Below are 114,352 nucleotides of genomic sequence, written 5' to 3' on the forward strand. Positions count from 1 at the left end.
GTAGGAATCGGTTTACGTCCGGGACGGCCATCGGGAATATTTTCCTCGGGAAAATGCTCCCGGATCCTCGCCCAATGTTCATCGCTGAGTCTCAACATGCGCCGATGATACACGAGTTTCTAATTTTGAGATAGGTTCTAGCCAGAAGTAGCGGAAGGACTCTGCCGGATCAGCGGCGTGAGGGCCTGCCTGGGCGATCGCCTCGTCGAGATCGATCTCATAGTAATTGGTGGCCCTGGAGTGGGTGCGCTGGGAGTAAAGCCTCCAGAGCCTTCCGTTGGTCACGATGGCCCAGGGCGCCTCCCCCTTCTCAAGAAGGCTTACAACGACCGCGCCTGGATTTTCGTCGCGCGTTTCGGTGTCGCGCCGGTCGTCTTTCCCGTCCAGAGAACGCTCCCAGGGATAAACGAGACAAAGCGCCAACAAAGTTGCGCCATTATCGCCGCGATAGAGCCGGTAATCCGGCTCGGTGTCACTGCTACTCGCGCGCCTCCCGGGATCGGCCTTGAATCCCAGGACTGTGAAGACCGGCTCCAACAGTTCCTTTCTGAGATAGGCCTTGTCCTTGGCCGCGAAGCGAGACGATGCCCCCTGATAGAGTTCCCGGAGCTTCAGATAAGCTGGTTTTGGGTCTTCCTTCCAAGCGGGGAATTCTCTAAGCCGCTCCTTGAGGTAGTAGTCCGAGAAAAGAGCGCGGTTGTTGAAATACTCCTCGGACCAATCGGCCAGGGCATACACGGAAAGCAGCTTGTCATACTGAGCGAACGGATCGGATTCCGTCCAGGTAAGGCGGCGCAAGACTCTCAAATCCAGGCGACTCGGCTTAACCCGCTCAACGGAGAGAACCCTGGGCCTTATACCTACCTGCTTTACTCCCAGGCCGGAGCCGTCGCCCTTGTCCGCGGGTATGAATTTTTCCAGAAGAACAAAATCGAGCCGGTCGTAGTCGCTTGTGAGGATCAATAAATAATTCCCAGCGCGATTGCGGAACGCCCTGGCCAAGGCGCGAGTGTGAGAGACTGTGACGCTCGTGAGTTCAAAAAGATAGACCTGAAAAAGACTCTCCTGGTCGGCGATAAGCTCAATCTTTTTAATGGGCCGGACTGTCCCGTCAGCGGTAATCCCGAGGTTTCCTGGGGTCTGTGACGTCCGCGCATTCGTGTTGTAGCCCAGACGGGCAAAGAAGGCGGCGATACCATCCGACCCGTTCAGAGCCTGAATGTCGTGATGGCTGAGGTCAGCATCCAGGAAAGAGAGGGTTTCCTGACTCATTCTCTCTACAAATTTTCTCCAGTCTTGGTTCCCAGAGCCGGGTTACCGAGACCGAGAACCAGTGGCCGACAAGGGGTAGCCGGCTGGGACTTGGTATACTGAAAAATGCTGTGCGGCCGAAGGCGCAAAACGAGCCGATTTTACTACAAATCCGACCCTTGGCAACACGTAAAATCGGCGGCGGCTAAGCTGGCCTGACCCCCCACTTCAGCAGGCCCGAAAGGACGTAAACCTCCACCCAAAAAGCCAGGAAAACAGTTCTGCCGCGGTCGTCCCCGGACCGTCCCCAAGATAGCCCAGGAACCCACTTCTTTCCTGCATATGGCACGTCCTGACTTTCAACTCGCAGCCATCATCAACCGGAAATTTGAGGCTTTCCTTCACCAGCTCAAATGCCTGCTTTTTCACGGCGATATTCGCCTCCGCCAACGGTAGAACCAAGCGGTAAAAAACTCCCTTTAATGGTGCGTCCTTTTTTTCCATCACGTCCTCGTCTGTAAGAATCAGTACGAGCCTTCCGTCCGAAACTATCGCCTCAACGACTTCCAGATGACGCCCGTGCTTGCCTGTTAACGTCTCAAGGTTGTAGGTGATAACCGCCATTTTCCTGGACCCCCCATTCTGAGGCCGCAAGGCCCCGAAGTTCTGCGGGCGAATATAGAGGTTCAGGATCTTAGAAGTATCTTAGGCGGCGTTGTTTTTTATTGTTTTTTTCTGAGGTTTTTTAAAAACCCACGCCAAGACTTAGAAGTTTCTTAAGGAGGCTGGCAGTGTGATGGGTTTTCTCTTGAGACCGTCGGATTGAGAAGACTCAAAAATCAGAAAGTAGGGAGTTTGGCGTCATTGCCCTGAGCTTATGAACGGTCAGGCTCCGTGGTGTTACGGATCTTGCCCTCCAGGATTCCGTCCAGATCGCCATGTGCGTACTGTAAAGGGTCGTGGGAAATCCGCCTGAGGATTGCCACCTCCTCGGGCTTCATTTTTCCGTCCAGGAGTTTCTCCATGCATGCCTGCGCGATGGGCAGGACCATCGTCTTTAGGAGATCGGTGTAGTCCTTTTTCTCCCAACTGTTCCTGCACGGTCCTGATATCGTAGGCGTCATCTTGCAGATAGGTGGCAAAAGGCGAGTTCCGGAAAGTGCAAATGTCATGTATTCAGGCTGACCCCCGGGCGTGCGGAATTGAAAGTATGCACGCTAGGGCTCTTTCCCCGTTGCACCATTGCAGAGCTTTCCCAACCCATCAACCCTCCCGCGGTCAGTACTACCTCCGGTTTCCAACTGCATCCCGCGACGGCGGTACGCATCGAGAATCTTCGTCAAGTGCCTCCTGCGGCCCTCCGTTAAGCGTGAAAAGCCATAATGCTCAAGCAAGCTACGATAAAGCAGTTCCTGATTCTCAGCGCTATCGTCCGAGGGGCGACACAAACGGTCGAGCACCAAGAAGATCTCCGATGCCGGGATTTCCAACAGGTCTCTCTGCCCGGCAGATCTTTCCCTGACCTTAGGCGCACCACGGAGCCGAAGAACTTGCGACTCAAGCGTACGGTCACCAAGCTCGTCTTCAACGACGATCTCTCCTGCCCTCTGCATCACAGACAAGTTCCTATTGAGAAGACTCCGGACGTTCTTGCTGGCGCGTTCCAGCGCGGGACAACCGGCTACGTATAGCCTAATGAGCAAACGCTTCGTAAGGGGACCTTCCCTTTCTATTATGCGACGCAGAGCTGCCCGAACGTTGATGGGGGAGGCATCCCGCGGGTCAGGAAACTCTGAAAGCTCAGGATAGGCCGATAGCGACGCCGGCCTACGATCCTCTCCGCCGTTGTCGAGGGCTTCGCCTCGTTGTTCCCCGAACCCCTCATCCTCTTCCGCCTGCTTTTCCCGTGGCGTGCCCGCCGTTTGTTCCTCGTCTATCTCGTCCTCCCCGATCGGTCGAATACCGAGTTCCTCACAGGCCTCCGTGACACGGTGCATTGAGGTGTCCCGCGCCGCGTAGAATTCCGACTCCCGAACACGAACGAATGTCCATCCGGCTCGCTCGAGTTGCCTTTGCCGGGCCATATCCTGGTCGAACCTGTCCGGCCCGTGCCAGGCTTCGCCGTCGCACTCGATAGCTAGTCGGTTGTCGAGTCCCTCGACGACGAGATCGATACGATAACCGGCCACCTCTACTTGAGGCCGAATGCGGTACTTTCGACGGAGAAGCTCCAGCGCGACATCAACCTCGAACCAACTTTCGTACGGAGAAGGCTGTTCACCAGTCCTTCGTGAACGGTGTCTCAATTCCCGCTCAAGGCGCAGGAGCTCTTCATAAGGCGTAGCGATAGGTTGACGATCCGAGTTGTAAAAAAAGTTTAACAGCTTCCATCGCAAATCTTCGCGGCTAAGATCGTGAAGCTGAACGCTATGGAACAGCCATACCTGATCGCGCGCGCGACTCATGGCTACGTTGAAGCGTCTCTGGTCGGGCAGCCCCGTCAAAGCCCGGAAATGATGGTTAGGCGCTACCACAAGCGACAGGAAGATCACATCTCGTTGGTCCCCCTGAAAAGTGGCAGGGGTCCCACACCGTAGTCGCCTTTCTTCGCGAACCTTCGGCTCCAGCATCTCAGCCAGTCTCCGTTCAATCAGCTCGGCCTGAGCATGGCCCTGGAGAACGATGACACCCATTGTCTTTCCCTCATAAGTATCGTCCTCCAGACAGTTCTGAAGCGCTGCAACGATTGCATCTGCTTCTACCGGGTTCAGAATCCGCTGCCCTTCACCCTGGCAAAAGCCGTCGTTCACATATTTTGTTTTTAGCGGTGGAAGCCTTTTGGGCGGAGGCTGACGTAACGGAATCAAGGGCGCGTCTGTGTAACATAGCTCATTGCTGAAGCGAATGATCTCCGGCACGCATCGGAAATGTTCCCGAAGCGAGATCAAATTGCCGAAGGCACGCTCAGCGTGGTCATAAAGGCTCGTGTCGGGTCGAAACTCGTCGCGGAATCGAAACTCACGAAGGTAATCTCGGGCGAGACGTGCGATATCATCCTCGAGAACGCCCACTGCTTCCGGACTGTTCTGTTTATCGTCTCCAACGACGATGATCCTCTTTGCCAGAAGAAGAAGCGCCAACGCCTCTATTCCCGCCTGCGACGCCTCATCTACGATCACCGTATCAAAAAGTCCAGGTGTCGGGTCCGTCGTCTCCCATAGCTTGTGGAGGGGCATGATCCAAGCCGGCATCTTCGGGATGCATGACATGAGATACCGGCGGGCTGCCCTCCGGTGCCGATAGGCGTACTTACCCGTGTTTTTTCCGATACGCGCAACCGCCTTTGTCCAAGCTGTGAGGTTTTGCTCCGTCTGGTCGTCCAGTCGCAAGAAAAACGCCTGCCAAGCCTTCACGGCCGCCAGTTTCTCGAGCTTTTTCTCTATTCTGTCTTGCAACCGCTGTCGCTCGCGAGCGAGCCTCTCGTAGTGTCCGGAGTCTGTGATCCTGTGAAGCCACGCCCTCGTGGCAGCCCAATCCCATGTCTGCTCAAGCCGACGCAACCGATCTTTCCACCGGGGATCGCCTCGGGTCGGTTGCAGCACACGCGCAAGCTCAGGACAACACCGGTATATACGTTCCAGCAATTCTTGATAGCGCTGAAAGCGATCTCTCTCAGTCTTCAGGCTCTCCCGTTGTGTCCACGCACGGTTCCACTTTGCCGGATCACGAGCCTCGATAGCCTGTGCAAGCTCACTCATGCAGGGGTGGGCTTTGTGATGGACGGAACCGCGGATCGCGCCGGCCCACCCATCGATAGGCCTTCGCGCATGGCGTACGAGGCGACGGGCGAGTTCCGCTTTGATCAAACGGCACCACCTTTCCCGCGCATCGTGTTCTGAAAGGGTTATTCTTGTCGTGGCGGGAACTATCTCCAAAGCGTCTCGACCGTGTTTCCGGAAGAACTCTGTTAGATGGCAGGTTTGCTGAACTAGGTCACAAACTTGACCTGCCGCGTGCCTAGGATCGCCTGGCGTTGGGTCTAATGGCTTGGGCCATACCGTATAAAATCGGTCGAGGGTCTCCCTTAATTCCAGATATCCGGCCAGCATGTCCAGTGACCGCTCGTCGCGGGGCGCCCCTCCGTTAACCCGGCAGCGTTCCTCGATATATCGTGTCTCGCGTGCGATGCGAGGAGCGAGAAAGCCCCACCCTCGCCGGCCACCCCTCCTAAAGTGCTCAAGCCGTCGGCAGGTATCGGCCAACAACTTCGCGTCCCCGGTGTCTGAGGATATTTCAAATTTCCCAGCGCCGGCCCGTTCGCACGCAATCTGAATCCTTTCAACAAGCTGAACGGTTTCCCGTTCGAGGCGGTTCCACCGAGCATCTTGTCCAACGATAAGGTCTTTCAGGATTTCACCCGTCAAATCACCGAGCGTTCGACTGGCCCGTGTCACCAGCTCTTCCAATTTAACTAAGAATGTCCTGCATGCCTCCAGGTTTGCGTCAGAACAGTTCTGAATCGGGCCCAGTTCATGCTCCGGCACTCCGTCAAGTGCGCCCTCTGCCTCACGCTCTGCAGCGCTTAGCTTCTCAATCGCTGCTGTGAACTCCTGCGGGTCGGGAAGATCGAACGCACCGATATCGAGGGTAAGTTCGTTTAATCGCTCTTGAGTCAGGGTTGGATGAACTTCGGCCAGCAACATAATATCGTCGGGCGACAGCGGACAGCGGTCCTGATCGGCCGCCAATTCTGGAAACCAGCCGTGCGTCTCCCGTTCTTCCTCAAGCTGTCTCGCGATTTGGGCCGCGGTCCCTGTGTAACCGCCAGGAAGGCTGTGAGAATAGGTTTCGGCTTCGCGACATTCACGGAGCTGCCGATCAAGGCTGGCAGCCTCCTGTTCATGTTGACAAAGTTCTTTCTCCAGTCGGTCGATTTCCTCCTGTGCCCATTTCTGCCCCATCCATTCATTCTTCCGCGAAAGGATCCCCCGGACGCTATCCTCCAGAAGGCGATGGTCTTCGCGAGAAGACCCAAAGGCAGTAACGCAAAGGTTACGGATATCACCTGGCAACAGATCTCTCAGAACCGTCAGAGCCTTCGGTGCGTGGGCTGTGACAAGAACCCGTTCGCCTATTGCGAGAAGGTGGCAGATCAGATTTGCAATGGTGTGGCTTTTGCCGGTGCCAGGTGGCCCCTTAACAAGCACATAGGGTCGGTTTCTGAGGCGCTCTGCAATCCGCCGCTGCTCGTCGTTCTTCGCAAGCGGGAAGTACAGGCGACGGTCCATATCGCCGCAAGAGCCGTTGATATCGACCCCGAGGCCGCCAGAAGGCCCCGATAGTCCACCCTCGCTAACGAAACGGTCCCACGGTGGCGTCGTTGAAAAAGCCGCCTCACCCTCGGACGCCTTCAGAAAGCGGCCGATCAGCTCCTCATATGCCGTTGGGCGCCGTTCACGGAGGACGAGTGCGGGCGCATAGCTGACTCGGAATGTTGCATCCGCTCGTTCGAGCGGTGTCCAAACGTCTTCGCTGACTTGAGCATCGGAGGCCGCTTTGTTCGCAATGACCCGGAGGATCTCAGCGACCTTTGTCTTGTCCCAACCGCGAACGTCAAGCTCGTCCAACCGCTCTTCCAAGCGGTTTTCAGTGTCCGCCGTATCGAGTCTGGGCTGGTCGTGGAGTTCCAGCATGTCCAATTCAACACGAAACCCGTCGAAAGAGGCAGCCGGACCTACTGTCAGGATACCCCGCGCCGCATCCAGACTGATTTCGGCAGGAGCGGTGAGAAGGTGGCGTTTCACGGCCGTCGCGGTCGAATCGCGCCACTGCAACAGCCCGACCGCCAAGCGCAGTTCATAGCGCTCCTCTGCTTCCTCAATCCGCCGCCGCATGAAGTCCACATCTTCGTAAATGCGCTGGACCTGCTTCCACCGACGCGTCTCTTCTGCCCAGGGCTCCCATTGGTCTCCGAGATATTCAAGCCAAGCATCCTGTATGTTCGGGTAATCCACCAGCCGACGCACCTCGGGAACCTTTTCAGCCACAGTGGTGTTTTCTCCGGGGGCTGTGGCCTGATGCTGGACTCTCTTTTCGACTAGGACAGTGATCTCCGGATTGAGAAGATCGAGAAGTTGCTCTTTTGTCTTATCCAGATATCCGCCAGGGTCGTCCTGAAACTTCCGCGGGACCCAGTCCTGAAGCTCCGTGGGCAGCGGCGGCAGTACGGGCCTACGCTTCTTACGAACCTCGAGCCACAAATCAGGAAACTCGTCAGGATTGTCGCTGATAAAGGCCGATTTGCATGCATCTCTCCAAGTTTGGGGCAAGTCCCGAGGAACGTCATGAAACCACAAAAGCTTATCGTCGGCTCCGTAAGCTGCAATGCGCTTTCGGCGGAGAGTAGCTGTGTCCCTCAAAAAACGAAGCAGGGCAGTCGTCTTTTCTGCGGTGCTACTCATATATTGTTCCTCTTACGATGCTGGGGTTTCTCGTCTTCATCTAGGCGAAACCGTCAAACGCGCGTTACAGTAAGCGACGTTGGCCCCAATTACGGTCTGTCGCACTCCTCGACAGCTAGCCTTATCAGCCCGCTGTGACAGATCGGGTCATGGATTTTTGACAGATGGGGTCCAAAAACAGGCCCTCGAAGTCGAGACGTTCAGTACCTGCTTTTCGGGACTCCCAGGATTTTCTTTGCCTCCTCTCGTACTTTCACACGCAATGTCTCCGGGCGAATCATTTTCACCTGGCTCCCGAAGCTCAAAATCCATCCCACCAGCTCGTCGTTTTCGGCGACTCTGAGGGTCATCTTCAGACGGCCGTCCTTGAGCGGCTTGTTTTCCTGGCTGTGGTGCCAGACCTTGTCCTTCACCCACGCCGCGGCTTTCCTGGAAAACAAAAGCTCCACCTCGATCCGCCGCCCGCGCATCACCATGAGCGCATCCCGGACGTACTCCTCGACATCGAACCCGAGCGGCATCTGGTACGGATGGTCCGTCAGCGTGATCGAGCGGATGCGCTCGACGGCGAACATCCGCACGTCCTTTCGCAGGTGGCAGTAGCCAATCAGGTAAAGCCCTCCGGCGGCGTACCAGAGGCGGTACGGGTCCACCTCCCGCCGGGTGGACGCGTTCCGGGAAGCGGAAAAATAGCGCATCTGGACCGTGCGGCGCCGGTCGATGGCCCGGGTGATCAGGTCGATTGTGTTCTTGTAGTCCCGGTAATTCTTGTGGGGCCCGAGCCCGATCGAAAAGATCTCCTCGAGCCCCCTCACGTACTCGTGCCCCTCGGGCGGCAGGGCGCTCGCCACCTTGCTCAGCGCCGAATCGAGTGCCGACTGGATCTCCGTGCTCTCGAGCGGCCGCAGCAGCTTGCGCCCGAGGGTGAGCGCCATCAGCTCGGTGGGCGAAAAGCCAAGCGCCGGGATGTCCCGAAAGCCTTCGAGGAGGCGCCAGAGTGTGCGACCGCCCCTCCGCTCGGTGACGATCGGGAAGCCCACCGCCTGCAGCGCGTCGAGGTCGCGGCGCACCGTGCGCGCGTTTCGCGGATAGTCGTCGGGAATGGAGTCGACGAGCTGCTCGAGGGTCAGCCCCCTCGAGCCTTCGAGCCGCCGAAGCAGATGCCACTGCCGGGTCACCTGATCGTTGCGCGCCATGTGACAGAGAGGCACCTCGATTGCAAGGAGGCTTCGATCACACCATAAGTCGATATGAAAAACCCGGCACCGGCGCTCGCCGGGGGAAAGGCCTAAAACCGTTTCGGCCAAAATTTTACGGCTTCGTGAAGGTCGGGGCAAGACATCTTTCGCGCCGGATGTCGGATCAAGAACTCCGGATCTGAAGTGTTCAGCTGGTGTCAGCCGATACGACCATCCCTGCCCGGCCGACGAAATCGCAGTTTGGCCGACAGCGCCGCACGGAAGAGTCAGCCAATCAGGGGCCTGACCAAGCACGTGGCCCTCGCACGATCCGTCGCGCAAAGACGGGTACCGCGCGTGTCCTGCGGGTTAGCGCGGGTGACCGATTGTTGTCCGGGAACTGTGGGTTGTGCGGGAGCTTTTTGTTCCCCGCTTGGCGTCGGGCTAGCCAATGAGCGCTAGCACCTCAGGACCGAACGCATGCAGCGCCAACGGCACTCCGGCCGCCTTCAAATTCATCGTGTTTGCGAACAATGAGAGGTCCACGGGATTCACAATCCCCGAGATCTCCTAGAAAAAAGCAGTAAATTCAGGCGTTTAAATTGTGACTGTAGCCGCAACTGTAGCTTATTGTTACTGGGTAATCGACCACGGTCGTTCGTCCGCGCGCTACCCGCAGGTCTCAGCCGATTTCGCCCGAACCGGGGGGGTGGGTCGCAAAAATCGTGTTTCGCCGACCGCGTTCTATGCACACCGTCCTGGGGCGAAAAAACCAAAGCCCGCGAGAAACCCGTGCAAACTCGCATACTTACCCAGCCCCGCGCGACACCCGCACCCCGAAAACGCACGAAAAACCGCGCCATGCCGCGCACATAGCGCGGGTTCGAGACAAAATTCGCCTGTTTTTCGCGGGCTTTCGGTACGCGCTGGACACCGCGCGATCCGCGCGGCCCGGCGCTTCTCGATCGCGCGCTTTCGTGCCCCTTCCTTTCCCCCCTCTAATACTCCCCTTCTGTCCTGCGGGAGGCCGTTCGTCGGCGGCAAGAGTACATCGAGAAACAGGATAAGCTACAGATAAGCTACAGATAAGTTACAGTAGCGACTTTCGCGGGACACGCCAGACTTGAGACCCAAGCAGGATACTAGGAAAATCAAGTACTTGGTGCCCGGAGCCGGACTCGAACCGGCACGGACCCTTCCGGGTCCTCGGGATTTTAAGTCCCGTGCGTCTACCAATTTCGCCATCCGGGCGCGCCATCGCTGTGATCAATAGCCTAGGGGCCTTCGGCCTTCAAGGCACTCCGGCGTCCGCCGCGCCGCCCGATTCACCCCGCGCAACGGCCAAAAATGTCACAGACTGTCAAAAACTGTCCCTACTGACCCGCCCGTGGTGGGCGTTCCGGCGCGCAAAAAGCACCGATCCGTAGCCATTTTCGCCGCCGGCGCTCCCTTTTTCATCCGGCATGTCGGTTGCTTATTTGCCCTCGACGCAGGCAAAGAGCAAGCCATGATCCGTTACCTCAAGCTCCGCAGATGTCCGCGTTGCGGCTGCGAGTTCGCCGTGATCCTGCTCGAGCGCAACGCCCGCGAACAATCCATCAGCGGTTTCTGCGTCCAGTGCGAGCACCGCATCGAGTGGCGATTGCTAACGAAGCAGACCGCCCCCGCCGGTGCGTTGCGCTCGCGATCGCCGCGCAATCGTTCTCTGTCGCGATAAAAACATGAGGTTGGCGTGATATGAATCCGGAACTCGTCTTGTGGTCCCGCGTGCTCCTGCAGGCTATCTGGGACCTCGCGGGGATCAAGCTCAAGATGCCGAAGAGCGAGGCTCCGCGACTTCAGCGAAGAACCCGAGCCTGGTTCGATTCGCGGGACACCTCTCCCGGGAGCTTCATCTGGATCTGCCACATTCTCTCTCTGGATCCGGCGACCGTGCGAAGGCACGTCCTGACCAAGAAAGCCGAAGAGCTGGAAGCGCTGATCACCCGACACGCGCTTGCACGCGACGCGCAGCGGGAACGTGAAGGAGAGGCTGGCGTGACGGCCGAGCCCGAGCTGTCCGAAGCCGTATAGCTCCCGCCGGCTCTCGCGCCGGCCGCCGAAGCTTCTCAGATCTTCCCCCGGCCTTTGAGCTCGCGCAAGCGCCAGGCCACGACCTCGTCGAGGCAGCGCGCGGGCAAAGGCTCCGGAAGGGAAACGTCCTCCGCCCCGAGCAGTATGAGCTTGTGCTGCATGGAGACGAGGCTCGCGTAAAGCGCCTGGTAATGCTCCAGCTGGACCGAGCATTCCTCGAGCTTTTCATCGATCCGCCGCACGCATTGATCGAGCTCCCGCTTCTCCTGGTCGAAGATCCGCTTGAGCTGGTCCCGAATCTCGACGGTTTGCTGCTGGAAGGTGTCGGCGATGTGCGCGAGGTTGATCCTCATTTGAAGGAGGGTCTCCATCAGCCGTTCCACTGTTTCCGGTTCCATGTCCCGATCCGCGCTCCCGGCTGAAATACCGGCCGTCCCAACAGGCGAGCCGACTTTGTAATATTGGCGTTGCGCTCTTGTCAAGGCAATTCCGCCGCCGGACCCGACGGAGCGGGCTCTACGAGGGTACGGTCCGATCGAAGGATGGGACCGCCCTCAACCCCTCGGAGCGTCTCCAAAGCGAGACATAAGAAAGCCCGTAGAGCACCAGGGCGATCAGGTTGAGCCAGCGCAACCCGGTCCACATGTCGAGGTACTCCAGAAGCCCTCCCACCAGGGCGCCGAAAAGATTGCTGGCGAGAGCTGCGCTCGGCGAAGGCACCGTCGCGAAAGCTTTGGCGAAAATCAGGGCCGCCACGAAAATTGGCGAGGCCGTGATTGCCGCCCCCGCGCCCAGCCTGAGGCCCCACGCCAGCCGGTTGAGCATGTCGAAAGGAAAGAACAAATTGATCGCCAGCGCGGAAGCCAACGCCAGATAAAGCCCCGTAAACGAAAGCGCGACTCCGGCCGAGGCGATTCCGTTGGCCGCGAGGATGACCAGCAGAATGGCGCCGATCACGAGCGCGTTCACCAGCCACGTGGACCCCATGAGGAGCCCCAGGGCGGTCACCGCCTTGGTTTCGATCAGCAGGAACGCCGCCCCCATGAAGAACAGATGCCAGTCCACCCGCCCCGCGGCGCGGAGGGAATAACGAAACGGAATCAGGGAAAGAACGAAGATCAGAAAGAGCGGCAGCAGGTAATGGAAAGGAATGCCGCGCGTCTCGAGAAACAAAAACGGCCAGTCGTCCGAGACCGGCTCCACGGTGCCCGAGGTGAAAGGAGTCGCGATCGGAGCGTAATCGGTTTCCCCCGGATCCCGGTTTCGATCGAACAGCTCGCCGGCCAGCAGCAGAACTTCCTGGTTGGAGCGGCTGCCCAGCGCGAACGGCTCCGTTCCCAGCGCTTCCCTGAGCGTGTCGAGGTGGCGCTGCGACAGCCACGCGTTGACCGCGAAAAAGTTGATCGCGACGCCGCCGCCGGGGCGGAGTTTTTCCCGGACCGCCTTCAAGCTTTCGCGCGTGAACACGAAGTTGTCCAGGCGCAGCGACGAAAGCGAGGAGAACGCGGTATGGCTGTCCAGCGTGGCGAAGATCACGAGATCGTAGGTGCGCGGGGTCTTCTGCAGAAAGGAGCGAGCGTCGTCGATGAACAGATGGACCGCGCTCGACGCATAAGGCCGGTCCAGGTTCAATTCGTGACCGAGCCGGGCGATCACCGGATCGATCTCGACGACGTCGATGTGGCTCACGCCGTTGCGCAGCGCCACCGACGCGTCGTTCCCTCCGCCGCCCCCGAGGATCAACACCGATTCTATCTTCCGCCGGGCCAGCCGAAAGGGAATATCGTAGTGGCGGTGATAGGCGCGGACGTCCGCTTCCCGGAGAAGCGAGCGGTAGTCGGACCCGAACTGCTGAATGACCTGAAAACCATCGTGGTTGACGGCGATACGGACGCCGGCGATCGGTCCTTTTCCGAACACCCGGGCGGTGATCTTGTAGTACGGAGACCACAATGCCGGCGACTTTACTTGCATGGCGGCGGTGACCGCCAGAGCCGCCACGCTGTAAAGCAGGAACAGCCGCAGGGCCGCGGTTCGGACGAAGAAATACGCCAGCACGCCGTAGGCGATCAGCAGCCAGACGGTCGGCTGGAGCTCGAGAAACGAAACGAGCGAAAAAGCCACGATGCCTGCGAGGCTGCCGAGAACGTTCACCGAATAGGCCGGCAGAGGCTTCAGCCGGTTCATGACCTCGCCCAGCATGGAGCAGAGCGCGGCGAAAGTAGCCATCGTGAGGAAAAACACGGCAATGATCACGAAGAGCGCTTTGGCCGTCTTGTAAAGGGACGGCGCCGACCGCAGGGCGTGGTCGCCGAACCCGCTGCCGAGGAGGAAATACTGTCTCGGGTCGACGAAGATCACGTGCGTGATCCCCATCAGCGGCGCCAGGGCGATGACGCAGACGAGACAGGTCAAAAGCCTGGGAAACCAGCGATAGAAAAGCGTCGGCCAGCGGGCGTGGAAGGAGCACCCTACGCCGAAGCCCAGAAACGCCGCCATCAGGGCGAGGTTCTTGAAGTAAGCAAAGATGCGGATTTCCGTGGAAAGCCAGCGGATCACCGCCAGCTCGAGAAAAAGAGCGGCAAAGCTGATCAGGAAAAGCTCGAGGAAGTCCTTCCGGCTCGTCATGCGGCCCTGCTCCCGATCCCCGGCGGATCGCGGCCGCTATTGTAGGGCAGAAGCCCCGAATTCTGAAATGGAATTTTCTCTCGCGGCGGCCGCCCCGAGGGGAGAGTCCCGTTTCCGTGGTCGGGCCTCTCCCCTTCGGCGAACCGCCGTCCTCGCGCCGTTATACGAACAGCGGCGCGAGGACCAGGGTGATCGTGCTGAGGAGCTTGATGAGCACGTGCAGGCTGGGTCCCGCAGTGTCCTTGAACGGATCGCCCACCGTGTCGCCGACCACCGCCGCCTTGTGCGTGTCGGATCCCTTGCCGCCGTAGGCGCCGGTTTCCACGAACTTCTTGGCGTTGTCCCAGGCGCCGCCGCTGTTGTTGAGGAAGGTCGCCGTGAGAATCCCCGCGATCGTCCCGACCATCAGCAGGGCCGCCACGGCTTCCGCCCCCACCCCGAAGAGGCGAAAGACGAGGCCGACGGCGACCGGCATGCCGACGGCGATGACGCCGGGCAGCACCATTTGCTTGAGCGCCCCGAGAGTCACGATATCGACGCACCGGCCGTAATCCGGTTTCGCCGTGCCCTTGAGAATGTCCGGATTTTCCTTGAATTGACGCCTCACCTCGTTGATCACGTAGTAGGCCGCCTTGCCGACCGCGCGAATGGCCAGCGCCGAGAAGAGAAAGACCAGCATCGCCCCGAGCAGCCCCCCGACGAAGACCTCCGGCTTGGCGATGTTGACCGCCTCGAGCTTGCTGCCGTAATGCGCCACCTCGTCGAGATAAGCCGAGAACAGCAGAAAGGCCGCCAGCGCCGCCGAGCCGATCGCGTATCCTTTCGTCAGCGCCTTGGTCGTGTTTCCCACGGCGTCGAGACGGTCGGTCTTGCGCCGCACCTCCTCCGGCTGCCCGCTCATCTCGATGATCCCGCCGGCGTTATCCGTGATCGGCCCGAAGGTATCCATCGCCAGGATGTAGGCGGCGGTGCCGAGCATCCCCATGGTCGCCACGGCCGTGCCGAACAGCCCGGCGTGAGGCACGCCGCTCAGGTTGCCGAGGTAGAACGAGGCGATGATCGCCGCGGAAATCACGATCACCGGGATAGCCGTGCACTCCAGGCCCACGCTGATGCCGGCGATGATGTTGGTGGCCGGACCCGTCTGCGAGGCCTCCGCGATCGTCTTGACCGGGCGGAACTTGTACTCGGTGTAGTACTGGGTGATGTAAACGAACGCCTGCGCCGTGAGAATGCCGATCACGCCGCAGAGAAAGAAGTAGAACCAGGCCGAGCTCGCTTCGGGATGTTGGGCCGGGTCCACGGCCAGCATCCAGCGGGCGGCGATGAAAAAGCCGGCGATCGCCAGCGCGCTCGTGGTATAGTAGCCGCGGTTCAGCGCCGCCATCGGGTCCTCGTCCTCGTCGCTGCGGACGATCATGATCCCCACGATGGACGCGATCAGGCCAAAGGCGCGGGCGACCAGCGGAAAGAGAATCCCCTTGAGGCCGAAGAAGGGGTAGAGACCGACGCCGAGAATCATCGCGCCGATGTTCTCGGCCGCGGTCGACTCGAACAGATCCGCCCCGCGGCCCGCGCAATCCCCGACGTTGTCGCCGACCAGGTCGGCGATGACCGCAGGATTGCGGGGATCGTCCTCCGGAATTCCCGCTTCCACCTTGCCCACCAGGTCCGCCCCCACGTCGGCCGCCTTGGTGTAGATCCCGCCGCCGAGCTGGGCGAAAAGCGCAACGAACGAGGCGCCGAAACCGTATCCCACGATCGTGAACGGAATCTTTTGCGGGTCATGGCCCAGCGTCTCGAGCAGATAATAAAGCCCCCCGACCCCTAGCAGGCTCATGGCGACCACGAAGAGCCCTGAAACGGCCCCACCGCGGAGCGCGATACGCAGGCCTTCGTTCAGGCTCGAGCGAACCGCCGAGGCCGTGCGGATGTTGGCGCGGATCGACACCCACATGCCGATGTAGCCGGCGACCACGGAGCAAAGCGCCCCGAAAACGAAGGACAGCGTCGTCCAGAAAGCCAACTGCGCGGGGGGCACCGGGTCGGCGGGGCTCGGCGTCCGCACGAACGCGTACAGAACGAAAATCAGCACCGCCAGGACCGCCGCCAGCATCAGGATCGTGCGATTCTGACGCGACAGAAAGGCCTCGGCCCCCTCCTTGATGGCATTGGAGATCTCCTGCATCTTTGCCGTTCCCATCTCGTGCCGGATGACGTACCGCGCGAGATAGACGGCGAAAAGCAAGGAAAAACAGCTGATCGCGATGACGAGTACAATCATGTGATGCTTATCCCTTCCTCAACAGTCGAAATTTTCCGGCTTGCGCCCCAGATACGCCACGCCGATGCTCAGCCCGTACAGCAGGACCATGGGGACGGCCAGGAGGCTCTGGTTGATGACGTCGGGTGTCGGCGTCAGAACAGCCGCCACGACGAATATCACGATCAGCGCATAGCGGAAAGAGCGCAGCATGAACCGGTAGTCCCAGACGCCGATCCGGACCAGAAAATAGGTGAAGACCGGCAGCTCGAACGCCACGCCGAAAGCCAGTACCATACGAAAAAAAAAAGTGAAGTACTCGCCGATGCGGATCGCCGGCGTGACCCCGATCGAGCCGTATTGCTCGACAAAGTAGCGAAACGCCACCGGCAGCACGACCCAGTAGCAAAAGACCGCGCCCGCGACGAAAAAGAAGGTTGCGCTCAGCACGAAGGGCAGCACGAGCCTCTTTTCCCGCGCGAGCAGCCCCGGGCTGATGAAGCGCCAGAGCTGATAGAAAATGACCGGCGTCGAGAACAGCGCTCCGGCCGCCAGGGCGACCTTGATCTCGGTAAAGAACGCTTCCGTGACCCCGGTTCCGATCAGATTCTGCTCCGGGCCGAGGCTACGGCGAAGCGGCGCCACCATCACCGCGAAAATCGAGTCGGAGAAGAAAAAACTGATCGCGGAACAAAAAGCGACGGCGCCCAGGGATTTCAGCAAGCACCAGCGGAGATCCTCAAGATGCTCCGCAAAGGTCATATTGACGGGTTCGCTCGCCACACATCACTCAACCCGGCCGTAGTTGCAAAAAAGGGGAAGGATGGAAATCCTTCCCCTTCTCCGTTAGCCGAAACTAAAAAGAAGACGACTAACCGTTATTTGGTCTTTGTTCCCTCGTCTTTCTTCTCCATCGGCGCCGCCGGTTGGTCGGCCGGAGCCTTCTGCTCACCCGCGGGCGCCGCTGGCTCGGCAGGCGCAGGCGCAGGAGCCGGCGCTGCTGGCGGCGGTGGCGGCGGAGCGGGTTCCTCCTTCTTACCGCACCCTGCAAACGTCAGAGTCAAAGCAAAGAGCGTTACCCCCGACAAGATCGCGAATCTCTTCATCCTGTTCACCTCCTTTCCCGTCACACATCTGTAAAAACCGTCTCGATTCTTTCGGTTTTATTGCACAAGTCCGGATGACTTGCAAGGGTTCCGAACACCTGTTCGCAAAACCGCCGGTCACGCTCGGGCGAATCCGCTCCGCGTGCTCACGGCGAAGCGGCGGAAGAAACGGTGTGACGTCATCCGGGCACACATGCGGCGGCCAGACTGCTGGCCGGCGGCTTGACCTCCCGGAAAAACCGCGCCTCCCTCGGCCTTTTCCCACAGGGAACGAACAATTCCTGTTGATAAGTTGTTGACAAGCGCGCCTCAGCGCCGAGTCGCAAGGGGGAAGATATCGTCGATCAGCAGATTGCCGAAATTGGCGGCAACGAAAAACACTGTCTGTCAACCACTTACGTTGATTTCCCGAGGTCTCCTCGGAGAGCGTCGAACACGGTTCCCGCGAATTTACCGGACGGTTTGCCGGGCGCCCCCGGCGAAATTGACTCCGGCGGCGGCGGATGTTAAGAAGAAAAACCACGCTACGGAGGGAAGAACGTTGGCAGTTCACCCGTCGGTTATCAAAAGACACCGTCAGAGCCTCAAGCGCAGGGCGAGAAATCAGGAGACAAAATCCCGCATCCGGACCCTGATCAAGAAGACGCGCACGGCGATCTCCGCCCAGAATCACGAAGCGGTCAAGACCCAGTTGCGCGCCGTCAACAAAGCGCTGAGCAAAGCAGTCAGCCGGGGAATCCTCAAGCGCAACACCGCGTCGCGGTGGCTTTCGCGGTTGTCGCGTTCCGCCGCCTCGCTCCTCTCGCAGCGAGCCTGACGCTCAGAACATTTCCAGCAAACGTTGGTGGATCTCGCGGGCGAACCGTTCGATCAGACGGTCGCGCACCGCGCGGCTTTCGGTTTCGCTCAGCTGGATATCGGTCATCCGACCGACGTCGTCCGCGTTCAACGTCCCGGACCGGAAGGCGGAAGAAGTCGTGACCACGGCTCCACGCGCGCCGCTGTGGATGTCCGTCAGCTGAATCCCCCTGCGCCACAGAATTTCATCGGGCTCGCGCCGCCTCAGGGTCACGTCCGCCGCGAGCTGCGCTTCGTACTGCAGCACCTCGTCTTTCCGGTTGACCGCGGCCACGCGGCTGCCGAAATCGCGGATGACGCCGCTCACCACGGCGTCGGCTTCTTCCGGTCGATCGACCAGCGTCAGCTCCCGGCGCCGGAAAAACTCGCTCCGCACGGCGGAGGTGAGCTCGTTCTCGATGCCCACCGCCCGGGTCCGGTTGATGAACGGCGCCACGTAAATGCGCTGCACGTCCTTGGGAAACAGCTCGCTTCGCCCCGCGAACTGATATCCGCACCCGCCGAGCCAGCCGAGCAGGAGCCCGCCGACGAGAAGCCTCGTTCCGCCGAAAGCTTTCTTCCCCAAGACGTCATCCTCCCACGACGATGTTCACCAGGCGGCCCGGCACGTAAACCACGCGCTTCACGGACCGGCCGTCCAGGAAGGCCCTGACCCTGGGGTCGCTCAAGGCCTGCGCCTCGACCGACTCCCGCGGGGCGTCGGCGGCCACCGTGATCTTTCCGCGCAACTTGCCGTCGACCTGAACGATGATGAGCAGCTTTTCCTCTTCGAGAGCGTCGGGCGAGTAGTCGGGCCACGGCACGCCGTCGAGATCCTCGGCGTGGCCCAGGGTCTCCCACAGCTCGCTCGTCACGTGCGGCACGAACGGGTACAGCAGCGTGACGATGGTTTCCGTAACGCCCTTGATCAAGCCGGCCCCCGACGCGACCGCCGCCGTGTCCTGGGACGCGGCGCTCAGGGCGTTGAAGAGCTCCATGATCGCGGCGATGGCGGTGTTGAAGCGAAAGCGCGCCTCGATGTCGTCGGTGACCTTCTTGATCGTCCGGTGGGCCGCCCGGCGCAAAGCGCGCAACTCGGGCGCCGCCGGCTCGGAGCGGAGATCGGCGGTCGCCGACCGCAACAGCTCGCGGCGCTGCGCGACGAAACGCCACAGGCGCGTGAGAAACCGGTAGGCGCCTTCGACGCCCTGCTCGCTCCACTCCAGGTCCTTCTCGGGGGGCGCCGCGAAGAGCGTGAAGAGTCGCGCCGTGTCGGCGCCGTACGCGTTGATCAGGTCCTCCGGGTCGACGATGTTCTTCTTCGATTTCGACATCTTCTCGACCCGGCCCCTCTCCGCCGGTCCCGAGCACGTCGGGCACTTCCAGCCGCTTCGCTCGTCGCCGGCCAGCTCGCTCGGGAACAGCCAGCCGTGCTCGGGGCATCGGTAGGTTTCCTTGCAGACCATCCCCTGGGTCAACAGGTTGGCAAACGGCTCGTCGACGCTGGCCAGGCCCATGTCCCGGAGCGCCTTGGTGAAGAATCGGGCGTAGAGCAGGTGCAGGACCGCGTGCTCGACCCCGCCGATGTACTGATCCACCGCCATCCAGTAGGCGCCCTTGACGGGGTCGACCGGCGCGGCTTCGAAGCGCGGCGAGGTGTAGCGGAGAAAGTACCACGAAGAGTCGACGAAAGTGTCCATCGTGTCCGTCTCGCGCCTCGCCCGGCCGCCGCAGCCCGGGCAGGAGACCTCCACGAAGCTCCGGCTCTCCAGCAGCGGCGAGCCGCCCTTCCCGGTGAACGGCACGTCCTCGGGAAGCTCGACGGGGAGCTCTTCTTCGGGGACCGGTACGATCCCGCAGGCGCCGCAGTAAACGATCGGGATCGGAGTGCCCCAGTAGCGCTGGCGTGAAACGCCCCAGTCGCGCAGGCGATAGCGGACCGCCCGCCGGCCCCACCCCTTTTCTTCCAGATAACGGACGATCTTCTCCCTGCCCTCTTCGCTGTCGAGCCCGCTGAACGGACCGCTGGCCGTCATCACGCCCGGCTCGACGTAGGCAGCGGTCAGCTCTTCCCCCTTGAGCGGCTGCCCCGGCGGCTGGATCACGACGCGGATCGGGAGCCCGTACTTCCTGGCGAACTCGAAATCCCTCTGGTCGTGGGCGGGTACGGCCATCACCGCACCGGTCCCGTACTCCATCAGGACAAAGTTGGCCACATATACCGGAATGGTCTCGCCGGTGAACGGATTGCGGCAGCAGGCGCCGGTGAAAACGCCTTCCTTTTCCCCTTCCTCCGCGCCGCGGCGCGCCTGGCTCACCCCCCGGACACGGGCGACGAATTCGCGCACGCTCGCTTCCTGTTCCGTCCCGCGGCAAAGCTCCAGAGCGAGCGGATGCTCCGCCGCCAGCGAGACGAAGGTCGCGCCGTAGACGGTATCCTGCCGCGTGGTAAAGATCCGCAGGGCGTCGTCACGGCCTGCCAGCGGAAAATCGATCTCGGCGCCCGAGGATTTGCCGATCCAGTTGCGCTGCATCGTCAGCACCTTCTCGGGCCATCCTGACAGGCGGTCGAGGTCGGCCAGCAGCTCCTCGGCGTAGGCGGTGATGCGGAAGAACCACTGGTCGAGCTCCTTCTGCGTCACCGGAGAGTCGCAGCGCCAGCAGGCGCCGTCGATCACCTGCTCGTTCGCCAGCACGGTTTCGCAGGACGGACACCAGTTGACGAACGCGCTTTTCTTGTAAGCCAGGCCGCGTTTGTAGAACTGGAGAAAGATCCATTGATTCCAGCGGTAGTATTCCGGGCTGCACGTTGCCACCTCCCGAGCCCAGTCGTAGGACAGCCCCATGCGCTGGAGCTGCGCTCTCATGTACGCGATGTTTTCGTCGGTCCAGCGCCGCGGATGGACGCCGCGCTCGATCGCGGCGTTCTCCGCCGGCAGACCGAACGCGTCCCAGCCCATGGGGTGGAGCACGTTGTAGCCCCGCATTCGCTTGTAGCGGGCGATCACGTCGCCGATCGAGTAGTTGCGCACGTGCCCCATGTGGATCCGCCCGGACGGATACGGGAACATCTCCAGGACGTAGTATTTCGGCTTGGCGGATTCTTCCGTGGCGCGGAAGCTGTCGGCCTCGTGCCATCGCCGCTGCCACTTCCGCTCGATCCGGTCCGGATGGTAACGTGCGTCCGTGGTCATGCCGAAGAAGCCTTCGCGCCCGTCGACTGCGCCACCTGATCGAGCACGCCGTTGATGAAGCTCGGAGATTCGCTCGACCCGAAGCGTTTGGCGATTTCGATCGCCTCGTCGAGGCTCACGTTGACGGGTATGTCCGGGCAGTACAACAGCTCGTACGTCGCCATGCGCAGGATGGTCAGATCCACCTTCGCCATCCGGCTGATCTTCCAGTGCTCGGCGCAGCGCTCGATCACCCGGTCGATCTCCGCGCGCTGCGCGAGGACCCCGAAAACCAGGCGCCGGGCGAAGCGCCGGGCCGCCGGATGGCCCTCGAAGTGGCTGAGAAACTGCTCCACCGCCGCCTCCGACGCGTCGCCGGTGATCTCGACCTGATAGAGCGCCTGCAGCGCGAGCTCTCTTCCCTTGCGGCGCGTGCCGCGGTGGATCGTTTTCATCGGCGTTGAACCCGCGAACATTTTCCGGAAGGCGCTACGCCCCGGCGGCGAGCTGGCGCGCGACGCTCACCATTTCGAGCGCCGTGAGCGCGGCCTCGTATCCTTTGTTGCTCTCCTTGACGCCCGACCGCTCCATCGCCTGATCGACGTTGTTGGTGGTCAGGACGCCGAACGAGACCGGCAATCCGTGGCGCTCGACGACCCCTCCGATACCGCGCGTCACCGCGTCCGAGACGTACTCGAAATGGGGCGTGTCGCCGCGAATGACCGCGCCGAGGCAGATCAGGGCGTCGAACTTACCGCTCGCGGCCATCTTTTCCGCCGCCAGCGGTATCTCGAACGCGCCGGGAACGCGCACGACGGTAAGATCCTCGTCCGCGCCGCCGTGGCTTCTCAGGCCGTCCAGAGCGCCCTGCAGGAGCCGGTCGGTGACAAAGCGGTTGAACCGGCTCACGACGATACCGATCTTCAACCCGCGCGCGTCGAGCTTGCCTTCGATCGTTCGCACCATGGCCGCCGTCAGGACCGCTTCACGCCTTGGTTTCGAGGTTGGACAGCAGATGGCCCAGCTTTTTCTGCTTGGTGCGGAGGTAGTGGATGTTGGTGTCGCGCGGCGGGACCTCGAGCGGGACGCGCTCGACCACCGTCAAACCGTAGGCTTCCAGCCCGGTGATCTTCCGCGGATTGTTGGTCAGCAGCCGCACCTTCCGGATCCCCAGCTCGCGCAGGACCTGGGCGCCGATCCCGTAGTCGCGCAGGTCTTCCTTGAATCCCAGCTCGAGATTGGCTTCGACCGTGTCCAGCCCCTGGTCCTGGAGGGCGTAGGCCTTGATCTTGTTCGTGAGGCCGATCCCCCTTCCTTCCTGGTGCAGGTAGACGAGCACGCCCTTGCCCGCCTGATCGATCAACCGCAGCGACTGCCGGATCTGATCGCCGCAATCGCAGCGCTCCGAGCCGAAAACGTCGCCTGTCAGGCACTCCGAATGGAGCCGCACCAGGACGCCGTCGCCTTCGCCGACCTCCCCTTTGACCAGCGCCATGTGCTCGGAGCCGTCGACCTCGTTGCGATAAACGATCGCCTTGTAGACGCCGCCGTGAATCGTCGGAAAGACCTCCTCGGCCACCCTGCGCACCTGGCTCTCGGTCCGCAGCCGATGCGCGATCAGACCTTCCACGGAGACGATTTTGATCCCTTCTTGCAGCGCCAGTCTCTCCAGGTCGGGCAGCAAAGCGACCGAACCGTCGTCCTTGAGGATCTGGCAGATCACGCCCACGGGCTTGAAGCCCGCCAGGTGCGCCAGGTCGATCGAGGCTTCAGCCCGGCCGGAACGGGCGAGCACTCCGCCGCTGCGTGCCTGAACCGGCTGGATGTGGCCCGGAATGATCAGGTCGGCGTGCACGGTTCGCTCCGACGCCGCCGCCCGCAGGGTGTGCGCCCGGCCTTCAGCCGAGATGCCCGGCACGCCGTCGAGCGGAACCGAGAACGATACGCCGAAAAGATGGCGGCTGAGCCCCCCGCTCTCCTGAGGCAGGAGCGAGATTCCCAGCTCGCGCATGCGTTCCTCGGTGAGCACGAGGTAGATCAGGCCGCGCCCGCGATGCAGCAGATAATTGACGTTTTCGGCGGTCGCCTTTTCGGCCGCAAAGCAGAAAAAGCCGTCGCTTTCGGGGCTGTCCTCGTTCACGAGGATCACCATGCGGCCCCGGCGCAGCTCTTCGAGCCCTTCTTCGATCGTGGCAACCGGCATGGCAGGGAAAGTCGGCAGGACCGGGAGCTCCGGCGCCGGTCACCTCGACCGGCGCGCGTTCATGAATTGGCGCACGTACTTCCCGATCAAATCCGTTTCGACGTTCACTTTATCACCAACCCTACGCGCGCGCAAATTCGTGTGTTCCAGCGTGAACGGGATCACCGCGACCGAAAAGCTGGTCGGCCCGCAGGAGTTGACGGTCAGACTGATGCCGTCGACGGCTACCGACCCTTTCGAAACGAGCAAAGTGCCCAGCCGCCGGGGAACTCGAAAATGAAAGAACGTGAACTCTCCCCGTTTCTCCACCGCCGCGACCGAGCCGACGCCGTCGACGTGGCCCGTCACCAGATGCCCTCCCAGCCGGTCCTGCAACCGCAGCGCTCGCTCCAGGTTCACCGGCGAGCCAACTTCCAGCTCCTCCAGATTGGTGCATCTGAGCGTCTCCGGCGATACGTCGACGGCGAAGGTCCCCCGGCTTTTCTTCACCACCGTAAGGCAGGTCCCGTTGACCGCGATGCTCGATCCCCGCTCGAGCTCCCGCAGCGGCAGCCGGGTTTTCACCACCAGCACGGCGGAGCGCCGGCGAACGGCGATCTCGCGGACCTCGCCCACGTCTTCGATCAATCCGGTAAACATCCTCTTTATAGTTTCCAGTTTCCGGCTTCCGGTTCCAGTGCTGGTTCTCGAGGCTCGACGTAAGAACCGGGAACGGGAAAACTATTTTTTCGATATGTACCCCGATACCAGGAAATCCGGCCCGAAACGCCGGATCGCGAGCCGTTCCAGCGCGACGGCCTGAGCCACCCGGCGCACGCCCAGGCTCTCCAGCATCGGCCGCCCGTCTCCACCGAACAGCTTGGGGGCGTAGAAAAAGAGGACCTTGTCGACGACTCCCGCCGCGAGCGCGGACGCCGCTGTCGCAGCGCCCCCCTCGATCAACAGGCTGACGATTCCGCGGTCAGCCAGCCGCCTGAGCGCCGCCGACCACCGTATCCTCCCTCCCGAGAGAGGACAGCACCAAACGCGAGCCCCCGTCGCCTCGAGCGCGCGCTTTTTGGCTTCCGCCGGGCGAGGACCGGCGAGCACGATGGTCTTCTCGGGGTGGCGCTGGCGCAGCAGCCGCGCCGAAAGCGGGATGGTGAGGTCCCGATCGAGGATCACCCGCCACGGATCGCGGCCGCCCTTGATCCGGCAGGTCAGCCGCGGATCGTCTGCCGCGACGGTACCCGCGCCGACGAGGACCGCGTCGACGCGATTGCGGAGCTCATGAACCCGTTCCCGCGCGCGCGCGCCGGTGATCCAGCGCGCGTCTCCCGAGACGGTGGCGATCCTGCCGTCGAGGGTGGCGGCGAGCTTCAGGATCACGAAAGGGCGCCGGCGCGTGATGAACTTGACAAAGGCCTCGTTCAACTCCCGGCAACGCTCCTCGAGGACTCCCGAGCGCACGATCACGCCCGCCCGCCTCAGGGCGGCGAAGCCTTTCCCCGCCACCAGCGGATTGGGATCCCTCATGCCGGCGACCACTTCCTTGATCCCCGCCTCGATCAGCGCGCGCGTGCAGGGCGGAGTGCGGCCGTAGTGATTGCAGGGCTCCAGATTGATGTAGAGCGTCGCCCCCCGGGCCCGGCGTCCCGCGCGCTTGAGGGCGACGATCTCCGCGTGATCGTCCCCGGCGCGCGCGTGGTAGCCGGCCCCTACCACCCGATTCCCCTTCACCAGCACCGCCCCGACCATGGGATTGGGGCTGGTTCGCCCGGCTCCCTTCTCGGCGAGCCGGCAGGCCCGCTCCATGTAGAACTCGTCGCGGCCGGCGGTCATCGGGAACCGGTCAGTCGCCGCGCTGACGGGGCGGCGTCGCGTTCCCCGCCGGAAGGCCCTTGCGTTCCTTGAGCAGCTCCTCGAGCTCGGCCATGAACTCGTTGATGTCCTTGAAGGAGCGGTACACGGAAGCGAACCGCACGTAGGCGACCTCGTCGGTGTCGTGCAGCTCGCGCATCGTCGCTTCGCCGATCACCGAGCTGGGAATCTCCTTCTCGCCGCGCTCCTGGAGCGACCGCTCGATCCGGTCGGCGATCGCCTCGATGGTATCGATGCTCACCGGCCGTTTCTCGCACGCCCGCTTGAGGCCGTTGATGATCTTGAGCCGGTCGTAGCTTTCGCGGCGTCCGTCCTTCTTGATCACCATCGGCATCATCTCCTCGACGCGCTCGTACGTGGTGAAGCGACGATTGCACTTGCCGCACTCCCGGCGCCGACGGATCATGCTGCTGTCCTTGCTGAGGCGGGAATCGATGACGCGATTGTCGGACTCGTGGCAAAAGGGGCATTTCATGAAAAGCTCCCTCCGCGGGCGGCGGCTCGCCGGCCGAGCGCGCCGCGGGCGGCGCTGGGCCCGGGTTCGAAGCGCGTCAGCGAGCCTTCAGGCGATGGGGATACACGGGGAATTTCCTGCAGAGATCCCTCACCTCGTCCGCGATCGACCTGAGAACGCCGTCGTCGCCGGCGTTTCTCAGCGCCCGAACGATGAAACCCGCAATCTGCTCCATCTCCCTTTCCTTCATCCCGCGCGTGGTCACGGCCGGAGTGCCGATCCGGATACCGCTCGTCACGAAAGGCGAGCGGGTCTCGAACGGCACCGTATTCTTGTTGACCGTGATGCGGGCGCGATCGAGGGTTTCCTGTGCGATCTTGCCCGTGAGCTCGGATTGCCTGAGATCGACGAGCATCAGGTGATTGTCCGTACCGCCCGAGGTCAAGCGAAATCCCTCGGCCATGAGGGCGCTCGCCAGCACCCGGGCATTCGCGACGATCTGCCGCTGGTAGACCTTGAACTCCGGGCTCAGCGCCTCTTTGAGCGCCACCGCTTTCGCCGCGATCACGTGCATCAGCGGCCCGCCCTGCATGCCCGGGAAGATCTTGCTGTCGATCGTCCTGGCGTGCTCGGCCCGGCACAGCACCATCCCCCCGCGGGGACCGCGCAGAGTCTTGTGGGTGGTCGTCGTGACGAAATCGGCGTAGGGGACGGGATTCGGGTGCAGCCCCGCGGCCACCAGCCCCGCGATGTGGGCCATGTCGACCATCAAGAGCGCTCCGACTTCGTCGGCGATGCTGCGGAACTTCGCGTAGTCGATTACCCGCGGGTACGCGCTCGCCCCGGCGACGATCAGCTTGGGCTTGTGCTCGGCCGCCAGGCGCGCCACCTCCTCGTAGTCGATCGTTTCGGTCCGCTCGGAAACCCCGTACGGGATCACCCGGTACAGCATCCCGGAGAAGTTGACCGGGCTCCCCATGGAAAGGTGCCCGCCGTGCGCGAGGTTCATGCCGAGGTAGCAGTCTCCCGGCTTGAGCGCCGCCAGGTAAACCGCCATGTTGGCCTGGGTGCCGGAATGGGGTTGCACGTTGACGTGCTCGGCCCCGAAGAGCGCTTTTGCCCGGTCGATGGCGAGCTGCTCGACCTCGTCGACGAACTGGCAGCCGCCGTAGTACCGCCGGCCCGGGTATCCTTCGGCGTACTTGTTGGTCATCACGCAGCCCTGGGCCTCCAGGACCGCCTCGCTGACGACGTTTTCGGAGGCGATCAGCTCGAGGTTTTCCTCCAGCCGCTGCGTTTCTTTCTGAATGGCGGAGAAGACCTCCGGGTCCGTGGCCTCTAGAAAGCTCATGATCGCGATGTTTCCTCCCGGCGCTCGGTCTCCGCCGCGCCCCTCATGCCCAGCTCCCGCTCCACGGCGGCGATCTTCGCCACGCGCCGCTCGTGACGACCTCCGGCGAAGGGAGTCGCGAGCCAGACCTCGACGATGTCCCGCGCGAGATTTTCCCCCGTTCTGGCACCGCTCAGGACCAGAACGTTGGCGTTGTTGTGCTCTCGGCTGCTGCGCGCCGATTCCAGATCGCCCACCAGCGCCGCCCGGACGCCCGGAAACTTGTTCGCCACGATCGACATGCCGATCCCGCTGGTGCAGACCAGGATCCCGCGCTCCGCCGCCCCGCTCGACACCTGGAGCGAGACCTCACGGCCGAAGTCCGGATAGTCGACCGCCTCGCGGTCATGCGTGCCGAAATCTCGCACCTCGAACCCCTTGGAACGCAGAAACTCCCCGAGAAAGTTCTTGAGGTCCACTCCGCCGTGATCCGCGCCGATGGCGATCATCGCGAGACTATCCTCCGGCCCCTTCAATAAAGAAAATCGCAGGAGAAGGGCTCTGAGAGGCCGTGCAGCTCCTGCGATCCCACCCGATCGAAGAGACGGCGCGCCGGCGAATTCTGCGCCGCCCTTCGGTCACCGAAAGCCGCCTCAGCGATGGCTTTCGATGTAGGTGATCACATCCTGGACCGTTTTTATCTTTTCGGCGTCCTCGTCGGATATCTCCATCTCGTACTCTTCCTCCAAAGCCATGACCAGCTCGACGATATCCAACGAGTCCGCCCCCAGGTCTTCGATAAAGGAGGCTTCCGGGGTCACTTCCTCCTCGCTCACCCCGAGCTGCTCGCAAACGATCTCCTTCACCCTGGCCTGAACAGACGACGCCATTTGCTTCACCTCCTGCTCCCGTTCCTTACATGTAAAGTCCGCCGTTCACGCTCATGACCTGGCCCGTGATGTAGGCCGCCCCGGGCCCGGCCAGAAATGTAACTAAATCGGCGACTTCTTCGCAAGTACCGAACCGTCCCATCGGGATCGAACGCAAAAACTCCGCGCGCAACTTTTCGGGGAGAGCGCCGGTCATCTCGGTCTCGATGAATCCAGGAGCGACCGCATTGACCGTGATGCCGCGTTCTGCCACCTCCCGCGCCACCGCCTTGGTGAAGCCGATGATGCCCGCTTTGGACGCGGCGTACAACGACTGTCCCGCGTTCCCGGTCTGCCCGACAACCGACGACAGACTGATGATTCGCCCCCGCCGCTGGCGAATCATGACCCGACAAACAGCTTTGGTACAGAAGACGACGCCCCTGAGGTTGGTGCCGATAACCTGCTCCCACTCGTCCGGCTTGACTCGAACCAACAGGTTGTCGGAGGTTATCCCCGCGTTGTTGACTAGAATATCAATTTTTTGATGACGGTCAACGATTTTCTTAACCGCCTCGTCGACTTGCGCCGCATCCGAAACGTCGAACGGGCAAAGCTCGCCGCGACCCCCCGCCGCGCTCACGGCCGCGAGCGCCGCCTCCGCCGCTGTCCGGTTGCCGCGATAGTTCATCACCACGTACGCGCCTTCCCGCGCCAGGGCGAGCGCAACGGCGCGGCCGATGCCGCGGCCGGCACCGGTCACCAGGGCCACCTGGTCCTTGAGGGTCACGCGCCCCCTCCCGCCAGCCTGGCGAGATCCTCGGGAAGCTCGAAGCCCTCCGCCCGGACGGCCGGGCTGATCCGCTTGACGAGCCCCCGCAGCACCCGCCCCGGGCCGACCTCGATCACGCGCGAAACTCCGAGCGATTCCAGCCGCCGGACCGATTCCTCCCAGCGGACGGGCTTTACCGCCTGCTCGGCGAGCAGCGATTTCACTCGTGCGGCGTCGAAATTGACCTCCGCCTCCACGTTGGTCAGCACGCCGACTGCGAGCGGGTGAATCGTGACGTCGGCGAGGACCCTTGCAAGCCCCTCGGCCGCCGGCCGCATCAGCTCACAATGGAAAGGAGCGCTCACCGGCAGGTCGAGAACTCTTTTCGCTCCCCGCTCCCGCGCCAGCGCCGCCGCCCTGGCGACCGCGGCCGCCGACCCGGCGATGACGATCTGCCCGCCGCCGTTGTAGTTCGCGGGAGCCACCACCTCGCCGTTACGCGCCTGCTCGCAAACCGCCTGCACCGTCTCCCCGTCCAGGCCGAGCAGGACCGCCATCGCGCCGGCCCCCGGCGGAACGGCCTCCTGCATGAGCCGCCCGCGCTGCCGCACCACCCGGACCGCGTCGGCGAAAGCCAGCGCCCCCGCCGCCACCAGCGCGCTGTACTCGCCCAGGCTGTGCCCCGCGGCAAAACGGGGCCTCAGATCCGTCTCGGACTCGAGCACCCTCAACGCGGCGATCGATGCCGTGAGAATCGCCGGCTGCGTGTTCTCCGTCAGATTCAACTCGGCCTCGGGGCCGTCGAAGCACAGGCGGGTCAGGGGAAAGCGCAGGACATCCTCCGCTTCGGCGAAGACCTGCCTCGCGACCGGGAAGCGCTCGCAGAGCTTCTTCCCCATGCCGACGTACTGCGAGCCCTGCCCCGGAAAAACGAAGGCCACCGCGCCGCTATCCGCCACGTTCCTTCTCCTTTTCCCGCGCGGTGTCCAGGGCGCGCTCGCCGAGGTTCTCGATTTTCGATTTCAGCTTTTGCCACAACGTCGCACGCGGCGGCTGGCCTTCCTGCTTCTCGCCTTCCATGATCCGGGCGAGAGCCTCGCCGATGCGCCGGTTGACGTCGTGCGACACCGATTCGCCGGCGACCCTGATCGCATTCTTGATCGCCCGCGGGCTCGAGCCGCCGTGAGCGACGATCGCCACGCCGTTCAGACCGAGCAGCGGCGCCCCGCCGTATTCCGCGTAGTCGAGCCGGCGGTACGCCTCGCGCAGCGGGCCGCGGCTCAGAAGGTAACCGATCTTGCTCAAGAGGTTTTTCTCGAACGCCCCCTGCAGCACGCCCGCCGCGAAGCCCGCGAGCCCTTCCATGGTCTTGAGGGCGACGTTGCCCGTGAAGCCGTCGCAGACCACCACGTCCACCCTGCCGTTGAACAGGTCGCGCCCCTCGACGTAGCCGATGTAATTCAACCCGGAGGCCGCCAGCAACTCGCTCGCGGCCCGAGTGAGCTCGTTGCCCTTGCTTTCTTCCTCGCCGTTGCTGAGGACGCCGACGCGCGGCCGCGGAATGCCCACCACCTCCTCGGCGTAAACCGCCCCCATGATCCCGAACTGGAGCAGCTGGCGGGGTTTGCAGTCGACGTTGGCGCCGGCGTCGATGATGACGACTCCCTTGCCCACGCTCGGCACCACGACGAGAATGGCCGGGCGCGCCACCTGCGGCAGGGTTCCTACGACGAACATCCCGATGGCCATCATCGCGCCCGAATTGCCCGCGCTGACGACGGCCTGCGCTTCGCCCCGCTTCATCATCTCGAAGGCTATCTTCAGCGAGGACTCCTTTTTCCGGATGGCGCTGCTCGGAGACTCGTCCATCGCCACGACTTGAGGGGCGGAAACCACGGGCAAGCGCGACCGTTCGTCGGGGTACCGCCCCAGCTCCGCGTCGACGGCCTCTTTCTGCCCGACGAGGACGATCTCGGCGCCGTACTCGAGCAGGGCCAGCCGCGCTCCCTCCACCACGACTCCGGGAGCGTAATCCCCGCCCATCGCGTCGACAGCGATCACCGGCATAGGGAGAGGTCGTTCAGCTCTGTTCGGTTTCGATGGTGGCCCGGCCGCGGTAAAAGCCGCACGCGCGGCAGACGCGATGCGGCAGCACGGTCTCGCCGCAGTTGGGGCAGGTGCTCCACTGCGGCTTGGTCAGCGCGTCGTGCGCGCGGCGCTGGTTTCTGACCCGTTTGGAGGTTCTTCTCTTGGGTACCGGCATAGTCTTGTTCCTGTTTATCTTCTTCTCCGCCTGTGCGGGGCTCCAAAAACGTTCCGGCTGTAGTGGCGAGTCAGCGGCTGATCTTGAGCGTCCGGAAAACCGCCATTCGGGGATCGCGACCCGAGCTCTGGCAGGTGCAGGCTTCGCGGTTCAGATTCGCGCCGCAGCCGTCGCACAAACCGAGGCAGTCCTCCCCGCACAGCGGGCGGGTCGGCAGTGCGAGCAACACCTGCTCCTTGATCAGCGGCGCCAGGTTGATCTCGCCCGACGAGTAGTAGCTGAGGCCCATGTCTTCCGGGCGCAGCTCCTCCACCTTGGCCTCCGAGCGGGACGCGCTCGGCGCCAGCATGAAGTCGAACGGCTGCTCGAGGTGAAACGAATAGCTCGCCAGGCAGCGGCTGCAGCACCCTTCGAAATCGCCTCGGAACGCGCCGTGAAAGAAGATCTCCTCGCTGGACCTGTAGTAGACCAGGTGAACGTCGAGAGCGGGCGGGAAACGGAAATCGCGCACCTGATCCCGCTCGTAGATGTCGTTCAGGTCACCGATCGTTTCGGAAAACCTGATCTCCTTGGCGGACTCGGTGATCTCCTCGAGAGGAATCTTCATCGGCGGATGGGCTGAACCAGACGGTAACATACGAATATAGGGGTTTCTGCCGGTTGTCAAGCTGCGAGCGACGAAACTCCATGATTTATCCGCCACTTCCGCAGGCGGCGCCGCCGCCGGCGACGGCTTTCCGGGAACGCTGCAGCTTGAGTATTGACATGCTTTTTGTTAACGGTTTGTGTGATCGCGTCATGTATTTTCCGGTCGCCCTGAAGGAGCTCTGGAGCGGCAAGCGCTACAACTCCTACAACCGGGTGCTCAAGAGCACGTTCTCGGCGCGAGTCTACAAGATCGGGCTGAGGATGGATTTTACCTGCCCGAACCGCGACGGGACGGTCGCCGTCGGCGGGTGCATCTACTGCAACAACGCCGGTCACACCGCGCCCGCCTACCGCCCGCGGACGTCGGTCACCGAGCAGCTCGAGAAGGGGGCGGCCGCGCTCCGCTCGCGCCACCGCGCCGAGCGATTCATCGCCTATTTCCAGAGCTACACCAACACCTACGATTCCGCAGCCCGGCTCGAGCGTCTGTACCGGGAGGCCCTGGATTTCCCGGGCGTGGTCGGCCTCGCCGTCGCCACGCGTCCCGACTGCCTTCCGGACGACGTCCTCGCGCTTCTGGCCGACATCTCGCGCCGGACCTATCTCTGGCTGGAGCTCGGTCTCGAATCGATGCACGAACGCACCCTGCGCTGGGTGAACCGGGGGCACGGTCTGCGCGAGTTCGTCGACGCGGTCGGGCGGGCGAAGGAGCGCGGCCTGCGCGTCTGTGCGCACCTGATCCTAGGCTTTCCCACCGAAACGCGGGAGGAGATGCTGCAGACGCCCGCGCTGCTCAACCGCCTGCGGCTCGACGGCGTCAAGCTCCACAACCTGCACGTGATCGAGAATACGGTGCTTGCGAAGCTTTACCGGGCAGGGCTGTTCGGTCTTTTTTCGCGCGACGATTACGTCTCGCTCGTCGCCGACTTCCTCGAGCGGCTCGACCCGGGAATCGTGATCCACCGCCTGACCGGCGAAACCTACCGGGCCATCACCGTCGCGCCCGACTGGTCGGTCGACAAGATCGGCGTTCTCAACGCCATCCACGAAGAGCTCGACCGCCGGAACACCTGGCAGGGGAAGCTCTTCAGCGGCGGAGCACCGGCAGGCGCGCGCGGCGGCGCCGAGGTCAGCGAGCTTTTGGAGGCGAACCCGTGAACGGCCATCTGGGTCTGATTCATTCCATTTTGCCGGCGACAGCCGACCTGCACGCTTCGATACCGGAAGATCATCCGTCGGCACGCAACCTGGGGACGGAGAGGCAGGGCTCGGGAACGATCGTGGACTCCGACGGCTACATCCTGACGGTGCACTACGTGGTTTCCGGAGCGACCGCCATCACGGTCACCCTCGTGGACGGGGATCAGTATCCCGGCGAGATCGCGGGGCTGGACCCGGAAACCGGCCTGGCCCTGGTGAGGATCCCGGCGCGGAGCCTGCCGTGCTTGAAGGCCGCGCCGCCCGAGTCGATCACCCTCGGCCAGGCGGCGGTGATCGTCGCGAGCAACGGACAGAACGAGCGGAAGGTGGGCGGCGGCTACATCACCTCGATGGAGCCGTACGACGGCCACTGGGAGTACATGCTGGACAAGACCATCTGCCTCACCGCCGTCAATCCCGGTCTCGGCGGGGGCACGCTCGCCGATTTCAAGGGCCGGCTCATCGGCGTGGTGTCGCTCAATCTCAGCACTATCGGCAAGTTCACGCTCGCGATTCCGATCGAGTATTACTTGCGCTACGAACAGGAGCTCAAGCAGTACGGCCGGGTGATCAGCCGGCCCAAGCGGGCCTGGCTCGGCTTCTACCCCCAGCCGATGGCTGGCCATATCGTGGTCGGTGGCGTGGTACCGGGAGGACCGGCCGAGCGCTGCGGGCTTCGCGAAGGCGACATTATTCTCGGGGTCGAAAACGTCGAGATCCGCTCGCGCCGGCAGCTTTACCAGGAGATCTGGAAAAAGCGTCCGGGGGAGCGGATCTCGTTCAGGGTGCTGCGCAGCGACAGCAGCTTCCGGCTCGATATCGTGGGCGGCGATCGCTGGGAGCGCGATAAGCGCTAGTCGTCGCCTCCGACTTTCTTCAGGGTCCCTTTTCCCGTTACCTTGATCGCGAGCGCCGGAGTGTAGGCGTCGGGCTCGTAGTTGATCAGCGCCTTGTCGCTGACCTCGAGGTCCTTGAGCTTGACGGCGGCGCCCCCTTTCTCGATCCTGGTCTTTTCGTCCACTCCGACGACTTCCTGGCGCACCTTGCCCTTTCGCTCGGTCTGGAACGTGATGGTCCGCTGGCCCACGTCGCTGATCACTCCCTCGACTTCCACCGCCTTTGCCTTGGCTTTTCTCGGCTCCGCCTTCTCGGCCGTGGCCTTTTGTTGCGGCGCGGCCGTGGCCGCGGCTCGCGGCTGCTCCTGGACCGACGCGCAGCCGACCGCGATCGCGGCAAAAACAGCAGCGCTCAAGGTTGCGCATACATGGTTGGTCGTTTCCTTCATCCTGCTCCTCCTTGGAACGTAGCTAAAACAACGGCTTGGCGGGAATGCAAAACTTAAACCACACTTGGCTTCGCCTTGTCAAGGCGATTTCTCGCCCACGAGCGAGCGTCTCCAGCGCTCTCGCGCCGCCACCGCGACCCGCAGTCTTTCGAGATGCTGCTCGATCTGCCTGGCGCCCTGCCGCACCGGATGGGCGGCGAAGAAAGCGCGCACGTCGGCCTCGAGATCCGGGGTCGACAACGCGACGACGCCCTCGCACATCCGGGGAATCGAGTTGTCGGGGTAGCGGTCGATCATCCTTTGCCAGTTCTCCTTCATGAACCGCCACGCCCGCTCGCGGGCGTCGCGGTTCAACAGCAGGCTGCGCATCAGATAGGGAGCGTTTTGCGTGCGCACTTCGCCGCTGAGCGTCAATTCCAGCGTGCGCTCGATCAGCTCCGCGCTGCGAAATCCGGCCAGCGCAAAGAGATAGCGCTGCTCCTCCTGCGGCGTCCGGGCGCTCTTGAACCTGGCGCGAAACTTCTCGTACTCCCCGAGTCCGCCCGTGTGGGCCACGATCGAGAGCAGCGCGGGGACCAGATTGGGTTCCACAGCCTCGCTGTTCTGCTCGTAAAGGGAGTACAGCTCCTGGGCGCGCTCCTGACAGCTCCGCTCGTCCGCCAGTACGCCGAGAGCGCCGATCAGGTCCGCGCGAAGCTGCCGGTCGAGGTCGCTCTCCCCGTCCCTGGGCGACCAGCCGACCCGCTCGACCGCAGGGCCGAGCACGAGACGCAGCCGCTCGCGGAACGCGGCCACCTGGTCGTCCTCCAGAATGCGGTTCAGCTGATGGCACGCGATCAGGATCGTGGTCCAGACGTTCAGGTCCGTCTCCCCCGCCAGCAGCTCGAGCAGGCTCAGGTAGTCTTCCAGCGACGTAATGCCCGCCAGGGCGATTGCCCAGGCGTCGTTGAAGAAATTGAACCGCTCCGCCGGCGAGAGCTTGTCGCGCAGCCCTGCTTTCAAGCAGGCCGCGAGCTCCCCGCTGTAACGGACCCGGTAGAAGCCGTGGGCACCGGCGTTGGCTACCACCCACCGGGCCTCCGCCGGCAGCTCCACCCGGGCGCTCCGATCGGTCAGCAGCAAGGTTCGCTCGACCGTACCGGCGGCCGTGCCGAACCGCAAGAACACCGGGACGTGCCACTTCCGGTCGACATCGCCGTCGCGGAGATAGCGGAAGATCTCCTGTGAAAGAACCAGCTCGCCGCCGTCGCGTTTCACCGCGATCAGCGGATATCCCGCCTGGAAGATCCAGCTGTCCATCAGGGCGCGGGCAGGCAGCCGCGCGGCTTCCTCCAGGGCGTCCCAGAGGTCCGTGGTCTCCGCATTGGCGTAAGCGTGGCGGCGAAGGTACAGCCGGATGCCGTCGCGAAACACCTCCGGCTTGAGGTACTGTTCGAGCATGCGCAGCACCGATGCCCCTTTTTCGTACGTGAGCACGTCGAACATCCCCGCCGCCTCCTCGGGCTTCTCCACGGGAAACTCGATTGGCCGCGTGCTCGCAAGGCCGTCGACCTGCATCGCGGCCGCCCGCGATGCGGTGAAGCTTTCCCAGCGGCGCCATTCGGGCTTCCAGGCGTCGACCGCCATCATTTCCATGAACGTCGCGAACGCCTCGTTCAACCAGAGGCCGTTCCACCAGCGCATCGTGACGAGATCGCCGAACCACATGTGGGCGTTCTCGTGCGCGACCACGTCCGCCACCCGCTCCAGCTCGGCGCGCGTCGCCCTGGCCTCGTCGACCAGGAGCGCCGTCTCGCGAAACGTGATCGCCCCGAGATTTTCCATCGCGCCCGAGGCGAAATCGGGAATCGCGATCAGGTCCAGCTTGTCGCCCGGATAGGGAAGATCGTAGTAGCGGCTGAAGTATTCGAGCGAAAAGCGGCCGATCTCGCGCGCGAAGCTCCCCAGCCGGCTCTTGCCGGGAACGGACCAGACGCGCAGCGGCACCGGCCCGACCCAGACCGGCTCCGTCGCCTCCAGCTCGCCGACGATGAAGGCGACCAGGTAGGTCGACATCTTCATCGAGTCGGCGAAGACCACCTCCTTTTTACCCGTTTCCGGAAGCGGCCTCTCGCGCACGACGCGCGTGTTGGAGATCGCTGTCAGCCCTTCGTCGATCACCAGCGTGACCTGGAAGACCGCCTTGAAGGCGGGCTCGTCCCAGCAGGGAAACGCCCGCCGCGCGTCCGTCGACTCGAACTGCGTGCACGCGAGCGACTTCTCCCGCCCCTGCTCGTCCCGGTACGTGCTGTGATAAAAGCCGTGCAGCTTGTCGTTGAGGGTTCCGCGAAAGCCGATCCGCAGCTCCCATCGGCCAGGTTGCAGCGTCTCGGGGAACTCCAGCGTCGCCTGCTCGTTCTCGGCGTCGAGCGCCGTCCGGCCCGCCAGCGTTCGTCCCTCCGGCCCCGCGATCGCGACCTCCCCCAGCTCCAGCTCCGCAGCGTTGAGCGTGACCGTGGGCGTCGGCTCGCGAACGACGAGCGAAATCTTCACTTCCCCGGCGAACCGCCTGGCTTTGAGATCCGGCGTCAGCCGTAGCTCGTAGCGCTCGGGCGTCGCCGTGGCCGGCAGCCGATAAGGTTTTCGGGATGACACGGTTTCCTCCAGGAGAAGTTTGCGCCGAACGGTGCGGCTGTGTTTCCTTTCTACCGCAACCGCGCGAGCAAACTCAATCGCCACACGCTTGCCCGCCCTCTTGACTCGCCCGCGGCGGCGCGTCTAGGCTCGCGCATCCGCCGCGAAGGGAGGGCCTTGCCGTGACCGAGCCGCTCGAAGCCTTCAAGCGTTACATCGGAAAAAGCGAGACCGCGGCCGACGTGGTCACCGCGTCGGCGATGTCGAAGATCGCCGCGGCGCTCGACGTCGAGGAGCCGCCGCTGGAAAAAGGGGCGCCGATCCCGCCGGGGTGGTACGGCGCGTTTTTCCCCGCGCTGCACCGCCGCTCCCGCATGCGGCCGGACGGTCAGGCTGCGGGCGGCGGCATCGTTCCGCCGATCCCGCTTCCCCGGCGGCGCCTCGGCGGAACGCGCGCGACCTTCCACGCGCCCCTGCGGATCGGCGACGAGATCACCCGAGTCACCGAGATCGCCGACATCCGCATCGACGAGAACGAGGACGGGGCGGCGGTAACCGTCGTCGAGCGCAACCGGATCTCGAACGGCCTCGGCCTCGCCGTGGTCGAGGAGCGCGATCTGGTCTTTCTCAGCGAGTCGCGGGCGGAGAAATCCCCGCCCCTAGCCGTTGAGATTCCCGGGCGGCCGGCGTGGACGCGGACCGTCGAGCCCGATCCCGTGCTGCTGTTTCGCTTCTCGGCGATCCGCTTCAACAGCCACAGGATCCACTACGACCGGGGCTACACGACCGGGACCGAGAAGCTGCCCGGCCTCGTCGTCCAGGGGACCCTCGTATCGCAGTTGTTGATCGAGATGTGCCGCGCGGAGCTTCCCGGCCGCGAGATGAGATCGTTCGCCTACCGATCGGTGCGCCAGATCTACGACACGGGGAATTTCACGATCGCCGGCCTGCCGCGGGAAGGCGGGCGCGAGGCGGTTCTCTGGGCCGTCGATCCCGAAGGCCGGCCCGCCATGACCGCCACGGCGACGTTCGCATAGTACGGACCGAGGACCGGAGACCGGGGACCGGCACGAACCGCTCGAACCAAGCATCAGCGACTGATCCGCTTGAACCCTTGAGCCTTTGAACCCTTGAACGCCTTGAACTTTTGAACACCTTGAACCTTTGAACGGTTTGAACTTTTGAACACCCTGAACCGGAGCGAAGCGCCCTCGATACGGACCGGGGACCGGAGACCGAAGACCGGCACGAACCGCTCGAACCAAGCGTCAGCGATTGATCCGCTTGAACCTTTCAACCCTTGAACCTTTGAACCTCTGAACCTTTGAACCCTTTGAACCCTTGAACACCCTGAACCGGAGCGAAGCGCCTATATCGGATGCCGTGCAAGAAAATCCTGGAGGATCTCGAGCGCTCGAGTCCCGTCCCAAAACGTCATGTGCTTGACGCCGGGAAGAAGCGCCAGCTCGGCGCCCGGAATCGTCTCCCCCAGCCGGCGTGCGGTGTCCGCTGGCGTGCTGCCGCCGCGGTCGACGTGGTCCTCGGCCCCGCAAAGAACCAGCGTCGGCACCGCCAGGCGTGAAGCGTTCGCCAGCGTGTCCCACGTCCGCCGCGCCGCCGCGTGGCGCGCAAACAGCTCCGGGCTCCCCTGACGCTCCCAGAGCGCATCCGACAGTGCTTTGACCGTCTCCGGATGCTCGCGGAAGAACCGGGGCCCGAACGCCATGTGGTCGTTCTCCACGTGCCCGCGGATGAAGCGCTCGAAACCGCGCTCGCGGATCTCGCTCGCTTCGTCCCGGCTCGCCGGGCGGGCCGTTCCGCTCACCGACCGGCTGCCCGAGCCCGCGGCGGCGATCACGAGGCTGGCGACCAGGGCCGGGCGCAGCAGCGCCATCGCCTGCGCGATCTGCCCGCCGAGCGCAAAGCCGACGACGTGGCATCGCGAAATGTCGAGGCGGGCGAGCAGCGCGACGGCATCGCGCGCGAACTGATCGACCGTATAGCCGTCTTCGGGCGCGCTGCTCCGGCCCGCCCCCCGGCAGTCGAAGATGACCGCGCGGTAGCGCCGGCTCAGCGCCGGGACGACGCCCACCTTCCAGGTGTCGCACGGCCACCACGACGGCGGCACCAGCAGGACCGGCTCCCCAGCGCCGTGCTCCTCGTAATAGATCTCGGCGTCCTTCAGGGCGGCAAGCGGCACGGATCTTTCTCTCCTTCCCGGGCTCCGGGGCCCGAAGGGGCCCGGGAGCGCTCGGGCCCTATCGCTTCCACAGCTGCTCCATGAAGCCGCTTTTCTCCATCTCGTCGAGAAAGCGGGCATCGACCATCTCCTCGGGCCTGACCGAGCGCGCCCGGGGATCGATGGGCGCGATCTCGTCCAGCGTCGACTGCAGCCCTTCGAGCCGCAGCGCCAGCCGCGGCTCGAGCGACTTGATCTCGACGTTGTAGCTCGCCTCGAGCAGCTTGCGGTCGTCGATGCGCAGGTTTTTCTGCAACACGCGGTAGGCGAACTCACGGTCGGTGTGCATGATCTTCGCGGCCTCGGCCATCGCACGCATGAACCGGGCGATCACCGGCCCCCGCCGGGCGATGATCGACCGCCGCGTGTTGAACGTGGTGGCGGCGTAGGCGATGCGGAGGTCGGGGCCGTACACGACGTAGTGATAGCCCATCTTGAGCGCCTGCGCGTCGGTGGGCACGGTCAGAACCGCAGCGTCGATTCCCCGGGCGAGCAGCGCGGCGAGCGTTTCCGGCGCGCCTCCCGCCTGAATGTAGCTCACGTCGCGGCTGTCGATGCCGAAATGGCGCAGCGCCTGGACGGCGAAGTAGTGCGGGTTGCTGCCGATGCGGGAGACGCCGATCTTCTTCCCCTTGAGCTGCTCGGGGCGCTTGACGTCGGGCCTGGCGACGATGCTGTGCGTCAGGATGTTCTTGACGCCGCCGATGAAAACGATGTCGCGATTGCCCTGGACGAAGGCGCGGGTGAGCCCGGCGGCGCCCTGTTGGGTCAGCTCGCTGTCGCCGGTCAGGATCGTCGCGACCGCGGGCGCTCCCGCCGTGACGAAGATGATGGGCACTTCGAGGTCGTATTTCTTGAAGAGACCCGCTTCCTGGGCGACCCAGGGATAGGACTGCGACATCACGCGCGCGGTGTAGATGAAGTTCAGCCTGTCGGCTGCCGGCGCCGCAACCGGAACCGCCAGGACCACGACCGCCGGCAGCCATCCGACAAGGGACCCGAACCGTAACGGCTTCATCGACGCCTCCCTCGTGTATAGCTAAGGCCTTTTACAACAAATGGCGGGCCCAAGCCAAACGGCCATCCTGTTTGAGTTTCCAGTTTGTGGTTCCCGCTTCCGGCTTTGGAGTCAGGCAGCCGTCAGCGGTGAGCAGAAAAAACCCCGGCCGCGCCAGGAGCGCCAGGTTCGATGCGGTCTCACCCGCATCCCGAGTTCAGGGTCCGGCGCCTTGCGTTTCTGCCGCGCTCTGCACGGCAACGGCTTGAGCGGAGCGTCAGCGGTTGAACGGCTTGAACGGTTTGAACGACTCGTTTATTTGACGATCGAGTAACAGTAGGAGTCCCGCGGCTCGGGACTGATGTTGGGATGCACCGACCACCGCAGCAACCGCCCCTCGCGCTTCATGCCGACCTTTTCCATGACCCGGGCGGATGCGGGGTTGTCGACGTCGCAAACCGACCAGACGCGGTAGATCTCGGGCTGCGCCATCGCCCAGGCGACCACCGCCTTGACCGCTTCGGTCATGTAGCCCCGGCCCCAGTAGGGGCGCGCCAGAACGTAGCCCAGCTCCCACTTGTGCTTGTCGACGCGTGCCGTAACCATGCCCATGAGCCGCCGGTCCCGCCGGCGCACGATCACCCAGTGAAAGGAGCGTCTCTCGCTCCACGCCGCAAGACAGTCGCGCAGGAACTCGCGCGTCTCTTCGACGCTGCGGTTGGGCCGCCAGGTGAGATACCGGGTCACCTCGGGGTCGCGCGCGTACGCCTCGAAGATGACCTCGGCGTCTTCCATCACGGGCTTTCGCAGCTCGAGCCGCTCGGTTTGAAAACTGTCGGGGGGACTTTCCACTCAGCGGAGATCCATCGGATGTGATGGATGACTTATAAGTTCGTGCACGAAATTATGCAAGAGACTTCCGGCCGGTTCGCGGTCGCCGGCGCGCCCCGGCTGGCTCTTGCGCCTGCCGGCTCGCCCGCGGCGCCGCATCCTCCGCCTACCTCAGCTCCTTCAACGCTGCGGCGAGATAGCTCCGATCCACGTACCTGGCGACGTTCGGCGCCGCGCTCCTCCCCTGCGTCTGCTCGAAATAGATCTGCGCGACCGCCCGCAGCCCTTCGAGATTGAGGTCGCCGTCGGGATGCCACACGCGGTTGGCGGTGTAGAACTCCCAGCCCCGCCTGGCGTGCTCGGGCTTGAGCTTCATCTCCCGGGCGAGGAACTCGACGGCCGGCTCCCTGTTCCCGTGGATCCAGCGGAAAGCGAGCGCCATCGCTTTCGCGAACCGGACCAGCACGCCCGGGTTCTTTTCCGCCCAGGAGCGCTTCACCGAGAACGAGGCGAGCTGGTAGTTCGGGATGACGTCGACGAACCTGCCGATCTCGTTGAACCCCAGCTCCTCGGCGGCGTAGTTGAGCGGCAGCGAAAGCGCCGCGGCGTCGATCTGGCCCGAGGTCAGGGCGGCGTAGGTCTGCGGCGAGCCGCCGATCACCAGCAGCCTGTAGTCGCGCGGATACTCCAGCCCCTTGGCCTTCAGCACCTGGCGCAGCGCGAACGTCACGCCGGAGGTGAGGCTGATCGCGCCGAAGGTCGCGCCGCGAAGGTCGCTGTAGGTCTTGAACCGCTTCGCCGCCATGATCGACTGGGTAAGCCCGTTGATGATGCCGCCGATCAAGACCAGGTCGAGTCCCTTCTCGACGGCCGCGATCGGCGCATCGGCGGCGCTGCCGGCGATCTCCAGCGAGCCACCCGCGAGCGCCTGTATGCCGACGTCGGAGCTGCGGATCACCACGAGATCGACGTCCAGACCCTGCCGCTCGTAAAAGCCCATCTGCCGGGCGATCCAGAGCGGGCCGTAGCCGAGCGTCTTGGTCGCGGAGCTGACCCTCAGCTTGACCTTCTCCTGGGGGAGGCCGGCAACCGGCCGGCCGGCGATCGAAAGCAGGAGCACGGTGGTCGCAAGCCGTTTCGCGAACATGGCGCCCTCCCGTCACGCAGCCAGCGCGCTGCCGCCAGCCCGATGCTCCCTCGCGGCGGCAACGCGGTGGTTTTTTTTCGTCGTATCTCCGCGAATCTCTCGAGCTCGGTTCGGAGTCGGAGCCGGGCCGGCAGCCGCGGCGGCTCTTCGGCCATCGTGCCGCCCGTAGCGGGGAAAGCGTCGAGACCGCCGTTTCGCCGCTCGGCCGTGATCACCTCCGCTCCCGGCCGCGCAGCCATCGGCTGCGAGCGCGCCGGTTGGAGAGTCGAGTCGAGGAGACGGATGCCGGGCGGCAAGGCCGGGATCGGCCGGATCGCTATCCCGATTTATGGTTCTTGATCAGATGCTGCGCCAGGCGCCATCGCAACACCTCGGGCGTCCCTTCGGTGATCCGGATGCTGCGGACCTGCCGGTACCACCATTCGAGCGGCAGGTCGCGAGTGAGGCCGATGCCGCCGTGAACCTGGATCGAGCGGTCGACCACCCGGCTCGCCATCTCCGCGCACATGATCTTGGTCATGTACGAGAGCTGCCTTACGTCCTCGCCGCGGTCGTGGCGCCAGGCGCATTCGTACACCATCAGCCGGCAGGCATGGATCTCCATGGCCGAGTCGGCGATCATGAACTGGATCGCCTGGCGTTCCGAGAGCGGCTGCCCGAAGGTGGTCCTCACCTTCGAGTACTCGATCATCATGTCGAGCGCCCGCTGGGCGATCCCCACCGGGCGGGCGCCGTGCCCGCGAATCCTCCCTTCCTGGATCCACTTCTGGGCGATCGCGAAACCCTGCCCCTCCCCGCCGATGACGTTCTCGGCCGGCACCCGGACGTTCTCGAACAGGATCTGCCCCGGCGTGTCGCCCATCATCGTCGGCCAGAGCCGCTCGAGCGTCACTCCGGGCGACTTCATGTCGACGATGAAGCAGGTCACGCCGCCGCGCGCCCGCTTCTCCGGATCGGTGACGGCGATGACCTGCGCGTAATCGGCGTCTTTCGCGCCGGTGATGAAGCGCTTGGTGCCGTTCAGGATGTAGTGATCGCCGCTGCGGACCGCCCGCGTCTTCATCCCCGCGGGGTCGCTGCCCGCGTCCGGCTCGGTTTGCGCGAAGCAGATCCGCTTCTCGCCGCGGATGACCGGATAGAGAAAGCGCTCCTTCTGCTCCTCGTTGCAGTGAAAGAGCACGGGCCGCACTTCCGGCCCGAAGATCGTCGCGTAGCGGAAGGGAAGCGCGACGGTTCGCGCCACCTCCTCCATGATCACGCACCGGCTGAGGAGATCCAGCCCGGCCCCGCCATATTCCTGCGGCACGTCGAGAAGCCAGAGCCCCATCGCCCTGGCCTTCTCCTGGAGCGGCTTGAGATACTTCGCCGGCATCTCCTCGCCTTCGGGGCGGCACTCCCGCTCCAGCGGGATCAGCTCCCGGTCGACGAATTTCCGAACGGTTTCCTTGAGAACCTGAAGCTCTTCCGGAAGATTGAAGTCCATAGAGATCCGCCGTCCCGCCCGCCGGGGCGGTGCCCGTGCCCCGCCGCTGCGATCGCACCGGCGGCGGTTCCGCCGCTACTTCGTCGCCCGCTGGTAGGCGCCGAACCCCGGACGGTACTTCTTCTCATCGAGGAACTGCTTCATTCCTTCCTCGCGGCCCCGCTCGGGATCGGTGGCGCGCAGCGCCGTGCCTTTGGCGGCCATGTAGTCTTCCGCCTGCGCGTAATCCATCGTCCGGCAGTACTTGTAGACTTCCTTGGCGGCTTTGAGGACCTGGGGATTTTTCTCCATCAGCTTCTTGGCCAGCTTGACGGTTTCTTCCCGGAGCTTTTCCCTGGGCACGGCGAAATTGACGAGCTTCATCTCCGCGGCCTTCTTGCCGTCGAAAGGATCGCCCGTCAGGATGTAATACATCGCGTCGCGGTAGCACATGGCGTCGGCGAGGACGCGGCTCACCAGCCCTCCCGGAAAGATGCCCCAGTTGATCTCGCTCAGGCCGAAGATCGCGTCTTCCGCCGCGATCGCGAAGTCGCACGCGATCAACGGCGTGAACGCGCCCCCGAAGCAGTAGCCGTTCACCATCGCGATGGTCGGCTTGGGGAAGGTGAAGAGCCGGCGCCAGCGCCACTCCTGCGAGGCCCAGCTCGCCCGGCGCCGCTCCACGGGATTGTTGTCGGTGGCGCGGAAGTACTCCCGCAGATCCTGCCCCGCGCACCAGCTCGGTCCGGCGCCCGTCAGCACGAGCACACGCGTTTCCTTGTCGGTCTCCAGCTCGGTCAAGGCCTCGAGCATGTCGTAATGCATCTGCGGGTTCATCGCGTTGCGCTTTTCCGGGCGGTTCAGGATCGCCCAGGTGATCCCGTCTTCCTTTTCCACTCGCACGGTTTTGTATTCCTTGATTTCCACGGAGCCCCTCCTTCGCTGATTTTGGTCGAGCTTATTCAAGCCCGTTACGAGTTGTCAAGCGAAAGTGGGCGACCGGCAAGAGAGAATTTCACGGGAGCGAACGGACCGGCGATCCTCGAGACAAACCTGCGCGCCGCGGCGCCGGCTTTCGGAACCGGCGGGCGGCTACCGCCCCACGGGCCTGGTCACCGAGAGGGTGTTCCGGCCGGTCCACATCGGCAGGAACACCGAATGGCGGTGCTTGCCCCCGAGCACGGCGACGATGATGTCCTCGGGTCGGGCGGCGAGATGCACGATTCCGTCGGCCGTCACGTTCGGCGACTCGCGCAACAGATCCTCGTCGCTTTTGTGCCCCTTGCGCCGGGCCGGGATTTTCTCGAACGGGAGAGAGGCGTGCTCCCAGAGGTACTCTTTCACCCGGCGCTTGGTGATCCCGTCGCGTGCCATGATCTCCGCGTCCTCCACCCCGAGCGCAACCATGGGCGTTCCGCCGCCGAAGCTGCCGACGTCGAGATGGCTGACTCCACGATGCATCGCGATCACCTCCGCGAGGCTGGCGAGCGCTTCCTCGCCCCGGCTTCCGGCCGTGTGGATCGGCAGGAAGCCGTTGATCCCGCACACCGTGACCGTGCTCTGCTCCGGGCCAAAGCCGCGCTCGACGTGATACGGCTCCCACGGGCTCTTTTCCTCGTTCTCGCCGAAGCAAAAGGTGTACTTTCCCGGCCAGCCGAAGGTGGCGCGATCCGTTTCCCCCGGAATCCCGCCGCCGATCGTGATCAGGATCAGCCGGATGGCGCGCCCGATCGTGGCGTTGGCGCGGAATCCGGGTCCGAACACGCCGGCGTCGCAGTTGATTTCCAGCTCCCTGCGTACCGGGCCGTTGAGCATCAGCGCCGGCCCGACGTAACCCGTGGTTGCCTGCACGCCGTAGAGGTTGAAGCGCGGCTCCACCATCGCCTGGACGGCCGCGATCAGGACCGGCATGTACTGCGGCAGGCAGCCTGCCATGACCGCGTTGATGGCGATCTTCTCCACGGTCGCCGGGGCCCAGCGCGGCGGGATGAGGCCCGCGACCTCCGCCGGGTCGCGGCTCGTTCCCTCGAGCATGCGCTCCACCCGCTCGGGCGTCGGCGGCACGATCGGCAGGCCGTCGCTCAACCGCTCGCGGCAAAACCATTCGTTGACCGCTTCCAGGCTGTCCTCGATCTCGACGAGGTCGGATGCGAACGCTTTCACTGCAATCTCCTTTGCGCGCCGCTCAATCGAGCCCGAGCCCGGTGAGAGCCTTGTAGACTTTCTCCACCGCTCCTTCGGCATCCGCCCGGTGCTCCCCCGGACGGGCCCCACCGCTCGGATGGTGCGGAATCTCGACCAGCGGCAGCGTCGGCAAGCCGAAGAACTGCGCCTCGGTTCGCGCCAGTTCCATGAAGATCGACTGGCAGAGCGTCACGGTCGGCTTGCCCCGGCGCTGCAGCTCGATAGCGTCGTGGACACTCCACGACGTGCACGACCCTCAGGCGCCCAGACCGGTGATCACCGCGTCAGCGCGTGCGCCGAGCTCCTCGACGAGCGGCCCCGGCGCGCCCTGCATGTGCGTCGGCTTGGTCCTGAACAGGACCTCGCGCGGCCCGAAGCGCTCCCGGAGCAGCTTCGCCAGCTCCTCGAACATGCTCGTCGAATTCGACTGCCCGTTGTCGATGATACCGATCACCTTGCCTTCGAGCCCGTCGAGCCGGGGCGCGGGAGCCGCTTCGCGGGGCGCGACCCGGCCTCTGGGGTCGAGAATCTTGATCGTCGCCATTTCCGTTCTCCGACAGGTGTACGCAGGTTTTCGCAACCCGTCTTTATTACAGCCACGTTCGGGCGTCAACGATTACCGTCCATCCGGCACCTCCCGGTTTCCGCTTGACCCGGCGGGAGCAAAATAATAGTTTGCGGGCAGCCGGCGGCGAGCAGAGAAACGCGGTCGCGCCAGGAACGCCGAGGGCGTACAGACAGGTTTCCGGTTTGCGGTGGTACTTTCACCTTGAACGATTCAACCATTGAACCCCCGCCCTTCCGGCGGCACGGAGCGAAGCGATCGAACGGCTTGAACGCTTCGAACGCCTTTTTATTGAACCCTTGAACCCTTGAACCCTTGAACTCTTGAACCCTTGAACCCTTCAACCCCTGAACTCACACTCCGTCGGAGGTCCGCAATGGAAAACGAAGTCAAGCCGTTCAGGTACGAGCGGCCCGAGTTCGACGGGCCGAAAAAATCGGTTCTCGCGTGCAGCACCGACCTGATGCGCGTGCACGTTCAGGTGGTGAAAACCGGGGGCGAGAACAACCTCCACAGCCATCCGGCCGAGGACGCCTTCTGGCTGGTGCTGAACGGCGCCGTGCGCTTCTACGGCGAGGGCGATCGCCTCATCGGCGAGTACCGCAAGAACGAGGGCATCCTGATCCCGCGTGGCTTCAAGTACTGGTTCGAGAGCGCGGGCGACGAGCCGCTCGAGATCATCCGCATCGGCGCGCGCGACCCGTCGAAGGAGCTCAAGCGCGTGAACGCCGCGCCGCTGCGCGAGTGGATGACGCAGCGCGGCGGATTCTGAGCGCGCGCGCCCGCCGGAGCGCTCACAGGCCGTAGAGCGCCTTCGGGTTGTCGTAGAGGATCTTCCGCACGGCGGACTGCGGAATCTCGCCGCGGTCCGCCCTTGCCTGCAGCAGCTTTCGAAACTCCAGCTCCATCGACGGGTCGCGGTGCGTGTAGTCGGACCCGACGACCAGGTTGTCCTCGCCGATATAGCTCAGCAGATACGGAAGATCCTCGTCCACCTGGCAGGCGACGTAGATGCGGTTGTCGCGGAAGAGGTTGCCGGAGAGCTGCGTGCGCGGCCCCGAGAGAACGCTCACCCGGTCGCGGTTGGCCTTCACCCGGCGGCGCACGTCGTAGTCGACGAACGGCACCCACGACGCCCCCGCCTCGATGCACGCGAAGCGCAGCCGCGGGTAGCGCTGCGCAACGTTGTTCACGATCAGCGACTCGATGCCGTGGACCGCCGCGAGCTTGGTCCGCATGAACTGGCCGAGCGTGAACTCCCGCGCAGGGGAGAAATCGGGAATCCCCGAGCCGGTGTGAAAGCAGATCGGGAGCCCGAGGCGCTCCGCCTCCTCGTAGAGCGGAAAGAAATAGGGATCGGCCGGCCATTTCCCCGCTTCGCGGTCCCCCTTCTTGAGCACGCCGCAGGCGCCGTGCTCTTTCGCGAAGCGCAGCTCCTCGAGCGCCGCGCCCATGTCCAGCAGCGGCGGGACGCAAATCCAGCGCAGCCTGCCTCCCGAGCGGCCGCACCGGTCCGCGAGCCAGCGGTTGTAGCTGCGCCGCAGCGCCGTGGCGACCTCGGGCCGTTCGGTGGCCTCCATCAGGAAGAGCGTGGGATAGATCACCTGAATATCGGTCTGCAGACGGTCCATGTGCTCGAGCCGGACGCCGACGTCCAGCAGCTCGCGCGCCTCGACCACGGTTCCCGACTCCTCGTCGCCCCGGATGAAGCGCAGCTGGCGCCGCCCGTCGATCAGCCAGTAGCGTGTGGGCGGCAGGTTGGGGTTCGGGTTGTCGGGATACTGCGTCGTCGGCTTGAACCCGAGCTCGGATTCCCTGAGGTATTCCCACGTATCCTCGGTCTCGTCGACGTGAGTGTCGGCGTCGATGATCTGCATCGCCGGATCCTTTCTCGAAGACTTTTCTCGATTCAAACCGCGAGCGCCACGAGCCCGCGTCATTCTCCCTGGAGCCGCCTGCCGGCGAGCTCGGACAGCGTCGCCGCGGGCGTGACGTGCTCGAAATCGGTCACGACCTCGATCAGCGCCGACCCCTCGGCGGCGATCGCCTTCCTGAGCGCCGGAAGAAAATCTTCGTCGCGCTCGACCTTCAAGCCCAGCGCCCCGTAGGCCGCTCCCAGAGCGGCGAAGTCCGGATTCCTCAGCTCAGTCCCGTAGGGCCGGCCCGGAAACATCGCGTGCTGGTGCATGCGGATCGAGTTGTAGCCCTCGTTGTTGTACACGATCGCAATCACTTTCACCCCGTATTGCCGGGCCGTGGCCATTTCCTGGCCGGTCATCAGGAAGCCGCCGTCCCCGACGTGCGCGACCACCACGCGCCCGGGGTGCGCGAGCCTCGCCGCCACGGCGGAGGGAACTCCCGGCCCCATGCAGCCCAGCGTCGGCGAGACGTAGGAGTTCGGGTGGTCGAACTCGAGATAGCGCTGCGGCCACTGGCCGAAGCTGCCGGCGTCCGTCGCCGTGATGGAGTCGGCGGGAAGCGCCGCCTTGAGGCCCGCCATGACGCGCTCCATCGAGACGCGCCGCGTGGGCCGCTCGGGAGGGGCGCTGTAGCGCTTCTGGGCCGCGTGGTACTCGGCGATCCACGCGGCGCGTCCCTCGTCCGGCGCCGACGCCGGTTGCCGCAGCGCCGCGGCGAGCGCTGCCCGCGCGTCGGAGACGACGGCGATCTCGGGACGCGCGTTCTGGCCGATGATCTCTCCGTCCGCGTCGATCTGGACGAACGGCTGGCCCGGACGGGGAAGGGAAAAACCGGCGGTCGTCTGCTGGTTGAGCCGGCAACCGATCACGACGAGCAGGTCGGCCTCGTCCCGCAGCAGCCGCCGGGCGCCCTCGTTCCCGGTGGAAAGGTTGCCGGCGTAATTGGGGTGGTTGTTGGGAAAAGCGTCCTGGCGCTTGTACGAGGTGAGGACGGGGATCTGGAATTTCTCGGAGAAATCGATCAGCTCCTGCCACGCGCCGGCATACTGGGTGCCCGAGCCGGCGACGATCACGGGCTTGCGCGCCGAGCGGATACGGCCGACCATCGCCTCGATCAGCGCCGGGTCCGCCCCGGGACGCGCCGGCGGGTAGGGAGGAACTATCGGGATGTCCGCTTCCGTCTCCAGCACGTCGCGCGGCAGCGAGACGACCACCGGCCCCGGGCGGCCGCTGCGCGCCACGTGAAAGGCCCGCGCCATGACGCGCGCAATCTGGCGCGCGTCGTTCACCTCGACGACCCACTTGGCGATGCCGCCGAAAAAACGCCCGTAGTCGATCTCCTGTCCCGCCTCGCGCCCGCGGGCGGCGCGCGCGACCTGGCCGACGAGCAGCACCAGAGGGGCCGAGTCGTAGCGGGCGCTGTGCACCGCGATGCTCGCGTTCGCCGCCCCCGGACCGCGGGTCACGAGGCAAACTCCGGTGGCGCGGGCGGACTTGGCGTAGCCTTCGGCCATGAAACAGGCGCCGCTTTCGTGGCGGGCGGTGATCAGGCGGACGTCGGCCATGCCGTACAGGCCGTCGATGACGGCGATGTGGCTTTCGCCGGGAACACAGAAAACGTACCGCACGCCTTCGTTGCGAAGGCACTGAGCTACAGCGTGACCGCCCAGCATGGCCTTTCTCTCTATACCGACGCTCGGCCGGATTTCAAACGCCGCGGAGGCTTGACAAGAGCGGCCGGACGGCCCTAAACGGAATCCTGGCGCCGAACGGCTCAGGAGGAACTTATGTTCGAAATCAAGGGACTGAGGACTCTCGCCATGAGCGTCAAGGACCTCGATCGGTCCGTCGACTTCTACACCCGGATCCTGGGCGGCCAGATCACCCGCAGGGTCGAGCCCACCGGCGAGCAGGCGCGCGCCGGGCAGGTAAGAGAGATCGATGTCAGGCTCGGGAATTTCGAGGTGCACCTGTTCGACGGTTCGGTCCGGCCGCGCGAGGTCGACCCGCACCACACGCTGAACATCCCGTGGCAGGAGCAGGATCGGGCGCTGAACGCGCTCAGGGACGCCGGCGCGACGATCGAGAAGGTCCGCCAGCACCGCGACGGCAAGGGCTACTCGATCAACGTCTTCGACCCGGACGGCAACCGCTGGGAGCTGTCGTTCAACGCGTAGGCGACACGCCGGAGCTCAGGGACGCACATCTGCGGGAACGTCCTGGACCGCCGGGCCGGTCTTGCTCGCCACCTCGGCGGTCCATCGCATGACCTCGTCGCGCGCGGCGTAAGGCGCGTCCAGATGGCCGGAATCCGGTTCGTGAAGCTTCGTGAGCGGGTTTGCGGGAAGATAACCGAACATTTCCTCTCTGGCCTTGAGCAACGCCGGGTAATCCCCCGTGGGTACGACGTACAACACCGGAACTCGCGGGTTCATTGCTTTCACCGCCTTCGGCAGGTTCATCGCGCCGTCGGGGTCGAACCAGCTGAGGAAGGTCTCGGCGCTGGTGGCGATGGGATAGACGCCTCTCGAGCCTTCGTAGTCCATGAACCCGGTCTTTTCACCGCCTTTGCCTTCGGCGATGAGCCTGCGCGCGCGGTCCACCGATTCGCCGAGCTTTTCCCGGAAGATGGCGCTGTTGACGCTCCCGCCCGGAGCGATCGCGATGACCCCGTCGACGGGATGCCTGCCGCCGAAGTAGAGCGCGAACAGCGCTCCCTGACTGTGCCCGGCGACGAACAGCCTCTTCGCCCCCCGGATGCGCAGAGCGTCGAGCGCGGCCCGGACTTCCGCTTCCGCGGCGGCCACGTTCACATCGTAACCGCGCCTCCCCGACCAGGGCATTTCCAAATTGGCGACGAGGTAGCCCCTTTGTGCGAGCGCGGCGGCGAGGCTCGAGACGTACTTCGCGGGCGACCCTCCCTTGCCGTGCATGACGACTATGCCGATCTCCGGCGCCGGCGATTGCCCGGCGGATATACGAGGTGTGGCTGCGGCGACAACGGCCAGGGCCAGCGCCGCTCCCAAGCGCCATCTTCCTTCTCCCGTGGGGGTCAGGTCTAGCATCGTAGCACTAACGCGCGTTCACCAGCGGGAGCCTGACTTCGGTTTCCGCTCCGCTGAGCGGATCGCGGCCGATCACCACCAGGGTTATCTTATCCAGCGGCCTGTCGGATCCTTCCGGGAACTTGAAGTAGACGAAGCCTCCCGTTTTCCGGCCGGGCGGCACCGGCGCCTGCTGCAGCTCCATCGTCTCGAACCGTAACGGGATCTGTTTTCTGTCGTAATCGATCGCGTATTGTCTTTTTTCTCGTTCCTGGGCCAGATTGCAATCCGGATTGCCGAGACAGTGGAACCAATGAGACATGAAAACCACCACCCCGGCGGGATTCAAAATCAAGACGCCGTACGCGATGTCCTGGGCCCGGACGCGCCTGTCGAATTCGACGGCCGTCGACATGTCGGCCGCTTCCTTGGCCAGCAGGCGCACCAACGGCCGTCCGTCGAGAAAGGCGCGGACTGCGTCCCGCTCGATGACATGGTCCCGGGAACCGCTGTTTACCAGCGTGACCAGCAGAGCCAGCACGCCGTAAGCGGCGAGATCGGCGTCGAAAACCTCGCGCGACTTCTCTTTTGAGACGAACTCCTCAACCGAAATCTCGAGCCCGTCGTGGACGGCCCTGACCGTAGGTGCTCTGTTGTTCAGGTCGAACGCCCGGTAAATAGCCAACGGAGGGGATTGCAGGCGGATCGGCGCAGGCGGGCCGCACGCGGAGAGCAGAAGAACCGGAACCGCAGTTCCAAACCGAAAGAGGCCTCTCACCGGCTGCACCCCCGCTTTGCAAGCTCGCGCCGCACGATCGGAGACCGATCAGCCACGCGTTTTTCGCCCCGGCTTCATCTCTAAGAGACTTACCGCTCTTTTTTTCATCTTCCCGTTGATAAATTCCTCAACCGAAACCCCGGGTAGCGGTTCCACCCAGAGATCGTCATCAATCTGCCTTATGGCACCGCCGGGAAACACTTCTCTTGCGTTGACCGCCTCACGCGCCGAGGCCTCGCTGCCGTGTCTTCAGCCTCACACATGATCAGATAGCACGGGGCGCCTTTCCGAATCCGACTGATATGCTCCGTTCTTTCCCGACGCCCGTGCTCGTGAGGCCCAAGCCTGTGCGAGACACCGCGGAGAATGCGGACCCACAACTTCTTGTCGTCGGTTCGGAGGTATCCCGCCATACTCTCATACTCTCAGGAAAATAGCCCCGTCGGCATCCCGTACTGCACCCCAGGACCAACGAAAATTAACGAGCGGGGCTCCAAGACTTTCGAAAAATGATTTTTGCGTCATTTTGCGACGACCTTTCGCCTTCTGGTTTCAGGCGGGATTTTCTTGTCTTTCCGCGAGGCTGTCAAGGAGTTTGCCGCGCCGTTTGTCGAGATATTCGTAGAAAACGTCGAAAACCGCGGAGGCGCGTCCCGGCCGCACGGTATCGTCCTTGTGAGCCAAGGCGATCCCGGTGATCAAACGCTCGATGCCGGCGGTTTCCTGTCGGCCGAATTTCGCGGCTTCGAGGTCGATACCGTAACGATCTCGGGACGGCACGCGGCGCTCGATCGCCGACCCCGAAACGTTGCAGAAGGACCTCGAAGGGTTTTGCAGCCGGCGCCAGATCTCGACCCGGAAATACCTGGGCCTGGGCGGGATCGGATGGAAAAGAAGAAGCCAGGCCGGTTCGGGTTGCCTCCGACCTTCATGGGTTGTGTCACGATGGATTCTTGTATACAAGGGTCAATTGCTAAACCAGCCCGGCAGCCGATGACGAAGGCATTCCCCGTGGCATTCCAGGCTGCTTTTCGGGAAGGGGCGGATGAACAGCTTTCTCACCCCATTCGTCGTCCTGCTTCTCGCCAGCCTGCTTTCACGATTCAGCTATCAAATGGCACGGAGCCCCGTGCTGCCGCGCTTTGCCCAGGATCTCGGTTCGTCGCCGGAATTGATCGGTCTGATCGTCGCCGCTTCGACGATCACCGGAATTTTCATCAAGCTTCCCGCCGGGGCGCTCTCCGACGTTCTCGGCCGCAGGCGGATGATGCTCCTGGGATGTCTTTTCTTCGCCCTGCCGCCTTTCCTTTACCCCTTTATCACGAATCCCGCGACCCTTCTCGTCTTGCGCTTCGTCCATGGTCTTGCGACCGCGATCTTTTCGCCGGTCGCGTCGGCGTACATCGCCGACCTCTTTCAAAGAGCGCGCGGGGAGAAACTCGGCTGGTTCGCCTCGGCGACGGATATCGGCGCCACCCTGGGTCCTCTGGTCGGCGGTTTCGTGCTGTTTTCGACGGCCAGCTACGCGACGACCTATCTGACCGTCGGCGCCCTGGGTTTTCTTCCTTTGCTGATCGTGCTGCGTCTTCCGGCCGAGGAAGTTCGTGAGGAGCCGAAACAAGGCCGGCCGGCGCGATGGCGGGAATTCAAAAAGGGCATCCTCGAGGTCTCGTCGAGCCGGCTGGTCATCATCGCGTCGGCCCTGGAAGCGGCCATGTACGTCGGCTACGGGGCGTTTCTCGGCTTCTTTCCGATTTACGCTGAAGAGATCGGCTACAACGACGCCGCGATCGGTTCGATCATGGGCGCCCAGCTCGCAACCACGATGGCCGGGAAACCGCTCGGCGGCTGGCTGTCCGACCGTTTCGGCCGAAAGCCGGTGATCCTCACAGGCATTCTCCTCTGCTCCGCTACCGTTCCGCTGATCATGCGCAGCGAGACTTTTCCCGCTCTCGTTGCTCTCTCTTGTCTCTTCGGTCTTGGCGTGGCGACGGTGACGCCTTCCACGACGGCGCTCGTCGCCGATCTGGCCAGGAAAGGACGCATGGGCTCGGCCATGGGCGTCTTCGGAACCATCTGGGACACGGGCGAAGCCGCGGGACCGATTCTCGCCGGGGTGCTGATCGCGTCGTTCAGTTATTTCAACGGCTTTCTCGTCATCGCGGCTCTTATGGTCGGGGTGGCCGGGATTTTCGCGCTGGCGGTCAAAGACCCGCTGGAAACGCAGCCGGGGCAAGCCAGGGCCGAGCCAGTGTGATAAAGAAGAGCGACGACTTATGGCGAAACACGTCAGGCTTTGCCGTATCGAAGAGGTGCCCGCGGGAACCGTCAAGGCGGTCGGGCTCGAGGGCCGCGAATTCGCGGTTTTCAACGTCGACGGACGCTTTTACGTTGCCAACGACAGGTGCCCTCACGAGGGCGCGCCCCTTTCCACGGGCTGTCTAGAGGGCGAGCGCATCTCTTGCGCCTGGCACGGCGCGACCTTCCACGTCCCGAGCGGCAAGACCCTGGAGCCGCCGGCAGGGGAGAAAATGGGGCCGCCGGTCGATCGGGGGCTGACCACTTACCGGACCCGGGTGTCGGGCGAAGAGCTGGAAGTGGAGCTCGAGGGCGAGTAGCGATGGAGATCGATTTCGATGCCGAAGAACCGGGGACGACGCCCCGGATGCTCGATGTCGTTCTCGGAACCTGGGTGGTTCGCGCGGCGCCCGATGCTCCGAGCGCGCCCAACGTCCTGGCGCAGGAAGCGGTGTTTCCCGAGGGCATTCATTTTCCCCGCTGCCTGGTCAAGGATGTGCTCCTGGCCGATCTCCGGATCGAAGTGAAATTCAAACCGATCGCCGGAGAATGCGACCAGGGTGGCGGTCTCGTTTTCCGGTACCAGGACCCCGAAAACTACTACGTGCTGCGCGCCAACGCGCTCGATGATTTCGCGCTTTTCAAATGCGTGAAGAATCAGCGCTGGCCGCTCAGGCGCTTCTACGTGCGCAGCGACGAATGGCAGAGAATCATGGTGGAGTGCCGCGGTCCTTTCATTTCGGGCTACTGGAACGACCGGCTGTTGATCGAGGCCCGGGATGAAACCTTCGGCGCCGGAAGGGTGGGGTTGTGGACGATCTCCGACTCGGTCGGTCACTTCGACGATTTGACCATTACGCCGCTGGAGTGACGAAAGGCAGGAGGAAGTCATGAGAACGCTGAAAATCGACGACGAGATCGAGTTTCACCCCAAGGCCTTCGTGCGCAAGCGGCTCTTCGAAACGGATGAGCTCTACTTCAACATGTACTGCATTCAGCCCGGTCAGAAGAACCCGCTCCACCGGCACCCCAACTCGGCCGAGGTTCTGTTCTTCGTCGAAGGGCAGGGCGAGGTCATCGTCGGGCGCGAGAAGAGAAAGATCGGCCCCCGCGAGGCGGTCTATGTGCCCGTCAATGCGCCCCATGAAATCATCAATACGGGCCAGAGCAACATGATCGTGGTCCTGGTGCAGACTCCGCTTCCTTGCGAGCACGTCTACGTTCGCCCCGAGGAGATCGGCGAACCGGTCGAAGTGCAGTAATCTCAAGTTCCCGTCACCATACGAGAACGGTTTTGGCGGCGGCGCCACTGCGGCCGTGACGCAACCGCCTTGAAGGGCTGCTTTGCCAAGCAGGACCCGGGAGCCGGGCTCACGTACTCAGGCCCGACCCTACCCCTCGCCCGCAGACCGGGGATAAAAGATCGGCAGGAGCGCGCCGCCAGGCGCGACGAGACCGATTTCCTTGGCGAGCTTTGCGTCTCGGCGCGAGCAAACGTCCTCAGTCTTCGGTCTGCCGCGCAATCGCGTTTCGGCCGCTGCGCGCCTCACGCGTACTTCTTCAGCACCTCCCGCGCGATCACCATCCGCATCACTTCGGAGGCGCCCTCGGTGATCATCCGGCTCCGCTGGTCGACGAACCACTTCGCCAGCGGCAGGTCGAGCGTGAGGCCGATGCCGCCGTGAATCTGCAGCACGCGGTCGACGACCCGGAACGACATCTCGTCGGCGAAGAGCTTCGCCATGTAGGCCTCGTTCCGGATGTCGCGCCCCTGGTCGTTCTTCCACGCCGCCTGGTACACCATCAGCCGCGCGGCGTGAAGCTCCACGTAGGAGTCGGCGAGCTTGAAGGTGATCGCCTGCCGCTCGGAGAGCGGCTTGCCGAAGGTGACGCGCTGCTTGGCGTAGCTCGAGCCCATCTCGATGCAGCGCTCCGCCACTCCCAGCGCCCGCGCGCCGTGCTTCAGCCGCCCGATCCCGAGCCACTTCTGCGCGAGCTTGAAGCCCTCTCCCTCCTTCCCCACGAGGTTTTCCGCCGGCACCTCCACGTCTTCGAAGACCACCTCGCAGGGCTCCTCCCCCATCATCGTCTTGTACTTCGCCGCGATCCGTATCCCCGGCGACTTCATGTCGACCATGAAGCAGGAGATCCCGCCGTGCGACCCCTTCGCCGGATCGGTCACCGCCATGAGCTGGCCGAAGTCGGCCTTGTCGGCGCCGGTGATGAAGCGCTTCGTGCCGTTCACCACGTAGCGGTCGCCGCGCCGGACCGCCCGGGTCTTCATCGACCCCGGATCGGAGCCGGCGTCGGGCTCCGTCTGCAGGAAGCAGAGCTGCTTCTCGCCGCGCAGAACCGGGTGGAGGAAGCGCTTCTTCTGCTCCTCGTCGAGCGCGTAGAGGATCGGCCGGATCTCGGGGCCGAAGATGCCGCGCCCGCGCGACGGCAGGGCGACGGTCCGGCACATCTCCTCCCAGACCACGACCTGAGCGAGAGTGCCGAGGCCGCCGCCTCCGTACTCCTCCGGAACGTCGAACATCCAGAGGCCCATTTCCCTGGTCTTCTTCTCCAGCCGCTCGCGGATCTCGGGCTTGAGCTCGCCGCCCTCGAGGGTCTGCATCTCGATCGGGATCAGCTCCTGTTCGACGAACTTCCGGAGCGTGCTCTTCAGGATCTGCAGCTCTTCCGGCAAATCGAAGTCCATGGCTCGCCCCGGCCTACGCCTTCTTCTCCTCCCAGCGGAACGCGCCGAGGCCGGGCCGGTACTCCTTCTGGGCGAACTGCTGCAGCCCCGGCCGGCCGCCGAGGGCGAGCTTCGCCTTGTCGGAGATCAGCCCGGAAATCTCGTATGCCACTTCCGGCGTCGAATAGAACGTGTAGTACCAGGCCTCTTTCACGGCGTTCAGCGCCGATGGCGCCTTCTCCTTGAGGTTGTTGGCGATCTCGGCCACCTCGCGGTCGAGATCGGCGCGCGGCACCGCCTTGGTGATGAGCCCGATGCGCTCCGCCTCCCTCGCCGTCATGGTCTTTCCGGTGAGCGCATAGTAGAGACCGTGCTTGGGCTGGAGATGCTCGGTCAGGATGATCGTGACCTCGCCGCCCGGGAAGTGGCCGAAGTTGACCTCCGACAGCCCGAACTGCACGTCCTCCGCCGCGATCGCGATGTCGCAGCCGGCCACCACCGTGAAGCCGCCGCCGAAGACCCAGCCGTTGATCTTGGCGATCACCGGCTGCGGCATCTTGCGCAGCATCTGGTTGCGCCACAGCCGCGACTTCTCGCGCACCTCGTCCCGCACCCGGGCCGGCTGGGAGTCCATCTCGAGGAAGTACTGCTTGAGGTCCTGGCCCGCGCAGAAGCTCTCGCCGGCTCCCGTGATGACGATGACCCGCGTCTCCTTGTCGTAGCGCAGGTCGGTCAAGAGGTCGTACATCTCGCGGTGGAGCTGCGGGCTCATCGCGTTGCGCTTCTCGGGCCGGTTGAACGTGATCGTGGTGACCCCGTCGTCCTTGCTGACCAGCAGCGTCTGATATGCAGCCATCGAAATCCCCTCCTTCTCTGTTTTCTGCCTCTTATTCCAGCACGCCTTCGTTCTCGAGCTCCGCTATCGTTTCTTCCGGATAACCCACCACTTCCCGCAGCACTGCTTCGGTGTCGCGGCCGAGCACCGGGAATTCCCAGCGGCGGGTGAGCCGGGCGTCGGCGAAGCGGAGCGGGAAGTTCGGCAGCACCACGCGCCCCAGCCGCGGGTTGTCGACGGCCACGATGAAGCCGCGTTCGCGCAGGTGCGGGTCCTCGGTCAGATCCTTTCCCGTCTGCACGACTCCCGCGGGAACTCCGGCCGCCTGCAGCTCGTCGCGCACCGCGAAGGCGTCCCTCTCCTTCGTCCACGCCGCGATCGCCGCGTTCAGCGCCTCGCGGTTCCTCAGGCGGTCGGCGTTGGTGCGAAAGCGCTCGTCCCGCTCCAGCCCGAGACGGCGCGCCAGCTCGGCCCACTGGGCCTCGCTCTCCGCCGCGATCACGCACCAGCGGTCCTCGCCGCGGCACGGATAGCAATCGTGCGGCGCGAACGCCGCCGAGCCGTTGCCGGCGGGCTGCGGGTCGCGGCCGCTCGCCGCCGCCTCCATCAGGCTCGCACCGATCATGAACGCGGTCGCCTCCGCCTGCGCCAGATCGATGAACGCCCCTTTCTTCTCGCGGTCGCGATGGAGCACTCCGGCGATGACGATGATCGCGCACAGCACGCCGGAGACGTAGTCCGGAAAGACCGTCTGCGAGCCGACCGGCGGATCGACGACCCCGGGATGATTCCACAGGTAGGTGAGCCCCGTGAACGCGGTGATGTTCACGCCGACCGTCGAGAAATGGCGCTTCGGCCCCGTGGTCCCGAGGCCCGGCATGCGCAGGTTCACGATGTCGGGCTTGACGGCGCGGAGCTGATCGTAAGCCAGGCCGAGGCGGTCGACGACCTCCACGCTGTAGTTGTCCAGCACCGCGTCGGCCCTGGCGACGAGGTCGTGGAGCACCTTCTGCCCGCGCGGGTGCTTGAGGTTGACGGTGAACGAGCGCTTGTTGCGGTTGAACTCGAGGAAGCGCGGCGAGACGTTCGGATCTTCCCCGGTGCCGAAGAAGCGGAACGGATCGAGGCCGCCCTTGCGCGATTCGATCTTGATCACGTCGGCGCCCAGCTCGGCGAGAATCGTCGTGCCGTATGGGCCGGCGAGAACGTGGTCGAAGCTCACGATGCGCATCCCGTGAAGCGGACCGCCTCCGGCCTCCGAGGTGCCGCCCTCCTCCCGCAGCTCCCTGCTTTGCCGCTCCGCCGAAGCGCCGTCCTCCGGCCAGCGCCAGCCGTCCACGACCGGCGCGCTCCCCACCGGAAGCCGGGCGCCGTCGATCACGAAAGGCATGGCCGGCTGCCGCGCTGCGCCGAAGCCCTGGTGCTCCACCGAAGCGATGAAGCCGCGCTCCCTCACGTGCGGGTCGTCGATGAAGCCGAGCGGCGTGTTGACGGGCACGCAGGGAATGCCCTTTTCCTGCAGCAGCTCGGTGATCTCCGCCATCGTGTGCCCGCCGACGAACGCCTCCACGGCGGGGTTCAGCTCGTCCGCGTGCGCCCGCCGGTAGACGTTGTTCAGCCACTCGGGCCCGTCGAAGGCCGGCGGGTGGTCCTTCCAGACGCTTAAGAAAAGCTTCCAGTGTTGCCGCGTGACGTAGAGATAGACGAAGCCGTCGCGGCACGTAAAGATCCTCGCCGGAGCGACCGATCCATGCTGGCTTCCCGCCCGCTTGAGGATCTGCTTCTCGTTCGCCCACAGCCGGATGATGTGCTCCTGCGTCGCGAGCGCCTCCTGCATCGACGCTTCCACGTGGTCGCCTCGCCCGGTGCGCCGGCGCCGGTAGAGCGCCGCCAGCGCTCCCGCCGCGGCGAAGAGGCTCGCGAAGTAGTACGCCTGCGTTTCCGGAGGCCGGCATGGCGGCAGCGAGGGGTCGCCGGAGATGTAGAGAAACCCGCTTTCCGCCAGCGCGACGAGATCGTTGCACGCCCAGTCGCGCTTCGGCCCGGTCCGGCCAAAGCCCGTGATCGAGGCCATCACGATCCCGGGATTGACGGCGGAGAGGTCGGCGTAGCCGAGCCCCATCGACTCCATCTTCCCCGGCGCGAAGCTCTCGATCACCACGTCCGCGGTTTTCGCCAGCCGCCGGAGCTTCTCGCGGTCCGCCTCCCGGTCGAGGTCGAGCACCGCGCTGGATTTCCCCGCGTTGAGGTGCGCGAAGGTGGCGCTCAGGCGCCTGCCCTCGGCGGACACGATGAAGGGCGGGAGCTGCCGGGCCGGGTCGCCGCCCGGCGGCTCGATCTTCACGACCTCCGCACCGAGATCGGCGAAGACGCGGCCGCAAAGCTGCCCCCGAAGATCGGCCAGGTCCAGGACTCTGTAGCCTTGCAAGAAACGTGGAGCGGGACTCATCCCTCTGCTTTTCCCTTCGTGGTGGTTCGATCGTCCAGGTTCAAGGTGTCACGCCCGACAGGAACGGCGCGACGATGTCCGCGAGCTCCTCGGGCTTTTCATGCGGGATATGGTGGCCGGCGCCCTGGAGGCCGACGATCCGGGCGTTCGTGAACAGCTTGACGCGCGGCCCGCGCACCGACCGCATGAAGTCGCTTTCCGTCCCGTAGACGAACAGGATCGGGCAGGTCACGCGGCGGATGAAGGCTTCGATCTGGCCTTCGGAGAGCACCGTCGTCGTGCGGTAGCGCAGAACCGGGTCGTGCTTCCAGACATAGCGATCGCCCTTTTTCCGGGTTCCATACCGTGCCATGTGGAGGGCTGCGTCGTCGGGGAGGAGCGGAAATCTCTTCTGCAGCGCCTTCGCCGCCGCCTCGACCGATTCGTAGGGAAACGGCAGCTCGATGTAGCTTCTCCCGGCGAGTCGCTCGGCGACGATCTCGGGGACCTCGTCGTCGGCTCGCGCAAACGGTCCGAGCGATTCGAGCAGCACCATGCGCTCGACCTTCGCCGGAAAAGCGCCCGCGTAGAGCAGCGCCATGCTGCCGCCCAGGGAATGGCCGATGATCGTCACGGACTCCTTGTCCAGATGGCGCAGCAGCCCGGCGAGATCGGCCAGGAAATCCTCGTGCTGGTAGCCGCGGTTTCGGTCCGGCCAGTCGCTGTCGCCGTGGCCCCGCAGGTCGAGCGCGACCGCATGCCCGATCGCGCAGCCGCGAGCGAGCAGCGCCTCCAGAAACCTCTCCCAGCTCCGCCCCTGGTCACGGATGCCGTGGACGAAGACCACGGTCCGCCCCGAGGGATCCCCCCATTCCAGGTAATGAAGCCTCAAACCGTCGTTGTGAAAGAAACGATCAACAGGGTGCATGGCCCTTTAGTGATCAGTGAGTCAGTAAAGACCGGGGACCGGGGACGGAAGACCGGCACGAGCGCGCCTCCAGGCCCGAGAAAACCGGTCTTTCGCTGCTGGTTTTTCGTCCTGGCGCGAGCAAAAGTCCTTCCCGGCCCCGCTTTACGGTTCAAGCCGTTCGTGCCGGTCTCCGGTCTTCGGTCCCCCGTCCAACGTTCACCTTCCTTTCCACTCCGGCTCGCGTTTTTCCACGAATGCGCGCGGCCCTTCCTTGCTGTCCTCCGTTGTCAACACGAACGTCGCCAGGTCCGATTCGAGGCGCAGCGCCTGCTCCAGGGGGAGGTCGCTCCCCTTGTAAATCGCCTCCTTTATATAGCGCAGCGCCAGGGGCGCCCCCTTGGCGAAGGAGCGGGCCATCTTCTCTCCCGCCGCCGCCAGCTCGTCGAAGCCGACGACCTGGTTGACCAGCCCGATGCGGTACGCCTCCTGCGCGTCGTAAAGTTCGCCCGACAGGCAGATCTCTAGCGCCTTGGGAATTCCCACGATCCGCGCCAGCCGCTGGGTACCTCCCGACGCCGGCATGAAGCCCCGGCGCACCTCCGACAGTCCGAGCCTGGCGTTGTCGGCGGCGATGCGGATATCGCACGCCAGCGCGATCAGAAGTCCGGTGCCGATCACGTAGCCGTGGAGCAGGGCGATCGACGGCTTGTCGAGCGCGGCGAAGGCCTGCGGCGGCGTGTGGATCCCCGGAGCATGGCGCGCCTGGCGCTCCTCCAGAGGCGAGCGCCGTGCCTCGGCGGCCGCCTCGTTGGCCCGCGCCCGGTCCTTCAGGTCGCCGCCGACCGAGAACGCCCTTTCGCCCGCGCCGCGAACGATGACGACCTGGACCTCGGGGTCCTGGTTGGCGAGCTGGCAGCAGCGGATCAGCTCCCGCTGCATTTCACGGTTGACGGCGTTGAGCGACTCGGGGCGGTTGAGGGTGATCCAGGCGATCCGGTCCCTGGTCTCGTAGAGAATCTTTTGCGTTTCCATTTGTGTTCCCAGTTGTCGTATAGCAGAACATCGACGGCATTTTCCAACGGCGCGCGGGCGGCGGTTCTACCGCTCGCGGATCCAGGGGGCGGGAGCTGTGTCTATCTCCCCTTCCAGACGGGAGCGCGTTTCTCGACGAACGCGCGCGGCCCTTCCTTGCTGTCCTCCGTGGTGGCGATGAGCGCGGAGAGGTCGGCCTCGAGCCGAAGCCCTTCTTCCAGCGGCAGCTCGATGCCCTTGTGAATTGCTTCCTTGATGAAGGCGACCGACACCGGCGCGCCCCGCAGGATCCGCCGTGCGAGATCCTCCGCGGTCCTGAGCACCGCCTCGCCCGGCACCACCGCGTTCACCAGCCCCAGCCGGTACGCCTCGCCTCCGCTCACCGTGTCGCCGGTGAGGCAAAGCTCGAGCGCCTTGGCCGTTCCGATCAAGCGCGCCAGCCGCTGCGTCCCCCCGGCGCCGGGAATCAGGCCCCGCAGCACCTCGGTCAATCCCAGCCTGGCGTCCTCGGAGGCCACACGGAGGTCGCAGGCGAGCGCGAACTCCAGGCCGCCGCCGAGGCAATAGCCGCGAATCGCGGCGATCGTGGGCTTGGTGATCGCCGCGACCGCGCGCGCCTGCGTATGAATCGTCGCCGTGAGCTTTTGCCGCCGCCGGTCGATGTGCGAGTACTCGCCCTCGGCGCGCTCCTTGAGGTCCATGCCCGCCGAGAACGCCCGGTCGCCCGCGCCCGTGAAGACCGCGACCCGTATCCCGGCATCATCCTCGCAATGGCGGCAGACCTCGATCAGCTCGCGGGTCATCTGCCGGTTGTAGGCGTTCATCGCCTCCGGGCGGTTGAACGTGACGAACGCCACCCGGTCGCGAACTTCGAAGAGCAAGTGCTGGAATTCCATCATCCTTTCCTTTCCCGACCGGTCTCCGGTCTGTAGCAAGGTCGCTTCGCTCCCGTTCAAATCGTTCAAAGGTTCAAGGGTTCAAAGGTTCAAGGGTTCAAGGGGATCAATCGTCGACGCTTGATTCGAGCGGTTCGTGCCGGTCCCCGGTCTCCGGTCTCCGGTCCCGGTTCTGTACCTCGAACCTCGGAGCGCTGACGCTAATACTTCGATCTTCCCCTTCTCTCTTCCTGCAGCTTCTCCAGGAAAGAGAGGTCGAGCATCTCCGCCGGCCTGAGCGACATCCCCGCGAGCGACCTCTCGTTGGCGATCACGTTCTCGATCGCCTTCGCCGTCACCCACGGCAGCCCCGGCGTGAGCTGCGTGTAAGCCTTGCGCGTCTCCTCCAGCTCGTCGACCGCCCTGGACTTGTAGTAGTCGCCCAGGAAGCGGATCACCGCGTCGCGGTTTCTCTCGTCGCGGTAGAAATCCATCCCGTCCGCCAGCCCGCGCATGAAGCTCATCACGGTCTCGCGGTCGCTGTGGATGTAGGAGGTGGTGGTGAGCACGCCCGCGATGATGTACTCGAACTCGGTTTTCGACAGATCGATCAACACCGGAAGCCCCGTCTTGCGGGCGAGCAGCGTGAACGGCGGCTGGAAGACCGACGCGTCGACGTGGCCGCCGTTGAGCGCCGCCCAGCGCTCGCCCGCGCCGCCCACGCCGACGATCGTCGCGTCGCGGTCGGGATTCATCCCCAGCCGCCTGAGCGCGTAGCGCGCGATGAAGTCCGAGCTGGCGCCGATCTGGCTCACGCCGATTTTCTTGCCCTTGAGATCGGCCGGCGTCTTGATCCCCTGGCTGGCGACCAGCACGTAGTCGAGCCGGTTGCCGGTGGCGCCGATGAAGCGAAGCTCTCTCGCCCCCTGGGCCCAGGCCGTCACCGAGGTCGAGCCGCCCTGCAGCTCGATGGGAACGTCCCGGCCGAGGAGCGCCTGGACCGCCGCCCGCCCGCCGCGGATGTACACCGGCTGGACGCGCAGCCCGTGCTTCTCGAAGGAACCCGAACGGTAGGCGACCCAGAAATAGCTGGTCGAGCCGCCGATGGGATAGGCAACCTTGATCTCCTTGAGTGCCCGGACCTGCGCCGACGCGGGCGCAGCCGCCAGGAGCAGTGCGCAAACCGAAATGGCCCGCCTGGATATCATGTCCCGCCCTCCTTTCGCTCGACGCCTCCGCCGTCCGACCTCCGCTTCCGTTCTCTCCTCCTCGATTTTCGTTCTTACCCGCGTTCCCTTACCTCGCGGCTCCCGCGCGCGCCGGCGAGCGCGCGCTTCGTCACGCCAGCTCGAAAACCGGCAATTTGATCTCCGGGCTCGATGTTTCCTGAAACGCGACCCTGACCCGGTCGCCGAGCTTGACCCGCTCGCAGCCAGCGCCGACGAGCCGGCTTTCCATGATCACGCCCTCGTCGAGAATCACGTTGACGTAGCAGATCGGGGTTTCGTCCTTGAAGGCGGGATTGCGCGGCACCCGCACCCAGGTGAAGCTGTGGATCGTTCCGCTTCCCTTCGCCTGGATCCAGGCGAGGTCTCCGCCGAAGCATTCCACGCAGACCGGGCGCGGAAAGAACTGCACCTTGCCGCAGCGGTTGCAGCGCTGGAGCAGGAGTCGTCCCGCCGCCGCCCCCTCCCAGTAGGGCCGGTCCACCGGATTGATCTTCGGCAGGCTCCTGGCCGTTCGTGTCGCCTCGGCCATCATTGCCTCCTTTCCATGATCAGGCCGGCCGTGGTGCCGAGGTTGCGCCCATAGTTGAGCCACCCGATGCCGGTCACCAGGGCGCGCTCCGCTTTCTTCACCTGATGCCCTTCGGCTTCGCCGCGGAGCTGGCGCAACGCCTCGACGATGTGCAGAAAGCCCCCCGCCAGCCCCGCCTGGCCGACCGAAAGCTGCCCTCCGCCGGTGTTCACCGGGAAGTCGCCGTGCCAGGTGAGATCGTGGCCCTCCACGAACCTGCCCCCTTCGCCCTTGGCGCAGTAGCCGAGGTCCTCGATCTGGATCAGCACCGCGATCGGGTAGTCGTCGTAGATCTCGAAGAGGTCGATCTCCTCGCGCCGCACCTCGCGGAAGAGCCGCTCGCCGACCACCTTGATGCCGAAGGTCGTCTTGTCGGGAATCATCTCCGCCACCTGGTAGTGGACTTTTTCCGCGTCGGTGACGAGGTAAACCAGCTTGTCCGTGATGCTCCTCGCTTTCTCCTCCGAGGCGAGCACGACGCATTCGGCGCCCGAGCAGGGCATGACGCAGTCGAACAGCCGGATCGGATCGGAGATCATGCGCGATTCGAGATAGTCCTTCATCGTCATCGGCTGGCGGAACAGCGCCTGCGGGTTGTTGAGCGCGTTCTCGCGCTGCGCTATCGCGATCCTGCCGAGCTGCTCCAGGGTCGTCCCGAAGCGCTCCATGTGCAGCCGCTGGATCAGCGCCATCAGCGAATTCGGCCCCCCGTAGCCGTAGACGTCGACATAGTTCGCCCTCTGGTACTCGAGCGGCCGCTGGTGCGGCGTGCTGCGGTCGAAGGAGTTGCCGCCGACCAGGACCGCCAGGTCGATGTGGCCGGCCTCGATCGCGTCCGCCGCCCGCCGGACGCTCATCACGCCTCCGGCGCCGCCGTAATCGCCGTTCAGCACCCAGTCGAGCTCCAGCCCCAGCTGCTCGGCGACGTGAGGGGAAAAATCGGGGCTCGCCTGGGTGGTGATGGACAGCCCCTGGATCTCCTTCTTGGAAATCCCCGCCCGCTCCAGCGCCTGGCGGATCGCGTCGGCGTAGTGCGTCAGCACCGACGCTTCCGATTTCCTGGAATACTCGGTCGAGCCGTAGCTCACGAAACAGACTTTCCTTCGACGCATCGTTCTCCTCGTCTTCGCCGCCTACTCCCCCTTCAGGAATCTTTCGCCCGCCGCGCGGTCCAGCTCAGCCTCCCGGCCGTAGAGCAGCCGCAGCATGCGCGCCTCGCGGTAGAAACCTTCGAACGGGAGCTCCTTGCAGACCCCGTAGCCACCGTGGATCTGGATCGCCACGTCGGCGGCTTCGAAGGCCGTCCTCGCCGCGCGCTTCTTCGCCAGCGCCGCCGCCTCGAAGTAAGGCGCGCCGCGGTCGGCCCGCCACGCGGCCTCGAGCGTGAGCCAGGTGCAGGCGCGCAGCTGAACGGAAAGGTCCGCGAGCATCCACTGGATCGCCTGGCGCGCGGCCAGCGGCCGGCCGAAGGTCACCCGGTTGCGGGCGTGCTCGATCGCGTCGTTCAGGCAGCGCGCGCCGATTCCGAGGCACCGGGCGGCGATGCGCAATTGCTCGGCGGCGACCACGGAGGCCACCTCGTATTCGTAGCCAAGCCGGCAATCGCCGGGGACCGTGCAATCGCGGAACGTCACGCGCGCGATCACGGTGTCGGTGGTCAGATCCCCCTCCTCCTCCACCTCCAATCCCGGCGCGTCGCGCGGGACGAGGAAGAGAGCGGGGAGGCGTGTTCCCGCCTCCCGCGCCGGGAAAAGAAAGAGGTCCGCCGGCGGACCGTACAGCTCGACGGTTGCGTTGCCGAGCCGGTAGCCGCCCGCGACCTCGCGAAAGCGCAGCGAGACCTCATCGGGAGCGCCGGTTCTGTGGAGCTCCGCGAAAGCGAGCGCGAGCGAGCGCTTTCCCGAGGCGAGATCCCCGGCGTGGCGGCTCCCCGCCAGAAGCCCGGGAAGAGCCGGAGGCTCGAACGGCAGGATCGTGCGGCCGAACTCGCGGTAGACGAGCGCGCGCGCCACCGCCCCGATGCCGGCGCCGCCCTCGGCCTCGGGAAGCTCGAGCAGCCACAGGCCCGCCCGGCGGGCCAGAGCCTCCAGCCCGGCGCGCACCTCCCGGTCGAGGTCGCGCCGGGGCGGATCGCCCGGCGGCAGGAAGGGCTGGCGTTGTCTCAGATAGTCGCCCTCGCGGCTGATCAGCTCGCGCCTGACGAACTGCGCCGCGGTGTCGCGGATCAAGCGCTCTTCCTCGGTCAGCTGAAAGTCCATCAGCCGATCTCCACGCTCGCCGCGCCCTCGCGAAACAGGATCCGCTGGAGAATGTGCCGCTGGATCTCCGAAGGCCCCTCGACGATGCGCCGAGACCGGGCGTGCCGGAACGCCCGGGCGAGAACGTGCCGCTTGCGCAGCGCCGACGGTCCCGCCGCTTCCAGAGCGAAATCGATCACGCGATGAAGCAGCTCCGTGGCGAAGAGCTTCACCGCGGCCGCCTCGCCGCGCGCGTCGAGCTTGCGGTCGGCCTTCCAGGCACCGTAGTAGGTGAGGCTGCGGAGCGCCGCCAGCTCGCCGAGGAAACCGCCGATCCGTTCCGCAAAGCTCCCGCGGTTTTCGGGGACGATTCCCTCCGCTTTGAGCACGCGCAGGACGCGCTGCGCCGTGCCGTGCGAGCGGATTCCCACCTGAAAGCGCCGGGCTCCCAGCCACGCCTGGTTCAGCTCCCAGCCCTTGCCCACCTCGCCCAGCACCTGGCTGCGGTGCACGCGGCAGTTCTCGAAGACCAGCTCGCACGGCTCGGTGCCGGCGATGGTCGCGATGCTGCGCACCACCCGGTAGCCGGGAGTGCCGGTCTCGATCAGGAAACAGGTCACCCCGTCCCGGCCCTCGGTGCCGGGCAGCCGGGCGAAGAGCTGGACGAAATCGGCGACGTCCGCGAAGGTCGGAAACATCTTGGTGCCGTTGATCACGAAGTAGTCTCCGTCCGGAGCCGCCGTGGTCCGAAGCATCGAGGGATCGGAGCCCGAGGCCGGCTCGCTCAGCGCGAAGGCCGAGGTCTTCTCGCCCCGGATGCAGGGAAGCAGAAACCTTTCGATCTGCTCTCCCCGGCAGGCGTACAGGATGTTGGAGACGTGGTTGCCGAGTTCGAAGGGGATCGAGCTCTTCTCGAGCTCTTCGGTGACCGCGAGCATCGCCACGTTGCTGGCTTCGAGCCCGCCGTACTGTTTCGGGACGTCGAGGTGCCAGAGGCCGCGCGCCTCGGCCTTTTTCTCCAGCTCCTCCATCAGCGCGGTGAAGCGGCGGATCTCCGGGTCCTCGCTGCGCCGCGCGCGGCTCTTCCAGCGGCTACCTTCGAAAATGTCGGGCGCGTTCTCGAACTCGGGCTCGAGCGGCGACAGCTCTTCCCGGACGAAAGCTTCCACCGCCCGCCGCAGGCCCTCTTCTTCTTCAGAGAGGTAGAAATCCACGGTCCCGCAGGCGCAACCTCTGGTTCGCCCCATCCCATATCACACCTCCGGCCGGCCGGCAAAAAACCGCCCGCCCATTGCCTCGGTTTTCCCCATATGATAATCAGCGACCGGCGCGGGGATGCACGCGGACCCGCCTCAGGCCGGGCCGCGCGCGGCCAGCGGCCGGATAAAGGAACCATGGGACGCCCGGACTTGCAAAGCGTGAAGGTGATCGACGCCGACGGCCACGTGCGCGACCGGGACGCCGATATCCGCAAGTTCATGGCCGAGCCTTACTGCCGGCGCCAGGGATCGCTGCTGCCGAGCGATGTTTGGGACTCCAGCATGTACGGGAAGCTCGGGCTCTACGTCACCGACCTCGCGACGCGGCTCCGCGACATGGACACCGAGGGGATCGACATCGCCGTGCTGTTCCCTACCAGCGGCTTTGCGGTGACCCAGCTCCCCGAAAAGGACTACGCGGCGGCTTACTGCCGCGCCTACAACGACTGGGTGGCGAGCATTTGCGCCGAGAGCCCCCGGCTGAAGGCGGTCGCCCTGGCTCCCTTCCAGGACGTGGACGCCGCCTGCAAGGAGATCCAGCGGGCGATCACCGGGCTCGGCCTCGCCGGCATCACCGTCGCCACCTTCGGCATGAAGGAACACCTCGGGCAGCCCGTCCACTGGCCGATCTTTCAGCTGCTGCAGGATCTCGACGTTCCCCTTCTCGTCCACAACTCGCGCCAGGGTCCGGCCGGCGAGATTCGCTTCGACACCTTCCTCTTCCGCCACACGGTCGGGCGGCCGTTCGAGACGCTGCTCGACTGCGCGGCGCTGGTTTACGGCGGGGTGCCGGAGAAGTTTCCCGATCTCAGGATCGCGTTCCTCGAGTGCGGCTGCGGCTGGGTTCCGTACTGGATGGACCGGATGGACGAGGAGTGGGAGAAGCGGAAATCCGAGGCGCCGCTGCTGAAGAAGAAGCCGAGCGAGTACATGACCGCCGGCAACTGGTTCTACGCAACCGAGCCGGAGGAGAGCACGCTCCCTTACGTCCTGGAAAAGATCGGCGAGGACGTCATTCTGTTCGCCTCCGACTATCCCCACTGGGACGGCGGTTTTCCGCACATGGTTTCCACCGTGAGGGGGCGCAAGGACATCACCGAAAAGCAAAAAGAGAAGATCATGTGCGCCAACGCGGCCAGACTTTACGGCTGGCGCACGCAGGAATCGGAAAGGAGTCACAGTTGAAGATCAGACCCGCGGCCGTTTTCAGTCTCTGCGCCCTGGTGTTTTTCGGGGTGTTCGTCTATCAGGCGCAGGAGTGGCGGCTCCAGGCGCGGCTTTATCCTTACGCGATCGGTTTTCCGATGCTGGCTCTGGCGATCGCCCAGGTGATCCTGGACCTCAGAGGCTACACGGCGAAGCAACGGGCCGACGCCACGCCCATGGATCGCCAGTTCGCCCAGGGAGTCGACGCCGGCGTCGCCCGGCACCGTACGTGGAATATTTTCGCCTGGATCTTCGGCTTTTTCCTTTCCATCTGGCTCCTCGGATTCTCCCTCAGCGTCCCTTTACTCGTTTTCACCTATCTCAAGATCCAGTCCCGCGAGCCGTGGCCGCTGTCGGTGATCCTTACCGCCTCCTCGTGGCTGATCTTCTACGGGCTGTTCATCAGGCTGCTCAATCTCCCCTTCCCGGAGGGTCTGGTTTTCTCCTGGCTCGGCATCTGAGGCCGCCCGCCTCTTGAACCGCAGCGCAATGATGATAAGAGAGTTGGAAATTTCAGGCATCCCTACATCCTGGAGGTATACAGCATGAGGAAAGTTTTCGCGGGGCTCGGCTTCGTTTTGCTTCTGTGCCAGAGCGTGCAAGCGCAGGCCCCTTTTTACCAGGGAAAGACGATCACCATCGTCGTCGGCACCAAGGCCGGCGACGCCTATGACCTTTATCCCCGGATGCTGGCGGAGTTCATGCCCAAATACATCCCGGGGAACCCCAACATCATCGTGCAAAACGTGCCAGGAGCCGCGTCGATGATCGCGGCGAACCAGGTCTACAACGTCGCCAGGCCCGACGGCCTCACCATCGGCGCGATCTATCCGGCACTTTACTTCGACCAGCTCGCAAAGAAGAAGGAGGTCCGGTTCGACTGGACCAGGTTCGGCTGGATCGGAAGCCCGGTGACCTCGAACCACCTTCTGTACATGAGGGCGGACGCCCCGTACAGGTCGATGGACGACATCCGCAACGCCGCGACAGCGCCCAAGTGCGGCTCCAACGGCGTTACCTCCACGGGGTACTACCTTCCCAAGCTGATGGAGGAAACGCTCGGCACCAGGTTCAATATCGTCCTCGGATATCAATCCGGCCAGGACGTCGACCTCGCGGTCGAGCGCGGCGAGGTGGTCTGCCGCGCCTTCACGATTACGGCCTACTTCGCCCGCGAGCCGTTCATCACCTGGCGCAAGAACAAGTTCGTCAACGTCCTGATGCAGAGCGGGGCGAAACGTGACGCGCGTCTCAAGGACGCTCCCACGATCTATGAGCTGATGGACCGCTACAAGACATCGGAAGCCGGCCGGAGCCTGGCAAAAGTCGTGCTTTCCGCCGGCGAGTTCGGCCGCCCGCTGGTGCTGCCTCCGGGCGTCCCGGCCGACCGGGTCAAAATCCTGCGCGACGCTTTCACCAAAGCGCTGGCCGATCCCGGATTGCAGGCGGCGGCGGAAAAGCGCAAGCTCGAGCTCGACCCGGCGGCGGGCGAGGAACTGGAAAAGCTTGCGAAGGAAGTGATAGGCGTAAGCCCGGCGATCGCCACGCGTGTCGGGCAGATGTTGAGCGGCAAGTAAAATAACGGTTCCCGGTTGGAGGTTCGAGGTACAGAACCGGGACCGGAGACCGAAGACCGGGGACCGGCACGAATGGCTTGAACCGTTTGAACGGAGCGAATGAACGCCTTGAACTTTTGAACGGTTTGAACCGGAGCGAAGCGACCTCGGTACAGACCGGAGACCGGGCACCGAAGACCGGCACGAACCGCTCGAACCAAGCGTCGACGATTGATCCGCTTGAACCTTTGAACGCCTTGAACTTTTGAACACCTTGAACGGAGCGAAGCGATTGAACGCCTTGAACCTTTGAACGGTTTGAACTTTTGAACTGCTTGAACGGTTTGAACCGGAGCGAAGCGACCCTGAGGAGCCAGGCAACCGATGGTCACGTAGCAACGATCCTGCGATAAACAGCCGGGCCGGTCCCCGGCCCGGCTCCAACTTCACGGGGAGGGAGGACCTACTTATGGTTGTATGTCTTGTTTTGCTGGCATTTCTGGCCGCAAGCACGACGGCCGGCGCGCAGACACCCTTCTACCAGGGAAAGACGATCACCATCGTGGTCGGCACCAAAGCCGGCGACGTCTACGATCTCTACCCGCGGCTCCTCTCGGAATTCCTGCCCAAATACATTCCCGGCAGCCCCAACATCATCATCCAGAACGTCCCGGGGGCGGCCTCGCTGATTGCCGCCAACCAGGTCTACAACGTCGCCAGGCCCGACGGGCTGACGATCGCGGCCATCTATCCCGCGCTCTATTTCGAGCAGCTCATCAAGCGACCCGAGGTGAAGTTCGACTGGAACAAGTTCATCTGGATCGGCAGCACGGTCACGTCGAACCACCTGCTCTATATGCGCGCGGACACGCCCTACAAGACGATCGAGGACGTGCGCAAGGCGTCGACCGCCCCCAAGTGCGGCGCCACCGGGGTCACCTCGACCGGCTACTACATGCCCAAGCTGATCGACGAGACGATCGGCACCAGGTTCGACATCGTCTCGGGCTACGTCTCGGGCCAGGACATCGACCTCGCGGTCGAACGCGGGGAGCTGCAGTGCCGGGCCTTCACGATCACGGCCTACTTCGCCCGCGAGCCGTTCATCACCTGGCGCAAGAAGAAATTCGTCAACGTCCTCATCCAGACCGGGAGCAAGCGCGACGCGCGGCTCAAGGACACCCCGACCATCCACGAGCTGATGGACCAGTACAAGACGCCCGCCGGGCCGCGCGCCCTCGCCAAGGTCGTGCTCGCCGCCGGTGATTTCGGCCGGCCGCTCGTTTTTCCTCCCGGCGTTCCCGCCGACCGCGTGAAGATCATGCGCGACGCGTTCAACAAGGCGGTCAACGACCCCGCCCTTCTCGCCGAGGCGGAAAAACGGCGTCTGGAGATCGATCCGGGGACCGGCGAGGAGCTCGAGGCGCTCGCCAAAGAGGTCATGAGCACCACGCCGGACGTTGTGCAGCGGGTGCAGAAGCTCCTCGGGAAGTGACGCGCTTTCGCGGGCCCGGGAAGAAAGGGCCCGGCGGCGCAAACGACTGCCGCCACGCAAGATACGAGGAACCACGATGAACAGGGCGTTTCGGATCGTGGGAACGGAAGGCACGGGGAAGCGAGGAGCGAGGCCGGCGGCCTTGCTCCTCGGTCTGGCGCTCGTCGCCGGCGTCAGCCCGGCGCAGGCCGCGGACGCGCCGTTCTACCAGGGAAAGAGCATCAGGCTCGTCATCGGCTCGACCGCGGGCGGCGGCTACGATCAGTGGCCGCGGCTCGCGATCCGCTATCTCTCGCGGCACATTCCGGGCAACCCCGAGATCGTGCCGCAGAACATGCCGGGCGCGGGCGGGATCGTCGCCGCCAACTACCTCTACAACATCGCCAGGCCCGACGGGCTCACCATCGGCGCGTTCAATCCCGCTCTCTACTTCGACCAGTTGATCAAGCGCGACGAGGTCAAGTTCGACTGGGGGAAGTTCACCTGGATCGGCTCGCCCGAGCAGAACGAGATCCTTCACTTCATCCGGGCCGACACGCCCTACAAGACGATCGACGATCTGCGCAACGCGAAGGTGCCTCCGCGGTGCGGCAGCTCCGGCACCGGCACCACCGGCCACTACATCCCCCGCCTCATGGAGGAGGTGCTCGGCGTCAAGACCCACATCGTCGGCGGCTATCAGGGGGGAGCGGAGATCGATCTGGCGATCGAGCGCAACGAGGTGGTCTGCTGGTCGCCGGTCGTCGCGACCTACTTCGGGCGCGAACCGTACAAGCGGTGGCACCAATCCGGCTTCACGCGGGTCGTCATGCAGACCGGCACGAAACGCGATCCGCGTCTGAAGGACGTGCCGACTCTGTGGGAGCTGATGCAACGTTACGGGACGCCCGATTCCGGGAAAAGGCTCGCCAAAGTCATTCTCACCGCCGTCACTCTCGGACGTCCGGTCAGCGCCCCGCCCGGAGTCCCGCCCGACCGGGTCAGGATCCTGCGCGACGCATACGCCAAGGCGATGAGCGATCCGGAGCTCAGGGCGGAAGCCGCCAGGCGCGGCTGGAACGTGAACCCGCTGGCCGGGGAAGAGCTGGAGGCCCACGCCAGAGAGGTCATCGCCCAGCCGCCGGACGTCGTCGAGAAGATGAAATGGGTTCTCGGCAAGTGAAACGCCGAACCTCGTCACGCACCGCTCGAACACGAAGCGACGGCGAGCGGCCGCGATACCGCCGGCCCGGTTGACCCGCGCCCCGATATAGGGTAAGGAGCATGCTCCAAGCCATTCGTTGAATTTTGCGGGGGAAAGCGATGCTCGAGGCGTTCGTTATCGGCTTCTGGAAAGTGGTGGCCTGGCCGGCTTTCGGCTACCTGCTGATCGGGATCGCCATCGGGTTTTTCGTCGGACTGCTTCCCGGTCTCGGCGGCCTCGCCACGCTCGCCCTCATGCTCCCCTTTTCCTACACGATCAAGACGCCGATCGAAGCGTTCGCTTTCCTGCTGGGCATGCTCGCGGTCACGGGGACCACGGGCGACCTCACATCCATTCTCTTCGGAATCCCCGGCGAGGGCTCCTCGGCGGCGCTCATCATGGACGGCTATCCCATGTCGAAAAACGGCGAGGCCGGGCGCGCGCTCGGTGCGGCCATCATGAGCTCCGTGATCGGCGCAATCGTGGGCGCCCTCTCGCTGGCGATCTCGATCCCTATCATGCGGCCGCTGGTCCTGCTGTTCGGTTCCCCCGAGCTCTTCATCATCGCCATCATGGGCATCACTTTCATCGGCACGCTCGCCGGAGCCTCGCTGATCAAGGGGCTGCTCGCCGGAGGCATCGGCCTGATGCTGGCCGCCATCGGAGTCGACCCGCAAACCGGCTCGCTGCGCTATACCTTCGGCACCCTCTACCTCTGGGACCGCCTCGACCTGATTCCGGTGGTCGTCGGACTGTTCGCGATCCCCGAGATCGTGGATCTCGCCGTTCGAGGAACCAGCATCGCCAGCAACAAGCAGGAAAAGCTGACCGGCGTGATGGAAGGCGTCAAGGACACCTTCCGCCATTTCTGGCTCGTGATCCGCTGCAGCTTGATCGGCGTCTACTTCGGGGTGCTGCCGGTGCTGGGCGCCAACGTCGCCCAGTGGATCTCCTACGCTCACGCGGTGCAAAGCCTCAAGGACAAGTCGCGGGCCGGAAAGGGCTGCGTCGAGGGCGTCCTTGGCCCCGGGGCGGCCAACAACTCCACCCGCGGCGGCGACCTCATTCCGACCGTCGCTTTCGGCATTCCCGGCAGCGGCGCGATGGCGCTTCTGCTGGGCGCCCTGTTGATCGTCGGACTGAATCCCGGCCCCGAGATGCTCAAGAGCCACCTCGACGTCACCTTCGCGATGGTCTGGGTGCTCATCATCGCCAACATCATCGTGGCCGCGATCTGTTTCCTGATCCTGAACCACCTCGCCGCGCTCACTTTCATCCGCGGCTCGCTTTTGATCCCTTTCCTGCTTTTTCTCGTCTTCATCGGCTCGTTCACCGCGAACAACTCGCTCGAGGACATCATCGTGACGCTGATCTTCGGCGTCGTGGGCTACTTCATGGTGATGTTCGGCTGGCCGCGGCCGCCGCTGATCCTCGGCCTGACGCTGGGCAAGATCGCGGAGAACTACCTCTGGATCTCGACCGCGGCCTACGGCGCGAAGTGGCTCGCGTTCCCCAGCGTCGTGATCCTGATCCTGATCACGATCTTCACGGTCGCCTACCCCACGATCAAGGAACGCATGGGCCGCGCCCGCTACGAGCGTCCGGAAGACGTAATGTAATCAAAAACGGTTTCCGGTTTGCCGTTCTTTCGTTCTTCCCGGTCCGCGGTCTCCGGTCTTCGGTCCGCCGTCCGGCGGCACGGGTCGAACGGCTCGAACGCCCGCCGGAGGCGGTCCTTCTCCGTTGACATGCGCCGCGGAACAATGGGATAAGCGAGAAAAGCCCGGAAAGGAGGCTCCGATCCCATGGCTCACGACCTCGTGATACGCGACGGCACCGTCGTCGACGGCACCGGCGGCCCCGCCTTCGAAGCCGACATCGCCATCGACGGCGAGAACATCACCGCGATCGGCAAGAACCTCGGCAAGGGAGCGAAGGAAATCGACGCGCGCGGAAAGGTGGTGGCGCCCGGCTTCATCGACGCCCACACGCACATGGACGCCTTCGTCGTCCAGTATCCGCACGGCAACCCGGTGGTCAACTACGGCGTCACGACCATCGTCATCGGCGACTGCGGCGCCTCGTGCGCTCCGGTCCCTCCCCGACCGGAGCCGCGCCAGGTCCTCGTCCAGTATCTCCGCAGAGTGCTGGACAAATACGTCGACGACAAGGACTGGAAGTGGAGCACGTTTCCGGACTACCTGAACTATCTCGAGGGCAACGTCGCGGTGAACGTCGCCGCGCTGATGCCCCACTCTCCCGTTCGCCTCACGGTCATGGGCGAAGCGGCCTACGCGCGCGAGGCGACCGCGGAGGAGCTCGAAACGATGAAGCGGATGGTGCGCGAAGGCATGGAAGCCGGCGCGGTCGGCTTTTCGACGAGCCCCCGGGGCGGACCGGCGATCCATGCCGGCACGCCCAGCACGTTCGCGACGCACGACGAGATCGTCGAGCTGGCGAACGTCGCCGGCGAGTTCAACGGCTGCTTCCAGTTCAACGGCTTCGGCATGATCCTCAAGCCCGAGACCGGCGTCCCGGCGATGCTCGAGCGGATTCGCGCGACGCAGATCGGCAACGAGTTCCGCATCCGCCCCGGCGAGAAGGAGGACGGCCCGAAGGCGATCCGCTACATGGCGGAGGCGCAAAAACGCGGGCAGAACATCTACGGCGTCGTCATTCCCTATCAGCACATCCGGCGCTTCACCGTCAGGGACTGCTTCATCCTGAACGGTCTTCCGGCCTGGGAAGCGATCAAGGGCGCGCCCGATCTCGGCGCGCAGCTTCGGCAGAGCGACATCCGGCGGCGGCTCGAGCAGGAGCGAACGGCCGGCGCCGGCAAGCCCGAATTCCCCGAATGGCACGGATGGGAGCGGGTGGTCTTCGAGCGCCTCGAGAAGCCCGAGCTGAAAAAGCTCGAGCTCAAGAACGTCGTCGAGATCGCCCGGCTCACCGAGAAGCCCCCGGTGGACGCCTTTTTCGACACGTGGCTCGAGGACGACCTGCGCTCGCGCTGCGTGTACTACGGGCTCGCCAACGCGCACATGGAGCTGCTCGCCGACATGATCAAATCCCACACCAGCCTCATCGGCACCGATGTCGGAGCGCATCTCGACCGTTTCTTCTGGCACGGCGCGCCCGCCAAGGTTCTGGGCTACTGGCGCCGCGAGAAAAACCTTTTCAACCTCGAGCAGGCCGTGCACAAGCTCACCGGGTTTCCGGCCGAGAGGCTGCGCCTGAACCGCGGGCTGCTCAAGCCGGCGATGCCGGCCGATGTCACGGTCTTCGACGCCGATCGGATCGACGACCTGGTGAGCGAGAGGCTGCCCGAAATGGTCGATGCCCAGGAAGTGAAGAGACACCCGCCGGGGATCAAGGCCGTGGTGGTCAACGGCCAGGTGGTCGTCGAGGACGGCTGTTCCCGCGACGTCTTCCCCGGACGCGTGCGGCGCCAGCAGATCTGCCGGCCGCATTAATAAGGAGTTCGCCGGCGCCGCTCCGCGGCACGCTTTGAACGCGAGCGAAGCGACTTTGTGTGACTCCGCTCCGCTCTCTCCGCGGCCGGAGAGAGCGGGCGGAGCGCCCGAGAGGAATCCCCATGAATCCATGTGCGATCGATATCCATCACCACTACGTGCCTGAAAGCCTGCTGGAGGAAGCCAGGCGCCACGGCCGAACCATGGGCGTCGAGCTCAAGGAAGTCGACGGCGAGAAATCGCTTTCGTTCGCGGGCGGACCGCCTTTCGTGCTCCACCCCGAGCTTCCGGCCGTCGAGAAGCGACTCGAGATGATGCAGAATTCCAGGCTGGCGATGGCCGCGCTCGAAGCCCACACCGCGACCCTCGGCTACCGCCTGAGCGGCGAGCAGGGAGAGACCTGGTGCCGGGTCTACAACGAGGGGATCAAGGATCTGGTGGCGCGCCATCCCGACCGTTTCGTCGGCATGGCTTCCGTGCCGCTGCAGGACCCGGCGCGCGCCGCCAGGGTGCTCGAGGACGCGATTCGCGATCTCAAGCTGCGCGGAGGCTATATCGGCACCAACGTGAACGGCACCTACTACGGCAGCACCGACTTCGACCCTTTCTGGGCCAAGGCGCAGGAGCTGGACGCTCTGATCGTCATGCACCCCGAGGACGTCGCGGGCTCGGAGCGGATGGGTCCCTACGGGCTGAAGCTCATCTGCGGCAATCCCGCCGACAGCGCTCTCTCGCTCTGCTTCATGACCTACAGCGGGGTCTTCGACCGCTTTCCCGGCCTGAAGCTATGCGTGCTCCACGGCGGCGGATTTTTCCCCTACCACCTCGGCCGTTTCGACCAGGGATGGCAGGTCCGTTCGGGGCCGCGTGCACCCGCGGCCAGGAAGCCGCCGAGCGGCTACCTCGGAAACATCTACTACGACAACATGCTCTATCGCGTCGACACGATCGACTATCTGCGGCGACTGGCCGGCGCCGACCACATCATGGTGGGGACCGACTACCCTTACTCCCTCGGAGACTGGAAAGCGGTCGAGAAGGTCGAAGCGCTCGACTGTCCCGACGCCGAAAAGCAGCTCATGCTGGAAGGAAACGCGAGGCGACTGCTGAAATTGTAGAGGGGTCGCTTCGCTTCAGTTCGGACCGTTCAAGCCGTTCAAAAGTTCAAACCGTTCAAGGGTTCAAGCGGATCAATCGTCGACGCTTGGTTCGAGCGGTTCGTGCCGGTCTTCGGTCCCCGGTCTCCGGTCTGTACCGAGGTCGCTTCGCTCCGGTTCAAACCGTTCAAGCAGTTCAAAAGTTCAAACCGTTCGAAGGTTCAAGCGGTCCGGGCATCACACCTCGAGCTTGAACCTCGAACTGCTCACTGCTGACCGGCGTGTTCGTACCGGTCCGCCGCCGCTCTTCTGGCGGCGGGGCTAGCGCGTGGCGCGGAAGCGGCTGTCGCTGCCGCCCGAGCGCGCCGTTCCCTCGATGACGTTACCGCCTACCCGGCCCACGTACTGCGCGCCTCCGGCCGTGAACGTGATCTGATCGCCGTTCAGCCGGCCCTTGACCGGCACGCTGCCTTTCCCGGTCTTCAGCGTTCCGGAAATCATCTGGAAGCTCTGCTTCAGGGTCAGATCCCCCTGCGGCAGCCGCCACGTGCCCTCGACCTTCGCGGGCACGATCCAGAGGAGCGCGGTGCAGTAGGACGCGCAGTCGTCCTTGACGGTCGCCTCCTCGTCCGCCACCCACTCTCCCATCGTGAAGGAGTTGGAAACGACTCGCGTGCCGGGTTTCAGGTCGAGGATCTTGGGACGCAATTTCAGGTTGATGTCCGGAAGCAGGAACATCGTGATCACCGTCGCCTGCGACAAGTCGGTCTGGAACAGGTCCTGCCTGACGAAGCTCGCGCGATCGCTCACGCCCTCCCGCGCGGCGTTGCGCTTCGACAGCTCGACCATGTCGGGATTGTACTCGACGCCGATCGCCCTGGCGCCGCGCTTGGCCGCGCTGATCACGGTCCGGCCGTCGCCGGACCCGAGGTCCATCACCACGTCGTTGGGCGTCACCCTGGCCATGTCCAGCATCTTCTCGACCAGCGCCTGCGGCGTCGGCACCCAGATGACGTCCTTGCCCGCCTGGCCGACCTGCGGCTGGAACTCCTCTCGCGCCGGCTGAGCCTGCGCAAAGGCGCAACCGAGCGCGAGCGTCAGAAGAACCGCGGGAAGCCGGACGCGACGGAAACAGGGAAGATTCATCTTGTTCTCCTTCTTGCTTCTTGATGTCAGTGGTGCGTCTACGAGGTGCCACCCCGGGCTCGCCCGCGCCGACGTCGACGGACGGGCTTGCAGGCAATCGAGGTTGATTACCCTATGGCGGGTCAAATGTCCAGCGCACCGGGCCGGGTTGATGCTTCACCGGGCGTCTGCCTGCTTCCGCCGCCGCCGGCGCCCCGCCGGAGCCCCGTCGGAGGCCTTGATCAGACCGCCCTGCAGGGGGATTTTTCGTGTAACCGGCCCGCGGGCCGTTCGCTTCTTGTCTGTTGCGATCCCTGACCGCTTGGCGTTCATCGAATCGGCCAACCCCCGGCGCACGTAACGAGGGTCGAGCCCCAGAGCCTCGCAAACGTTGGCAAACGAAAATAGCCAGTCGGGATCATCCGTCAGGACCCATTCCATGGTTTCCTGGAACAGGCGCCTGCCCTTTCCCGACGGACAGCCCGAATACTTTCGCAAACAGAGCACCGCGTCTTCCAGAACCGCCAGGACGAGTCGCTTCTCCGGTTGAAGGTAGCTCGTTCTCTTGAACGTCTGAAAGAATTCGAACGGCGACAGCGGGTCAAACTCGAACAGGGCCGACGACCGCTCCTCGGCTGTCGATCCGTCTCGTAGCATCACCGGGTTTTCACCTCCGCCGAAGCGCGGCAGATATCAGCCGAACTTTCGGCTCAAAGAGTCGGTTTCGGTTCGCACAGCGGGTGCTACCTTCGAACGGGCAGCCCGCGCGGCGACGATCAGATGGGTGTTATGACAGCGACGCCGGCTCGACGGCGGTCGGAGGTGAGCGGGTGAGGTTGCCGGCAATCACCGGCCAGGTACGAAGGTTCTGCTTCAGGTCGAAATCGAGAAGGGACGAGGACCACGGCAGGCTGGCCTTCCCTCCGCCGTCCCGGAGGACCGGATGGAAGTTTTGATCCCGATAGCTCGAAACCGGGTTGGTTTTCCCGGTTTTCGCTGGTGAAAGGTGGAGACGCGACTGGCCGGTAATTCCGTCGACGGAGTGGTGCGGCGAAAGGAAAAGCAGGGTAAAGGCGACCGCGAGCCCGCAGGGCAGGGCGCTCCGGAAAAGCCGTTTCCTTCCAGGCTGCCGATGCACGAAGGGATTGTTACAAACCCCTCGGTGAAACGTCAATCGCGCCCTTCCTCTCCGTGAACGATCAGGGGCCCGGAACGCGTTTTCCGCCGCCCGCCGTGCTTTCGGCGTCCCCGCCACCCGCCAGCCGATGCGTCTGCGGGTCGTAATGGCCGCGCAGCTCATCGACCAGCGTTTTCTCCCAGAGCGGCACCCCGACGAAGTATGCAGCCCTCGCGATCATGTGAGCGGCGACGGGCGCGGTCAGGAGAAAAAAGAAAATCGTCAGGATCGCGCGAATCGCCAATCCGAGATCCTCCATCGAAAGCGCCACCGACAGCAGAATGCAGCCGATTCCCAGGGTCGACGCTTTCGTGGCGCATTGCATTCGGGTGAAGAGATCGGGCATTCGCGTCACGCCGATCGAGGCGGCGAGCAGAAAAACGGCCCCGACGATCAGGAGCGCCCCTTCCAGCCAATCACTCATCGCGCCCCCTACGTTCCAGGTAGCGGGCGAAGGCCACCGTTCCTAAAAACGAAATCAACGCCAGCACGATCGCGGCGTCGAGAAACACCGCACGCCGCGTGGCCAGGGTCTCCACCGCCAGGATCGCCGCCGCGATGACCGTGATCAAATCGAGCGCGACCACGCGGTCGGGAAGGCTGGGGCCCCGCACCAGACGGAGGAACCCCAACGCCAGCGCCGCCGTCAGAACCGCCAGTCCTGCGTCGGCCGGCTCGAAAACCGCACTGGGGACGACCGAGGTCATGGTCCTAACACCTCCAACACCCTTTTTTCGAAGCCGTCCTTGATCTTTCGTCGCACCGCGTCGATGTCGTCGTCGATGTACATGACGTGGACGTACAATACCCGCCGATCGCTCGATACGTCCAGGCTCAGAGTCCCGGGAGTCAACGTAATGAGGTTGGCGAGAAGCGTGATTTCCGCGTCGGTGCGCGCGTCGAGCGGGACGGCGACCACTCCTGGACGCATGAAGTATCTCGGCGTCAACACATCGTAGGCGACCCGCAAGTTGGCAAGGATCAGCTCCCATACCGTGAACAGGAACAACCCGATGCTTTGCCGCGTCTTGATCAGGTAGTCGGGTCTGCCCACGATCCGCCGCGCGAAGTACAGGATGAAAAACCCGAGCGCGAAGCCGGCGATCAGCCCTGCCGGCCGGTAATTTTCAGTCATCGCCGCCCAGGCGAGCGCGAGAAGAATGTTCCAGAGAAAAGCGGTCACCGGCCCTCCCCCAGCACCGCGCGCACGTATGCGTCCGGCTCCATCAGCTGGCGTCCCGCCTCGACCGCCAGAGATAGAAAAATTTCTGCCGCCAGCCCCATGGCCACGATCGCCGCGCAAACGAGGACAATCGACGCCGCGGACAGCGGCGACACCCGGCGATCTCGCGTATCCCCTGGCGATCCCCCGCTCCGGGTTTCAGGCGCCTTCTTCCAGAACACCTCGTTCCAGATCTTGATCATCGAGAAAAGCGTCAACAAGCTCACTCCGAGAGCGGCGACGACGATCCCGTATTGCCCGTCGACCAGCCCGGCCCGGATCAGCGCGAGCTTGGCGAAAAACCCCGACGAGGGGGGAATCCCTGCCAGAGAAAGTGCGGCGATCAGGAACAGAGCCGCCAGCCACGGGTGCGGCCCGTAGAGGCCGCCGAGTTTTTTCAGGTCGTAGGTCCCGCGCAGCCGGTAAACAACCCCGCTCACGAGGAACAGGGCGGATTTGGCGAAGATGACGTGCATCATGAAGTAAACCGAGCCGGCCAGCGCCGCCGCGGTGAGCAATCCGAGGCCCATCAACAGGTAACCGATCTGGCTTACGATATGGAAAGCCAGCAGGCGGCGAAATTCGAGCTGCGCCACGGCCCCGAGCACGCCGGTAACCATGGTGAGGCCGCCAACGACGAGAATCCAGGCGTGGGTGTAGCCGGGCTCGCCGACAAACAGCAGCGTGAAAGTGCGGATCAACGAGTACACCCCGACCTTCGTCAAGAGCGCGGAGAAAATCGCCGAAACGGCGACCGGCGGCGTGTGATACGAAGCCGGTAGCCAGAAAAACAACGGGAACGCCGCCGCTTTGATGCCGAAGGCGACGAAAAAAAGCATTGCGACGGTCGTGATCAGGCCCCGATGCGCCGGCTCCTTCAGCTTCACGGACAGATCGGCCATGTTGAGCGTGCCGGCGATTCCGTAAAGAATCCCGACGGCCGCGAGGAACAACGCGGACGAGATGAGATTCAGCGTGACGTACTTGATCGCGCCCTCGAGCTGGGCCTCCTCGCCACCGAGCGCCAGGAGCACGAAGGACGCCATCAGCATCACCTCGAACCAGACGTACAGGTTGAAGAGATCGCCCGTGAGAAAAGCGCCCGATACTCCCATGAGAAGGACCATCAGCAGCGGATAATAGCCAAACGACTCCCGAGGCCGATCCATTTCGGCGAGGGAATACAGCGTGACGCAGAACCCCATAAACCCGGTCACCGCGACCATGATGGCGCTGAACTGGTCCGCCACCAGGGTAATGCCGAAGGGTGCCGGCCAGTCGCCGATCTGGAGCGCGTGAATGCCCCTTTCGCTCACCTGCTTCAACAACGCGAAGGCGGATACCAGTAGCGCGGACGCGCCGGTCATCGCCATCCATCGGTGCACGCGACGGCTGCGCCAGGCCAGGAGCGAGGCGACGGCAGTGAGCAGCGGGATCAGGACTGGAAGCACGAGCAGAAGAGTCACGTGTCGGTTCCTTTCATCCGATCCAGGTCGTCCGCGCCAACGATCTGATGGGCTCGATAGGCGAGCACCATCGAAAAAGCCAACACGCCGAATCCGATGACGATGGCCGTCAGAATCAAAGCCTGCGGCAGTGGATCGGCGAAAAGCCCGTCCGGCCTTGTCTCCCCTTCGGCGATCAACGGCGGCGCCGTGCGCGTAAGCCCGCCGGCGACGAAGATCAGCAGATTGGCGGCGTTGCCGAGGAGGGCGAGACCGAGAATGAGCTTGACGATGCTGCGCCGCAGCATCAGGTACAGCCCGGCGGCGTACAGCACGCCAACCGCAACGGCCAGGACCGGTTCCACTATTCCTCCATCAGTGAAAAAACGATCGTCAGCGTGACGCCGGTCACGACCATGTAGACCCCCGCGTCGAACAGCAGAGGAGTCCCGATTGCGATCCGGCCGAAATTCTCCGTCGACCACACAAGCCACCGGCCCGTAAGAAACGGCTGCCGGTCGAGAATCCCGACGATGCCGCCGCCGGCGGCGGTGAGCAGTCCCAGCCCGGTCAGGACGATCGGGTCGATGCGCAGCGCCCGGCGCGCGGCCTCGATGTCGTAGGCGATCGCGCAGAGCGCGAACGCTCCGGACGCGACCAATCCGGCGACGAAGCCCCCGCCGGGCTCGTGATGGCCGCGGATGAGCAGGAAGATCGAGAACAGCAGGAGCAGCGTCAAGATGAGCCGAGTCGCTGTTTGCAGGATAAGCGACTTCACGATATTCCCTCGCCGCGCCCGAGCTTCAGAAGGGCGAAAACGCCGATCCCGGCGGCGGCCAGGACGGTGATCTCTCCGAGCGTATCCAGCGCGCGGAAGTCGACCAGGATGACGTTGACGATGTTCCGGCCGTGCGCCTTCGGAACGCTGCCTTCTGCGAAATACCCCGAGATGGAAGGTTGCAGCTGGACTTCGGTCGCGATCATGACAAGCAGGGTCATGAGGCCACCCGCCAGAAGCGCCACGACCGCGTCCCGCAGCCGCGCCCCCGGCGGCGACGAGGTCGCAAACCGCGGCAGAAAATAGAAAACCAGGACGAACAAAATCACCATCAGGGTCTCGAAAAGGAACTGCGTCATCGCCAGATCCGGCGCGCCGAAAAGGATGAAGATCAGCGCGAGCCCGTAGCCGACCACACCCAAAGCCGCGACGGCGCCCCACCTCGAATCCAGGGATGCCGTCGCCAAGGCGGCGGACATCACCAGCGCCGCAAGCGCCAGTTCGTAGAAGCGAAAATCCGACCACGCCGGATTCAGGCTCAGCGGGGCCGACCGCAGCAATGGCGCTCCGACGGCCGTGAGCGTCGCCGCAACAACGGTCAAAAGGTAATAACGCAGGTAGCCGTTCTGCAGAAGGCGGGTCTGCGTGCTCGCCGTGGCGTACAACGCTTCGAGCCCGCCCTCGTACCACCGCTCGGGTCCCCAGCGCTCGATCACGCGGATCCATCGCGGTTGCAGCGACCATCGTCGCCGGGAGGCGAAAACCGCGATGCCCCCGGCGAACGTGACGAGGCTCAGAAAGAAAGCCGGGGTAAAGCCATGCCAGAGTACCAGATCCACATCGACCGGCTTTCCTGCGATCGCCCGGGACGCGCTCGCCAGGAGCGACTCGTCGACTAAATCAGGCGCGAGGCCAAGCAGCAGTCCCGCGCCGGACAGCACGAGCGGTCCCGACCAAAGAGCTGTGGGGCCCTCGCGAGGCTTTCCAGGCGCGAGAAGCCGCCCGCTGAAGAACGGTTGGACGACCACGATCGCGGCCAGCGCGAAGAACAACGCGCTGGTCAGCGCGGCGGCGACCAGAAGAAGCGGCTCGCCGTCGGACAGCGCCGCGTAAACGCTCTCCTTGCCGAGGTATCCGAGAAACGGGGGCAGGCCCGCCATGGAAAAGGCCGCCAGGGCCGCTGCGGCCGCAGTGATCGGCATGGCTTGCCGCAGACCGCCGAGCCGGCTCACGTCCCGCGTTCCGGTTTCATGGTCGACGACACCCGCAATCAAGAACAGCGCGCCCTTGTAAAGCGCATGGCCGAACAGGAACACCGCCGCTCCGGCAAGGGCCTCAGGCGTGCCGACACCGAGGAGGAAAGTCATCAGTCCCAGGGCGCTCACCGTCGAGTAAGCGAGTATCCGCTTGAGATCCGACTGCCCGAGCCCCAACCATGCCGCCGAAAGCATCGTGACTCCTCCCACCACCGTCAGGCTTTCCGACCAGAGCAGCGTTCCACCGAGCACCGGATTTAGCCGGCCGAGCAGGTAAATACCGGCCTTCACCATCGTAGCCGAATGGAGATAAGCGCTCACCGGAGTCGGCGCCTCCATGGCGTTCGGCAGCCAGAAATGAAACGGAAACTGGGCCGATTTGGTGAACGCCCCCGCCAGAGCGAGCGCCAGGACCGCCGGGTAGAGCGGGTGCGCGCGAACCGAGCCGGCCGCGCTCAAGAACTCGGAATACTCGTAGCTGCCCGTGACCTGGCCGAGCAGAACGAACCCCGCTAGTAGAGCGAGTCCTCCCGCGCCCGTCACGAGCAGGGCTTGCAATGCACCGGCTCGCGCTCGGTCGCGCTCGTGCTCGAACCCGATCAGCATGTAAGACGCAAAACCGGTCAGCTCCCAGAACACGAAAACGAGTAGCAGATTGTCGCTAACGACCAGGCCGAGCATCGAGCCCATGAACAAAAGCAGATACGAATAGAAGCGACCCAGCTCGGGGTGCCCGCGGAGATAAGAGCCCGAGTAGATCAGGACGATGCCGCCGACCCCGCTGATCAACAGGGCGAAGAGGAGGCTCCACCCGTCCACGTAAAACGACAGCCGAAGCCCGAGGCCGGGCACCCACGGATAAGAAGCGGAGAGCGGAGTCCCCGCGGCGATCCGAGGGAGGAGGGTTGCGAAATAGAACACCAGGGAAAACGGAAGCAAGGAGGAAAGAACGCCGGATGCGTTGCCGGCGAATCGGTGAAGTGCCGGCGCCAGGATGGAAAGCGTAAAAATGGAAAGCAGGACTGCGAGAACGTCCATTGCGCGACCGTTCGACGGCCGTCTGCTCGACGGCCTAAGCCCTTGTAAACTTTAGAACCGGGCCGATCAAGACCGCGGGCGGGAATTTTTCAGCGAATACCGCAGGTGAAAACCGGCCGACCTCGAACTTTGGAAGCCGGCACAGGCGCCGCCGCGCGCCGGCTAGAGGCCGACGCGCGCGTGGGCCAGGATCGAATGGATCGCGAGCGAGAGAGCGACCGCGAAAGAAGTGCCGAAGAGCGAAAGCGAGAGGATGCGAAGGAGCGTGACGTCCCGCTCGATGCGTTCTTTGTCGTAGCGCCACAGGGTGCCCAGGAAGAGCGCCGCCAGCACGACGAGAGAGAAGTCGATGACCGGGTGCGCGTAGATCAGCAGCCATCGCGAGCCGGGATGATTTTCCGCGAGCCATTCCGAAAGCCCGGCCCGCGGCAGATCGAGGAGCCATCCCCCGTAGAGCACGTGGAAGACGGACAGCGGCAGCACCGCAAGCCCGACGTAGACCACCGTCATCGCCAGCCGCAGCGTCGCCCAGCCTCGGGGAAAGCCGACGAGCGTCATCACGTACACCGCGATTCCCGTGCCGATCGCCCAGCCGACCACCTGGCCGTACGTGGTGCCCAGCACGATCAGAAAGCCCGTGACGGGATAAAGCGTCTCGGGAACCAGCCCCCGACCGGCGCCGAGCAAGTCCCACGCGGGCTTGCTCGCCGCGACCACGATCAGCAGGACGAGCGCGGCGGCGCCCGCGCCGATCAGGACGGGCTGCTTGAGCAGCTCCACCCAGGGTCGGTAATCCACGGTCTCGAAGTGGAACTCGCGCGTGGCATCGGCGCGGCTCATGGCGTCCTCCTGTTCCGGCCCGGCGGGGCAAAAGGGGCGAAGTCCCCCCGGCCGCTTCCCTTCAGCATCGCGATCGAACCGTGGCTCGCGGAAACCAGGGCGAGGTCGATCCTGCCGTCGCGGTCGAAGTCGGCGGCGGCGAGAGCGATGATGTCCTGCCCGACGCGCAGCGGCTCGCGCATCGTGAAGCCGCCCCTGCCGTCGCCGAGAAAGACCGAGATCTCGCCCGCCGTCCGGGCCGATCCCGCGAGATCGGAAATGCCGTCGCCGTTCAGGTCCGCCGCCGCCAGGCCGTGCGGATTGTTCCCCGTGGACACGGCGCCCGTCTTGCGCAGCGCGCCGCTGCCGTCTCCGCGGAGCAAAACGATCGCGTCTTCTCCGGCGCACGCGACCGCGAGATCCTGCTTTCCGTCGCGGTCCCAGTCGCCCTGCACCACGTAGTGCGGAAACCGGCCTGCCTCCACCCTCGCGGCCGCGCGGAATGTCCCGTCGCGCGTGCCGAGAAAAACGAAAAGCATGTGCCGGGCGAAGGTGCCCACCACGAGGTCCGGAATCCCGTCGCCGTTCAGCTCGACTCTCGTAACGATGTGGGGCGCGCGGCCGACCTCGTAGCTCGCGGCTTTGCGGAAATTCCCGCCGATATTTTCCAGCACCACCAAGCGCGCTTCCCTGGGCTGGGTCACGGCCAGATCGGGGCGCCCGTCGCCGTTCACGTCCAGCGCAGCGACGGACGCCGGCCCGTCGACCTCCGGGATGTCGGCGGCCCTGGAGAATTTTCCCTTGCCGTCCCCGAAATACAGGCTGAGATTGCCGCCGCCGGTGTTGGCGGTGACCACGTCCACCTTGCCGTCGCCGTTGAAATCCCCCGTCTCGACCCAGCTCGGGCCGATGCCGGTCGTATACGCGTGGTTGGAGCGGAAGTTTCCCGTCCCGTCGCTCAACAGGATCGCGACCTTGCGCTCGGCCGCCGCCGGGACCGCGACGTCGGGAACTCCGTCTCCGTCGAAGTCGGCCACTGCGATCGCGTGCGGCACGAGCCCGACCGCTTCGTGGCGGCTCGACGACGGGGAAGCGTGCGGCGGAGCATTTCCTGCCGAGCCGGCCGCGAGAGCTCCCGCGGCGAGCAAAAGGAACCCGGCGAGCGCGAACGGGCGCGACGCGGAAATCGTCATGATTCTTTCTTGCCGCCGAGAGTCCGCAAGTAGGCCACGATGTCCCAGACCTCCTGCTCGCTCAGCTGAAAGGCAAAGGGCGGCATCAGCCGGGTCTTTCCCACCGCCTCGCCCCCGCCGCGGACGATCTCGAAGAGATAGCGGTCAGACCGCATGGGGACGACCCGGGTCAGGTCGGGAACCGGGATCGGCGGCTTTTCGACCCGTTTCGACCAGTCCCAGCCCGTGCCGCCAGCGCCGTGACAGAGCACGCATTTCTCGGCGTACAATTCCCCGCCCTTCTCCGCGTCGCCGGCAGTTGCGGCCGCCGACAGGACCGCGGCGGCCGCCGCGAGCAACGCCGCCCCCGATCCACGCCTCAGCCGAGCCCCGGCGGTGGCAACGGAATCGGCCATGTCGAAGGGGTGAACGAGAGCGGAGCTTTGATGTCTCCGCCCCACACGACGACGAATCGCAGGACGGCTCCGCCGGTCAGAACCGAGACGAATTTCACGAGCGCAACGGCGTTGGCGGCCGTGCGGCCGCCGGGCTCCGCCGCGAATTCGATCAACGTCAGCGCTATGGGGAGCGCGAGCGCCAGGCCGACCACGCCGATCCAGAACCAGCGCGCCAGGTCCCGCCCGTGGGGCAGTCCGTAAAAAACCCGCGGCGTCGCGGCGACACTGACCGCGCCGGCGAGCGCTGCTTCCGCGGTTCCCCGGAAGAGAGCCGAAGGATAGGCCGGCCCTCCGGTCACGTAACGATAGGCGAGCCGCCGGCCGTTCGGCGCCAGAAACTCCCCGCCGGTCTCGAGATTCAACGGCAGGGGAAGGCCCGTCCGTGGAAGACTGTCGATCGCCACGCTTTCCTTCGGACCGAGCCCTGCGGCGACCTGCACCGCCTCCGGGTGAGACGGGCCCAGATAGACGTTGTAGGCCACTCCGAGCCGCCGCGGCGTTGCGATCACCAGCCGGCTTCCCGGCTTGCTGATCTCGATCAGGGTGTCGGCGGACATTCCCTCCTCGGCGCCGGTCGCCTGCCCGACCCAGGTGACCACCGCGACATAGGTTCCGGGCGCCAGCGCGCCTCCGGGCTCCACCTTGTACTGGAAGCGCTGGTTCGTCGGCGCGCCTGCGTGCCCGGCGAGCAGCCCGTCGTTGCTGAGATCGCGCATGAACCGGTACAGCTCCCATCCCTCGAGAGCCAGGAAGCACAGTAGTGCGACTCCGATCGCGCGCAGGGCGGGCCGCGGCTGGAGCTCCGGAAGCCCGAGCCACGGCCAGGCCAGCAGAGTGAGCAAGCCGGCTCCCGCCAGCCCGGTGTTCAGGCTCGAGGAGAGAAAGAGCGTTGGCAGATGGTCAGGGGACCAGAGCGGCACGTAAGTCGCTCCGCTCAGGAGAAAGCCCGTATAGGTCGACAGCAAGGCGAGCAGGGGAATGCCGATCACCGCCACGACGCGGCGCAGCCGCGGAAAGACGCGAAAGAACCAGAGCGCCGCGTAAAGAAGCGCGAGCGGCGCGCTCGCGCCGAGCACCCATCCTCCCCACGTCATCCAGGAGTTGTAGTTGGTGAAGAAAAGCGGAAAGCCGAAGCCCCGTTCCGGCTTGCCCAGGTGGGCGGTCAGAAAGATCCCCGCCAGCGCCAGAACCGGGATGACCCCGTACGCCGCGATGCGCGAGACCGCGAGCGCTCGCGTCGACCGGATGCCGACGAGGTCCGCCACGGCCGCCACGACGAACATCCCCGCGGCCAGCCCCCCGAGAAACAGATAGAGCGGCACGAGCGGATTGTGGCTCCATTTTTCCTGGAGAAAGACGATCGCGTCCATAGAACCCCGCATCGGACGGGCCGGCCCCGTCCGGGAGAGTCTCGACCCGCTTCCGGGAGCCCCGCGCTACGACCCCTTGCCGTAGGCGGTCTCCCAGCCCCAGGCGCCCGCGCCCGCGCCGCGCGCCGCCGCCCGCTGGCGCACGACCTTGGCCACCTCTTCGGCGTCTCCGGCAACGAGCGCTTTGGTCGAGCAAACCGAAGCGCACATCGGCAGCTTGCCCTCGGCGATGCGGTTGGAGCCGTAGAGCCGACGCTCGCGCTCGGAGAACGGCACCTCCGGGCCACCGGCGCAGTAGGTGCACTTGTCCATCACGCCGCGTGCGCCGAAGGCCGAGCCCTTCGGGAACTGCGGCGCCCCGAACGGGCAGGCGTACAGGCAGTAGCCGCAGCCGATGCAGGTCTCCTTGTTCAGCGCGACGATGCCGTCGGGGCGATGGTAGAGGGCGTCGACCGGGCAAACCGCCACGCACGGCGCCTTCGAGCAGTGCATGCATGGCACCGCCACGTTGGTCTCTCCCGGCTCCCCTTCGTTGATCGTGACCACGCGGATGCGCGCGATTCCCGGCGGAACGTTGTTTTCGTTCTTGCACGCGACCTCGCAGCCGCCGCACTCGATGCACCGCTTGGTGTCGATGTAGAACTTCATGCGGGCGCCCGAGATGCTGCCCAGCGACGGGAGCGCGTCCCTTGCAGGAATGGTGGTTTGTTGCGCCATATCGGCCTCCGTCCTCAGGACCGCTGCGGCTTGCTGATCCGGCACAGCCCGGTCTTGGTCTCCTGCATCTGCGTCACGCGGTCATAGCCGTAGTTGGTGATGACGTTGGCGGACTCGCCGATCGCGTACGGCACCGTCCCTTCGGGGTACTTGCCGGCGAGCGACCGCCCCTCGAACATCCCGCCCCAGTGAAAGGGCATGAACACGGTGTCCGGGCCGACGCGCTTGGTAACCTTGACCTTGACCCAGACGCGGCTCGGCCGCCCGTCGAGATCCTCGGGCGACTCGAGCCAGCAGTAGTCGCCGTGGCGCAACCCGTGGTCGTTGGCGACCTTCGGATGCACCTCGACGTAGACCTCGGGGTTCAGCTCCACCAGCCACCAGGAGTTGCGCTCGGCGGCGCCGCCCCCTTCCATTTCGACCACCCGGCCGGTCGTGAGGATGAGCGGATACTGCTTCACCCAGTCCGGCCTTTGCAGGCTCTTGTAGAGCTGCGGCAGCCGGTAGTGCTCCTTGACGTCGTCGTAGGTCGGCCACTTGACGATCAGGTCGGGCCGCGGGCTGTGGATCGGCTCCCGGTGCGTCGGCACCGGGTCCGGGATGTTCCACGAGTTGAACCGCGCCCGGCCGTTGCCGAACGGGCTCCGGCCTTCGGCCAGCGCCCTCTTGATCGCCTCCTGCGTGAGATCGCGGGCGTAATCCTTTTCGGCCGGGTATCCTTCCTTGGGCCCTCCCGGAGGAGCCGAGCCCTTGGCGGCGAGCAGGGTCTTGCCGTCGGGCGCCTTGGGCCCCCACGTCGCCCGGAAGCCGCAGCCTCCCTCGGATACGGGAATGTCGTTGCGGTACAGGATCGGCGTCCCGGGATGCTTCTCGCTCCAGCACGGCCACGGCAAGCCCCATTGCTCGCCGTTCACCGGACCGCCGATCGCTTTCTTGGTCCTGATGTCGAAGACGTGCGCCCACTCTTTCTGGCGCTTGAGCCGCTCGGGAGTCTGGCCGTTGTAGCCGATCGAGAGGCAGCTCATGTTGATCTCGCGCAGCACGTCCTCGAAGGTCGCCTCCGGCAGCGTCCTCACGTTCTTCATGCTCGCCGGCACGCCCTTCCAGTCTCCTTTCATGTTGTGGATGAACTGCTTCTTGAAGCCGAGGCGCTCGGCGAGATCGATCATGATCGCCAGGTCGGGCCTGGCCTCGAAGACCGGATCGACCACCTTGTCGCGCCACTGGAGATCGCGGTTGGTGTTGGTGGACGACCCCCACTGCTCGTAGTTCGTCGCCGCCGGCAGGAGGTAGACGCCGTCCTTGCGGTCGGGCAGCACGGCGGTGTTGGTCACGAACGGATCGACGTCGACGATCAGATCGACCTTTTCGAGCGCCTTCTTGACGCGGTCCATCTGCGACATCGAGTTCGTCGAGTGGCCCCAGAACATCACCGCCTTGAGGTTGACCTCCTGGCCGAGCTGCTTGGGATCGAGCAGCACCCCTTCGTACCAGCGCGCGACCGTGAATCCCGGCTTCTCCATCATCTTCTTGTCCTTGAAGCGGGATACCAGCCACTCGAGAGGCACGTCCCACACCTTGGAGTAATGCTCCCACGCGCTCTCGCCGATGCCGTAATAGCCCGGCAGGGTCTCCGGCCCGCCGCCGACGTCGGTCACGCCCTGAATGCTGTCGTGCCCGCGGAAGACGTCGCAGCCGCCGCCCGGCTTGCCCATGTTGCCCAGCACCATCTGGAGATGGCAGTAGGTCCGCACCACGCCCGTGCCGTGGTTGTGCTGCGTTCCTCCCATCGCCCAGATGACCGTGCCGGGGCGGTTTTCCGCCATCGCCCGGGCGACCCACTCGATGTCGGCCGCCGGAACCCCGGTGATGTCAGACGCGGTCTTGAGGTCGTACTTCGCCACCTCCTTCTTGAGCCCTTCGAAATCGTAGGTCCGCTCGGCGATGAACTTCTTGTCCTCCCAGCCCCTGGCCAGGATCACGTTGATCAGGCCGTAGACGAAGGCCACGTCGGTGCCCGAGCGCAGGCGGACGTACTTGTTGGCGAAGGCGGAGGTCTTGGTGAAGCGCGGGTCGACCGAGATGACGACCGCCCGGTTGTTCTCCTTCGCGGTGAGAATGTGCTGCATGGAGATCGGGTGGTTCTCCGCGGGGTTCATGCCGATGATCATGATGCTGCGGCTGTTGCGGATGTCGTTCTGGTGATTCGTCATCGCCCCGTACCCGAATACGTTGGCCAGACCGGCCACGGTGGTGGAGTGTCATATCCGGGCCTGGAAATCGGCGTTGTTGGTCCCCCACATCGCCGCCCACTTGCGGATGGCGTACCCGTTCTCGTTCGACTGGTGGGCCGAAAAATTGATCTGGAGGATGTCGGGGCCGTACCGCTTGCGCAGCTCGAGCAGCTTCGCGCTGATCTCCGACAGCGCCTGGTCCCACGAGAGGCGCTGCCACTTGCCGCCCGCGAGCTTCATCGGGTAGCGCAGCCGCTTTTCGTTCACGACCTTCTCCCGCGCGGCCGCTCCCTTGGAGCAGAGGCTCCCCTGATTGATGGGGTGCTCGAACCAGGGCTCCTGGCTGACCCAGACCCCGTTCTGCACCTCGCCGATCAGGCCGCAGCCCACCGCGCAATTGGTGCAGATCGTCTTGTGCTGCTCCAGCTTGGGCGGTTGCGGCTGCCGCCTGCCCTGTGCTTCCGTTTCCCGTACGAGCGACGGCCCCGCCAGGGCGGCGAGGCTCGCTCCGAGACCCCCGAGGCCCGCGGCCGCCAGAAACCGTCGGCGGTCGATCGCCGGTCCCGGCTGTCCCGAAGGCTGCCGGCCGCCATTGCCATCCGTTCGGATGAGCTTCATAGGGTCCTCCCCTCCGGCCAGCAGAGCCGGCCCGCAACGTCCGGCGGGCCGATGCAGCCGGCTATTCGTTTTCCGTCTCCGAGCTAGCGATAAAGGGTCCGGTAATACCGCTCCGCCTCCTCGGTGCGGCGGTACAGGATAGGGCCGGAATCCGGGGGTTCGGGAGCCTTTGCGAGCGCCCGGCCCTTTTTCCAGGAGAGCAGGAAGGCGGTCCCTCCTGTGATCGCGGCTAGAAAGCTGGCGAAGAATCTTCGCCGAGGTTGCCGCCCGATGAGATCGATCTTTTCCATGGCTCCCCTCCCTGTCACTGGCGGCCGCGGGAAAGGTTCAGCTGACGGAGATCAGCGAAGCGCAGGCGCAGCTCCCTCCGGCATCGTCGGGACCGAGCTGGACCTCGACGAAATAGCCTTCGCGGAGATCCTCCAGCGTTCCGCCCATCGTCCCCATCGTGGTCGGTTCGCGGATCTCGATGTTCGCGCCCTCCGGAAAGGTCAAGACGATCTCGCGACCGTCCTCGGTGGTGATCACCGCCCGGCGCCGGGCCGGATCAAGCTCTTTGATACGTGCTTCGATCATGGCCACCCCCGTCGAAAGATCCATTGACCCTGATGAGCCGCCCTTATCACCGCGTCAACCCGTTTGTCAACGCCCTTCCGGGAGCGCGCTGGAGCCCTCTGGCAGCGCCTTCCATTCCCTTCCCGGACAAAGGCGTTCAGCCTTTTTCCCCGCCCGGGTCGAACGTCGGCCCCTTCCACGTCGCGAAGGAAGCGTAGTGGCGCCGCCGGGCCTCCAGCGGGGCGATCCGCTCCACGCCCCGTTCGCGCAAGAGGCTCGCCTCGAGCTCCAGGAAGCCCTGCAGGATTTTTGCGACGCCGCGATAGAAGGCTGCGCCTTGCGCTTCCTGGATGTCGCGGGCGCAGTCGAGTCCCCAGACGAGCAGGTGCTGCACGAGAAAGTCGGCCTGAAGGCCGAGGAAGCGCTCCTCTTCCTCCGCGCTTTCCGCCCCGAGCTGCCTGCCGATCAGCCAGCGCACGATCTCGAGCTCGAACGCGAGCGCGTCTTCGGGCTCGCTGTAGCTCTCCTGCTTCTCGATTCCGAGATTTCCGAGAAAGCCGCGGATCTCCGCCAGCGGACGGTCCAGCAGCCGTCCGGTGAGATAGTAGGATTCGTAGGGGTTGACCTCGGGGCCGCGCGGGCCGATGAAAAGCCGGGTGTATTCGTCGCGCACCGACTCCGGCAGACTTCCCGGCACCGCCCCGGCGAGGAAGCGGCCGACCTCTTCCCACCCCGCCGCAAGCGCGCCGTTGAGGCTGCGCGCCGCCTGCGCCCGTCCGGCGGCGCCGCGCGCAAGCTCCCGCAGCAGCTCCCCTCCCGGCTCGCCGCGAAACAGCGCCACGAGGAGCTGGTAATATTCGTGGCGAAAGGCAGCCGTCTCGCGCTCCGTCATTGCCCGTTCCCCACGTCCCCTTCGCGCAGGAGCCGCTCCAGGACGCGATCGATGAAGGCTTTGTACTGCGGGTCCTCGTCCAGCGCGCGGTCCCCGCGCTGCCGCCGCTCGGCCTCCTCCGCCTCGACCGCATCTCGCACGACACGCTCGATCGCCGCGAAGAGGCTTCCCGCATCCTCGCCCGCACGCTCGGGCCTGACCTCCGCGCGCCAGCGCTCCTCCCAGAGCGACCGGTATGCGCCGCGCTCCGGGAAGCGTCCCGCCTCCTCCAGCGCGCGGTCGAGACTCAGGCCGGCCGCCGAGCCGAGATCGTCGACCTCGCGCCACTTCTCGAGCGCAAGGTAGCGGACGAACGCCGCGCGCGCCGTGTCCATGAACGCGTTGCCGGAAACTCTCTCCCCACGGCGCCCCCGCTTTCCCTTCTTCGTCTCCATTCCTGCCGCGCTCCCGGGTCTCGGGCTCACGGTTTCCAGCCCTTTTCGACCTCCAGCATCGCCGCGACCGCCCGGCAGTCCGGACACATGCGCAGGAGGTTCTTGCGAGCGCCGACGAAGGTGTCGAGCAGCGACTCGGCGGCGAAAAGCCGGGCCTCGATCTTCTCCAGCGCTTTGCGGTTGACGTACGGCTTGCCGCATTGCGTGCAGGCCACCATGCCGTCGCTGACGAGCGCGCGGTGGTCCAGCGCGGAGCGCTCGAGACGAATCTCGCGTCTGATCTCGATGACGTTTTCCGGGCAAACCGCCTCGCACAACCCGCAGCCGACGCAGGAGACGTGCCTGAACTCCAGCGCCTGTGCCGCCTCGTCGAACCGGAAGGCGTTCACGGGGCAGACGTTGACGCAGGAGCGGCAGAGCGTGCAGCCGGATTCCCTGACCTCGGCATAGCCGTACGAATGCGCCGCGCCCAGAGACCGCCGGCCCGGCTCCCGCGAGAGCTGCTCGATGAAGATCCCGATCGCCTCGGCGACCGCCCCGCGGCCTCCCCGGTCGGCCGTCGCTCTTGCTCCCGGCGGGATCGGCGTCGGCTTCAGGCCGGAGGCGAACCGCGCCAGATCGGCGATCGCTTCCTCGGGCGCCTGCTGGCCCGCGGTGATCAGCGCAATGCGATCCGCGCCCAGCTCGAAGGCCTCGAGCACCGTCCGGGAGAAGTCGATCTTTTCCATCAGCAACGCCCGTTCTCCGTGCTGGCAGGTCCGGCACCCCAGCAAGCCGACGCCGGCCGCTCCCCGGGCGAATGCCGCGAGCATCTCGGCTTCCGAGACGTGGCGGAGGCACGGCACCTCGATCGGCAGGAGCGCCGCCGGGTAGGCGAGCGGCCGCGCGCCCGCCGCTTCCAACGCCCGGCGCCCTTGCTCGCCGCAGTGGAATAGAACCGCGCGGGGCTCCTCTTCGGGACCGCTTTCCGGCCGGAGCAACGCCGCAAGTCGCGCGTACAGCTGTCGCGGCGACGGTTCCATGAAGCGCAGCGCGCCGGTGGGGCAGGCCGAAGCGCACGCGCCGCAGCCTTCGCAGGCCATGTGGTCGACCCTCACGCGCAGCGGCTCTTCCGCGCTCCGCGCAATCGCCTCGTAAGGGCATGCGGGAATGCAGACCCCACAGGCCTGCCGCCCCGCCGCTCCACCGGCGCAGACGGCGGGATCGTAGGCCACGTGCACCGGTTTCAAGAAGTCGCCCGTGAGATCGCGGATCCGCTCGGCTGCAGCTTCGAGGTCGGCCCGAGCGGGCGGGCCGAGAAGGTGCAGGCCGGTGCGCGGCGTGCAAGGAGGCCCGCTTTCCAGGAGGAAAACCACCTGATCGACCGTGATCTCCCTGCGCGCCGGCGGCGGTGCCCCGTCGCTTTCGACCGTGACGCGGAAATCGCCGAGGCGGCCTTTCACGGCGGTAACGCGCCCGGCCACGAACAGCGTCGAAGAGAAGGGATCGGCCTGCAAAGTCGGAGGCGCCACAATCCAGGTCCGCTCCGCCACGGCCGCGATCTTCTCGCATGCGCCGAGCCCGGCCGGAGAGTCGACGGCGATCAAGACACGCCCTCCGACCGTCAGCCGGTTGTAGGAAGGAGGATCGCCGCCCGCCTCCGCCGCTTCCATCGCCGCCCGCAGCAGGCGCGACGCCTTGTCGTGCGCCTCGCCGGGATCGGGATGGACCGCGAAGCTGGCTTCCTTGAGATTGACGAAGTGGAGATTCGAAGGCGGCGTGCCCGCCTCGCCGAGGGCGTCCTGGAACAAGCGCTGATCGGCGCAGCAACCGATCAGAATCCGCTCGGGCTGCTCCCGCCGCACCCCGGCGGCGAATCCGGCGACGTCGGCTGCAGGATCGCTGCCGCGGCAGAGCACCGCCGGAGCGACGGCGAAGTCGAGGCGATCGCGGTCGAGCGCGATCGTGCGCCGGCAATCGCACAGGAACACGCCCCAGCTTGACGCCATGGGCTCCTTCTATCGCAGGGGGGTCAGGCCCGTCAACGCAGCCGCCCGCCGTCCGCCGCGTCAGCGAAGACCCAGCTCCTGGAGCTTCGCCTCCGGGATCGAGCCGTTTTCGTCCCAACCCCTCGCGCGGTAGTACGCCCCGATCATCTCGCGCAGCTCGGCGGCCGTGAGCGCCGCTCCCTCGGCCGCGCCCGAGGTCAGCTTCTCGTTCAACAGCCGCGGCGGCAGCCAGTCGTCCTCCGGCCGCCAGCCCGAGCGGATGTTGAAGAGCTTCTTGAGATTATGGATGCGCTCGCCGGTCAGGCGCAGCTCCTCTCCCGAGCACGGCCAGCCGGTGACTTTCGCCAGAAAATCGGCCGCCTCGCCGTAAAAATCGACGAAGCAGCGGCGCAGAAACTTGCAGACGATGAGGGAATCCAGCACGGCGACGAAGTCCTCGGCCGCGGCGACCAGAGCGCCTTTTCCCGCATCCGCGCTCAGCCGGTCGACCTCGCCCGAGAAGTCCGCATCGTAGGCGCCGGAGCGGTTGTGGCAGGCACCGCGCGGGCTCACCGCGAGGCCGAGAGCCATTGTCTTCAAGCTGCGGGGCTCGTAGCCGGGAAGCTCCAGCCCCTTGACCTGCATCGCCAGGTACGGTGCCTCGCCGCCGAGCCGAAGGGCGGCCGTGCGCGACCCCTCCGCCAGCAGGTCGCCGAGGTCGCCCGACCGCCGCGCGATCAGGCCGAGCGCGCCGAGCAGAGCTTCCGCCCGGCCGAAGCGCAAGCCGAGGTTTCCCGCCTCGGGAAGCAGGCCCTTCTCGGCGCACTCCATGGCCCAGGCGACCGTTCCCCCGGCGCTGATCGTGTCGAGGCCGTAGAGGTCGCACAGCCGGGCCGCCTCGAGCACCGCCTGCGGGTCTTCGATCCCGCACAGCGGCCCCAGCGCAAACAGGCTTTCGTACTCCAGGCGCTGCTCGCTGCCGCCGAGCGACCTGAACAACCGCTCGCACTGGATGGTGCACGAGGCGCAGCCGTGTCTGCGGCTGAAGGCGGTTTCGGTGAAGCTCTCGCCGCTCACCGACTCGGCTCCCTCGAACGTCGACTGCTGGAAGTTGCGCGTCGGCAGCGCTCCCAGGCGGTTGAACACCGACAGGTTGGCCACGGTACCGATCGCCCGGTACTTCTCGGTCATCGGCCCCAGGCTCCGCCGCCGCATCTCCTCGGCGAGCGCCGCGACTCCCCGAGGATCGGCGACCGCCGTCGCCTCGCGGCCTCGCAGCGCCACTGCTTTCAGGTTCTTCGCTCCCATGACCGCGCCGACGCCGCCTCGTCCCGCGTGGCGCCCTTCGTTGGAGATGGTGGCGTAGCGCACGCGGTTTTCCCCGGCGACGCCGATGGCCGCCACCCGAACGTCGGGGTCGCCGAGCTCGGCGCGGATCAGCGCTTCGGCCTCGGCCGCGCTCCGCCCCCAGAGGTGGCTCGCGTCGCGAATCTCGAGACGGTCGCTGGCGATCACGACATAGACCGGCGCCGCCGCCCTGCCCGTGATCACGACGGCGTCGAGACCGGTGCGCTTGAGCTCGAGGGCGAAGAAGCTCGACGAGAGAGAATCGGCGATGAAGCCCGTGAGCGGCGACTTCGTCACCACCGCGTACTTCGCCGTCGTGGTGAGCCCGGTCCCGACGAGCGGGGCGCTGGCCAGGATCAGCGGATTGGCGGGGGCCAGGGGCTCGACGCCCGCCGGCGCGTGCTCGTACAGCAGGGCGGTCCCGAGGCCGATGCCGCCGAGGAAAGAGCGCAGCCGGGCCTCCTCGAGGGAGCGCCGCTCGAAGCGTCCGCGCTCGAGATCGACGTGGAGAAGGCGCCCGTGAAAGCCGTACATGGCCTAGCCTCCGGCGTCCGCCGACAGGATCAGAATGCGGTCGCCCGGGTTGATCTTCACCGACGAATCGCGAACGAAGTCCAGACCGTTGATGTTGCAGGCGTAGCCGGGCGCGAGGCGGCGGCGCTCCGGGTCGACGACCCGGTTCGAGAGCGCCGGCACTCGCTCGGCCAGCGCGGCGAAAACCTCGGCGAGCGCCGATCCGGCGGGTATGGTGAGGGAAACCTCCGGGGTCCGCGCCAGCAGGCGCGCGGCGCCGAAAAGCTCGACGGTGCAGGTCACGTCGCTCCCCGCCCGCTCCTGCCACAAGCGGAGCGCAGCCGCGTAGTCCTCCGGCGTGTTCATGTTGAAGAAGCTCAGACCCTCGGGATCGAATTTCCGGATTTCCTCCTCGCCCAGCTGCAGGCAGGGAACCTTGTCGAAGAGATAGACCGGGCGAAGCTCGCCCGTGCGCAGCTGCTCCTCGAGCAGCGGCACGACGGTGCGGCGGTAGACCGCGTGCAGGGGCTGGAGGCGGTCTTCCCAGCGCGGCACGACCACGTCGTAGCCGGGCGCCCGGGAGAGCAGATAAGAGATCAGCCGCAGGTTCAGGAACGCGACGTCGCAGGAGGTCACGAAACAGAGCTCGCTTCGCGCCGCCGCCAGCCCGTAGCAGATTCCGCCGACCGGACCCTGATGGGGCACGGCGTCGCGCACGACGCGGGCGGGAAGCTCGGGAAGCTCCTGCCCCGGCGCGGCGACGACGATCACCTCGTCGAAAAGCGAGCCGAGCGTCGCGGCGAGATGGCAGACGAGCGGCCGGCCGGCGAAGGGCAGCAGCGCTTTCGCGCGTCCCATGCGCGAGCTCCTGCCGCCGGCCAGGATCACCGCCGCCGCCGGCGTGCCCTGTCCGCGTCCGTCCTTGGCCATCACGGTCTCCAATCGCTTCGCGCCGCCGCGCCCGCCAGCCCTGGAACCCTTTTAACGTATCCGGGACGGCGCCGGCAAGCCTCGATTGGTCCGTCTCGCGCGCGCCTCCTTCTCTCCTGGCTTCCCGCTGCCTCGCTCTGCGGGCTGTCCATCGCCGCCCGCCCGCTCCGCGGCCGGATGTCGGTCCTGGCGCAGTGCCGGCCCGATCCCCGAAGCACGGCCGTACGTGACGGCGCAACGCCCGTGCCACCGGATCTTCGCCCGCCCGAAGGCGTCCGGTCTTGCGCCCCGATCGCCGCCGGTGCTACAGAAGCGGGGAAACGCAGGAATTTTTTCCTTCAGGGAGATCGTGATGCGCGAGCGCAAGAACTATCCGACGTTTTCCGGACAAGAGATGGAAAGCCGCCACCGGGCCGTCGAGCAGCTCATGGAGCAGCAGGCCGTCGACGCGCTGCTGGTTTACGGCGCGGGAAGATACGCCTCGGACGTCTACTGGCTCACCGACTGGCCGTGCAGCCGCGAAGCCTACGTGCTGATGCAGCCCGGACGGGACGCCGTCGTCCTGGTGCAGCTCTACAACCACTATCCGATGGCGCGCGTGATGTCGGTGATCGAGGACGTCCGCTGGGCGGGCCCGAGCACGGCGGCCAGCGTGGTGGAATTGCTGCGCGAGCGCGGGCTGGAGTCGCGCCGGGTCGGGCTGGCGGGTTCGATCCCCTACCAGCATTACCTGCGGCTGCGCGAGAGCCTTCCGGGCGCCGCGTTCACCGATCTGAGCGGCGCTCTGCGCTCGATGCGCACGATCCGCAGCGCCGAGGAGATCGAGCGGATCCGCTTCGCCTCCAAGCTCACCGACGACTCGATCCGCTCGCTGGCGGAAGGACTCCGTGCGGGAATGCGGGAGGACGAGATCGCCTCGCTGATCGAGCCCGTCTATCTCCGGCAGGGCGGCTACGCCGGCATTCATTTCATGTCCAGCATGCCGATGCGCGAGCCGGACACCCCCGTGCCGGCGCAGTTCCAGTCCGGCCGGCGGCTGCAGGCGGGCGACTGCCTGATCACCGAGATCAGCGGCGCCTACTGGGGCTACAGCGGCCAGATCCACCGGACCTTCTCGCTCGGCGAAGGGCCGACGGCGGAATGGAAAGCGCTGCACGACGTCGCCCTCGAAGCCTTCGAGACCCTGGCAAACGTCATCAAGGACGGCGCCTCGACGACCGAGGCCGAGGAAGCGGCCGAAGTGATCCACCGGCGCGGCTTCAGCATCTACGACGATCTGGTGCACGGCGTGAACCAGTACCCGCCGATCTTTCAAACGAGGACCACGCGGCGCCACGACTCCAGGGAGATGATCTTTCGCGAGAACATGGTGATCGTCATTCAGCCCAACGTGATGACGAAGGACGAGCGCATGGGGCTCCAGTTCGGCGAGACCCTGGTGGTGAAACGAAACGGCTGCGAGTCGCTCAACGCCTATCCGCGCGAGTGGATCGTTTGTTCCGGGTGAGCACGAGCGCACGAGCGAAGCGCCCGGGTCTCCTACCGTTCGATCTCCCGAATGATCGCTTCCGTGAACTGCGCCGTATTGGCCGATCCGCCGAGGTCGGGCGTCAACGTATCGCCCCGCGCGAGGATCGTTTCGAGGGCCCGGGCGATGCGCCTTGCGGCCGCCCTCTCGGAAAGATGGTCGAGCATCATGATCGCCGCCGAGATCATCGCGGTCGGGTTGGCGATTCCCCGGCCCTGGATGTCCGGAGCGCTGCCGTGCACGGGCTCGAACAGCGCGTGCGTGTCGCCGAGATTGGCGCCGGCGACGACCCCGAGCCCGCCCACCAGCCCGGCGGCCAGATCGGAGACGATGTCGCCGTAGAGGTTCTCGAGCAGCAGGATGTCGAAACGCAGCGGGTCCAGGACCAGCTGCAGGCAGGCGTTGTCGACGATGATGTCCGCGAACTCGATCCCGGCGTGGCGCTTCGCGACCCTGCGGGCGCACTCGAGAAAAAGACCGTCGCTCATCTTCATGATGTTGGCCTTGTGGACCGCGGTGATCTTCTTTCGCTTGTGGGCGCGCGCGTAGCCGAAGGCGAACTCCGCGATCCTCGTCGAGGCCTTTTCCGTGATGATCTTCAGGCTCTCCACCACCCCCGGCACGACCTCGTGCTCGATCCCGGAGTACTGCCCCTCCGTGTTCTCCCGCACGACGATCAGATCCACGTCGCGATACCGGGCGGGGACCCCCGGAAGGTTGCGGATCGGACGCAGGTTCGCGTAGAGATCGAAGCGCTTGCGCAGCTCGACGTTCACGCTGGCGAACCCCTCGCCGACCGGCGTGGTCACCGGCCCCTTGAGCGCCACGCGGTTCTTCTGGAACGACTTGATCAGCGCGGGCGGAATCGTCGTCCGGTGCTTTTTCAGGGCGCCGGCCCCCGCCAGATACTCTTCCCACTCGATGTTGACGCCTGCGGCGCGAACCACCGCCACGGCCGACCTGGTGACTTCCGGGCCGATTCCGTCGCCCGGGATCAGGGTGACTCTGTGCTTCACGAATCTCCGCCTTTCGCCCGCGGCGTTCGCCGCCGCACGGCTCGGTTTTCTTATACACGATTTTCCTGCGGATATCAGCGGCGCGCCGTCGTTGACAGGGCGATCGGCGTCGGTTAGTGTCCTCGGAACAGCACCCGCCGCTCGTCCTCGCCCGTTGACTTCGACGATGCTTCGCCGCCTCCTCGAAAACCACCTCCCCTCGTTCTACGGCTGGCGCATGGTCGCGCTGGGATGCGCGGTCCGGCTCCTGGGCGGCGGCCTCCACCTGTACGGCTTCACGGTTTTCTTCCTGCCGATCACCAACGAGCTCGGGCTCAGCCGGGCCGCGACCTCTCTGGTGTTCTCGCTCGCGCGCGCGGAAGGCGCGATCGAAGGACCCGTGGCGGGCTACCTGATCGACCGCTACGGGCCGCGGCCGTTGATGCTGGCGGGGATCGCGCTCTCGGGCGTCGGCTACATGGCGCTTGCGTGGGTGAACAGCTATGCCGCGTTGCTCGCGGTCTACCTGGGCGTGATCTCTCTCTCGTTCTCGGCCGGATTCATGCACTCCCCCATGGTGCTCGCCAACTCCTGGTTCGTCAGGCGCCGCGCGCTGGCCATGACCCTGATCAGCTCTTCGATCGGTCTCGGCGGAACGCTGGTTACGCCGCTGCTCGCCTTCGCGGTCTACACCTGGGGGTGGCGTTCCGCGGCCTTTCTCGCCGGGCTCGGCCTGATCGTCGTCGGCATTCCGCTCGTCCTCCCGGTACGCCGTTCCCCCGAAAGCATGGGGCTCCTGCCCGACGGGGACGCTCCCGGCGGGCAGGCTCCCGACGCGTCGCCCGCGGGCGCGCGCGGCGCCGCCGCCGAAGCGAGCTTCACCGTGACCGAGGCGATGAAGACTTCGGCCTTCTGGATGCTGGTTCTCGCCACGATCGCGCGCGTCGCCGCCTACAACTCGATCACCGTTCATTTCATCCCCATGATGGTCTGGAAAGGGGTCTCGGAGCAGCGCGCCGCGGCGATGCTCGCGACGATGGCGCTCATGAGCCTGCCGACGCACCTGATGGTCGGCTGGATCGCCGACTTCACGAGCAAGCCGCTGGTCATGGCGGTCTCCATGATCATCGGCACCGTCGCGATGCTGCTGCTCTCCCACGCCGACGGCGAATGGCCGATGTGGGTGTTCACGGTGCTCTTCACGTTCGTCGAGGCCGTCTTTCCGGTGAGCTGGGCGACCGTCGGCGATTTCTTCGGCCGCAAGTCCTTCGGGACGATCCGCGGGGCGATGAGCTTCTTCTATCTCTGGGGCGCGGCGCTGGGTCCGGTGGTCGCGGGCGCGGTTTACGACCGCTATCAGAGTTACGCCCCGCTGATGCTCGCGCTCACGATCCTCTTCCTTACGGCGTCCTGCCTCTACGCGCTGCTGAAAAAACCGGGAGGGCAAGCCTGATCCTCGCCGATGGCCGCCGGCCGGCCGGAGCTCGCGATCTCATCCCGTACTGGGCGCCGGTAATCGCCTGGGCGGCGGCGATCTTTCTCTTCTCCACGGACGCCTTTTCCGGGCCGCAAACCTTCGCTTTCTTCGAGCTCCTGCTCGAGCGCTGCTTTCCGGGGATCGATCGAGGCCAAGTTGCGACCGCTCATCTTGTCGCGCGCAAGGCCGGCCACGCCTTCGAGTATTTCATCCTCGCCGTGCTCTTCGCGCGCGCCGTGCGGAGACGCCATCGAACGCCCCCGCGGCTTTGGGCGCTCTGGACGGCGCTGTTCGTTTTCACGTACGCGCTCGGTGACGAGCTCCATCAGGTGCTGGTCCCCAGCCGCTCGGCGAGCCTTCTCGATGTCGCGATCGACACCTTTGGCGGAGTCTGTGGAGTTCTCTGGATGGCGGCTCGCAGTCGCCGGGCCGCGGCGCCCCCACAGAGCGTCAAAAATCTTGACAATCGCGGCGCAAATGCGAGAGGATAGCCGGAACCGATGTCGATCCCGAGCTTCCGCCGCCTCCGCCCCGACGCCCGGCTCGCCTCCTGTCCCACGGCGTCCCGGTGGGTGGTCCTCGTCGCTCTCCTGGCGGGCGGCTGCTCCAGCGCGGATCCCGTTGTCCGGCCGGCCGTCTTCAACAACCCCGAGCCCGTGGCGGCATCCAGGGAGGCAATCCGGTCGCCGTCGGCGCTCGAGGCGTTGAGTCGCGGCGTCGCCGCGGTCACGCCCCCCGGGGCTCCTCTCAAGGACATCTACTACGAGTTCGACAGCACCGCCCTTCTGGCCGAGGCCCAGGAGATTCTCCGGCAAAACGCCGCGTGGCTGAAAGCCCATCCGAAAGCGATGATCGAGATCGAAGGGCACTGCGACGACATCGGCTCGTCCGAATACAACCTCGCCCTGGGCGCAAAGCGGGCCCAGGCGGCCAAGGATTTTCTCGTCAAGGAGGGAATCGCGGCCGAGAGGATGGTCACCATCAGCTACGGCAAGGAAGCGCCCGCCTGCTTCGAGCGCACCGAGGAGTGCCGCGTCAAGAACCGCCGCGCGCGCTTCGTCATCTTCACGGAGCTTCCTGCTCAGGAAGTTCCGACCTCCTGACCCGCCCGCGCTTCACTCGTACCCGATGGCGGCGACGACAGGCTGCGCCGCGGCCTGGCGCGCGGGCCAGCAGGAAGCCGCCGCGCACAGCAGCACCGCCGCGGCGACCGCGAGCCCGGCGAGGCCGTAGGGGTAGTGGAACTGGAAGGTCCAGCCGGTCAGCAGCTTGGTGTTGTAGACCACGTGATGGTATGCCATGACGGAGCCGCCGGCGAGCCCGAGGATGCCTCCGAGAAGGCCCATCGCCGCCGCCTCCAGCACCACCGCGCGCCGCACCTGCCGCCGGGTGGCGCCGAGCGCGCGCAGCACGGCGATCTCGCGGGCGCGATCGAGCACCGAGGCGAGCAGAGTGTTGATGACGCTGAAGATCGCGACCACGACCGCCACGATCTCGACCGCGTAGTTGACGGCGAAAGACTGCTCCATGATGTGAACCACCGCATCCCTGAGCTCGCCGTGGGTGCTGACGAAAAGCTGGTACTTCTCGCCGTACTCCCGCTTGATCCGCTCGGTCACCGCCCGAGGGCTGGCGCCGGGCTCGAGCCATAGATCGAAGGCATCCACGAGCGAGTCGCCCCAGTACTTTTTGTAAAGCGCGCGGTCGAGCAGCACGCTGCCGATGTCCGAGGAATAGTCGACGTAGATGCCGAGAACGCGGAACGCGACCTTTCCGGAAGGCGTCGGCAGCTCCACCACGTCGCCCGGCGCCGTGCCGAACTTGCTCTGGAAGCTCTCGCTGACGACCACCCCCAGCCCTTCACCCATCTTCTCGAGCGTCTCCCTTCCGTCTCCGGCCGCCATCGGCAGCGTCCGGACCGCCGCGGAGTCGCGCGCCGAGAATGATTCGATCAGGATCGGCCGGCCGCGGTAGGTGGAGCGGACGAGGCGGTAGAGGTCGACCGTGCGCACTCCGGGGATCCTTTTCAATCCCGCCGCCGGCTCCTCGCTCAGCGGCACGTTGCGGGGGCCCGCGGTTCGGGCTCCCGAGCTGACGATCAGGTCCGCGGTGACCATCTGGTCGACCCACGCGAGCAGCGAGCCCCGGACGCTGTTCACGAACGCCGCGATCGTGAAGATCGCGGCCAGGCTGATCACCATCGTGGCCACCGTGATCCCGGCGCGCGCCGGGTTCCGGCCCAGGCTGTCGGAGGCCAGCCGCGCTTCGGCCCACGACGGCGCGCGGACCGCGGCCGCAGCCCGCCACAGCCACGGCGCCGCCCGCGCGGTAATCGCCGGGCAGAGCAGCCCCAGCCCCAACAGGAACAACAGCATGGCCGCCACGCCCATGCTGAACTGCGCCACGGGGCCGGCGAGCTTCGGAGATCCGAGGATCAGCCCCGGCGAGAGGCAAAAGCAGGCCGCCGCCGCGAGCGTGCTCCAGGGCCGCCTGCGGCGGATCGCGGGCCGCCATCCCGACTGGCGCGCGTTCTCGAGCGGGCTGATGCGCGCCGCTTCGAGCGCGGGATGGAGAGCCGCGAGGACCGCCACGAAGCTTCCGCAGGCCGCGGCGAGAGCCGCCTCGCCCGCTCCCAGGCGCTCCGCGCCGAGGTCCACGAGCGAAAAGAGATTCCCGACGGTCTCCCCCACGGCGATCAGGGCGGCGCGAGCCAGCAGCCAGCCCATAGCCGCGCCGGCGGCGGAGCCCGCCAGCGCGAGCGTCAGCGATTCCGCGACGATCAGCCTGACCAGGTCGCGGCGGCGCAGCCCCAGGCACCTGAGCGTGCCGATCTCCCGACGCCTCTGCACCACCGAAACCGCCACCGTGTTGTAGATCAGGAAATAGCCGACGAAGAGCGCGATCAGGCTGACGAAGAACAGCCCGACGCGAAACGAGGTAAGGAGCTGCTCGATCTGCTCGCCGCGCTTGCGCGGCCGCTCGACCTGCGCGCTTCCCTGAAGCCGCCGCTCGAGCCGCTCGCGCACCGCTTCGATCGTTTCCCCGGGCTCGACGGTGATATCGACGACGTCGAGCTTCTCCGACTTTCCGAGCGCGCGCTGGGCCGCCGGCAGGTCCATGAGGGCGAAATTGCCGCCGAACACCCTGGCCGTCCCTTCTTCTTTCAGCAGCGCCCGGACCGTGTAGAGCGCTTTCCCGTGGCTGGTCGTGAGCTCAAGGCGGCTGCCCCGAACGAGGCCGAAGCGCCGGGCGAACGACTCGGTGATCGCGATCGAGTCCGGGTTGGCGATGAAATCGAGCGCCCGCTCGTACGTAAAGTCCGCGCCGGCGAAGGGATGGTCGCGAACCGCGAAATCGGTGAGCAGGTCCACGCCGAGAACGTACAGCCGTTCGTGCTCCGAGCCGCCCACCGGCAGGAACCCCTCCACGACGGCGGCGGCGGCCTGCACGCCGGGCGTATCGCGCACCGCCGCGAACAGCGACTCGCGCAGCCCGCTCTCGCCGTTCGAGACCTGCAGGACCGCCTTGCCCGCGATGCGGTCGATCGTCGTCTGGAACGAGCTGCTGAGCGACCGGTTGACGATGGCGATCGCCACGATCACCGCGATCCCCAGCGCGATGCCGGTGAAGGTCAGGACCGTTCTCAACCGGTGACGCCCGAAATCGCGCCACGACAGATAGGCGAACAATCGCGGTATCACCCAGCGTCTTCCTCGATCCGGCCGTCGCGCAAGCAAACGAGCCGCTCGCCGCAGCGGGCGGCCTCCGGGCTGTGGGTGACCATCACGATCGTGCATCCCCGCTCGCGGTGGATTCGCCGGAGCAGCCCGAGCACCGCCTCGCCGGTTTTCGAGTCGAGATTTCCGGTGGGCTCGTCGGCGAGCAGGAACGGCGGGTCGAACGCCAGCGCGCGGGCGATCGCCACGCGCTGGATCTCCCCTCCCGAAAGCTCCTCGGGAAGGTGGCTCCGGCGATTCGCCAGGCCGACGCTCTCCAACAGCGACTCCGCCTTGCGCTCGGCGTCGGCCTTGGCGCGCCCGTCGAGGATCAGCGGCAGGGCGACGTTCTCGAGCGCCGTCAGGGTGGGAAGCAGGTTGAAGAACTGGAAGACGAAGCCGATGTGCGTGCGGCGAAAAACCGTCACCGCGTCGTCGTCCATTCGGGAGACCACCCGCTCGTCGACCACCACGTCTCCGGAGGTGGGCCGGTCCAGGCCCCCCATGAGATGCAGCAGCGTGCTCTTGCCGGAGCCGCTCGGGCCCATGATCACCGCGAACTGCCCCCGCGGCACCTCGAGCGAGACGCCGGCGAGCACCGTGAGCTCTCCTTCGCCCTGCGGGTAGGCTTTGCGGACGTCGATGCAGCGGATCATGTCGGGCGTCGGCCGGCCAGGCGAATCGCTGGAGTGCCCAGCCGCGCCTCGGTCCCGCTTTCCCGGCACGCTTCGACTTCCACGAGGTCGCGCCTCACCTGCCGCGCCAGCGAATCGAGATCGATCCCGAGATGGGCCGGCCCGTAAGCCGCGATTTTCTCCAGTCCCGCGCGCCAGAGCTTCAGCGCGCCCGCCGGCACCCCCTGCTGCCATTTGAAATAGCCGGCGGCGATCTGAATGATGCCCTGATAGAAAGCCCGATCCTCGCCGTGGTGCTCCAGCCAGATCGCCTCGAGCGTTTCATGGCACTCGAAGAAGAGCTGCCGGTTGAACTCGTCGATGCCTTTGAGCAAGCGGGGGTCGTTTGCGGCTTCCATGGACCGGCGTCCTCCCTGTGCTATAGAAAGGATATCGGGATCGGAGAGCGCCCGAGCGATGGTTCAGCCTACCCCGAAAAACGAGATCTCGCTAGAGATCGACGGGCTCGTTTACGGCCCGGGCGGCATCGGCCGCCATGAGGGTCGCGCCGTCATCGTCAGCGGAGCCGCCCCCGGCGACAGGGTCGTCGCGCGGATCCGGGACATGCATCGGCGGTACGCGACGGCCGAGCTCCTGCAGGTGCTGCGCCCGTCGCCCGAGCGCCAGGCGCCCCCCTGCCCGTATTTCGCGCAGTGCGGCGGCTGTCCCTGGCAGCATGTCCGCTACCGCGCCCAGCTCGACGCCAAGCAAAAGTGCGTGGAAGAGGCGCTGCGAAGAATCGGCAAGCTCACCGCCTTCGAGGTGCGCCCCATCCTCGCCTCGCCGCGGGAGTATCACTACCGGCGTCGCGTCCGGCTGGCGCTCGCCGACGACGGGCGGATCGGTTTCCGCCGCGCCCGGTCGCGAGCGCTCGTCGAGATCGATTCCTGTCTCATCGCCGCTGAACCCGTCAACGGCGTCCTCGAAGCGCTGCGCGCCTGGGCCCGGGACATCCGGACCGAAGCGGAGGAGCTGGAGGTGGTCGCGGGAGACGGTCCCGACGAGCTGGTCGCCGTTCTGCGCCGGTCGGCGCCTTTTCACCGCCCCGACGCCGCCGCCGAAGCGCTTCTGCGGCGCGAGCCTCGGCTTCGCGGCCTCGTCGCGACCGGCGGCGGGACCCGCAGGGCCTGGGGGGAAACCCGCGTATCGCTGGCGCCCGAGCCCGGAGTCGATCTCCGGGTCGAAGCCGACGTCTTCACGCAGGTGAACCCCGAGGGAAATCGCGTCCTCGTGCGCGAGCTGCTCGACGCGGCGGAACCGGGCCCGGCCGACCGCGTTCTCGAGCTGTACTCGGGTGCCGGCAACTTCACGCTGCCCATCGCGCGCCGCGCCGGGGAGGTCGTCGCCGTCGAGGGATCGCGGGTGGCGATGGAAAGCGCCCGGCACAACGCTCAGCGCGGCGGGCTCGCGAACATCCGCTGGATGGAAGCCCGCGTTCCGGACGCGGTCGAAAGTCTCTCACGGCGCGGCGAGCGCTTCGCGAAGATCGTGCTCGACCCGCCGCGCGCCGGAGCCAAGGAAATCCAGGAATCGATCGCCTCGCTGGGAGCGGCCCGGATCGTCTACGTCTCCTGCGACCCGGCCACGCTGGCGCGCGATCTCGCGGCGCTGGCCCGGCGCGGCTACCGTCTGGAGCGCGTTCAGCCGATCGACCTCTTTCCCCACACGTTCCACGTCGAGGCCGTCGCCCTCCTGGCGCGCTGAGCGTACGGAACGGCGTCAGCGGCGGCTCTTCAAAGCGGTATAGATCTTCTCGGCGGTGATCGGCAGCGAGGTGATCCTCACGCCGCAGGCGTCGTGGATGGCGTTGGCTACGGCCGCGGCGGTGGGAACGTTCGCCACCTCGCCGATCGCCAGGCTGTTGTACGGCCCGGGCCCGCAGGGCACGTTTTCCATCACCGCGGTCTTGAGCGGCGGGATGTCGCGAATGTTCGGGATCTTGAACTCGCCGAAATTCGTGGTCGTCACCTTGCCGCCGTCGAACGACAATTCCTCGGTCAGGGCGTATCCCAGGCCGAATACCACGCCGCCGTCGATCTGCCCCTGGTGCATGAGCGGGTTGATCACCTTGCCCGTGGTGTGCGCCGAAACCATGCTCCTGAGCGTCACCCGGCCGGTCTCGGGATCGACGTGAACTTCCGCGATCTGCGCCGAGATCGACGCGTCGTGGGACTTCTCCGAGCTCTTGTAGTAGCCGCCGACGTAGATCTCCGCTCCTCGGGCCTCCACGACCTCGGCAAAGCTCATCCGCCTTCTGGACCGCGGATGAATCACCGCTTCGCCGGCGAGCTCCAGCTCCCCGGGATCGACTCCGAGCTTTTCCGCCGCGGCCGCAAGCAGCTCGTTTCGTGCCTTGACGCCGGCATCGTAGGCCGCATTGCCGTAGACCCGCGTCGCCCGGCTGCCTCCGACCCCGCCGTCGCTCGGCACGGTGCTGCTGTCGAGCTGCGCCAGCTCGATGCGGTCGGGGGAAACCCTGAGCTCCTCGGCCACGACTTCCACGATCACCGTCAACACCCCCGCTCCCTGATCGACCACCGGCGAGGAGACCTTGATCCTCCCCGTCCGCTCGATCGTGACGAAGACGTTTCCCTCGCCGCCGCTCGGGCTCCACTCGGAAAATGCGAGCCCGCGGCCGACGTTCTTCGCCTTGGGCTTCTGGTAGCCGGCAAGCCGAAGCGCCTTGTCCAGCGCCTCGACGCCGCGGACGTGCGCGATGCGGCCGCCGATCGACGTTTCCTCCCCGTCGTGCAGCAGGTTTCTTCGCTTGAAATCCGCAGGATCGAGCCCGAGGGCCCGCGCCACGATGTCGAGCTGGCTCTCGTTGGCGAAGAAACCCTGCGGATCGCCCGGAGCCCTCATGTGGCCGCAGGGCACCTTGTTCGTGTAGACCAGGCGCTCCTCGATCAGGCAGTTCGCGATCCGGTAAGGCCCCGCGCAGTTCTGCGGCCCGATCAGGTACCCGGCGGGCTTCATCGAGCCGTATGCGCCGCTGTCGAAAAGGAAGTCCATGTGGTGCGCGAGGATCGTCCCGTCCTTCCGGACGCCCGTCTTGACCTTGATGATCGCCGGATGGCGCGGGTTGGCCGCGAGCAACTCTTCCCCGTAGTCCATGACCATCTTCACCGGCCGGCCGCTTCGCAGCGAAAGATAGTAGCAGACCGCGACGTCCATGAACCCGCCCTTGCCGCCGAAGTCCCCGCCGATGTGCATCGGATGAAAAACGAATTTCTCCTTGGGCACTCCGGTGCAGTTGGAGAGCTGGTTTCGAACGGCGAAGGGCGTCTTGCTGCAGCACCACACTTCCGCGCCGGCCGACGGGTCCGCCCGAACCACGCAAGCGTGCGGCTCGAGATAGGCCTGGTGCGTCGCCTGGGTGGTGAAGGTGTTCTCGACGATCAGGTCCGACTGGGCAAAGCCCGCCTGGATATCGCCCTTGCCCCACCTCAGGGAGGCGAACACGTTGCTGGGCCGTTCGACCGGAACCGGCAGTCCCTTGTACGACGGCAGGTCGGGATGGAGGAGCGGAGCGCCCGGCTTCACGGCTTCGAGCGGATCGAGCAGCGGCTCCATCTCTTCGTACTCGACGTCGATCAGGTCGAGCGCCTGCTCGGCCGCCTCCTCCGTTTCGGCGGCTACCGCCGCCACTTTCTCGCCGACGAACCGGACCACGCCGTCGGCGAGCACCGGGGTGTCGTAGATGCAACGCCCGATGCGCCGGCCGGCGACGTCCTGCCCCGTAATCACGGCGTGAACTCCGGGAACCTGCCGGGCCCTGCCGGTATCGACGCGCTTGATCCTGCCGTAGGCGATCGGGCTCCTCAGACACTTTCCCCAGAGCAGCCCCGGCAGCTTCACGTCGGCGCTGTAAAGCGCTTTCCCCGTCACTTTCAGCGGGCCCTCGATTCTCGGCGTCGGCCGTCCCACGACCTGCGTCATCCCGCCACCTCCAATCAATAGAAGCTGAAAATTCCCGACCTTCGAACGCTTTCCTATGTAGACCGGAACCGGGAGAATTGTCCAGCGCGTCCGGACGAAAACGATCGCCACGGAGCTCATCGGCAGACAGGCATCGATCGAAAGAGGGCCGGAACCTGCACGGCTTGAACGGAGCGAAGCGATTGAACGGCTTGAACGATTTGAACCTACTTGAATATTTGAACCGCACGAAGCAGCCGGCCTCGGAGGTCTCGGCCGCGATCTGTTTCCGAAGGCTCGGAATTTTCCCGGCGTTTTTTCGCATTTCGGCTTCGACGCGCCGGAAAAAAAAGCCATCCGGACCTTTCGTCTCCGCGGGGCACCCTCGAGCGGTTTGGCACAACGGTTGCGTTTTCTGTAGCCGAAAGCTGGACCTGTCGCTGGTCCGGCCGGAAGAGGTGAGGCTGTGAACGGGTATCGAACGGCCCGCGAGCAGGAGCAATCCTGGGGACGGCCGATCTCGGACAAGCAAACCTACGACGAGCTCAAGGTCCGGATCCATCGAAAGCTGCTGGATCGCCTGGATCTGTCGAAGCTCTCCGCGATCAACAGCCCCCGCGTGGAAAGCGAGGTCCGCCGCGTGCTCGAAGACCTGGTCATGTCCGAGGCGGTCGCCCTGAACTACGCGGACCGCGAGCGGCTGATTGTCGACGTGGAAAACGAGGTCTTCGGCCTGGGACCGCTCGAAAGCCTGATGCAGGACCCCGAGATCACCGACATTCTGGTCAACACGCATGCCAGCGTCTACATCGAGCGCCACGGAAGGCTCGAGGAGACGTCGGTCCGGTTCCGGGATGACGCCCATCTCATGCAGATCATCGAGCGCATCGTCACCCGGGTCGGACGGCGGGTGGACGAGCACTCCCCGATGGTCGACGCCCGACTGCCGGATGGCTCGCGCGTGAACGCCGTCATTCCTCCGCTGGCGCTCGACGGCCCCATCCTCTCCATCCGCCGCTTCGGCGCGGAGCGCTTGACGATGAACGATCTTATCCGCCTGCAGTCGATCCCGCAGCGGGTCGCCGAGATCCTCGAAGCGTGCGTCAAATCGCGTTTGAACATTCTCATCTCCGGCGGCACCGGGTCGGGAAAAACCACGCTGCTCAACTGCCTCTCCAACTTCATCTCCTCCAAGGAGCGGATCATCACGATCGAGGACTCGGCGGAGCTCAAGCTACAGCAACGCCACGTCGTGCGGCTGGAAACCCGCCCTCCCAACATCGAGGGAACCGGGATGGTGACGCAGCGCGACCTCGTACGCAACGCGCTCCGGATGCGCCCCGACCGGATCGTCGTCGGCGAGGTTCGCGGCGGCGAGGCGCTGGACATGATGCAGGCCATGAACACCGGTCACGACGGCTCGATCAGCACGATCCACGCGAACAGCGCCCGAGACGCGCTCTCGCGCCTGGAGACCATGATGCTCATGGCGGGCTTGGCCCTTCCCGAACGGGCGCTGCGCGAGCAGATCGCCTCGGCGCTCGACGTGGTCATCCAGCTCGCGCGCCTGAGCGACGGCACCCGCAAGCTGGTGGAGCTCGCCGAGGTCACGGGCATGGAAGGAAACGCCGTCACCACCCAGACCATCTTCACGTTCGAGCAGACCGATGTCGACGAGACGGGAAAGGTGATCGGCGACTTTCATGCGACCGGCGTGATGCCCACGTTCATGAAGCGACTCGAAAGACACGGCTTCAGGATCCCCGCCTCCTATTTCCTTCCCGCCGCCGTTCCGGCGCTGCAAAGGGCGGGATAGCGTCGCGTTCGGTGGCGAAATCCTTCGCCCGCCCTGTTGGCAGGAGCGGCTGTTTCGTCTAGAATCCGTCTCGATCCGAACTCCGTCGTTTTTTTCTTTCCGCTTTCACGGAGCGCTTCGATGACAGAACCGACCGTCGTTTGTCCCCGGTGCAAGTCCGAAATCAA

The 114,352-nt window shown here is 65.2% G+C and carries 105 protein-coding genes and 1 tRNA gene (1 of these 106 cut by a window edge); 26 read left to right on the plus strand and 80 right to left on the minus strand.

The window, feature by feature from the left end:
- Positions 1-78: 78 nt before the first annotated feature.
- The 5 genes from VNN77_15730 to VNN77_15750 form a co-directional block, all read right to left on the minus strand.
- Positions 79-1,272, minus strand: a complete 1,194-nt coding sequence (locus VNN77_15730; GenBank protein HXG52848.1) for a hypothetical protein — start codon at positions 1,270-1,272, stop codon at positions 79-81.
- A 207-nt stretch (positions 1,273-1,479) separates the two neighbouring features.
- Complete coding sequence (locus VNN77_15735) at positions 1,480-1,875, minus strand: hypothetical protein (GenBank protein HXG52849.1); 396 nt, start codon at positions 1,873-1,875, stop codon at positions 1,480-1,482.
- Positions 1,876-2,468: 593 nt separating this feature from the next.
- Entirely contained in the window at positions 2,469-7,712 is a 5,244-nt protein-coding gene (locus VNN77_15740; GenBank protein HXG52850.1) for an AAA domain-containing protein, read from the minus strand.
- Positions 7,713-7,912: 200 nt separating this feature from the next.
- Positions 7,913-8,908 (minus strand): WYL domain-containing protein, encoded by a 996-nt coding sequence (locus tag VNN77_15745; protein HXG52851.1) that lies wholly within the window; start codon positions 8,906-8,908, stop codon positions 7,913-7,915.
- Positions 8,909-10,050: 1,142 nt separating this feature from the next.
- A tRNA-Leu gene (locus VNN77_15750) sits at positions 10,051-10,141 on the minus strand.
- A 486-nt stretch (positions 10,142-10,627) separates the two neighbouring features.
- Here VNN77_15750 and VNN77_15755 point away from each other — a divergent pair.
- Positions 10,628-10,963: a hypothetical protein gene (locus VNN77_15755; GenBank protein HXG52852.1), complete on the plus strand. Its 336-nt coding sequence runs from the start codon at positions 10,628-10,630 to the stop codon at positions 10,961-10,963.
- Positions 10,964-10,998: 35 nt separating this feature from the next.
- On the opposite strand, the gene VNN77_15760 is transcribed toward VNN77_15755, so the two are convergent.
- The 4 genes from VNN77_15760 to tatC form a co-directional block, all read right to left on the minus strand.
- Positions 10,999-11,361: a hypothetical protein gene (locus VNN77_15760; protein HXG52853.1), complete on the minus strand. Its 363-nt coding sequence runs from the start codon at positions 11,359-11,361 to the stop codon at positions 10,999-11,001.
- Between the two features lie 118 nt (positions 11,362-11,479).
- A complete protein-coding gene (locus VNN77_15765) occupies positions 11,480-13,591 on the minus strand; it encodes a hypothetical protein (GenBank protein ID HXG52854.1) in 2,112 nt (703 codons plus the stop codon).
- Positions 13,592-13,751: 160 nt separating this feature from the next.
- On the minus strand, positions 13,752-15,875 hold the full coding sequence (locus VNN77_15770) for a sodium-translocating pyrophosphatase (protein ID HXG52855.1): 2,124 nt from the start codon (positions 15,873-15,875) through the stop codon (positions 13,752-13,754).
- Positions 15,876-15,893: 18 nt separating this feature from the next.
- Positions 15,894-16,577 carry a twin-arginine translocase subunit TatC gene (gene tatC / locus VNN77_15775; GenBank protein ID HXG52856.1) on the minus strand — a complete coding sequence of 228 codons (684 nt, stop codon included), beginning with the start codon at positions 16,575-16,577 and terminating at the stop codon, positions 15,894-15,896.
- Between the two features lie 21 nt (positions 16,578-16,598).
- Between tatC and VNN77_15780 the strand changes: the two genes are divergently transcribed.
- On the plus strand, positions 16,599-16,994 hold the full coding sequence (locus VNN77_15780) for a hypothetical protein (protein HXG52857.1): 396 nt from the start codon (positions 16,599-16,601) through the stop codon (positions 16,992-16,994).
- Between the two features lie 507 nt (positions 16,995-17,501).
- Entirely contained in the window at positions 17,502-17,777 is a 276-nt protein-coding gene (gene rpsT / locus VNN77_15785) for a 30S ribosomal protein S20 (GenBank protein ID HXG52858.1), read from the plus strand.
- Between the two features lie 3 nt (positions 17,778-17,780).
- Here rpsT and lptE read toward each other — a convergent pair whose 3' ends face one another.
- The 16 genes from lptE to VNN77_15865 all read right to left on the minus strand — a co-directional run bounded on the left by lptE (position 17,781) and on the right by VNN77_15865 (position 31,328).
- Positions 17,781-18,383, minus strand: a complete 603-nt coding sequence (gene lptE, locus VNN77_15790; protein HXG52859.1) for an LPS assembly lipoprotein LptE — start codon at positions 18,381-18,383, stop codon at positions 17,781-17,783.
- Positions 18,384-18,387: 4 nt separating this feature from the next.
- Entirely contained in the window at positions 18,388-20,991 is a 2,604-nt protein-coding gene (gene leuS / locus VNN77_15795) for a leucine--tRNA ligase (GenBank protein HXG52860.1), read from the minus strand.
- Positions 20,988-21,425 carry a transcription antitermination factor NusB gene (gene nusB, locus VNN77_15800; GenBank protein HXG52861.1) on the minus strand — a complete coding sequence of 146 codons (438 nt, stop codon included), beginning with the start codon at positions 21,423-21,425 and terminating at the stop codon, positions 20,988-20,990. The genes leuS and nusB overlap by 4 nt, the downstream gene beginning before the upstream one ends.
- Positions 21,426-21,459: 34 nt before the next feature.
- Positions 21,460-21,936, minus strand: coding sequence for a 6,7-dimethyl-8-ribityllumazine synthase (gene ribE, locus VNN77_15805; GenBank protein HXG52862.1), 477 nt, complete (start codon positions 21,934-21,936; stop codon positions 21,460-21,462).
- 19 nt (positions 21,937-21,955) lie between these two features.
- Entirely contained in the window at positions 21,956-23,173 is a 1,218-nt protein-coding gene (gene ribA / locus VNN77_15810) for a GTP cyclohydrolase II (GenBank protein ID HXG52863.1), read from the minus strand.
- A 39-nt stretch (positions 23,174-23,212) separates the two neighbouring features.
- Positions 23,213-23,812, minus strand: a complete 600-nt coding sequence (locus VNN77_15815) for a riboflavin synthase (GenBank protein ID HXG52864.1) — start codon at positions 23,810-23,812, stop codon at positions 23,213-23,215.
- Between the two features lie 81 nt (positions 23,813-23,893).
- On the minus strand, positions 23,894-24,994 hold the full coding sequence (gene ribD, locus VNN77_15820; protein HXG52865.1) for a bifunctional diaminohydroxyphosphoribosylaminopyrimidine deaminase/5-amino-6-(5-phosphoribosylamino)uracil reductase RibD: 1,101 nt from the start codon (positions 24,992-24,994) through the stop codon (positions 23,894-23,896).
- Between the two features lie 10 nt (positions 24,995-25,004).
- Positions 25,005-25,508, minus strand: a complete 504-nt coding sequence (nrdR, locus tag VNN77_15825; protein HXG52866.1) for a transcriptional regulator NrdR — start codon at positions 25,506-25,508, stop codon at positions 25,005-25,007.
- Between the two features lie 76 nt (positions 25,509-25,584).
- On the minus strand, positions 25,585-26,838 hold the full coding sequence (gene glyA / locus VNN77_15830; GenBank protein ID HXG52867.1) for a serine hydroxymethyltransferase: 1,254 nt from the start codon (positions 26,836-26,838) through the stop codon (positions 25,585-25,587).
- A complete protein-coding gene (gene rpiB / locus VNN77_15835; GenBank protein HXG52868.1) occupies positions 26,835-27,326 on the minus strand; it encodes a ribose 5-phosphate isomerase B in 492 nt (163 codons plus the stop codon). Before rpiB ends, glyA begins: the two co-directional genes overlap by 4 nt.
- Before the next feature lie 144 nt (positions 27,327-27,470).
- Entirely contained in the window at positions 27,471-27,707 is a 237-nt protein-coding gene (gene acpP, locus VNN77_15840) for an acyl carrier protein (GenBank protein HXG52869.1), read from the minus strand.
- Positions 27,708-27,732: 25 nt separating this feature from the next.
- Entirely contained in the window at positions 27,733-28,458 is a 726-nt protein-coding gene (gene fabG / locus VNN77_15845; GenBank protein ID HXG52870.1) for a 3-oxoacyl-[acyl-carrier-protein] reductase, read from the minus strand.
- 14 nt (positions 28,459-28,472) lie between these two features.
- Entirely contained in the window at positions 28,473-29,417 is a 945-nt protein-coding gene (gene fabD / locus VNN77_15850) for an ACP S-malonyltransferase (GenBank protein ID HXG52871.1), read from the minus strand.
- Positions 29,407-30,525, minus strand: a complete 1,119-nt coding sequence (gene plsX / locus VNN77_15855) for a phosphate acyltransferase PlsX (protein ID HXG52872.1) — start codon at positions 30,523-30,525, stop codon at positions 29,407-29,409. Before plsX ends, fabD begins: the two co-directional genes overlap by 11 nt.
- A gap of 13 nt (positions 30,526-30,538) precedes the next feature.
- Entirely contained in the window at positions 30,539-30,721 is a 183-nt protein-coding gene (gene rpmF, locus VNN77_15860) for a 50S ribosomal protein L32 (protein ID HXG52873.1), read from the minus strand.
- Positions 30,722-30,791: 70 nt separating this feature from the next.
- Positions 30,792-31,328 (minus strand): DUF177 domain-containing protein, encoded by a 537-nt coding sequence (locus tag VNN77_15865; GenBank protein HXG52874.1) that lies wholly within the window; start codon positions 31,326-31,328, stop codon positions 30,792-30,794.
- A gap of 191 nt (positions 31,329-31,519) precedes the next feature.
- Here VNN77_15865 and VNN77_15870 point away from each other — a divergent pair, with 191 nt between their 5' ends.
- Both VNN77_15870 and VNN77_15875 read left to right on the plus strand, forming a co-directional pair.
- A complete protein-coding gene (locus VNN77_15870; protein HXG52875.1) occupies positions 31,520-32,527 on the plus strand; it encodes a TIGR01212 family radical SAM protein in 1,008 nt (335 codons plus the stop codon).
- Entirely contained in the window at positions 32,524-33,426 is a 903-nt protein-coding gene (locus VNN77_15875) for a trypsin-like peptidase domain-containing protein (protein ID HXG52876.1), read from the plus strand. The genes VNN77_15870 and VNN77_15875 overlap by 4 nt, the downstream gene beginning before the upstream one ends.
- On the opposite strand, the gene VNN77_15880 is transcribed toward VNN77_15875, so the two are convergent.
- Both VNN77_15880 and VNN77_15885 read right to left on the minus strand, forming a co-directional pair.
- Positions 33,423-33,854 (minus strand): hypothetical protein, encoded by a 432-nt coding sequence (locus VNN77_15880; GenBank protein HXG52877.1) that lies wholly within the window; start codon positions 33,852-33,854, stop codon positions 33,423-33,425. The genes VNN77_15875 and VNN77_15880 overlap by 4 nt on opposite strands.
- A 78-nt stretch (positions 33,855-33,932) precedes the next feature.
- Complete coding sequence (locus VNN77_15885) at positions 33,933-36,488, minus strand: M1 family metallopeptidase (GenBank protein HXG52878.1); 2,556 nt, start codon at positions 36,486-36,488, stop codon at positions 33,933-33,935.
- A gap of 161 nt (positions 36,489-36,649) precedes the next feature.
- Here VNN77_15885 and VNN77_15890 point away from each other — a divergent pair, with 161 nt between their 5' ends.
- A complete protein-coding gene (locus VNN77_15890) occupies positions 36,650-37,504 on the plus strand; it encodes a MaoC family dehydratase N-terminal domain-containing protein (protein HXG52879.1) in 855 nt (284 codons plus the stop codon).
- A gap of 332 nt (positions 37,505-37,836) precedes the next feature.
- On the opposite strand, the gene VNN77_15895 is transcribed toward VNN77_15890, so the two are convergent.
- From VNN77_15895 to VNN77_15935, 9 genes are all read right to left on the minus strand, one after another.
- A complete protein-coding gene (locus VNN77_15895; GenBank protein HXG52880.1) occupies positions 37,837-38,667 on the minus strand; it encodes an alpha/beta fold hydrolase in 831 nt (276 codons plus the stop codon).
- 58 nt (positions 38,668-38,725) lie between these two features.
- Positions 38,726-39,724, minus strand: a complete 999-nt coding sequence (locus VNN77_15900) for an ABC transporter substrate-binding protein (protein ID HXG52881.1) — start codon at positions 39,722-39,724, stop codon at positions 38,726-38,728.
- Between the two features lie 294 nt (positions 39,725-40,018).
- The gene (locus VNN77_15905) at positions 40,019-40,555 is read right to left on the minus strand and encodes a GNAT family N-acetyltransferase (protein ID HXG52882.1); all 537 of its coding nucleotides are present in this window, start codon (positions 40,553-40,555) and stop codon (positions 40,019-40,021) included.
- A gap of 145 nt (positions 40,556-40,700) precedes the next feature.
- Positions 40,701-41,681, minus strand: coding sequence for an ABC transporter substrate-binding protein (locus VNN77_15910; GenBank protein ID HXG52883.1), 981 nt, complete (start codon positions 41,679-41,681; stop codon positions 40,701-40,703).
- 316 nt (positions 41,682-41,997) lie between these two features.
- Positions 41,998-43,164, minus strand: coding sequence for an acyl-CoA dehydrogenase family protein (locus VNN77_15915; protein ID HXG52884.1), 1,167 nt, complete (start codon positions 43,162-43,164; stop codon positions 41,998-42,000).
- Between the two features lie 75 nt (positions 43,165-43,239).
- Positions 43,240-44,070 carry a p-hydroxycinnamoyl CoA hydratase/lyase gene (locus VNN77_15920; protein ID HXG52885.1) on the minus strand — a complete coding sequence of 277 codons (831 nt, stop codon included), beginning with the start codon at positions 44,068-44,070 and terminating at the stop codon, positions 43,240-43,242.
- A gap of 165 nt (positions 44,071-44,235) precedes the next feature.
- On the minus strand, positions 44,236-45,306 hold the full coding sequence (locus VNN77_15925; protein HXG52886.1) for a hypothetical protein: 1,071 nt from the start codon (positions 45,304-45,306) through the stop codon (positions 44,236-44,238).
- Between the two features lie 22 nt (positions 45,307-45,328).
- Positions 45,329-45,520 (minus strand): hypothetical protein, encoded by a 192-nt coding sequence (locus VNN77_15930; GenBank protein ID HXG52887.1) that lies wholly within the window; start codon positions 45,518-45,520, stop codon positions 45,329-45,331.
- Between the two features lie 63 nt (positions 45,521-45,583).
- The gene (locus tag VNN77_15935; protein HXG52888.1) at positions 45,584-45,871 is read right to left on the minus strand and encodes a hypothetical protein; all 288 of its coding nucleotides are present in this window, start codon (positions 45,869-45,871) and stop codon (positions 45,584-45,586) included.
- 397 nt (positions 45,872-46,268) lie between these two features.
- Between VNN77_15935 and VNN77_15940 the strand changes: the two genes are divergently transcribed.
- The gene (locus VNN77_15940) at positions 46,269-46,664 is read left to right on the plus strand and encodes a cupin domain-containing protein (GenBank protein ID HXG52889.1); all 396 of its coding nucleotides are present in this window, start codon (positions 46,269-46,271) and stop codon (positions 46,662-46,664) included.
- A gap of 22 nt (positions 46,665-46,686) precedes the next feature.
- Here VNN77_15940 and VNN77_15945 read toward each other — a convergent pair whose 3' ends face one another.
- On the minus strand, positions 46,687-47,769 hold the full coding sequence (locus VNN77_15945) for an amidohydrolase family protein (protein ID HXG52890.1): 1,083 nt from the start codon (positions 47,767-47,769) through the stop codon (positions 46,687-46,689).
- A gap of 59 nt (positions 47,770-47,828) precedes the next feature.
- A complete protein-coding gene (locus VNN77_15950) occupies positions 47,829-49,484 on the minus strand; it encodes a thiamine pyrophosphate-dependent enzyme (GenBank protein ID HXG52891.1) in 1,656 nt (551 codons plus the stop codon).
- Positions 49,485-49,598: 114 nt separating this feature from the next.
- Between VNN77_15950 and VNN77_15955 the strand changes: the two genes are divergently transcribed.
- Positions 49,599-49,988, plus strand: a complete 390-nt coding sequence (locus VNN77_15955) for a VOC family protein (GenBank protein HXG52892.1) — start codon at positions 49,599-49,601, stop codon at positions 49,986-49,988.
- 15 nt (positions 49,989-50,003) lie between these two features.
- Here the strand turns inward: VNN77_15955 and VNN77_15960 are convergent, their stop codons facing one another.
- From VNN77_15960 to VNN77_15970, 3 genes are all read right to left on the minus strand, one after another.
- Positions 50,004-50,744 carry an alpha/beta fold hydrolase gene (locus VNN77_15960; protein ID HXG52893.1) on the minus strand — a complete coding sequence of 247 codons (741 nt, stop codon included), beginning with the start codon at positions 50,742-50,744 and terminating at the stop codon, positions 50,004-50,006.
- A 139-nt stretch (positions 50,745-50,883) separates the two neighbouring features.
- Positions 50,884-51,540 carry a hypothetical protein gene (locus VNN77_15965; GenBank protein HXG52894.1) on the minus strand — a complete coding sequence of 219 codons (657 nt, stop codon included), beginning with the start codon at positions 51,538-51,540 and terminating at the stop codon, positions 50,884-50,886.
- A gap of 645 nt (positions 51,541-52,185) precedes the next feature.
- Positions 52,186-52,413 carry a hypothetical protein gene (locus VNN77_15970; GenBank protein ID HXG52895.1) on the minus strand — a complete coding sequence of 76 codons (228 nt, stop codon included), beginning with the start codon at positions 52,411-52,413 and terminating at the stop codon, positions 52,186-52,188.
- 265 nt (positions 52,414-52,678) lie between these two features.
- Here VNN77_15970 and VNN77_15975 point away from each other — a divergent pair, with 265 nt between their 5' ends.
- The 4 genes from VNN77_15975 to VNN77_15990 are packed head-to-tail and all read left to right on the plus strand — an operon-like array spanning position 52,679 to position 55,193.
- The gene (locus VNN77_15975; GenBank protein ID HXG52896.1) at positions 52,679-53,890 is read left to right on the plus strand and encodes an MFS transporter; all 1,212 of its coding nucleotides are present in this window, start codon (positions 52,679-52,681) and stop codon (positions 53,888-53,890) included.
- Between the two features lie 19 nt (positions 53,891-53,909).
- On the plus strand, positions 53,910-54,251 hold the full coding sequence (locus VNN77_15980; protein HXG52897.1) for a Rieske 2Fe-2S domain-containing protein: 342 nt from the start codon (positions 53,910-53,912) through the stop codon (positions 54,249-54,251).
- Between the two features lie 2 nt (positions 54,252-54,253).
- On the plus strand, positions 54,254-54,802 hold the full coding sequence (locus tag VNN77_15985; protein HXG52898.1) for a hypothetical protein: 549 nt from the start codon (positions 54,254-54,256) through the stop codon (positions 54,800-54,802).
- Positions 54,803-54,821: 19 nt separating this feature from the next.
- A complete protein-coding gene (locus VNN77_15990; GenBank protein ID HXG52899.1) occupies positions 54,822-55,193 on the plus strand; it encodes a cupin domain-containing protein in 372 nt (123 codons plus the stop codon).
- 284 nt (positions 55,194-55,477) lie between these two features.
- Here VNN77_15990 and VNN77_15995 read toward each other — a convergent pair whose 3' ends face one another.
- From VNN77_15995 to VNN77_16045, 11 genes are all read right to left on the minus strand, one after another.
- The gene (locus tag VNN77_15995; protein HXG52900.1) at positions 55,478-56,632 is read right to left on the minus strand and encodes an acyl-CoA dehydrogenase family protein; all 1,155 of its coding nucleotides are present in this window, start codon (positions 56,630-56,632) and stop codon (positions 55,478-55,480) included.
- A 13-nt stretch (positions 56,633-56,645) separates the two neighbouring features.
- Positions 56,646-57,467 (minus strand): enoyl-CoA hydratase-related protein, encoded by an 822-nt coding sequence (locus VNN77_16000; protein ID HXG52901.1) that lies wholly within the window; start codon positions 57,465-57,467, stop codon positions 56,646-56,648.
- 31 nt (positions 57,468-57,498) lie between these two features.
- Entirely contained in the window at positions 57,499-59,895 is a 2,397-nt protein-coding gene (locus VNN77_16005) for a CoA transferase (GenBank protein ID HXG52902.1), read from the minus strand.
- A gap of 40 nt (positions 59,896-59,935) precedes the next feature.
- The gene (locus VNN77_16010) at positions 59,936-60,802 is read right to left on the minus strand and encodes an alpha/beta hydrolase (GenBank protein ID HXG52903.1); all 867 of its coding nucleotides are present in this window, start codon (positions 60,800-60,802) and stop codon (positions 59,936-59,938) included.
- A 198-nt stretch (positions 60,803-61,000) separates the two neighbouring features.
- Positions 61,001-61,816, minus strand: a complete 816-nt coding sequence (locus tag VNN77_16015) for an enoyl-CoA hydratase-related protein (protein ID HXG52904.1) — start codon at positions 61,814-61,816, stop codon at positions 61,001-61,003.
- Between the two features lie 101 nt (positions 61,817-61,917).
- Positions 61,918-62,712, minus strand: a complete 795-nt coding sequence (locus VNN77_16020; GenBank protein ID HXG52905.1) for an enoyl-CoA hydratase/isomerase family protein — start codon at positions 62,710-62,712, stop codon at positions 61,918-61,920.
- Positions 62,713-62,912: 200 nt separating this feature from the next.
- Entirely contained in the window at positions 62,913-63,899 is a 987-nt protein-coding gene (locus VNN77_16025; GenBank protein HXG52906.1) for an ABC transporter substrate-binding protein, read from the minus strand.
- Between the two features lie 130 nt (positions 63,900-64,029).
- Positions 64,030-64,449 (minus strand): OB-fold domain-containing protein, encoded by a 420-nt coding sequence (locus tag VNN77_16030; protein HXG52907.1) that lies wholly within the window; start codon positions 64,447-64,449, stop codon positions 64,030-64,032.
- Entirely contained in the window at positions 64,449-65,600 is a 1,152-nt protein-coding gene (locus tag VNN77_16035) for a thiolase family protein (GenBank protein ID HXG52908.1), read from the minus strand. The genes VNN77_16030 and VNN77_16035 overlap by 1 nt, the downstream gene beginning before the upstream one ends.
- A 21-nt stretch (positions 65,601-65,621) precedes the next feature.
- Entirely contained in the window at positions 65,622-66,746 is a 1,125-nt protein-coding gene (locus tag VNN77_16040; protein HXG52909.1) for an acyl-CoA dehydrogenase family protein, read from the minus strand.
- The gene (locus tag VNN77_16045) at positions 66,746-67,972 is read right to left on the minus strand and encodes an acyl-CoA dehydrogenase family protein (GenBank protein HXG52910.1); all 1,227 of its coding nucleotides are present in this window, start codon (positions 67,970-67,972) and stop codon (positions 66,746-66,748) included. The genes VNN77_16040 and VNN77_16045 overlap by 1 nt, the downstream gene beginning before the upstream one ends.
- A gap of 147 nt (positions 67,973-68,119) precedes the next feature.
- Here VNN77_16045 and VNN77_16050 point away from each other — a divergent pair, with 147 nt between their 5' ends.
- From VNN77_16050 to VNN77_16085, 8 genes are all read left to right on the plus strand, one after another.
- On the plus strand, positions 68,120-69,169 hold the full coding sequence (locus VNN77_16050) for an amidohydrolase family protein (GenBank protein ID HXG52911.1): 1,050 nt from the start codon (positions 68,120-68,122) through the stop codon (positions 69,167-69,169).
- Positions 69,166-69,651: a tripartite tricarboxylate transporter TctB family protein gene (locus VNN77_16055; protein HXG52912.1), complete on the plus strand. Its 486-nt coding sequence runs from the start codon at positions 69,166-69,168 to the stop codon at positions 69,649-69,651. The genes VNN77_16050 and VNN77_16055 overlap by 4 nt, the downstream gene beginning before the upstream one ends.
- Before the next feature lie 84 nt (positions 69,652-69,735).
- Complete coding sequence (locus VNN77_16060; protein HXG52913.1) at positions 69,736-70,767, plus strand: tripartite tricarboxylate transporter substrate-binding protein; 1,032 nt, start codon at positions 69,736-69,738, stop codon at positions 70,765-70,767.
- A 448-nt stretch (positions 70,768-71,215) separates the two neighbouring features.
- Positions 71,216-72,241 carry a tripartite tricarboxylate transporter substrate-binding protein gene (locus VNN77_16065; GenBank protein ID HXG52914.1) on the plus strand — a complete coding sequence of 342 codons (1,026 nt, stop codon included), beginning with the start codon at positions 71,216-71,218 and terminating at the stop codon, positions 72,239-72,241.
- Positions 72,242-72,317: 76 nt separating this feature from the next.
- Positions 72,318-73,403, plus strand: a complete 1,086-nt coding sequence (locus VNN77_16070; GenBank protein ID HXG52915.1) for a tripartite tricarboxylate transporter substrate-binding protein — start codon at positions 72,318-72,320, stop codon at positions 73,401-73,403.
- A 140-nt stretch (positions 73,404-73,543) separates the two neighbouring features.
- On the plus strand, positions 73,544-75,043 hold the full coding sequence (locus VNN77_16075) for a tripartite tricarboxylate transporter permease (GenBank protein ID HXG52916.1): 1,500 nt from the start codon (positions 73,544-73,546) through the stop codon (positions 75,041-75,043).
- Between the two features lie 186 nt (positions 75,044-75,229).
- Positions 75,230-76,897: an amidohydrolase family protein gene (locus VNN77_16080; GenBank protein HXG52917.1), complete on the plus strand. Its 1,668-nt coding sequence runs from the start codon at positions 75,230-75,232 to the stop codon at positions 76,895-76,897.
- Between the two features lie 122 nt (positions 76,898-77,019).
- Entirely contained in the window at positions 77,020-78,015 is a 996-nt protein-coding gene (locus VNN77_16085) for an amidohydrolase family protein (protein ID HXG52918.1), read from the plus strand.
- Between the two features lie 300 nt (positions 78,016-78,315).
- On the opposite strand, the gene VNN77_16090 is transcribed toward VNN77_16085, so the two are convergent.
- The 22 genes from VNN77_16090 to VNN77_16195 all read right to left on the minus strand — a co-directional run bounded on the left by VNN77_16090 (position 78,316) and on the right by VNN77_16195 (position 100,061).
- Positions 78,316-79,140, minus strand: coding sequence for a class I SAM-dependent methyltransferase (locus VNN77_16090; GenBank protein HXG52919.1), 825 nt, complete (start codon positions 79,138-79,140; stop codon positions 78,316-78,318).
- Between the two features lie 156 nt (positions 79,141-79,296).
- Entirely contained in the window at positions 79,297-79,776 is a 480-nt protein-coding gene (locus tag VNN77_16095; protein HXG52920.1) for a hypothetical protein, read from the minus strand.
- A gap of 542 nt (positions 79,777-80,318) precedes the next feature.
- The gene (mnhG, locus tag VNN77_16100; GenBank protein HXG52921.1) at positions 80,319-80,720 is read right to left on the minus strand and encodes a monovalent cation/H(+) antiporter subunit G; all 402 of its coding nucleotides are present in this window, start codon (positions 80,718-80,720) and stop codon (positions 80,319-80,321) included.
- A complete protein-coding gene (locus tag VNN77_16105; GenBank protein ID HXG52922.1) occupies positions 80,713-81,003 on the minus strand; it encodes a cation:proton antiporter in 291 nt (96 codons plus the stop codon). The genes mnhG and VNN77_16105 overlap by 8 nt, the downstream gene beginning before the upstream one ends.
- A complete protein-coding gene (locus VNN77_16110) occupies positions 81,000-81,479 on the minus strand; it encodes a Na+/H+ antiporter subunit E (protein ID HXG52923.1) in 480 nt (159 codons plus the stop codon). The genes VNN77_16105 and VNN77_16110 overlap by 4 nt, the downstream gene beginning before the upstream one ends.
- Positions 81,476-82,984 (minus strand): Na+/H+ antiporter subunit D, encoded by a 1,509-nt coding sequence (locus tag VNN77_16115; protein HXG52924.1) that lies wholly within the window; start codon positions 82,982-82,984, stop codon positions 81,476-81,478. The genes VNN77_16110 and VNN77_16115 overlap by 4 nt, the downstream gene beginning before the upstream one ends.
- Positions 82,981-83,328, minus strand: coding sequence for a Na+/H+ antiporter subunit C (locus VNN77_16120; protein ID HXG52925.1), 348 nt, complete (start codon positions 83,326-83,328; stop codon positions 82,981-82,983). The genes VNN77_16115 and VNN77_16120 overlap by 4 nt, the downstream gene beginning before the upstream one ends.
- Positions 83,328-83,741: a Na+/H+ antiporter subunit B gene (locus VNN77_16125; protein ID HXG52926.1), complete on the minus strand. Its 414-nt coding sequence runs from the start codon at positions 83,739-83,741 to the stop codon at positions 83,328-83,330. The genes VNN77_16120 and VNN77_16125 overlap by 1 nt, the downstream gene beginning before the upstream one ends.
- Complete coding sequence (locus VNN77_16130; GenBank protein HXG52927.1) at positions 83,738-86,035, minus strand: putative monovalent cation/H+ antiporter subunit A; 2,298 nt, start codon at positions 86,033-86,035, stop codon at positions 83,738-83,740. The genes VNN77_16125 and VNN77_16130 overlap by 4 nt, the downstream gene beginning before the upstream one ends.
- A gap of 162 nt (positions 86,036-86,197) precedes the next feature.
- Positions 86,198-86,875 (minus strand): hypothetical protein, encoded by a 678-nt coding sequence (locus tag VNN77_16135; protein HXG52928.1) that lies wholly within the window; start codon positions 86,873-86,875, stop codon positions 86,198-86,200.
- Entirely contained in the window at positions 86,872-88,047 is a 1,176-nt protein-coding gene (locus tag VNN77_16140) for a VCBS repeat-containing protein (protein HXG52929.1), read from the minus strand. Before VNN77_16140 ends, VNN77_16135 begins: the two co-directional genes overlap by 4 nt.
- On the minus strand, positions 88,044-88,442 hold the full coding sequence (locus VNN77_16145; GenBank protein ID HXG52930.1) for a cytochrome c: 399 nt from the start codon (positions 88,440-88,442) through the stop codon (positions 88,044-88,046). The genes VNN77_16140 and VNN77_16145 overlap by 4 nt, the downstream gene beginning before the upstream one ends.
- A complete protein-coding gene (gene nrfD / locus VNN77_16150; protein ID HXG52931.1) occupies positions 88,406-89,854 on the minus strand; it encodes an NrfD/PsrC family molybdoenzyme membrane anchor subunit in 1,449 nt (482 codons plus the stop codon). Before nrfD ends, VNN77_16145 begins: the two co-directional genes overlap by 37 nt.
- Before the next feature lie 66 nt (positions 89,855-89,920).
- Positions 89,921-90,502, minus strand: a complete 582-nt coding sequence (gene fdh3B / locus VNN77_16155; protein ID HXG52932.1) for a formate dehydrogenase FDH3 subunit beta — start codon at positions 90,500-90,502, stop codon at positions 89,921-89,923.
- 83 nt (positions 90,503-90,585) lie between these two features.
- Positions 90,586-93,423, minus strand: a complete 2,838-nt coding sequence (locus VNN77_16160; GenBank protein ID HXG52933.1) for a formate dehydrogenase subunit alpha — start codon at positions 93,421-93,423, stop codon at positions 90,586-90,588.
- A gap of 83 nt (positions 93,424-93,506) precedes the next feature.
- Positions 93,507-93,713 (minus strand): hypothetical protein, encoded by a 207-nt coding sequence (locus VNN77_16165; protein ID HXG52934.1) that lies wholly within the window; start codon positions 93,711-93,713, stop codon positions 93,507-93,509.
- Between the two features lie 37 nt (positions 93,714-93,750).
- The gene (locus tag VNN77_16170; GenBank protein HXG52935.1) at positions 93,751-93,999 is read right to left on the minus strand and encodes a hypothetical protein; all 249 of its coding nucleotides are present in this window, start codon (positions 93,997-93,999) and stop codon (positions 93,751-93,753) included.
- A gap of 136 nt (positions 94,000-94,135) precedes the next feature.
- Positions 94,136-94,870: a molecular chaperone TorD family protein gene (locus VNN77_16175; GenBank protein HXG52936.1), complete on the minus strand. Its 735-nt coding sequence runs from the start codon at positions 94,868-94,870 to the stop codon at positions 94,136-94,138.
- Positions 94,867-95,304, minus strand: a complete 438-nt coding sequence (locus VNN77_16180) for a hypothetical protein (GenBank protein HXG52937.1) — start codon at positions 95,302-95,304, stop codon at positions 94,867-94,869. The genes VNN77_16175 and VNN77_16180 overlap by 4 nt, the downstream gene beginning before the upstream one ends.
- Positions 95,305-95,330: 26 nt before the next feature.
- The gene (locus VNN77_16185) at positions 95,331-97,292 is read right to left on the minus strand and encodes a 4Fe-4S dicluster domain-containing protein (protein HXG52938.1); all 1,962 of its coding nucleotides are present in this window, start codon (positions 97,290-97,292) and stop codon (positions 95,331-95,333) included.
- A gap of 60 nt (positions 97,293-97,352) precedes the next feature.
- Positions 97,353-99,152, minus strand: coding sequence for an aldehyde ferredoxin oxidoreductase family protein (locus VNN77_16190; GenBank protein HXG52939.1), 1,800 nt, complete (start codon positions 99,150-99,152; stop codon positions 97,353-97,355).
- Positions 99,153-99,155: 3 nt separating this feature from the next.
- On the minus strand, positions 99,156-100,061 hold the full coding sequence (locus VNN77_16195; protein ID HXG52940.1) for an NTP transferase domain-containing protein: 906 nt from the start codon (positions 100,059-100,061) through the stop codon (positions 99,156-99,158).
- A 352-nt stretch (positions 100,062-100,413) separates the two neighbouring features.
- Between VNN77_16195 and VNN77_16200 the strand changes: the two genes are divergently transcribed.
- Positions 100,414-101,568, plus strand: coding sequence for a Xaa-Pro peptidase family protein (locus tag VNN77_16200; GenBank protein ID HXG52941.1), 1,155 nt, complete (start codon positions 100,414-100,416; stop codon positions 101,566-101,568).
- A 32-nt stretch (positions 101,569-101,600) separates the two neighbouring features.
- Here the strand turns inward: VNN77_16200 and VNN77_16205 are convergent, their stop codons facing one another.
- On the minus strand, positions 101,601-102,605 hold the full coding sequence (locus tag VNN77_16205) for an isocitrate dehydrogenase (NAD(+)) (GenBank protein ID HXG52942.1): 1,005 nt from the start codon (positions 102,603-102,605) through the stop codon (positions 101,601-101,603).
- A gap of 166 nt (positions 102,606-102,771) precedes the next feature.
- Between VNN77_16205 and VNN77_16210 the strand changes: the two genes are divergently transcribed.
- Positions 102,772-104,037 (plus strand): MFS transporter, encoded by a 1,266-nt coding sequence (locus VNN77_16210; protein HXG52943.1) that lies wholly within the window; start codon positions 102,772-102,774, stop codon positions 104,035-104,037.
- Here VNN77_16210 and VNN77_16215 read toward each other — a convergent pair.
- Positions 104,001-104,387: a hypothetical protein gene (locus VNN77_16215; protein HXG52944.1), complete on the minus strand. Its 387-nt coding sequence runs from the start codon at positions 104,385-104,387 to the stop codon at positions 104,001-104,003. The two genes, VNN77_16210 and VNN77_16215, sit on opposite strands and share 37 nt — an antisense overlap.
- A gap of 174 nt (positions 104,388-104,561) precedes the next feature.
- Between VNN77_16215 and pal the strand changes: the two genes are divergently transcribed.
- Complete coding sequence (gene pal, locus VNN77_16220) at positions 104,562-105,164, plus strand: peptidoglycan-associated lipoprotein Pal (GenBank protein HXG52945.1); 603 nt, start codon at positions 104,562-104,564, stop codon at positions 105,162-105,164.
- A gap of 12 nt (positions 105,165-105,176) precedes the next feature.
- Here the strand turns inward: pal and VNN77_16225 are convergent, their stop codons facing one another.
- Genes VNN77_16225 through VNN77_16235 form a run of 3 tightly spaced genes read right to left on the minus strand, consistent with a single transcriptional unit; the run spans position 105,177 to position 108,810 of the window.
- Positions 105,177-107,762 (minus strand): ABC transporter permease, encoded by a 2,586-nt coding sequence (locus VNN77_16225; protein ID HXG52946.1) that lies wholly within the window; start codon positions 107,760-107,762, stop codon positions 105,177-105,179.
- Complete coding sequence (locus VNN77_16230) at positions 107,759-108,433, minus strand: ABC transporter ATP-binding protein (GenBank protein HXG52947.1); 675 nt, start codon at positions 108,431-108,433, stop codon at positions 107,759-107,761. The genes VNN77_16225 and VNN77_16230 overlap by 4 nt, the downstream gene beginning before the upstream one ends.
- Positions 108,430-108,810 carry a DUF309 domain-containing protein gene (locus VNN77_16235; GenBank protein HXG52948.1) on the minus strand — a complete coding sequence of 127 codons (381 nt, stop codon included), beginning with the start codon at positions 108,808-108,810 and terminating at the stop codon, positions 108,430-108,432. The genes VNN77_16230 and VNN77_16235 overlap by 4 nt, the downstream gene beginning before the upstream one ends.
- A 58-nt stretch (positions 108,811-108,868) precedes the next feature.
- On the opposite strand from VNN77_16235, the gene rlmD reads away from it, so the two are divergent.
- Positions 108,869-110,155, plus strand: a complete 1,287-nt coding sequence (gene rlmD, locus VNN77_16240; GenBank protein HXG52949.1) for a 23S rRNA (uracil(1939)-C(5))-methyltransferase RlmD — start codon at positions 108,869-108,871, stop codon at positions 110,153-110,155.
- Positions 110,156-110,170: 15 nt separating this feature from the next.
- Here the strand turns inward: rlmD and VNN77_16245 are convergent, their stop codons facing one another.
- Positions 110,171-112,390: a xanthine dehydrogenase family protein molybdopterin-binding subunit gene (locus VNN77_16245; protein ID HXG52950.1), complete on the minus strand. Its 2,220-nt coding sequence runs from the start codon at positions 112,388-112,390 to the stop codon at positions 110,171-110,173.
- A gap of 445 nt (positions 112,391-112,835) precedes the next feature.
- On the opposite strand from VNN77_16245, the gene VNN77_16250 reads away from it, so the two are divergent.
- Together VNN77_16250 and VNN77_16255 are read left to right on the plus strand one after the other, a co-directional pair.
- Positions 112,836-114,185: a CpaF family protein gene (locus VNN77_16250; GenBank protein ID HXG52951.1), complete on the plus strand. Its 1,350-nt coding sequence runs from the start codon at positions 112,836-112,838 to the stop codon at positions 114,183-114,185.
- 120 nt (positions 114,186-114,305) lie between these two features.
- Positions 114,306-114,352: the 5' portion of a DUF2130 domain-containing protein gene (locus VNN77_16255; GenBank protein HXG52952.1), read on the plus strand. 1,225 nt of this gene lie beyond the right edge of the window; the window shows 47 of its 1,272 coding nt (coding positions 1-47); its start codon is at positions 114,306-114,308; its stop codon lies beyond the right edge, outside the window.

This window comes from Candidatus Zixiibacteriota bacterium (assembly GCA_035574315.1).
Taxonomy (GTDB): domain Bacteria; phylum Desulfobacterota; class Binatia; order UBA9968; family UBA9968; genus DATLYW01.

Bases quoted from the DNA above. Each gene is read 5' to 3' on its own strand.
- VNN77_15730 (HXG52848.1), bottom strand. From the start codon at position 1,272: ATGAGTCAGGAAACCCTCTCTTTCCTGGATGCTGACCTCAGCCATCAC.
- VNN77_15735 (HXG52849.1), bottom strand. From the start codon at position 1,875: ATGGCGGTTATCACCTACAACCTTGAGACGTTAACAGGCAAGCACGGG.
- VNN77_15740 (HXG52850.1), bottom strand. From the start codon at position 7,712: ATGAGTAGCACCGCAGAAAAGACGACTGCCCTGCTTCGTTTTTTGAGG.
- VNN77_15745 (HXG52851.1), bottom strand. From the start codon at position 8,908: ATGGCGCGCAACGATCAGGTGACCCGGCAGTGGCATCTGCTTCGGCGG.
- VNN77_15755 (HXG52852.1), top strand. From the start codon at position 10,628: ATGAATCCGGAACTCGTCTTGTGGTCCCGCGTGCTCCTGCAGGCTATC.
- VNN77_15760 (HXG52853.1), bottom strand. From the start codon at position 11,361: ATGGAACCGGAAACAGTGGAACGGCTGATGGAGACCCTCCTTCAAATG.
- VNN77_15765 (HXG52854.1), bottom strand. From the start codon at position 13,591: ATGACGAGCCGGAAGGACTTCCTCGAGCTTTTCCTGATCAGCTTTGCC.
- VNN77_15770 (HXG52855.1), bottom strand. From the start codon at position 15,875: ATGATTGTACTCGTCATCGCGATCAGCTGTTTTTCCTTGCTTTTCGCC.
- VNN77_15780 (HXG52857.1), top strand. From the start codon at position 16,599: ATGCTCCGCAAAGGTCATATTGACGGGTTCGCTCGCCACACATCACTC.
- leuS (HXG52860.1), bottom strand. From the start codon at position 20,991: ATGACCACGGACGCACGTTACCATCCGGACCGGATCGAGCGGAAGTGG.
- nusB (HXG52861.1), bottom strand. From the start codon at position 21,425: ATGAAAACGATCCACCGCGGCACGCGCCGCAAGGGAAGAGAGCTCGCG.
- ribE (HXG52862.1), bottom strand. From the start codon at position 21,936: ATGGTGCGAACGATCGAAGGCAAGCTCGACGCGCGCGGGTTGAAGATC.
- ribA (HXG52863.1), bottom strand. From the start codon at position 23,173: ATGCCGGTTGCCACGATCGAAGAAGGGCTCGAAGAGCTGCGCCGGGGC.
- VNN77_15815 (HXG52864.1), bottom strand. From the start codon at position 23,812: ATGTTTACCGGATTGATCGAAGACGTGGGCGAGGTCCGCGAGATCGCC.
- ribD (HXG52865.1), bottom strand. From the start codon at position 24,994: ATGACCGCCGGCCGCGACGAGTTCTACATGGAGCGGGCCTGCCGGCTC.
- nrdR (HXG52866.1), bottom strand. From the start codon at position 25,508: ATGAAATGCCCCTTTTGCCACGAGTCCGACAATCGCGTCATCGATTCC.
- glyA (HXG52867.1), bottom strand. From the start codon at position 26,838: ATGAGCTTTCTAGAGGCCACGGACCCGGAGGTCTTCTCCGCCATTCAG.
- rpiB (HXG52868.1), bottom strand. From the start codon at position 27,326: ATGATCGCCATCGGCGCGGATCACGGCGGAGTGGACCTCAAGAACTTT.
- acpP (HXG52869.1), bottom strand. From the start codon at position 27,707: ATGGCGTCGTCTGTTCAGGCCAGGGTGAAGGAGATCGTTTGCGAGCAG.
- plsX (HXG52872.1), bottom strand. From the start codon at position 30,525: ATGCCGGTGATCGCTGTCGACGCGATGGGCGGGGATTACGCTCCCGGA.
- rpmF (HXG52873.1), bottom strand. From the start codon at position 30,721: ATGCCGGTACCCAAGAGAAGAACCTCCAAACGGGTCAGAAACCAGCGC.
- VNN77_15865 (HXG52874.1), bottom strand. From the start codon at position 31,328: ATGAAGATTCCTCTCGAGGAGATCACCGAGTCCGCCAAGGAGATCAGG.
- VNN77_15870 (HXG52875.1), top strand. From the start codon at position 31,520: ATGTATTTTCCGGTCGCCCTGAAGGAGCTCTGGAGCGGCAAGCGCTAC.
- VNN77_15880 (HXG52877.1), bottom strand. From the start codon at position 33,854: ATGAAGGAAACGACCAACCATGTATGCGCAACCTTGAGCGCTGCTGTT.
- VNN77_15900 (HXG52881.1), bottom strand. From the start codon at position 39,724: ATGAAGCCGTTACGGTTCGGGTCCCTTGTCGGATGGCTGCCGGCGGTC.
- VNN77_15910 (HXG52883.1), bottom strand. From the start codon at position 41,681: ATGTTCGCGAAACGGCTTGCGACCACCGTGCTCCTGCTTTCGATCGCC.
- VNN77_15915 (HXG52884.1), bottom strand. From the start codon at position 43,164: ATGGACTTCAATCTTCCGGAAGAGCTTCAGGTTCTCAAGGAAACCGTT.
- VNN77_15935 (HXG52888.1), bottom strand. From the start codon at position 45,871: ATGGCGACGATCAAGATTCTCGACCCCAGAGGCCGGGTCGCGCCCCGC.
- VNN77_15940 (HXG52889.1), top strand. From the start codon at position 46,269: ATGGAAAACGAAGTCAAGCCGTTCAGGTACGAGCGGCCCGAGTTCGAC.
- VNN77_15945 (HXG52890.1), bottom strand. From the start codon at position 47,769: ATGCAGATCATCGACGCCGACACTCACGTCGACGAGACCGAGGATACG.
- VNN77_15950 (HXG52891.1), bottom strand. From the start codon at position 49,484: ATGCTGGGCGGTCACGCTGTAGCTCAGTGCCTTCGCAACGAAGGCGTG.
- VNN77_15955 (HXG52892.1), top strand. From the start codon at position 49,599: ATGTTCGAAATCAAGGGACTGAGGACTCTCGCCATGAGCGTCAAGGAC.
- VNN77_15960 (HXG52893.1), bottom strand. From the start codon at position 50,744: ATGCACGGCAAGGGAGGGTCGCCCGCGAAGTACGTCTCGAGCCTCGCC.
- VNN77_15975 (HXG52896.1), top strand. From the start codon at position 52,679: ATGAACAGCTTTCTCACCCCATTCGTCGTCCTGCTTCTCGCCAGCCTG.
- VNN77_15980 (HXG52897.1), top strand. From the start codon at position 53,910: ATGGCGAAACACGTCAGGCTTTGCCGTATCGAAGAGGTGCCCGCGGGA.
- VNN77_15985 (HXG52898.1), top strand. From the start codon at position 54,254: ATGGAGATCGATTTCGATGCCGAAGAACCGGGGACGACGCCCCGGATG.
- VNN77_15990 (HXG52899.1), top strand. From the start codon at position 54,822: ATGAGAACGCTGAAAATCGACGACGAGATCGAGTTTCACCCCAAGGCC.
- VNN77_15995 (HXG52900.1), bottom strand. From the start codon at position 56,632: ATGGACTTCGATTTGCCGGAAGAGCTGCAGATCCTGAAGAGCACGCTC.
- VNN77_16000 (HXG52901.1), bottom strand. From the start codon at position 57,467: ATGGCTGCATATCAGACGCTGCTGGTCAGCAAGGACGACGGGGTCACC.
- VNN77_16005 (HXG52902.1), bottom strand. From the start codon at position 59,895: ATGAGTCCCGCTCCACGTTTCTTGCAAGGCTACAGAGTCCTGGACCTG.
- VNN77_16010 (HXG52903.1), bottom strand. From the start codon at position 60,802: ATGCACCCTGTTGATCGTTTCTTTCACAACGACGGTTTGAGGCTTCAT.
- VNN77_16015 (HXG52904.1), bottom strand. From the start codon at position 61,816: ATGGAAACGCAAAAGATTCTCTACGAGACCAGGGACCGGATCGCCTGG.
- VNN77_16020 (HXG52905.1), bottom strand. From the start codon at position 62,712: ATGGAATTCCAGCACTTGCTCTTCGAAGTTCGCGACCGGGTGGCGTTC.
- VNN77_16025 (HXG52906.1), bottom strand. From the start codon at position 63,899: ATGATATCCAGGCGGGCCATTTCGGTTTGCGCACTGCTCCTGGCGGCT.
- VNN77_16030 (HXG52907.1), bottom strand. From the start codon at position 64,449: ATGGCCGAGGCGACACGAACGGCCAGGAGCCTGCCGAAGATCAATCCG.
- VNN77_16035 (HXG52908.1), bottom strand. From the start codon at position 65,600: ATGCGTCGAAGGAAAGTCTGTTTCGTGAGCTACGGCTCGACCGAGTAT.
- VNN77_16040 (HXG52909.1), bottom strand. From the start codon at position 66,746: ATGGACTTTCAGCTGACCGAGGAAGAGCGCTTGATCCGCGACACCGCG.
- VNN77_16045 (HXG52910.1), bottom strand. From the start codon at position 67,972: ATGGGGCGAACCAGAGGTTGCGCCTGCGGGACCGTGGATTTCTACCTC.
- VNN77_16050 (HXG52911.1), top strand. From the start codon at position 68,120: ATGGGACGCCCGGACTTGCAAAGCGTGAAGGTGATCGACGCCGACGGC.
- VNN77_16060 (HXG52913.1), top strand. From the start codon at position 69,736: ATGAGGAAAGTTTTCGCGGGGCTCGGCTTCGTTTTGCTTCTGTGCCAG.
- VNN77_16065 (HXG52914.1), top strand. From the start codon at position 71,216: ATGGTTGTATGTCTTGTTTTGCTGGCATTTCTGGCCGCAAGCACGACG.
- VNN77_16070 (HXG52915.1), top strand. From the start codon at position 72,318: ATGAACAGGGCGTTTCGGATCGTGGGAACGGAAGGCACGGGGAAGCGA.
- VNN77_16075 (HXG52916.1), top strand. From the start codon at position 73,544: ATGCTCGAGGCGTTCGTTATCGGCTTCTGGAAAGTGGTGGCCTGGCCG.
- VNN77_16080 (HXG52917.1), top strand. From the start codon at position 75,230: ATGGCTCACGACCTCGTGATACGCGACGGCACCGTCGTCGACGGCACC.
- VNN77_16085 (HXG52918.1), top strand. From the start codon at position 77,020: ATGAATCCATGTGCGATCGATATCCATCACCACTACGTGCCTGAAAGC.
- VNN77_16090 (HXG52919.1), bottom strand. From the start codon at position 79,140: ATGAATCTTCCCTGTTTCCGTCGCGTCCGGCTTCCCGCGGTTCTTCTG.
- VNN77_16095 (HXG52920.1), bottom strand. From the start codon at position 79,776: ATGCTACGAGACGGATCGACAGCCGAGGAGCGGTCGTCGGCCCTGTTC.
- mnhG (HXG52921.1), bottom strand. From the start codon at position 80,720: ATGAGTGATTGGCTGGAAGGGGCGCTCCTGATCGTCGGGGCCGTTTTT.
- VNN77_16105 (HXG52922.1), bottom strand. From the start codon at position 81,003: ATGACCTCGGTCGTCCCCAGTGCGGTTTTCGAGCCGGCCGACGCAGGA.
- VNN77_16130 (HXG52927.1), bottom strand. From the start codon at position 86,035: ATGGACGTTCTCGCAGTCCTGCTTTCCATTTTTACGCTTTCCATCCTG.
- VNN77_16135 (HXG52928.1), bottom strand. From the start codon at position 86,875: ATGAGCCGCGCCGATGCCACGCGCGAGTTCCACTTCGAGACCGTGGAT.
- VNN77_16140 (HXG52929.1), bottom strand. From the start codon at position 88,047: ATGACGATTTCCGCGTCGCGCCCGTTCGCGCTCGCCGGGTTCCTTTTG.
- VNN77_16145 (HXG52930.1), bottom strand. From the start codon at position 88,442: ATGGCCGATTCCGTTGCCACCGCCGGGGCTCGGCTGAGGCGTGGATCG.
- nrfD (HXG52931.1), bottom strand. From the start codon at position 89,854: ATGGACGCGATCGTCTTTCTCCAGGAAAAATGGAGCCACAATCCGCTC.
- fdh3B (HXG52932.1), bottom strand. From the start codon at position 90,502: ATGAAGTTCTACATCGACACCAAGCGGTGCATCGAGTGCGGCGGCTGC.
- VNN77_16165 (HXG52934.1), bottom strand. From the start codon at position 93,713: ATGGAAAAGATCGATCTCATCGGGCGGCAACCTCGGCGAAGATTCTTC.
- VNN77_16170 (HXG52935.1), bottom strand. From the start codon at position 93,999: ATGATCGAAGCACGTATCAAAGAGCTTGATCCGGCCCGGCGCCGGGCG.
- VNN77_16175 (HXG52936.1), bottom strand. From the start codon at position 94,870: ATGACGGAGCGCGAGACGGCTGCCTTTCGCCACGAATATTACCAGCTC.
- VNN77_16180 (HXG52937.1), bottom strand. From the start codon at position 95,304: ATGGAGACGAAGAAGGGAAAGCGGGGGCGCCGTGGGGAGAGAGTTTCC.
- VNN77_16185 (HXG52938.1), bottom strand. From the start codon at position 97,292: ATGGCGTCAAGCTGGGGCGTGTTCCTGTGCGATTGCCGGCGCACGATC.
- VNN77_16190 (HXG52939.1), bottom strand. From the start codon at position 99,152: ATGTACGGCTTTCACGGGCGCCTTCTCCACGTCGATCTCGAGCGCGGA.
- VNN77_16195 (HXG52940.1), bottom strand. From the start codon at position 100,061: ATGGCCAAGGACGGACGCGGACAGGGCACGCCGGCGGCGGCGGTGATC.
- VNN77_16200 (HXG52941.1), top strand. From the start codon at position 100,414: ATGCGCGAGCGCAAGAACTATCCGACGTTTTCCGGACAAGAGATGGAA.
- VNN77_16210 (HXG52943.1), top strand. From the start codon at position 102,772: ATGCTTCGCCGCCTCCTCGAAAACCACCTCCCCTCGTTCTACGGCTGG.
- VNN77_16215 (HXG52944.1), bottom strand. From the start codon at position 104,387: ATGGAGCTCGTCACCGAGCGCGTACGTGAAAACGAACAGCGCCGTCCA.
- pal (HXG52945.1), top strand. From the start codon at position 104,562: ATGTCGATCCCGAGCTTCCGCCGCCTCCGCCCCGACGCCCGGCTCGCC.
- VNN77_16230 (HXG52947.1), bottom strand. From the start codon at position 108,433: ATGATCCGCTGCATCGACGTCCGCAAAGCCTACCCGCAGGGCGAAGGA.
- VNN77_16235 (HXG52948.1), bottom strand. From the start codon at position 108,810: ATGGAAGCCGCAAACGACCCCCGCTTGCTCAAAGGCATCGACGAGTTC.
- rlmD (HXG52949.1), top strand. From the start codon at position 108,869: ATGGTTCAGCCTACCCCGAAAAACGAGATCTCGCTAGAGATCGACGGG.
- VNN77_16245 (HXG52950.1), bottom strand. From the start codon at position 112,390: ATGACGCAGGTCGTGGGACGGCCGACGCCGAGAATCGAGGGCCCGCTG.